Raw genomic sequence first — 112,635 nt, 5'->3', positions numbered from 1 at the left:
AGGTTCAGGGAATCGGTATCGGATCCTTCCCCTACCGTGCCGCTCTGGAACAAACCGGCGAGGTCGCCGACGCAGGCCACCACCACGTCGCTCTCCTGCGCGGCGTTCACGGCTTCGGGGATCAGCGCGGTACTTTGCGACACCGGCGACTGCTGCATCGGTTTGCCCCCGCTGTCACCCGGGAAGACCGGCGCGCCCGCCATTCGTTTTTCGATGATGTGACACCCTTTGGCATAACGCACGTTCGACGCGCCCAGATAGTGCTCCAGCGCCGCGCGCGGAGTCGTCACCTGTGACGTTTCGTCAACCATATCGCTGATAATCAAATGCACCGGGAAGCTGTAGCCGCTGAGCAACGCCAGCGGATCGTCCGCCGTGGGGCCCACCACCGCCACGCGGGGTTTGCCGCCGAGAGGCAAAATGCCGTTATTCTCCAGCAGCGTCAGCGAACGGGTCGCCACCTCACGTGCAACCTGCCGGGTAGTCTCATTTTGCAAATCAATGCCGCTTTCATCGGCATACGGGTTTTCAAACAGGCCGAGACGGAATTTTTCGGTCAGCACGCGTCCTACAATCTCGTCCACTTTCGCCATGGAGATCAGACCACGCTCGACGGCCTCGGCCAGATGGCGGGCGCAGTCATCTTTCGGCAGCTCAACATCAAGCCCGGCATTAAAGGCCAGCGCGGCGGATTCGGTCGCATCATGCGAGACCCCGTGATGCTGATGTAGCAGGCTGACGCCGCCATAGTCCGCCACAACGATCCCGTCAAAGCCCCACTGTTCGCGCAGGACGGTGGTCAGCAGGAAGTGGTCACTGTGCCCCGGCTGATTGTCGATATCGTGGTAGGCAGGCATCACCGACCCGGCATTGGCCAGCTTCACCGCCATTTCAAACGGCAGCAGGAAGGTATCATTCAGTTCGCTAAAGCCCAGATGAACCGGGGCATGGTTGCGCGCTCCCTCGCTGAACGAGTGGCCCACATAGTGCTTAAGCGTGGCCAGCAGATCGCGTTTATCGCCCTGCAGCCCTTTAACGTAGGCCGTGGCCATCACGCCCACCAGCCAGGGATCTTCGCCAAAGGTCTCTTCCGTGCGCCCCCAGCGCACATCGCGGGAGACATCCAGCACCGGGGCCAGCCCCTGCTGGCAGCCCACGGACCGCGCCTCTTTGCCTATCTGCTCGGCTGCCCGCTGCACCAGCGCCGGATCCCAGGTTGAACCGTAGTTGAGCGATGACGGGAACAGCGTGGCCGCTTTGCACAACAACCCCACCAGACACTCCTCATGGAACAGCGCCGGAATGCCGAGCCGCGTCTCTTCCATCATCATGCGCTGCAGACGGTTGGCGGCGCGCACGCCGGTTTGCGCATCAACGATATGGGTACCCAGCGGACGGGTGATCTGCCCGAAGCCCAGCTTAAGCCGTTCGCTGAGCGAGGCCTGTTCACTCACCCCCGCGAATTCGTCACTCAAGTCGCTGCGTTCACGGTGGTTGCCGTTTTCATCGAGGATCAGCCAGTACGCGTGCATCTGGGCGAACTTCTCTTCCGGGGTCATGCGTGCCAGCAAGTCGGCGACGCGCTCGTGGACGGGACGTCCCGCGTCCTTATAGATTGCAGTCATGTTTTACTCCTGTAGGGCGGAAGGGGCAGCCGGGCTGAGTTGCCCTGCTTCTGGCCGCACGTCGCGCTTGCTGGCCAGTTCGCGGGCGATGGTATCCACCAGCCGACTGTTGAGTTTGTAGATGGCAAGTAGCGCGACCATGCAGAGGAACAGCACGCACGGAATGAGGGTAAACAGTTCGTTAATGGTCGTGAGTACGTGCGGCGTCTGGGTTGCCTGGCCTGGCGCGTAATCCACCATCCCGAGCACCCAACCCACCACTGCCCCACCCAACGCCAGACCAAATTTGATGGCGAACAGCGCGGTGGAGAAGACCAGACCATCGAGCCGGCGACCGCTGCGGTGCTCTTCATAGTCGACCACATCGGAGAACATGGTCCACTGCAGCGGCGTGGTCAGGTTCTGGATGAAGCTAAAGACAATATTGAGGCCGAAAATCAGCCAGACCTGTGAAGGCGGCAGGAAGAAGATCAGCGCCCCAAAAATCACGAAGGAAATAATGGTCCACTGATAAGCGCGAACGCGGTCAAATTTCCCCAGCAGCCGTTCGGATAATAATGCGCCACTTAAGGAGGCCACCATCCCGGAGACGATAAAGGCAAACACCAGTTCCGGGCGCAACAGCACATAATTCACGTAATACATCGTGGCAGAGCCGCGCGTCACGACCGCCGTTAACAGCAAAATATTAAACAGGAACACAATTCGCCACTGGCTGTTCCCGGCCAGCAGTTTTAAATCGGTGAGCATGGAGCCAGAAGTATCATTCCGCGGAGAATAGCGCTCGCGGGTCATCAGGAAGCAGCAGAAGAATAAAATAATCCCCAGTAATCCCATCAGGCTCATGGCATAGAAATAGCCTTTCTGTACGTTGCCCTGTCCAAGATGCGAAACCAACGGCAAAGCGATAACCGTCACAATCAACCCGCCGATAAACGACAGGCCAAAGCGCCACGACTGCAGCGAATGGCGCTCACGCGGATCCAGCGTCAGCGCGCCCGGCATGGCGCAGTAAGGGACGTTAATGGCGGAATAGATGAGGCTTAAAATCCCGTAGGTCACACAGGCATAGACGATTTTCGCCGTGGGCCCGACGTCGGGAACGTAGAACGTAATGAGGCAGCTTACGCCAAACGGAATGGCAAACCACAGCAGCCAAGGACGGAAACGACCGTGACGCGTTTGGGTGCGATCCACCAGCGCGCCGATACAGGGATCAATAAAGGCATCGACCACGCGCACCACTAAAAACATGGTGCCCATAATGGCCGCAGGTAAACCGAAAACGTCTGTATAGAAATAAGCAAGAAATAACGTCGCTGTTTGCCAGACCAGCGCACTGGCCATATCACCTAAGCCATAACCTATTTTATCTTTGGTACGCAGTACAGAGGAGATTGTCATTTGTTATTTGCCTTTTTATCAGGTTAAAACGTATTTCAACCAGTTGCGCAAAATCGTGTTGATTTGCGCGGTAAGGCTCAAGTATTAGCAACCCTTTGTGTGCTAACAATTGTCTAAATTAACAGACAAATTATGATATTTGGTTTTTTACTTTATTTGTGATGGGGAGCAAATATAAGCGGAAATAAAAAAGGCGAGGATTATTTCCCTCGCCTTTTCAGATACGGAAGACGTTACTTGTTCAGTTCAGCCAGGCTCAGCCAGGTTTGCACCACGGTGTCCGGGTTGAGGGAAAGACTGTCGATCCCCTCTTCCATCAGCCAGGCCGCGAAGTCTTCATGGTCAGAAGGGCCCTGGCCACAAATCCCGACGTATTTACCCTGTTTCTTCGCCGCACGGATGGACATCGACAGCAGGGCTTTCACCGCCTCGTTGCGTTCGTCGAACAGCTCAGAGACCACGCCGGAGTCACGGTCCAGACCCAGCGTCAGCTGCGTCATGTCGTTCGAACCGATAGAGAAGCCATCGAAGTGCTCCAGGAACTGCTCTGCCAGCAGGGCGTTGGACGGGATCTCACACATCATGATGATCTTCAGCCCATTTTCGCCGCGCTTCAGCCCCTGACGCGCCAGCTCGTCCACCACCGCTTTCGCCTGGTCCACGGTACGTACGAACGGGATCATGATCTCAACGTTAGTCAGCCCCATGTCGTTGCGCACGCGTTTTACCGCTTCACATTCCAGCGCGAAGCAGTCGCGGAAGCTGTCGGAGACATAACGTCCGGCCCCACGGAAGCCCAGCATCGGGTTCTCTTCTTCCGGCTCGTAACGCTCGCCGCCCACCAGGTTGGCGTATTCGTTAGACTTAAAGTCCGACAGACGCACGATCACGCGCTTCGGATAAAACGCCGCCCCGAGCGTCGCGATCCCTTCGGTCAGACGGCCAACGTAGAACTCTTTCGGCGAGTCGTAGCCTTTCATCATCTCGCGAATTTCGTTCTGCAGCTTTGCGTCCTGGTCGTCAAACTCCAGCAGCGCGCGAGGGTGAACGCCAATCATACGGTTGATGATGAATTCCAGACGCGCCAGGCCCACGCCTTCGTTCGGCAGGCAGGCGAAGTCAAACGCGCGGTCCGGGTTACCGACGTTCATCATGATCTTCAGCGGCAGGTCCGGCATGGTATCGACGCTGGAGCTTTTCACGCTGAAGTCGAGGATGTCGGCATACACGTAGCCGGTATCCCCTTCGGCACAGGAGACGGTCACGTTCTGTCCGTCCTTCATGCGTTCGGTTGCGTCACCGCAGCCGACAACCGCCGGGATCCCCAGCTCGCGGGCGATGATCGCCGCGTGACAGGTACGGCCACCGCGGTTGGTGACGATAGCCGCGGCTTTCTTCATGATCGGTTCCCAGTCCGGGTCGGTCATGTCGGTTACCAGCACGTCGCCCGGTTCAATGCGGTTCATCTCGCTGATATCGTGGATCACTTTCACCGGACCGGCACCAATGCGGTGACCAATCGCGCGGCCTTCCGCCACGATTTTGCCCTGCGCGTGGAGGGTATAACGCTCCATCACCTGGCCGCGGGAGCGAACCGTTTCCGGGCGCGCCTGGACGATGAACAGCTTGCCGGTATGACCGTCTTTGGCCCATTCGATGTCCATCGGACGGCCGTAGTGTTTTTCAATCTGCACCGCCTGCTTCGCCAGCTCCTGCACTTCGGCGTCGGTCAGGGAGAAGCGGTCGCGCAGCTCCTGCGGTACATCTTCAATCTTCACCTGCTTGCCATGCTCCTGGGTCGGGGCATAGATCATGCGGATTTTTTTCGAGCCCATGGTGCGACGAACCACCGCCGGACGGTTAGCGGCAAGCGTCGGTTTGTGGACGTAGAATTCGTCAGGGTTCACGGCCCCCTGCACCACCATCTCACCCAGGCCCCACGCGGAGGTGATGAATACCACCTGGTCGAAGCCGGACTCGGTATCAATGGAGAACATCACACCGGAAGAGCCCACGTCGGAACGCACCATACGCTGTACGCCCGCAGAGAGCGCGACGCCGCGATGGTCATAGCCCTGATGCACGCGATAGGAGATAGCGCGATCGTTAAACAGGGAGGCGAACACGTGTTTCACCGCCACCAGTACCGCGTCATACCCCTGAACGTTCAGGAAAGTTTCCTGTTGTCCGGCGAACGAGGCATCCGGCATGTCTTCTGCGGTTGCCGAGGAGCGCACGGCGAAAGAGGCCTGCGCATCATCAGCGGAGAGCTGGTTGTACGCATCGTGAATGGCTTTTTCCAGTTCCGGCTGGAAAGGTGTGTCGATAATCCACTGGCGGATCTGCGCCCCGGCTTTAGCAAGCTCGGTAACGTCATCAATATCCGTTTTATCCAGCAGGTCGTAAATGCGCTGGTTTACACCGCTCTGGTCTAAAAACAGGTTAAACGCATCGGCGGTCGTGGCAAACCCGTTTGGTACGGAGACACCCATACCGGACAGATTTGTAATCATTTCACCCAGGGAGGCATTTTTGCCCCCAACTCTGTCTACATCATTCATGCCGAGTTGGTTATACCAAAGCACCAGCGGTGACGAGCCATTGTTGGACATCGAAACAATCCTTTTGTGATATTTGATCGGAGTAAGAAACACCTGACTACGTATTTATACTGGCATATTTATTTACGCTAAAAAAACGGTGAATCGTGTAAGCAATTTAAATTTTCAACTTTTCGGATACTTTCCCTCCACCGGATAAGCCGATGATTCCTATATATTCAGCCAAAAACCACAAAAATGACGTCGCTATTTGAAAAATGAAATCCACTTTTCAGGAAAATCAAAAACACCATTTCATTTTAAATTCAGATAACTTCTTTGCTGTGCAATTAACTTTTTTAATTTATGCTTTCAGACAATTAGGTCCGATATTCAGGGTGGATAAAATGGATAATGCTGTCGATCGCCACGTTTTTTATATTTCTGATGGTACGGCGATTACCGCCGAGGTGCTGGGGCATGCGGTGATGTCACAGTTCCCCGTTTCGATTAACAGCATCACGCTGCCGTTTGTGGAAAATGAGAGCCGCGCGCGGGCGGTCAAGGACCAGATTGATGCCATTTACCAGCAGACGGGCGTGCGCCCGCTGGTGTTCTACTCCATCGTGATCCCGGAAATTCGCAACATCATTCTGCAAAGCGAAGGCTTTTGTCAGGATATCGTGCAGGCGCTGGTGGCCCCGCTGCAGAGCGAGCTGAAGCTCGACCCGACCCCCATCGCCCACCGAACCCACGGGCTGAACCCTGGCAACCTGACCAAATACGATGCGCGTATCGCCGCCATTGACTACACCCTGGCGCATGACGACGGCATCTCGCTGCGAAACCTCGACCAGGCGCAGGTCATTTTGCTGGGCGTCTCGCGCTGCGGCAAAACCCCTACCAGCCTCTACCTGGCGATGCAGTTTGGTATTCGTGCCGCCAACTACCCGTTCATTGCCGATGATATGGACAATCTGGTGCTGCCTGCCGCCCTGAAGCCGCTGCAGCACAAGCTGTTCGGGCTGACCATTAATCCGGAGCGCCTTGCCGCCATCCGCGAAGAGCGCCGCGAGAACAGCCGCTACGCCTCCATGCGCCAGTGTCGAATGGAAGTCTCCGAAGTGGAAGCGCTGTACCGCAAAAACCAGATCCCTTGGCTGAACAGCACCAACTATTCGGTCGAAGAGATCGCCACCAAAATTCTCGACATCATGGGTCTTAATCGTCGTATGTACTAATATGCTAGTACATTAGCTCGGATTCAGGTATCATCCACCACATCCTCGGGGCGGAGCCGCCCCGAACTTGCAATCAGCAGGGATTGGTTTAAGGTGATGCCCATCACTTCCCGGTAGTCTGCCGATGAAGCAAAAAATTTCTGAGACATTCCATGAATAAAACCGACGAACTCCGCACAGCGCGCATTGACAGCCTGGTTACACCGGCTGAACTGGCACAGCGGCATCCACTTTCCGCAGGCGTTGCGGAGCATGTTACGGCCTCGCGCCGACGCATTGAAAAAATTCTTAATGGTGAAGACAAACGTCTTCTGGTGGTAATTGGCCCCTGCTCGATCCATGACCTGGACGCGGCGATGGATTATGCAAAACGGCTACAGGGGCTGCGGGAAAAACACCAGCATCGCCTTGAGATCGTGATGCGGACCTACTTTGAAAAACCCCGCACCGTGGTGGGCTGGAAAGGATTAATTTCAGACCCCGACCTCAACGGCAGCTATCGCGTTAACCATGGGATTGAGCTGGCACGTAAGCTGCTTCTGCAGGTGAATGAGCTGGGCGTTCCCACGGCCACCGAGTTTCTCGATATGGTGACCGGCCAGTTTATCGCCGATCTGATCAGCTGGGGCGCGATTGGCGCGCGGACCACCGAGAGCCAGATCCACCGTGAAATGGCCTCTGCCCTCTCCTGCCCGGTCGGGTTTAAAAACGGAACCGATGGCAACACCCGGATTGCGGTCGATGCGATCCGCGCTGCGCGTGCCAGCCACATGTTCCTCTCGCCGGATAAGAGCGGCCAGATGACCATCTACCAGACCAGCGGTAACCCGTACGGGCATATCATTATGCGCGGCGGCAAGAAACCGAACTATCACGCCGGGGATATCGCCGCAGCCTGTGAAACGCTGGCCGAGTTCGATCTGCCGGAACATCTGGTGGTGGACTTCAGCCACGGTAACTGTCAGAAACAGCACCGTCGCCAGCTGGATGTCTGCGATGAGATCTGCCAGCAGATCCGCAGCGGTTCAAGCGCCATTGCGGGCATTATGGCCGAAAGCTTTATCCGCGAAGGCACGCAGAAAATCGTGTCGGGTCAGCCGCTGATTTACGGCCAGTCGATCACCGACCCGTGCCTGAGCTGGGAAGACAGCGAACTGCTGCTGGATAAGCTGGCGTCTGCGATCGATACGCGCTTCTAACCCCCCGCCGGGTGGCGCTGCGCTTACCCGGCCTACGATCCGTGCCCTTCTCCCTCTCCCTGTGGGAGAGGGTTGGGGTGAGGGCATCTGACCGCACTTCACCCACAAATTTGATCCTCTCACCCTTTTTTCACAAAAACGCTTGCCGCGAATTTGCAGTTTATTGATAATGATTATCATTGTTACATTGATTGTTATTTATAAACATTATGTCACGTACGGATAACACTGCGGCAACGCCGCCAAAAACAGACACAGCATCCGCCCCCGCCGAGCGTCGCATTGACAGCAAAACCCTGCTGGGCGATGAGGGACGGGTCATTATCGAGCATGACGGTCAACGCTACCTGCTGCGCCAGACCCATGCCGGAAAATTGATCCTCACAAAATAAACAACACAAAAACTCCGCCAGCCACCCAGGTGAACCCCAGGCAGCCAGCGCTTTCAATTCTTAATGGAGAGTTGCTATGCCACACCTGCCTTCCGCGCCTTTACGTCCGTCACTTCTGGCGCTAGCGATTGTCAGCACCCTGCCGGGCGTCGCGTTTGCTACCACAGATGAAATGACCGTGACCGCCACGGGTAACGCCCGTAGCGCCTTCGAAGCCCCCATGATGGTGAGCGTGATTGACGCCAGCACACCGGATAAACAAACTGCCAGCTCGGCAGCCGACCTGCTGCGTAACCTCCCCGGCCTGACGCTCGATGGCACCGGACGTACCAACGGCCAGGACGTTAACCTGCGCGGTTATGACCGTCGCGGCGTGCTGGTACTGGTTGACGGCGTGCGCCAGGGAACCGACACCGGCCACCTGAACAGCACGTTCCTCGATCCGGCGCTGATTAAACGTATCGAAGTGGTGCGCGGTCCGTCGGCCCTGCTATACGGCAGTGGCGCGCTGGGCGGTGTGATTGCCTATGACACCGTCGATGCCAAAGATCTGCTTGAGCCGGGTAAAAACAGCGGCTATCGCGTGTTCGCTACCGGTGCGACGGGCGATCACAGCATCGGCATGGGGGCCAGCGCCTATGGCCGCACCGATACCCTGGACGGGCTGGTCTCCTGGTCGAGCCGGGATCGTGGCGATCTGCGCCAGAGTGACGGCACCACCGCCCCGAACGACGAATCCATTCAGAACATGCTGGCGAAGGGCAGCTGGAAAATCGACGCGGCCCAGAGCCTGAGCGGCTCCCTGCGCTATTACAACAATGCCGCACAGGAGCCGAAAAACCCGCAAACCAGTACAGCAGACAGCAGCAGTAACCCGCTGACCGACCGTTCCACCATCCAGCGTGACGCGCAGCTCGGCTATCACCTTGCTCCACAGGGTAACGACTGGCTGAACGCCGACGCGAAAATTTACTGGTCCGAAGCACGTATCAACGCCCAGAACATCGACGGCAGCGGTGAGTTTCGCAAACAGACCACCAAAGGCGGCAAAGTGGAGAACCGCACCCGCCTGTTCAGCGATTCCTTTGCGTCGCACCTGCTGACCTACGGCGGTGAGTATTATCGTCAGGAGCAACGCCCGGGCGGGGCAACAACGGGCTTCCCGCAGGCACAAATCGATTTCAGCTCCGGCTGGCTGCAGGATGAAATCACCCTGCGCGACCTCCCCGTGACCCTTCTTGGCGGCACGCGCTACGACAACTACCGCGGCAGCAGCGACGGCTACAAGGATGTGGATGCCGATAAGTGGTCCTCCCGCGCCGGGTTAACCGTCAGCCCGACCGACTGGTTGATGCTGTTCGGCTCTTACGCGCAGGCGTTCCGCGCGCCAACCATGGGCGAAATGTATAACGACGCCAAACACTTCTCCATTGGCCGCTTCTATACCAACTACTGGGTGCCTAACCCCAATCTGCGCCCGGAAACCAACGAAACGCAGGAGTATGGTTTTGGTCTGCGCTTTGATGATCTGATGCTGGCCAACGATGCGCTGGAGTTTAAAGCCAGCTATTTCGATACCAACGCCAAAGACTACATCTCCACCACCGTCGATTTTGCGGCGGCGACCACCATGTCATATAACGTCCCGAACGCCAAAATCTGGGGCTGGGACGTGATGGCGAAATACTCCGCCGACCTGTTCAACCTCGACCTCGCCTATAACCGCACGCGCGGAAAAGATACCGACACGGGCGAGTATATTTCCAGCATCAACCCGGATACCGTCACCAGCAAGCTGGATATTCCGCTGGCACAAAGCGGCTTCTCCGTCGGCTGGATCGGTACCTTTGTCGATCGCTCAACGCACATCAGCAGCAGCTACAGTGAGCAACCCGGCTACGCGGTTAATGATTTCTACGTGAGCTACACCGGCCAGGCGCAGCTTAAAGGCGTTACCACGACGCTGGTGCTGGGCAATGCCTTCGACAAACAATACTGGTCGCCACAGGGCATTCCGCAGGATGGTCGAAACGGGAAGATTTTCGTCAGTTATCAATGGTAATCCCCGCCCCGGCTGCCCGGGGCAATGCTTTGAGAGGAAAAGACAATGAATCACTACACACGCTGGCTTGAGCTAAAAGACGAAAATCCGGGTAAGTACGCGCGCGACATTGCAGGTTTAATGAACATCAGCGAAGCCGAGCTGACCTTCGCCCGTGTGGGCCATGACGCCTGGCGCCTGCGCGGTGACGTCCGCGAGATCCTGGCCGCGCTGGAAGCGGTGGGCGAAACCAAATGCATCTGCCGCAACGACTACGCCGTTCACGAGCAGGTCGGCGCCTTTACCCATCAACACCTGAGCGGCCACGCTGGGCTGATCCTCAACCCGCGCGCGCTGGATCTGCGCCTGTTCCTTAACCAGTGGGCGAGCGTATTTCATATCAGCGAGGCCACCGCCCACGGCGAGCGGCAGAGCATTCAGTTCTTCGACCACCAGGGCGACGCCCTGCTGAAGGTTTACGCCACGGATAACACCGACCTCACCGCCTGGGGCGATCTGCTCACCCGCTTTATCTTTGCCGGGAATCCGCCGCTGGCGTTGAAAACGGCCGATGTCCCGGCTCACGCTGAAAACCCGGACGCCTCGCTCGTGGACACAGAGTGGCGTGCCATGACCGACGTGCATCAGTTCTTCAGCCTGCTCAAGCGCCACAACCTCAGCCGTCAACAGGCGTTTCGCCTGGTGGGCGACGATCTGGCCTGCAGGGTCGACAACACCGCACTGGCCCAGCTGCTGGAAACGGCACGCCAGGACGGGAACGAAATTATGATTTTCGTCGGCAACCGCGGCTGCGTGCAGATCTTCACCGGCGTGGTGGAAAAACTGATGCCGATGAAGGGCTGGCTGAACATCTTCAACCCGGCTTTCACCCTGCATCTGCTGGAAGGCGCCATCGCCGAATCCTGGGTCACGCGCAAACCGACGGCTGACGGACATGTCACCAGCCTGGAGCTGTTTGCCGCCGACGGCACGCAGATTGCCCAGCTGTACGGCCAGCGGAGTGAAGGCGAACCCGAGCAGAGCCAGTGGCGCAGCCAGATCGACGCCTTAACAGCAAAAGGGCTGGCCGCATGAAAAAATGGCTTGCCCTGATCAGCGCCCTGCCGCTGCTGGCATTTGCTGCGCCGCAGGAGAAAATCGTCGCGCTCGGCGGCGACGTCACCGAGATTGTCTATGCGCTCGGCGCTGCGTCTTCGCTGGTGGCACGCGACAGCACCAGCCAGTGGCCACAGGCGGCGAACACGCTGCCGGACGTGGGCTATCTGCGCCAGCTGAATGCCGAAGGCATTTTGTCCATGCGCCCCACGCTGGTGCTGGCCAGTGCACAGGCACAGCCGTCTCTGGCGTTAAAACAGGTAGAGCAGAGTCACGTCAGGGTGATCACCGTTCCGGCAGGCAATGACCTCAGTGTTATCGATGAAAAGGTTCGGGTTATCGCTGAGGCGACGCACCGCGAGGCAGAAGGGAAAACCCTGCGCAACTCGCTGCGTCAGGCGCTGTCGGCGCTTCCCGTGTCACCGCTCAATAAACGGGTGCTGTTTATTCTCAACCACGGCGGGATGACCGCGATGGCCGCCGGGCAACAAACCGCAGCGGATGCTGTCATTCGTGCGGCAGGGCTGCAGAACGCGATGCAGGGCTTCACTCGCTATCAGCCGCTGTCTCAGGAAGGCGTTATCGCCAGTCAGCCCGACCTGGTGGTGATCTCGCAGGATGGCGTGAACGCTCTGGGTGGGGCGGATGCGGTGTGGCAACTGCCCGGTCTGGCGCAAACGCCAGCGGGACGTCACCGGCAGATGCTGGCCATCGACGATATGGCGCTGCTGGGCTTTAGCGTGCGAACGCCACAGGCGATCCAGCAGTTACGCCGTAAAGCGGAGCAACTGCCCTGATGTCCCGACGCGCCGTACTGGCATTGTGGTTGCTGGCCGCGCTGCTGGCCGTCATGACGCTGGCGGCCAGCGGTGTGGGCGCGTTGCGCCTGCCGGTCAGCCTGCTGTGGACCGGCAGCGACGACGCGCTGCGTCAGATCTGGCTGACGATCCGCCTGCCCCGCGTGCTGCTGGCGCTGGCAATCGGCGGCTCACTGGCGCTGGCGGGCTGTGTGATGCAGGGACTGTTTCGTAACCCGCTGGCCGATCCGGGCCTGCTGGGGATCAGCAGCGGCGCAGCACTCGCCGTTGCGCTGTGGGTGGTTATTCCGCTCTCGCTGCCCGCGCTGGTGATGCTGTACGCCCCGATGCTGGCGGCGTTTCTCGGCGCGCTGGCCGCCACATTCGTCATTTTCCTGCTCAGCCGGCAGCGTGACAGTTCCCTGTCGCGACTGCTGCTGGTGGGGATTGCCATCAATGCCCTGTGCGGGGCGGCCGTCGGCGTGCTGTCATGGCTCAGTAATGATGCCCAGCTTCGCCAGCTCTCACTCTGGGGCATGGGCAGCCTCGGTCAGGCCCAGTGGTCAACGCTGCTGGCCGTCTGCTCGCTGATGGTTCCCACCGTGCTGGTTATCTGGCGTCTGGCTGGCGCGCTTAATTTGCTGCAGCTTGGCGAAGAAGAGGCGCACTACCTCGGGGTGGAGGTAGCCGTTGTGCAGCGGCTCCTGCTGCTGTGCAGCGCCCTGCTGGTGGCCGCCGCGGTGGCCGTCAGCGGCGTCATCGGCTTTGTTGGCCTGGTGGTGCCACACCTGGTGCGCATGTGGCTGGGGGCCGACCACCGGGCGGTGATCCCCGGCTCGGTGCTAGCCGGTGCGTTACTGCTGCTGGCTGCCGATACGCTGGCGCGTACCCTGGTCGCCCCGGCGGAAATGCCGGTCGGTTTATTGACCAGCCTTCTCGGTGCGCCGTGGTTCCTGTGGCTTATCTTTCGTCGCGGAGGTGCGCATGGCTGAACGCTACTGTGCGGAAAATATTGTCTTTCACGCCGGACAACGGACGCTGATCGACGACGTGTCGCTGACCCTCTCTCAGGGCGAACTGGTGGCGTTGATTGGCCCCAACGGTGCCGGGAAATCGACCTTGTTACGCCTGCTTACCGGCTATCTCAAACCCGCGAGCGGACGGTGCAGTCTGGCGGGAACGGCGCTTGCGGCCTGGCCGCCGGACAGACTCTCCCGCTACCGGGCGGTCATGCGCCAGAATACCCAGCTCGGATTCGACTGGCCGGTAGAAGCGGTGATCGGGATGGGGCGTGCGCCGTGGACGCGCCGCCCTGAGGCGTCGTTGATTGAGGAGGTGATGGCCATCTCCGGCTGTTTACCGCTGGCGGGCAGGCAGTTTGCGGCGCTCTCCGGCGGGGAGCAGCAACGCGTTCAACTCGCCCGCGCGCTGGCACAGCTCTGGTGCGACGGTGCGCCGCGCGGCTGGCTGTTTCTGGATGAACCCACGTCCGCGCTGGATCTTTACCACCAGCAGCATCTGCTGCGCCTGCTCTCTTCCCTGACCCGTCGGGGGCATCTGCATGTCTGTGTGGTGCTGCACGATCTCAATCTGGCGGCGCTGTGGGCGGATCGGATCCTGCTGTTACATAACGGCAAAATGGCCGCTCAGGGGGCCCCGGAGGCGGTTCTGCAGGCCGATACGCTGACGCGCTGGTACGGCGCGCAAGTGCACGTTGGCCGACACCCGGCTCATGCCGCGCCGCAGGTGTTTCTCGCCCCCTGATCGGGCTGATAAAAATCTTTCAGGGTTTCCAGCAGGGCATGCGCCGCTTTTGAGAGCTGCGTATGCCCCGGATGGATCACCCCGATACACTTTTCTATCGGCGGGCTGTCCAGCGGAATGCAGACCGCACCCAGCGATGTCATCTGCGCCTCGCACAGCGCCGGTACGGCACTGCCGCCCAGCCCGCTGGCGACCATCCTTCCTACCGTCACCAGCTGATGGCTCTCCAGCGCCACCTCCAGCTTGCGGCCGCTACGGGCCAGCTCCTCTTCCATCATCAGGCGCACCGCCGAGGGGCGCTGCAGGGTAATGAAATCCAGCGTCAGCAGTTCATTCCAGGAGAGGCGTTTTTTCATCGTAAGGGGGGACGCTTTCGGCACAATGGCGACAAACCGGTCGAGGCCCAGCGGCGTAAACAGCAGGTTATGCGTCGGCGCCGGTTCAAAGGCGATCCCCATTTCGACCCGCCCTTCCCGCACCATCTCAATCACCTGTTCGTTGATGACATCATGCACGGTGACGTTGATCCCGGCATGGCGATCGCGAAACGCTTTCAGCACCTCCGGCAGGACGTTAGCCGCAAACGACGGCATGGCCGCGACCGAGATTTTGCCGCGCTGCAGCGTAAAGCACTGGTGCATTGCCTCTTCCACGTTATCCCAGTCAGCCAGCAGCTGCCGCGCCATCGGTAAAAAGGTTTCGCCCTCCTGCGTCAGGGTGACCTTACGCGTGCTTCGCTGCAGCAGCGGGCCCCCCAGCGCATCCTCCAGCCCTTTAATCGTCAGGCTGAGGGCTGGCTGAGAAAGATTTAACCGTTCGCTGGCGTGCGCAAAATTGAGAGTGTGAGCTACCGCTAAAAACGCGCGTAACTGTTTGACACTCATTCTCATTTTTCATCCTGTTAACTAATTGAAAAAATTTAGTTAACAGGAAATTAATAAAAAAACCAAATGAGTGAGTCACAAATTCAAAATTAACAAAAGAGTCGTCGCCCCCAATGATACCGCCACGGACAACAGGAGGGATGGCTATGGCAGGACTGGATAAACGCGTCGGCAGCTATGCGCAGGCGCTGGAGGGGCTGGCGGACGGGATGACATTGCTGGCGGGCGGCTTTGGCCTGTGCGGTATTCCTGAAAATCTGATTGCGGAAGTCAAACGCCGTCAGGTGCAGGGCCTGACGGTGGTATCGAACAACTGCGGCGTGGATGGTTTCGGGCTCGGGCTGCTGCTGGAGACGCGCCAGGTGCGGAAGGTGGTGGCGTCTTACGTCGGCGAGAACGCGCTGTTCGAACAGCAGGTGCTGAGCGGCGAGCTGGAGGTTGAGCTGACGCCCCAGGGCACGCTGGCCGAAAAGGTGCGCGCGGGCGGGGCCGGTATTCCGGCATTTTACACGGCCACCGGCTATGGCACGCCCGTGGCCGCCGGGAAAGAGGTACGTCAGTTTGCCGGTAAGCACTACATCCTTGAAGAGGCCATTACCGGCGATTTTGCGCTGATCAAAGGCTGGAAAGCGGACTGGTACGGCAACGTCATCTACCGCCACACCGCGCAAAATTTCAACCCGCTAATGGCCACCGCAGGACGGATAACCGTGGTGGAGGTGGAAGAGATTGTCCCGCCGGGTGAGCTGCCGCCGTCCGCCATTCACACCCCGGGAATTTACGTCGACAGGCTGATTGTCGGCCAGTTTGAGAAACGCATTGAACAGCGCACGCTGCGCGCAGAGGGAGTCTGACCATGTTAACCCGCGAACAGATGGCCATGCGCGTCGCCCGCGAGCTGCGCGACGGTTACTACGTCAACCTGGGGATCGGTATCCCGACGCTGGTGGCGAACTACATCCCGGCCGGCATGGACGTGATGCTCCAGTCAGAAAACGGACTGCTGGGGATGGGGGAATTTCCCGATGCGCAGAGCCTTGATGCCGACATGATTAACGCTGGTAAGCAGACCGTTACCGCACGAACCGGTGCCGCCATTTTCGACTCGGCCCAGTCCTTCGCCATGATCCGGGGGGGGCACGTCGACCTCACGGTGCTCGGGGCGTTTGAGGTGGACGTGGAAGGCAACATCGCCTCGTGGATGATCCCCGGAAAGATGGTGAAAGGCATGGGCGGCGCCATGGATCTTGTCGCCGGGGCGCAGAACATCATTGTCGTGATGACCCACGCGTCGAAGAGCGGTGAGTCCAAACTGCTGTCGCGCTGCACGCTACCGCTCACCGGCGTGGGCTGCATCCGCCGGGTGTTAACCGACCTGGCCCTGCTGGAAATTAAAGACGGTGCGTTCATTCTGCGTGAATACGCCCCCGGCGTCGGCATTGACGAGATCGTCAGCAAAACTGCCGGAAAAATCATCGTGGCGGACGACGTTCGCGAAATGCGCTTTAGCTGAGGACTCAACATGAAAAACGTCATGATAGTCGGGGCAACGCGAACGCCGATTGGCAGTTTTCGCGGTTCGCTCTCTCCCCTTTCCGCCGTTGAACTTGGTGCTGTCGCGGTGCGCCGCCTGCTTGAGGAGAGCTCGCTTTCGGCAGGTGACACAGACGAACTGATTTTTGGGCAGGTGCTGACGGCAGGCTGCGGACAAAACCCGGCACGTCAGACGGCTATCGCCGCCGGGCTGCCCGTCAGTACCCCTGCCACCACGGTCAATCTGGTCTGCGGCGCGGGGCTGAAGGCGGTACAGCTTGCGGCACAGGCTATCCGCTGTGGAGACGCAGAGGTGGTGATCGCGGGCGGTCAGGAGAGCATGAGCAATGCCCCTTACCTACTGGATGGCGCCCGTTCCGGGCTGCGTCTTGGCCACACGGGCCTGCAGGACAGCATGATCGTCGATGGCCTGTGGGATGCGTTTAACGATTACCACATGGGGATCACTGCGGAAAACGTCGCCCGGCAGCACGGCATTTCACGCGAGCAGCAGGATGCCTTCGCCGCCGGGTCACAGCAAAAGGCGGCGTCTGCCATCGAATCTGCTCGCTTTGAGGCCGAGATTACCCCGGTAACGGTGAAACAGGGCAAGAAGCCGCCATTGGTGATTCGTCATGACGAACAACCCCGGCCAGGAACCACCGCAGAACAGCTTGCGCAACTGCGCCCCGCGTTTCGCCAGGAGGACGGCACGGTCACGGCGGGGAATGCCTCCACCCTGAACGATGGCGCCGCCGCGGTGTTGCTGATGAGCGAAGAAAAAGCACAGGCGAGCGGACTACCGGTGCTGGGCCGGATCGTGAGCTACGCCGTTACCGGGGTTGACCCGTCCGTAATGGGCATCGGCCCCGTCAGCGCCTGCCAGACCGCGCTGGCGCGGGCAGGCTGGACGCTGGATGAGGTGGATCTCATCGAAGCCAACGAAGCTTTTGCCGCGCAGGCGCTGGCGGTTGGTAACCTGCTTGGCTGGGATGCGCGCAAGGTGAATGTTAACGGTGGCGCTATCGCGCTGGGCCATCCGATTGGTGCATCCGGCTGTCGGATCCTTGTGACGCTGCTGCATGAGATGCAGCGCCGTGACGCCAAAAAAGGGCTGGTCACTCTGTGCATAGGCGGCGGGCAAGGCATTGCGCTGACCGTCGAGCGTTAAACCTCTCGTGAGTACCCGAATATAACAACAGTAAGGAGTCGCAATGAGTGTGTTAATTGCCCTGGCGGCGCTGGCGCTGCTGATGCTGGCGGCCTATCGCGGATATAGCGTTATTCTTTTTGCGCCCATTGCGGCGCTGGGTGCCGTGCTGTTAACCGACCCGGGCGCTGTCGGCCCGACTTTTACTGGCCTGTTTATGGAAAAGATGGTGGGCTTCGTCAAGCTCTACTTCCCGGTGTTCCTGCTGGGCGCCGTGTTTGGCAAGCTGATTGAACTCTCCGGCTTCTCACGCTCCATTGTTGCCGCAGCGATTCAAATCCTTGGCCGCCGCCACGCCATTCCGGTGATTGTGCTGGTCTGCGCGCTGTTAACCTACGGCGGCGTGTCGCTCTTTGTGGTGGCGTTTGCCGTTTATCCTTTCGCCGCCGAACTGTTTCGCCAGAGCGGGATCCCCAAACGGCTGATCCCGGCGACCGTGGCGCTGGGGGCGTTCTCGTTCACCATGGACGCCCTGCCCGGCACGCCGCAGATCCAGAATATTATCCCCACCAGCTTCTTCGGCACTAATGCCTGGGCTGCCCCCTGGCTGGGGCTGATTGGCTCGCTGTTTATTATCTGCTTTGGCCTGCTCTGGCTGGAGCGCCAGCGGCGGAAAGCGCTCAATAACAATGAAGGTTACGGCACGGATCTGAAAAACGAACCGGAAACGCCGGACAACATTAACCTTCCCCATCCGCTGATTGCAATTTCCCCCCTGCTGGTGGTGGGGATCCTCAACCTGCTGTTTACCCGCTGGATCCCCGGCTGGTATGGCACCAGCCACGAGCTGACCCTGCCCGGGCTGGCAAAGCCGATTGTGACCGAGGTCAGCAAGATCACCGCCATCTGGGCCGTGGAAGCTGCGCTGATTTCCGGTATCGTGCTGGTGCTGATCTTTGGCTTTCGCAACATCCGGGGACGTCTGGCGGAAGGCAGCCGGACGGCAGTGAGCGGCGCGATCCTGGCGGCGATGAATACCGCTTCGGAATATGGTTTCGGTGCAGTTATCGCCGCCCTGCCCGGCTTTCTGGTCTTATCCCACGCGCTGGCGGCTATTCCGAACCCGTTACTGAATGAAGCGATCAGCGTGACCGTTCTCGCCGGGATCACCGGTTCGGCTTCAGGTGGGATGAGCATTGCGCTGGCGGCCATGGCAGACAGCTTTGTCGCCGCCGCCCATGCCGCGAATATTCCGCTGGAGGTCCTGCACCGGGTGGCTTCTATGGCCAGCGGTGGCATGGATACACTCCCCCATAACGGCGCGGTGATTACGCTGCTGGCCATCACCGGTCTTAGCCATCGTCAGGCCTATGGCGGTATTTTCGCCATCACGATCATCAAAAGTCTGGCGGTGCTTTTTGTCATTGCCGTGTTCTATCTCACCGGCATTGTGTAAGGAGAATAAAATGAATCTGAACGGTAAAACGGCGCTGGTGACCGGCTCGACCAGCGGTATTGGTCTGGGCATCGCCCGCGTACTGGCAAAGGCCGGAGCGCAGCTGATCCTCAACGGTTTTGGCGACAGTGACGCAGCAAGAGAAGAGATCGCCCGGCTGGGGAAAAAACCGGGCTATCACGATGCAGATCTGCGTGACACCCTGCAAATCGACGCGATGATGCGCTACGCCGACACGCAGTTCGGCGGAGTGGATATTCTTATCAATAATGCCGGGATACAGCATGTCGCCCCGGTTGAGGCGTTCCCGGTGGAGAAATGGAACGACATTATTGCCATTAACCTGTCGTCGGTGTTTCACACCAGCCGACTGGCGCTGCCTGCAATGCGCGAGAAAAACTGGGGACGCATCATTAATATCGCCTCCGTGCATGGGCTGGTGGCATCAAAAGAGAAGTCAGCCTATGTCGCCGCCAAGCATGGGGTGGTCGGTTTTACAAAATCCCTGGCGCTGGAGACTGCCCGCACCGGTATTACCGCTAACGCCATCTGCCCGGGATGGGTGCTTACGCCGCTGGTTCAGCAGCAGATCGACAAACGTATCGCAGAAGGTGTGCCTGCGGATCGGGCGCGCGAGCAGTTGCTTGCGGAGAAACAGCCATCAGGAGAGTTTGTTACGCCAGAACAGCTGGGTGAACTGGCGCTGTTTTTATGTAGCGACAGCGCCGTGCACGTGCGGGGCGCGGCGTGGAATATGGACGGCGGGTGGGTCGCCCAGTGACGTATCGGCCGGGCAAGCCTGTGCTTCCCGGCCATAACATTAGCTTGAGCAGCTGACCTCCAGCCGCTTGCCCCAGTCAGGCGGGCGGCTGACATAATCGTCGTCCCGGTCGGCAAACGGCGTGCGCAACGCTACGTGCAGCCGGTGTAATTCCGCATATTCACCTTGCTCCGCCTGCTCAATCGCCCGCTGCGCCAGCCAGTTGCGCAAGACCATCGCCGGGTTCGCCGCGTTCATCTGCGCCTGCCGGGTCGCGTCATCCACCTGCTCTTGTTGCAGGCGCGCGCGGTAAGTGGCAAACCAGTCGTCAAACGCCTGTCGGTCGATAAACTCATCGCGCAGCGGTGAGGCGGGGCTATGCTGCTCTGTCTGGCCGAGCATACGGAAGGTACGGGTATAGTCGCTGCCCTCACGCGCCATGAGCGCAAACAAGCCATTCAGAATAGTGTTATCGCCCTTCTCCTGCGTCATCAGCCCCAGCTTGTTGCGCATCAGCGTGCCGTATTCGCGCAGCAATGTCTCCTGATAGCCGTCGAGCGCATCATTCAGGGCATCAACGTCGATAAACGGCGACAGGGATTGCGCCAGACGCTGCAGATTCCACAGCCCCACCGCCGGCTGATTGTCAAAGCTGTAGCGCCCCTGATAGTCCGAGTGGTTGCAGATATACCCCGGCTGGTAGTCATCGAGAAAACCAAACGGACCGTAATCAAAGGTCAGCCCCAGAATTGACATGTTGTCGGTATTCATCACGCCATGAGCAAAGCCTACGGACTGCCAGCGGGCAATCATGATTGCCGTGCGGGCAACCACATCCCGGAACCAGAGGTGGTATTTGTCGGCCTCGTCCTGTAACTGCGGCCAGTGCCGTCGGATGGCGTAATCGGCAAGCTGGCGTACTTTTTCCGGCTCGCGGCGATAATAAAAGTGTTCAAAATGGCCGAAACGCAGATGGCTTTGCGCAATGCGCATCAGCATCGCGCCTTTTTCTACCGTTTCGCGGACCACCGGAGTGTCACTGGTCACTATCGTCAGCGCGCGCGTGGTGGGAATACCCAGCGCATGCATCGCTTCCGACGCCAGACTTTCACGAATGGTTGAGCGCAGTACCGCGCGCCCGTCGCCCATGCGTGAATAGGGTGTGAGACCCGCCCCTTTCAGGTGCCAGTCGACCGTCTCTCCGCCGGGAAGCTGTTGTTCGCCGAGCAGGATCCCACGGCCGTCCCCCAGCTGTCCCGCCCAGACGCCAAACTGGTGTCCGCTATAGACCTGAGCGAGGGGCTGCATGCCATCGAGCAGCGTTTCCCCTCCCCAGACGCCCGCGCCGTCTGAAGGCTGGAACATTTCCGGTGGGATAGCCAGGTCGTTCGCCAGCCAATCGTTATGCCAGACAAGACGGGAATGATGTAATGGTGTTGGTTTGAGTGCGGTATAAAAACCCGGCAACTCGTCATGCCAGTGCGCAGTAAAAGACAGGGTCATAAGTCCTCCTGCTTTTAGTGTAGAGGGTTTACCCGGACTTAAACACGGGCGAAAGAAAGGGTTATCACTGAACCAGCGTGGTGACGCGCTCTGCAGTTACGGCAGGCCACAGCGCCCCCTGCATGGCACCAAAGTTGAAGGATAAAACGCGCTGCAACAGGGCATGATCGTCAATACCGGCGACGAGCACAGACTGACAATGTGACGTTATTTGCCACAGAATAGCACGCATAAAGGGCTCAAAAGAAAGCGCTGCCGCGTGCTGCTGGATAAACCCTTTGTCCAGAATGACACGTTTAAACAAACCATCATAAACGGCTTTAAGCGAGGCTTCACCGGCACCAAAGTTTGCCAGTACCAGCGGAAAATGAATCGCCATTCTCGCCAGTTCAGGATCGTCTTTTCCGTTATTTAAACCTGGATAATTCTCATTAACAGTAAACTCAAGAAACGGATAACGCTCAAGTATTGAAACAGCGTTCCCATTACTTAATAAAAACTCAACTATTACAGGTGTAATATTGATCCATGCAATTAACTGATGCTGAATAAAAAACAGTTTGCAGGTATCAAGCAATTGCAGTTTTTCTTGAAACAGCGCTAACTCTTCTGCCGGTGTCAGACGTGGGATAACGAGTTCAGTGGGGATCCGTACATCGCTGCCGACGCCAGTAAAGTTAACCGTCACCTCTAATCCTTTAAGCTCACCGGCATTATTGCGGGCAGGCTGGAGCAACAGTTCAGACTGGTAGGCATTATCTAACGTAATAATCATTGCACTCGCCCCGCATTAAAGATGAGAGAGGACATCCTGGAGCAATTGCTGACACAATTCCACTGTCTTGATTTTAATAAGTTTAATTTCATTAGATCCGTATTAATTTTCAGATTTATCCCTGAATCTAAAATAATCTTATCCTGGTTGCTGCGTAATAGCCAGTTTTAGATAAAACAGACACATAAGGACATAAGTAATTTGTTGTAAATTTAACTTTAATCATCTTATTTGCAAAAAAACGGCATGGTTTAATTGTGCCATGCCGTCAGAAATGCGTGGTCGGTGGCGGACTAAATACGTCGTGCCTGCCAGAAATTTTTACGCCAGTAAACATTATCGAGCGAAGAACGCATCACCCCACGACTGGTCGAGGCATGAATAAACTGGTTATCCGTATCATAAATGCCAACATGCAGACCACTATCACCCGAGCCGGTTTTGAAAAAAACCAGGTCGCCGGGTAACAACTCATCTTTATCAATTTCGGTACCGATTTCAGCCTGTTTGCGCGTTTCGCGTGGAAGTTGCAAATCAAACTTATCCCGGAACGTCATCAGCACAAAGCCGGAGCAATCCACCCCACCGCGACTCATGCCACCGTAGCGATACGGTGTCCCGCGCCAGTTGCTCAGCTGATCGTTCAGGCTGGCAATCACAGTGATTGAATCTGAGAGTCGTGGGTTAGGCGGCGGTGCGCGATGGCTACTGCATCCCGCAAGAAATAACGCTGCCACCATGAGAAACCAGAATCGCATGTCCAGACGAATCCTCTGCTTTTTTTATTCTTTTCGTAATTTAGCGTGCAATGGCGCTAACAGGCAAGAAACGGTTACTCGTGTGCGGTAGAAATCAGCATCTTATGCCCTTCGATATCCAGCCTGCGGAACGGCATATGGTAAGCACGAGCGAGATTTGGCGGCGTAAGGACGCTATCGCGCGTGCCGCTGGCAATCATCTTCCCGCGCGCCAGAAGCCAGACGCTGTGCGCATGGCGCAGCGTATGGTTCAGGTCATGGCTGCTCATCACCACGGCAATGCCTTGTTGACACAGCGCGCTGAGGAGCGTGTCCAGCGCCGCCTGTTGCGCCACGTCCAGACCGCTCATCGGCTCGTCCAGCAACAACAGTCGCCCGTGAGGGTTGCCCGCCGGATGGATCTGAAGGATCACCGCCGCCAGACGGACGCGCTGCCACTCGCCACCGGAAAGCTGGCTGGCATGCCGGGAAAGTTTGTCCTCTAACCCCAACGCCGCCGCCACTTCGGTGAGCAGCGCGGTCTGCTGTTTATCGTGCAGATGCAGCATCAGATAGTGCCAGACCGGCATCGCAAACGGCGGGACCTGCTGCTGAACAAGGTAGCTCCGCCGGTGCGCCAGCGCGACCGCCGACCAGTCACTCAGGGGGCTATCGAGCAAGGTGATCGAGCCTGGCCCGACGGTCAGCCCCGCCATGCGCGCCAGCAGAGTACTCTTCCCTGCCCCGTTCGGCCCCACCAGATGCAGGATTTCACCTGCACGGATGGCCGCCGTCACCGGCTCCAGACGCCCCGTCTCGGCAACGTCCGTGAGCTGCATCAGCTGCGTCATTATTTCGCCAGCGCCAGCTTGATTGACTCCATGACGATAGGATCTTCAGGCGTCATATCCGGAGAAAAACGCTGAACGACCTGGCCGTCACGACCAATCAGGAATTTTTCGAAATTCCACAGGATGTCGTCCGGATAGAGCGGTGCTCGCCCTTTGCTGGCCATACGCTCATAAAAGCCGCTGCCTTCCGGTGCCACGGCGGTCGGCGCGGCGGCCACCAGTTTGGCATACAGCGGGTGACGATTTTCGCCATTCACATCAATTTTGCTGAACATCGGGAACGTCACGCCATAGGTGGTGCTGCAAAACGTTTTGATCTCCTCTTCGCTGCCCGGCTCCTGACCCAGGAACTGATTGCACGGGAAGCCCAGTACGGTAAAGCCGTCTTTCTCCCAGGCTTTCTGAATGTTCTCCAGCTGCTCGTACTGCGGCGTCAGACCACATTTAGACGCCACGTTCACAATGAGCAACACGTTGCCTTTGTAGCGTTCCAGGGTGGTTTTGTCCCCGTCGATGGTGGTCACTTCGGTATTCAGAATATCAGACTGCATAGCATTTCCTCAGGTTATCGATTTAACGTCCAGCTTTTAATAGTAGCCAGATAAACACCGGCGCGCCCAGCGTGGCGGTGACCACACCGATGGGCAACTCAGCGGCGTTCAGGGCGAGCCTGGCGATGATATCCGCCACCAGCAGCATTGCCGCACCAGCCACTGCCGAGGCGGGAAGTAAGATTCGATGGTCGGTGATGCCACACAGACGCAGCATGTGCGGGATAACCAGCCCGATAAAGCCAATCGCCCCCGCCAGCGCCACGCTCACTCCCACCAGCCAGCCGATTGCAATCACCAGCGCGTTGCGCCAGACGCCAATCGGCATCCCGAGCTGGCGGGCTGAGGTTTCACCAAGAGCGAGAATATTCAGCGGCTGCGACTGCACGCCCGCCCACAGTATGACCGGGACCAGCAGCACCATCAGCCAGCCCTGCCGCCAGTCTACGCCGCCAAACCCGCCCATCATCCAGTACATCAGCTGACGCAGATCGAACGAGGTGGAGAAGTAGACCGCCCAGGTCATCAACGCGCTGCAGATGATCCCCAACGCAACCCCGGCAAGCAGCAGCCGACTGGTTGATAAATGGCGTCGTGCGAAGCGCAGAAGAATGAGGGTGATCAGCAATGCCCCGAGAATGGCGCTGAGGCTAACACCCCAGGGGGAAAGCGCCCCACCGCCGAGCATCACCGCGGCAATCAGCCCTACACCGGCGCCATTTGAGACACCGAGCAGCCCCGGCTCTGCCAGAGGGTTTTCAAACAACGCCTGCATAATGGTGCCTGAGAGCGCCAGCGCGGCACCGACCAGGATCACCGCCAGCGTGCGCGGCAGACGAATTTGCCAGACGAAAAGCTGCCCTTCAGGACCAAACCAGCGTACCGGGCTTAGCCACTGGTCGCCAGCACACAGGCTGAAACCGGCGGCAACAAAAAGCAGCAGCACCAGCAAAAGCAGGCGACGTCGATCGGAACGCTGTTGGCGATGGGCAAAATCAAGCATGTGTACGGTTTTATTAGCGTGAGATGTAATTGATTTTACGGCGGGTTTGCCAGCGAGAGCAAAGAAAAAAGGCCGCGAGAGCGGCCTTTTTAGTTAGTTCATATTACTCTGTTTTGGGCGTTGCGTTTTCGACACGGCTTTTTAACTTCTGTCCGGGTCTGAAGGTCACCACGCGGCGGGCTGTAATGGGAATATCTTCCCCCGTCTTCGGGTTACGGCCCGGACGTTGGTTTTTGTCTCGCAAATCAAAATTGCCAAAGCCGGAGAGTTTTACCTGCTCACCATTTTCCAGAGCACGACGGATCTCTTCGAAAAACAGCTCTACCAGCTCTTTGGCATCCCGTTTGCTAAGCCCAAGCTTATCAAACAGATATTCTGACATTTCAGCTTTTGTAAGCGCCATAGGTTCAATCCCTCAATGATGCCTGGAATCGCTCTTTTAATGCCTCTACACATTTGGCGACGGTAGCGGCAATCTCCTCTTCTTCGAGTGTACGGCTGGTATCCTGAAGGATAAGGCTGATAGCGAGGCTCTTGAAACCTTCTGCTACGCCCTTGCCGCGGTACACGTCAAATAAGTTTACGCCAACTACCTGATTTACGCCAACTTTCTTACACTCGGCCAAAATATCTGCTGCAGGCACGTTTTCAGCGACCACAACCGCGATATCACGGCGGTTTGCCGGGAAGCGAGAGACGTCCTGCGCCTGTGGAATCACGCGGTCTGCAACCGGACTCCATTCCAGCTCAAACACGATGGTACGGCCGTTCAGGTCCAGTTTACGTTCCAGCTCAGGATGAACAACGCCAATAAAACCAATGCGTTTGCCCGCTAAATAGATAGCCGCACTTTGGCCCGGATGGAGTGCCGGAATGGCTTCTGCACGGAATTCAATTTCAGATAATTTACCGGTCAGATCGAGAATCGCTTCCAGATCGCCCTTCATATCGTAGAAATCAACCGTGCCTTTTGCCAGGTCCCAGTGCTCTTCATAGCGATTACCGCTGATGGCGCCAGCCAGCATGAGATCCTGACGGATGCCTAAATTTGCCTGATTATCCGGCACAAAGCGCAAACCGCTTTCGAAAATTCGCACACGGTTTTGCTGACGATTCTGGTTGTAGACAATCGTGCCCAGCAGGCCGGTCCACAGAGACAGGCGCATTGCCGACATCTCGCTGGAGATCGGGCTTGGCAGGATCAGCGCTTCCTGGCCTGGATGGATCAGCTGCTGCAGCTTAGGATCGACAAAGCTGTAGGTGATCACTTCCTGATAACCTTTGTCGTTCAGCATGGTTTTCACACGCTTCAGGGAGAGATCGGCTTCACGGTGGGAGCCCATCACCAGACCGGCCTGTACCGGCTCGTCAGGGATGTTATTGTAGCCGTAGACGCGGGCCACTTCTTCCACCAGATCTTCTTCAATCTCCATGTCGAAACGCCATGATGGCGCAACGGCTTTCCACTCGTCCTGCCCTTCCGTCACGTCGCAACCCAGACGCTTCAGAATACCGGTGACCTGTGCATCGGCAACGTGGTGGCCAATCAGGCGATCCAGCTTGCTGCGACGCAGGGTAATGGTCGCGCGCTTCGGCAGCGTGCCTTCGTTGGTTACATCAATAACCGGGCCCGCTTCGCCGCCGCAGATGTCGATCAGCAGACGGGTCGCACGTTCCATCGCTTTGTACTGCAGCGCCGGGTCAACGCCACGCTCGTAGCGGTGAGAGGCATCGGTGTGCAGACCATGACGACGCGCACGACCGGTAATAGAGAGCGGGCTGAAGAAGGCACATTCCAGCAGAACGTTTTGCGTTTCATCGTTCACGCCAGAGTGTTCGCCACCGAAGATCCCGCCCATCGCCAGCGCCTTGCCGTGATCGGCAATCACCAGCGTGTCGGCATTCAGTTTTGCTTCGCTGCCGTCCAGCAGAACCAGGGTTTCACCCTCTTTTGCCATACGCACGATAATCCCGCCGTCGATACGATCTTTATCGAACGCGTGCATTGGCTGACCCAGTTCCAGCAGAACATAGTTGGTCACGTCAACAACCGCATCAATAGAACGGATACCGCAGCGACGCAGTTTTTCTTTCATCCACAGCGGGGTTGGCGCTTTGACGTTGATACCTTTCACCACACGACCGAGGTAGCGTGGGCAGGCTTCAGGCGCGTCTACCTGAATAGGCAGGACGTCACTGATGGTAGCAGCAACCGGGACGATCTCCGGCACGTTCAGTTCGGTCTGGTTCAGCACCGCAACATCGCGAGCCACGCCGATAATCCCTAAGCAGTCCGCACGGTTTGGCGTCACGCTGATTTCGATGGTGTTGTCATCGAGCTTAAGGTACTCGCGGATATCGGTGCCGATTGGCGCATCCAGCGGCAGTTCAATAATGCCGCTGTGATCATCGGAAATACCCAGCTCGGAGAACGAGCACAGCATGCCTTCAGACGGCTCGCCGCGCAGTTTGGCCGCTTTAATTTTGAAATCGCCCGGCAGCACAGCGCCGACAGTCGCCACGGCCACTTTCAGGCCCTGACGGCAGTTTGGCGCGCCGCAGACGATATCCAGCAGACGATCGCCACCCACATTAACTTTGGTGACGCGCAGTTTATCAGCGTTAGGGTGCTGACCGCATTCAACCACTTCGCCCACAACCACGCCGGTGAAGGCGCCAGAAACCGGCTCTACACCGTCAACTTCCAGACCCGCCATGGTGATCTGGTTGGAAAGCGCTTCGCTGTCCAGCGTGGTGTTCACCCATTCGCGTAACCACAGTTCACTGAATTTCATTGTTCTGTCCTGCCCTTATTTAAACTGTTTGAGGAAACGCAGATCGTTTTCGAAGAATGCACGCAAATCGGTCACGCCATAACGCAGCATGGTCAGACGCTCCATGCCCATCCCGAACGCAAAGCCGGAGTAAACTTCCGGGTCGATACCCACGTTGCGCAGTACGTTAGGATGCACCATGCCGCAGCCCAGCACTTCCAGCCATTTGCCGTTTTTGCCCATCACGTCCACTTCCGCAGACGGTTCGGTGAACGGGAAATAGGACGGACGGAAACGAACCTGCAGATCTTCCTCAAAGAAGTTGTTCAGGAAGTCGTGCAGCGTGCCTTTCAGGTTGGTGAAGCTGATGTTTTTATCAACGATCAGCCCTTCCATCTGGTGGAACATTGGGGTGTGGGTCTGATCGTAATCGTTACGGTAGACGCGGCCCGGTGCAATGATACGGATCGGGGGTTCCTGCTCCTTCATGGTACGGATCTGTACGCCGGAGGTCTGAGTACGCAGCAGACGGGTGGCGTCGAACCAGAAAGTGTCGTGGTCAGCACGTGCCGGATGATGGCCTGGAATGTTCAGAGCGTCGAAGTTATGGTAATCATCTTCGATTTCCGGGCCAGTCGCCACGGTAAAGCCGAGCTCACCGAAGAAACTTTCAATACGATCGATGGTACGAGTCACCGGATGCAGGCCACCGTTTTCGATGCGGCGCCCAGGCAGAGAAACATCGATCGTCTCTGCCGCCAGACGCGCATTCAGCACGGCACTTTCCAGCGCCGCTTTACGCGCGTTCAGAGCCTGTTGCACCTGCTCTTTGGCTTCGTTTATCACCGCACCGGCTGCCGGGCGCTCTTCCGGCGGCAACTCACGCAGGGTAGTCATTTGAAGGGTCAGATGCCCTTTCTTACCCAGATATTCGACGCGGACATTGTCTAACGCGGCAACATCTGAGGCCTGATTAATGGCGGCTGTTGCACTGGCAACCAGCTCTGCGAGATGTGACATGATTTTCCTCATTATGTCGGTACAGACACCGATTTGGTGGACGTATTCTCTCAAATTCAGGCACAAAAAAAGCCTCCATCGGGAGGCTTATCTGGCGCTGTTTTTCGTTTCATCTTTCACGCGCTAGCCTCCTGAAGTCAGGTGCTAAAGTAAAAGAAGAAGCGGAAAATAGCAGCATTCATGCTTGCGTTACCTTGTGTGGTAAAAACCGTTAAGACCTTATTGAAAAGCCTGCACGGATAAAAGTCAATCTTCTGATAAGGTTATACCCTAAATAATTCGGAACGAACGCAGCCAACGCAGGTACAGCTTGAAGTATGACGGGTATATGAAAAGAGGGAGCCAGGCCCCCTCTCTCAACTGGCTTATGCCAGTGCTGCTTTCGCTTTTTCGACCAGCGCGGTGAACGCGACTTTGTCGAATACTGCGATGTCAGCCAGGATCTTACGGTCGATTTCAACAGAAGCTTTTTTCAGGCCGTTGATGAATTTGCTGTAAGAAATACCGTTCTGACGTGCTGCTGCGTTGATACGCGCAATCCACAGTTGACGGAACTGACGCTTACGCTGACGACGGTCACGGTAAGCGTACTGACCTGCTTTGATAACAGCCTGGAAGGCAACGCGGTATACGCGTGAACGCGCACCGTAGTAGCCTTTAGCTTGTTTCAAAATTTTCTTGTGACGTGCACGTGCAATTACACCACGTTTTACGCGAGCCATGTGTGCTCTCCTGTATCTATTCTAAGTTAAAAAAGTTAAACGTTAACGACTTATGCGTACGGCAGGCACGCGATAACCAGGCCCAGATCGCCTTTAGAAACCATGGCTTTTGGACGCAGGTGACGTTTACGCTTGGTAGCTTTCTTAGTCAGAATGTGACGCAGGTTAGCGTGCTTGTGCTTAAAACCACCTTTACCGGTTTTTTTGAAGCGCTTAGCAGCACCGCGTACGGTCTTAATTTTTGGCATTTTAATAACTTCCACTTCGCATTGTTAAATAAACGAAACATAGGCGAGCAAAACCTATGAGGCCCGAAGGCTCCACAGATTTTGCTGCTTGAAGGCCTTACTGTTTCTTCTTAGGAGCGAGCACCATGATCATCTGGCGGCCTTCGATCTTCGTAGGGAAGGATTCGACTACTGCCAGTTCACTCAGATCGTCACGGACGCGGTTAAGCACTTCCATACCAATCTGTTGGTGGGCCATTTCACGACCGCGGAAACGCAGTGTGATCTTGGCCTTATCGCCATCTTCCAGAAAGCGAATCAGGCTGCGGAGTTTTACCTGATAATCGCCATCGTCGGTACCAGGACGGAATTTAATTTCCTTAACCTGGATAACTTTTTGCTTCTTCTTCTGTTCCTTAGAAGACTTACTTTTTTCATAAAGGAACTTGCCGTAGTCCATGATACGACAAACTGGCGGTTCGGCGTTAGGGCTGATTTCAACTAAATCTACTCCAGCTTCTTCAGCTTTTTCGATTGCTTCTCTCAGACTCACAATCCCCAGCTGCTCGCCTTCCAGACCTGTTAAGCGAACTTCCTGGGCGCGAATCTCGCCATTGATACGATTCGGACGTGCCGTTTGAACTCGTTTTCCGCCTTTAATACCTTATTCCTCCAGTTGTTGAAGACTGCGGCTGCGAATCTCTTGTTGCAGCTTCTCAATCACTTCACTTACGTCCAGGCTGCCCAGGTCTTTACCACGGCGGGTGCGAACGGCAACTTTGCCTGCTTCCACCTCTTTATCACCACAGACCAACATATACGGGACACGACGTAAAGTGTGCTCGCGGATTTTAAAGCCAATCTTCTCATTTCTCAAGTCTGCTTTTACGCGAATGCCCGCATTTTGTAGTTTCTGCGTCAATTCTTTAACGTAATCCGCCTGAGAATCGGTAATGTTCATGACCACTACCTGCACCGGCGCAAGCCAGGTTGGGAAGAAGCCCGCGAACTCTTCGGTCAGGATGCCAATGAAGCGCTCCAGAGAACCGAGAATAGCACGGTGAATCATTACAGGGACCTGACGCTCGTTGTCTTCGCCAACATAAGAGGCGCTTAAACGCTGAGGCAGGGAGAAGTCCAGCTGTACTGTGCCGCACTGCCAAGCTCTGTCGAGACAGTCATACAGGGTAAATTCAATTTTCGGACCGTAGAAGGCGCCCTCACCCAGCTGGTATTCAAACGGAATTCCGTTCTCTTCCAGCGCCACGGCGAGATCCGCTTCTGCACGATCCCAGGTCTCATCGCTACCGATACGTTTTTCCGGACGCGTTGAGAGTTTGACCACGATCTTCTCGAAGCCAAAGGTACTGTACATATCGTAGACCATACGAATACAGGCGTTAACTTCATCACGTACCTGATCTTCAGTACAGAAGATATGCGCATCATCCTGCGTAAAGCCACGAACACGCATCAGACCGTGCAGCGCACCTGATGGCTCGTTACGGTGGCAGCTACCGAACTCTGCCATACGCAGCGGCAGATCGCGGTAAGATTTCAGACCCTGGTTAAAGATCTGAACGTGGCCCGGGCAGTTCATTGGCTTGATGCAGTATTCACGGTTCTCAGAAGAGGTGGTGAACATCGCATCTTTGTAGTTGTCCCAGTGGCCGGTTTTTTCCCACAGCACACGGTCCATCATGAACGGACCTTTCACTTCCTGATACTGGTACTCTTTCAGCTTGGAACGCACGAAGGTTTCCAGTTCACGGAAAATAGTCCAGCCGTCGTTATGCCAGAAGACCATACCCGGTGCTTCTTCCTGCATATGGTACAGGTCAAGCTGTTTACCGATTTTACGGTGGTCACGCTTCGCCGCCTCTTCCAGGCGCTGCAGGTAGGCGTTCAGGGCTTTTTTATCTGCCCACGCGGTACCATAAATACGCTGCAACATCTTGTTGTTGCTATCGCCACGCCAGTAGGCGCCAGCAATTTTCATCAGTTTGAAGTGATGGCAGAAGCGCATGTTCGGCACGTGCGGCCCGCGGCACATGTCGATGTATTCCTGGTGATGATACAAGCCAGGCTTGTCATCATGAGCAATGTTCTCATCAAGAATAGAGACTTTATAGCTCTCGCCACGCTTCACGAAGGTTTCACGCGCTTCGTGCCAGCTGACTTTCTTCTTAATGACGTCATAGTTGGTTTCGGCGAGCTCGTGCATACGTTTCTCGAGCGCGTCGATATCTTCCTGGGTCAGGGTGTGGTCAAGGTCAACGTCGTAGTAGAAGCCGTTGTCGATAACCGGGCCGATCGCCATTTTGGTGTTTGGCCACAGCTGTTTGATGGCATGACCTAACAGGTGCGCACAGGAGTGACGAATGATCTCCAGACCTTCTTCATCTTTTGCGGTGATGATAGAGAGTTGCGCGTCGTTTTCGATCAGATCGGATGCATCAACCAGCTCACCGTTCACACGGCCCGCGATGGTCGCTTTCGCGAGTCCAGGACCGATGTCCAGGGCAACATCCATTGGGCTAACGGCGTGGTCGAAATGGCGTTGGCTGCCATCAGGAAGAGTAATTACAGGCATTTTATATCCTTATTTGCAGTGATGCCCCACACATAAGAGCATATACAAAGAAAATAATCATAGTTTAACAAGAGATTACGACACCATCTGACCAACAATCGTCAAATTGGCTCGTCATCCTGCACCTGCCAAAATCAGAATAATGCCGGTTTACGGCAGGCTTTCTAATGGTAACACTAATGACAGGGCGTATGCACCCTCTGCGACCAGTTTGAACGTATGAGGGCACGATCGCCTACCAGAGCTCGCAATACCCGATTGTTGAGCTATTCTTGAACAGGTCCTGACACAGCCATGAGGCATCACATGAATGTATCCAGTAGAACCGTAGTGATATTGAATATACTTTCTGCTGCCGGTTTAGCGTTGATCCTTGCCGAGAGATTTCATTGGTTCTAGCCCAACCGATGATGTGGCATAACCTTCTGTCCCCGACAGCGCGTATTTTGATAGACTGAAGGCATCAACAGACAAGGATTAGGTTATGCCAACAAAACGATTTGCCGTCAAACACTGGAAAATGGTGCTGGTCTTAATTGCCATCTGCGGTGCAATGCTGCTATTGCGTTGGGCGGCGATGATTTGGGGCTAAGCGGGAATTTGACGCAACGGCGTACAGAATAAAACACGTTATCGATATTCCACCTGTTTTTCGTCAAGGCGAAATACAGGTGGAATAATGGCGTACACAATTACCTGTCAGGATCATTCACCTGCTACCAGTTTATGTACATCAAACGCGTCATTCATTGATTGACCGGTAGACGGCGCGCCCGGCGCGATGTTTGACCCGGCTTCAACGTCAGAAGCGTGAGTCATTCCAACCTGACTGGCATCATCTGCAGCGAATACACCAAACGAAAGTGCAGAAAGCACCATGGCTGCAGCAGTATTTTTGATTTTTTTCATACTATTATTCTCTTTCTGAAGACATGCAATACTTCTCAAGGCAAATAAATGCCTGTGTATTGAGTATAACGCTGGTTCATCCTTTTGCCTCGCCTGGTTATTATCAATTTGTGTCAAATAAACAGAATGCGGTCTGGCCAGGATGAATTATGAAGAAATTAAGAGGATTTTTGAGGACCAATTATTTTAAAACGGCGTTTAATATAAAACAGCACAGTTTCTGAAAATAAAAAACGGGCCGAAATAATCGGCCCGTCTGCATTACATCTTATAGCCCAGTGAAACGGTGGTTCTGCGGTCGGTATGATCCGGCGCAGTCTCTGGAGGCGAAGAGTTCCAGGTCACGTTATAGGCCACTTTCAGGCCAAAGTGTTCGTTGATGTCCACATTCAGCGCTGTCTCAGAGTTCAGCGTTGTGTCCTCGGCGCCAAACACAGAAACACCCTGGGTGAACTTCGTGTTGTCGGTCATCTGCCAGGCGTAGGTGCCAGACGCATAGCCGAGCGGTTGCGTTTTGGTATCGCCGTCGGTGAACTCGTCATAACGGACACCCGGACCGAATTCGAAGCGGAAGCTATGAACCGGACCGTTCAGGAACTGACGACCATAACCTGCGGTGAAGACATCGCGTTGACGATAGCCGTTGTAACGGTCAGTCAGCCAGCTTGCCTGGCCAAACAGGTAGTCATAGTCAGTCATGTTGTAACGGCTACGTCCACCTACCGCGTATTTCTCGGAGGAGCGTTCATCGTTAGCGGAGGTGTTGCTGGCGTTTCCCCACAGAGACCAGGCGGTGGTGTTACCGTACCAGGTCAACGTGCTATCCGCCGTCAGAGAGGAGCTTTTCGTGTTACCGGATTGCGCCAGGTACCCGGCGTTCAAATTACCTTCAAAAGGTTTTTTCGCCGCGGTGGGATCGTCCATGACAGTAAAAACGGAATCATCAGCGGTTGCGCTCATAGCCGCAAACACGCCCCCCGCCAGCATCAGTGCAGCGGGCACTGTCTTCAAAAGCTTCATTTTATTAAGGAGTCCGTACAACAAAAAAAGAGACCACACGGTCCCGGAAACTTTCTTGAGGATCAATGACAAGGCGTCCAGAGAAAGGTAACAAATTATAAAAAGCCGCAAATAACATAGCAATGTTTTCTTATTTCATTTTTTGAATAAGAACGATCCCAAAATGCGTTTTATTTTATATATCGCTTAGCCTTCGCTTTGTCATTATTCATATTGAAAATCATACTGTTATTTACATTGCCTTCCTGCCAAATGGTGCCAGACTAAAAGGAACCCACGCTAAAAGGAGGTAATGATGGTTTCTATCTACACTCTGACGCTCTCCCCTTCCCTCGATTCCGCCACCCTCACGCCGCAGATTTACCCGGAAGGTAAACTTCGCTGCAGTGCCCCGGTGTTTGAGCCCGGCGGCGGGGGGATCAACGTGGCACGCGCCATCACCCATCTCGGTGGGAAAGCCACGGCGATATTCCCCGCAGGCGGAGCCACCGGCGAACATCTTGTCTCTCTGCTGGCTGATGAACAGGTCGCCGTGGAGACGGTCGAGGCCAAAGACTGGACGCGTCAAAATCTGCACGTGCACGTGGAGTCCAGCGGAGAGCAATATCGCTTTGTGATGCCAGGCGCCAGACTGAGCGACGACGAGTTCCGTCAGCTTGAAGAGAAAGTGCTGACGATTGAAAGCGGTTCACTGCTGGTCATCAGCGGCAGTCTGCCACCCGGTGTCAGTACGGAAAAGCTGACGGCGCTCATTCGGGCCGCACAGCAGCGCGGCATCCGCTGTATTGTAGACAGCAGCGGCGAGGCGTTGCAGGCAGCGTTAGAGCCGGGCAATCTTGAGCTGGTCAAACCAAACCAGAAAGAGCTGAGCGCGCTGGTTAACCGCGAACTCACTCAGCCGGATGATGTGCGCAGCGCGGCCCAGGAGCTGGTGCGCACGGGTAAAGCGCGGCGCGTGGTGGTCTCTCTTGGCCCGCAGGGGGCGCTGGCCGTGGATGAAACGGGGTCAGTGCAGGTTGTCCCGCCGCCGATGAAAAGCCAGAGCACCGTAGGCGCAGGCGACAGCATGGTTGGGGCAATGACGCTAAAACTGGCGCAGGGCGCGACGCTGCTGGAGATGACACGCTACGGCGTGGCGGCAGGTAGCGCGGCAACCATCAACCAGGGAACGCGGCTGTGTTCGCTGGCCGATACGCAAAAAATTGTCGATTACCTGTCCCGAAATTAACCCGCTTTCCCCTTCGCGCTGAAGGGGAAATGCAGTGCAAAGTCGCCAAACACACACTATCGACTATGCTAAGAAAACTTTCATGATAACAACGAGGTGAATTATGAGCAGTGGTGACATCACCCGCTACGTCGTTACCGTCAACATTCATGAAGCATCGCTGACCGAGCTGAATGAGCTTAACAACGCCTTTACCCGGGCCAATTTCCTGCTCACGCTGACGGATGAAGAAGGCAATATTCATGATTTAGGCACGCTGGCATTCGGCCTGATAAGCGCCCTCAGCGAAGAGGAGGTTCGCGCGCTGGCGGAAAGCCTGGCTGAGAGCGTGACAGATAAACCTGCCGAAATTGATGTGGATACCTGGGAAACCTGGCAGAAAAAAGAACAATAAGTGCCCTGCATGAAGGTAAACCGCTCAGGTGTGCGTTAGTTCGTATTTTTTTACCGCAGTTATGCGCTAACTTTATGATCTGGCAGACAACATGGGAGAGAGATCATGTGGCAGGCTATCAGTCATCTTTTACGTGAACAACTGGGCGAAGGTGAAATTGAACTGCGTAACGAACTGCCAGGCGGAGAGATCCACGCAGCATGGCACATACGCTACTCAGGGCGCGATCTCTTCGTAAAATGCGACGAGAGAGAGTTGCTCCCGATTTTCACCGCCGAAGCCGATCAGCTGGAACTGTTGTCGCGCAGCAAAACGGTCACCGTCCCGGAGGTGCTGGCCGTGGGCAGCGACCGCGACTACAGCTTTCTGGTGATGGAATACCTCCCTGCCCGTCCGCTGGATGCCCACAATGCGTTTATTCTGGGACAGCAGATAGCGCGCCTGCATCAATGGAGCGACCAGCCGCAGTTTGGTCTCGACTTTGATAACGATCTCTCCACCACACCACAACCGAATGCCTGGCAACGCCGCTGGTCGACCTTTTTTGCCGAGCAGCGTATCGGCTGGCAGCTTGAGCTCGCCGCCGAGAAAGGCCTCGAATTTGGCAACATTGATGCTATCGTCGAGCATATACAGCAGCGCCTGGCCTCTCATCAGCCTCAGCCTTCTTTGCTGCACGGCGATTTGTGGTCCGATAACTGCGCGCTGGGCCCCAATGGGCCGTATATATACGATCCGGCCTGCTACTGGGGCGACAGAGAGTGCGACCTCGCCATGCTGCCCCTGCACCCCGAGCAGCCGCCACAAATTTATGACGGCTATCAGTCAATCTCCCCCTTACCGCAGGGCTTCCTTGACCGCCAGCCGGTGTATCAGCTTTATACCCTGATGAACCGCGCAATTCTGTTTGGGGGTGAGCATCTGGTGAACGCACAGCGGGCGCTTGAGCGTGTGCTGGCCGCATGAAGGCAGGACGGGTGGCCTCAGGCCACCCAGTGATTATAAAAAGCCGAGCAGTGAGAAAAAGAAGTAGCCCGCCACAATAATGATCACCGGCAGGACATAGAGCGGAAAGATTTGCAGGAAGATAGAGTGACGCGGCACCACGATGCGGGACTCGATCTGTTCACGCGTCATCCCTTCCGGGCCTTTGGCCTGTTCCAGAATCATCTGGTCTTCCACCCCTTCACGTAAAAAACGGGTCTGACGGCTCATGCGTGCCCCTGACGCCTGTAACGCCATGGCGATAAAGATCAGCGCATAAATCACCCAAAACCCGATATTGAGCTGCTGGTGAAAGTCCGGCGTGGGCGAGTTGAACCAGAAGATATTCAAAAATGGCGTGTTAAAACGCATCATCTCAATCATGACATGCGCAAAATCAAGCATGACCGCATTGATACCCGGCTGTTTTTCGCTGTGATCGTACATAAACTTGAGCACAGAAATCAGCGTAGAAATAACGGCAGGAATAAAAATCACCCAGCCAGCAACCCGTTTTAAGACAGCAATGCGTCCAGCTTGTTGATACGTCATCAGTTCCTCTTCATAAAGACGCGTTATTTGTGGCTAAGTCTACCTCCTGACCGTCTTTTTCGCCCGATCTTTAAAGGCAATATGCTAAATTGCAGATTGTACTTAGCACGTATCGTCTGTCGTACACCCTTAATAAGGAGACGTTGTGATGTCGACACCGCGCCAAATTCTTGCCGCTATTTTTGACATGGATGGATTACTGATCGATTCCGAACCGCTCTGGGATCGTGCTGAACTGGACGTCATGGCCAGCCTCGGCGTCGATATCAGCCGCCGCCATGAACTCCCGGATACGCTGGGCTTGCGTATCGATATGGTGGTTGACCTGTGGTATGCCCATCAGCCATGGGTGGGCCCGGATCGCGATGAGGTCACCGCCCGCATTATCAGCCGCGCCATTGCGCTGGTGGAAGAGTCCAGGCCGCTGCTGCCGGGCGTCCGTGAAGCTGTCGCCCTGTGCAAAGCGCAGGGGCTGAAAGTGGGACTGGCCTCCGCCTCCCCGCTGCACATGCTGGAAAAAGTGCTCACCATGTTCGAGCTGCGTGACAGTTTCGATGCGCTGGCCTCTGCGGAAAAGCTCCCCTACAGTAAGCCCCATCCCCAGGTGTATATGGATTGTGCCGCTAAGCTCGGTCTTGATCCATTAACCTGCGTGGCGCTGGAAGATTCCGTTAACGGCATGGTGGCCTCTAAAGCTGCGCGGATGCGTTCCATTGTCGTTCCTGCTGAAGAGGGCCGACACGATCCCCGTTTTGCGCTTGCCGACGTGAAGCTAAACACCCTGGCTGATCTGACGGTGCAACACCTGCGAGGCGAATAAACGCTCTGTTTCAGGCAGCCTCGTGCTGCCTGAAAATAAAATAAAACACCGTTCCATTTCGGTTGCATTTCTCACGCCCGACTCCTATTCTAAGTTTCAGAACGACAATCACCTGCTTCTGAGGCGCGAATGATACTGGATACCTTTACTCTTTCAGGAAAAGTGGCCATCGTCACCGGATGCGATACCGGTCTGGGGCAAGGCATGGCCATCGCGCTGGCACAGGCGGGCTGCGATATCGTGGGCGTCAACCGTAAAGCGCCTGAGCAAACAGCGGCCAGCGTGACGGCGCTCGGCAGACGGTTTACGGCCATTCGGGCCGACCTCGGCCAGCAGGCGAGTCTTCAGGGCGTTGTGGAGCGTGCCGTCGCTGAGATGGGGCGCGTCGATATTCTGGTGAATAACGCCGGGACGATTCGCCGGGAAGATGCGCTGGCGTTCACGGAAAAGGACTGGGATGAGGTGATCGACCTCAATCTGAAATCCGTCTTCTTCCTCTCACAGGCCGTGGCAAAGCAGTTTATCGCCCAGGGTCAGGGTGGGAAAATCATCAACATCGCCTCAATGCTCTCCTTCCAGGGCGGCATCCGCGTGCCCTCTTATACCGCCTCAAAAAGTGGCGTGCTGGGGATCACCCGTCTGCTGGCGAACGAGTGGGCGGCGCATGGCATTAACGTCAACGCTATCGCACCGGGTTACATGGCGACCAATAATACGCAGCAGCTGCGTGATGACGAGCAGCGTAGCCAGGAAATCCTTGACCGCATTCCTGCCGGGCGTTGGGGCGTACCGGAAGATCTGCAGGGCCCGGTGGTGTTTTTGGCCTCCGCCGCGTCAGACTACGTGAACGGCCATACCCTGGCCGTCGACGGGGGCTGGCTGGCGCGTTGACCCGCTTTGTGACAAAGAGTTACACCGTCACCTCTTTCGCCTACTGTATAAAAACCCTATACTGTATGAATTGACAGTTTCCTGGGTTTTATCATGACGGCGGAAGGCCACCTGCTTTTTTCCATTGCGTGCGCAGTATTTGCCAAAAACGCTGAGCTTACCCCCGTGCTTGCACAGGGGGACTGGTGGCATATTGTTCCTTCTGCCGTGCTGACCTGCCTGTTGCCCGACATCGACCATCCTAAATCTTTTCTTGGGCAACGCCTGAAGTGGATCTCAAAACCTATCGCCCGTGCGTTTGGCCATCGCGGGTTTACGCACAGCCTGCTGGCCGTGTTTGCCCTGCTGACGCTGTTCTATTTAAAAGTACCTGAAAGCTGGATAGTGCCCGCCGATGCCATTCAGGGCATGGTGCTGGGCTATTTGAGTCATATTCTCGCCGATATGCTGACGCCTGCTGGCGTGCCGCTGCTGTGGCCCTGCCGCTGGCGTTTCCGCCTGCCTGTTCTCGTTCCCCAGAAAGGGAATCAGCTTGAGCGCGTGTTGTGCATGGCTCTGTTCGCCTATGCCGTCTGGATGCCGCAGACATTGCCCGAAAACAGTGCAGTGCGCTGGTCATCTCAGATGATCAATTCGCTGCAATTTCAGTTCAATCGCTTTATTCATCACCAGATTGAACAGTAAAACAGCAAAATTATCGCATTTGTCATAACCCATTCCATTTGGATATAAGCGCGACATCACACTTCTGCTAACCTTGCGCCAACAGGACCGGTAAAAACCGGCCACATAATAAATCAGGAGAACGGGGATGAATTTTCCACTCATCGCGAACATTGTCGTGTTCGTTATATTGCTATTGCTTCTCGCCCAGGCGCGTCACAAACAGTGGAGCCTGGCGAAGAAAGTGCTGGTGGGTCTGGTCATGGGTGTCGTGTTTGGCCTGGCCTTACATGCCGTCTACGGCTCCGATAGCCCGATACTGAAAGACTCCATTCAGTGGTTCAATATTGTCGGTAACGGCTATGTCCAGTTGCTGCAGATGATCGTCATGCCGCTGGTATTTGCCTCTATTCTGAGCGCTGTTGCTCGTCTGCATAACGCTACGCAGTTGGGTAAAATCAGTTTCCTGACCATCGGTACGCTGCTGTTTACCACGCTGATTGCTGCGCTGGTGGGGGTGCTGGTGACCAACCTGTTCGGCCTGACCGCCGAGGGTCTGGTTCAGGGTACAGCTGAAACCGCGCGCCTGACCGCAATTCAGACCAACTACGTGGGTAAAGTCGCTGACCTGACGGTGCCGCAGATGGTGCTCTCCTTCATTCCGAAGAACCCGTTTGCTGACCTGACAGGCGCCAGCCCAACTTCCATCATCAGCGTGGTGATTTTCGCTGCCTTCCTGGGCGTGGCGGCACTGAAACTGCTGAAAGACGATGCGCCGAAAGGCGAGCGCGTGCTGACCGCTATCGATACCCTGCAAAGCTGGGTGATGAAGCTGGTTCGTCTGGTGATGCAACTGACCCCTTACGGTGTTCTGGCACTGATGACCAAAGTGGTTGCTGGCTCTAACCTGCAGGACATCATTAAGCTGGGCAGCTTCGTTGTCGCCTCTTATCTGGGTCTGGGCATTATGTTTGTCGTACACGGCATCCTGCTGGGTGTGAACGGCGTAAGCCCGCTGAAATACTTCCGTAAAGTCTGGCCGGTGCTGACCTTTGCCTTCACCAGCCGTTCCAGCGCCGCATCTATTCCGCTGAACGTCGAAGCGCAGACTCGTCGCCTGGGTGTACCTGAGTCTATTGCCAGCTTCTCGGCCTCCTTTGGTGCCACGATTGGTCAGAACGGGTGTGCGGGTCTCTACCCGGCGATGCTGGCCGTGATGGTTGCGCCAACGGTTGGGATCAATCCGCTGGATCCGGTCTGGATTGCTACGCTGGTCGGTATTGTCACCATTAGCTCCGCAGGCGTTGCGGGCGTGGGCGGCGGTGCTACCTTCGCCGCGCTGATTGTTCTGCCTGCGCTGGGCCTGCCGGTAACGCTGGTGGCCCTGCTGATCTCCGTTGAACCGCTGATCGACATGGGGCGTACCGCACTGAACGTGAGCGGCTCAATGACGGCCGGTACGCTGCCCAGCCAGTGGCTGAAGCAGACCGACAAAGCCATCCTGGATAGTGAAGACGACGCCGAGCTGGCGCACCGTTAATCATTGAAAATAAAAAAACCGCCATCAGGCGGTTTTTTTATACGTGTTATTTTTCAAACTTCTTCATCCTGTCGAATTTGTACCGCCCACCGCTGGGCCGCTTCCGGCACAGTAAACACCGGAGAACGACGGAAATGCTCGCCAATCAGCACAAAGGCCACATATTTGCCACGTAACTGCCAGACATCGCGATAGCCATCCACCTTCAGCGCATGTTCAGGGGGAGCGGGTTCGACACGGGGCACGTAGCTAATAACCTGGCGATTTTGTTGACGAAGAGGTTTCATAAGCGACTGGTTCATTAAAGCACATTCTGAAAGCAGGAAATTTCTATGATAGCCGATCCTGCCCCCACGCGTCGCGCCTTGCGTGTGGTGGACCGCCTCTTTTACTAAGGCGGTGTCTGAAAAAGCTGAGTTCGCCTGCCCTTTCCGTACATTGTTCTATAGTTAACAGGGTTTTTTAGGAATGAATAAAGGAGAAGCGTGCAATGTCGAACAAAGATAACACACATCAATCACCCATTCATGGCACTGAAGAATCACAGCCGGGTATGGACTCCCTTGCACCTGAAGATGGCTCTCATCGCCCTTCACCGGGCCCCTCAGCCCCTGGCGAGCAGCCCACCGCGCCCGGTAGCATGAAATCGCCGGACACCGGCAATGAGAAGCTAAAATCACTCGAGCCACACCGCAAAGGCGGAGAAGGCTATGCGTTGACCACCAATCAGGGGGTGCGCATCGCTGACGATCAGAATTCCCTGCGCGCGGGATCCCGCGGACCGACTCTGCTGGAAGACTTCATCCTGCGGGAAAAAATCACCCACTTTGACCATGAGCGTATCCCGGAGCGTATCGTGCACGCCCGCGGTTCCGCCGCTCACGGCTATTTCCAGCCCTACAAGAGCCTGAAGGAAATCACCAAAGCTGACTTCCTTTCAGACCCGGATAAGATCACACCCGTATTTGTGCGCTTTTCCACCGTGCAGGGTGGCGCAGGTTCGGCAGATACCGTGCGAGATATTCGCGGCTTTGCCACCAAGTTTTATACCGAAGAGGGTATTTTCGACCTGGTCGGCAATAACACCCCGGTCTTTTTCATTCAGGATGCGCATAAATTTCCTGACTTTGTCCATGCGGTAAAACCGGAGCCCCACTGGGCGATACCGCAGGGACAAAGTGCGCATGACACCTTCTGGGACTATGTCTCCCTGCAACCCGAGACGTTACACAACGTGATGTGGGCGATGTCTGACCGCGGGATCCCGCGCAGCTATCGCACCATGGAAGGGTTTGGCATTCATACCTTCCGGATGATCAACGCCGAGGGCAAAGCGACGTTTGTCCGTTTCCACTGGAAACCGGTCGCCGGGAAAGCCTCGCTGGTGTGGGATGAAGCCCAGAAGCTGACCGGGCGCGATCCGGACTTCCATCGCCGCGAGCTGTGGGAATCCATTGAAGCGGGCGACTTCCCGGAATATGAGCTGGGGTTACAGCTGATCCCGGAAGAGGACGAATTCAAATTCGATTTTGACCTGCTGGATCCGACCAAACTGATCCCCGAGGAGCTGGTACCGGTTCAGCTGGTGGGCAAAATGGTGCTTAACCGCAACCCGGATAACTTCTTTGCCGAGAACGAACAGGCGGCCTTCCACCCCGGTCATATCGTCCCGGGCCTGGATTTCACCAACGATCCGCTGCTGCAGGGGCGACTGTTCTCCTACACCGATACGCAGATCAGCCGACTCGGCGGGCCGAACTTCCATGAAATTCCGATTAACCGCCCCACCTGTCCGTACCACAATTTCCAGCGCGACGGGATGCATCGTCAGGATATCGATACCAACCCGGCCAACTATGAGCCCAACTCCATCAACGATAACTGGCCGCGTGAAACGCCTCCTGGCCCGAAACGGGGTGGATTTGAGTCGTATCAGGAACGTGTGGACGGCAACAAAATCCGCGAGCGCAGCCCGTCATTTGGAGAGTATTACGCCCACCCTCGCCTGTTCTGGAACAGCCAGACACCGATTGAGCAGCAGCATATTATCGGCGGCTTCAGCTTCGAACTGAGCAAGGTTGTGCGGACCTACATCCGCGAGCGCGTTGTCGATCAGCTGGCACACATTGATATTCAACTCGCCCAGAGTGTGGCCGATAACCTCGGCATTACGCTGACGGATGAGCAACGCAATCTTGCCCCGCCGAAAGAGGTCAACGGGGTGAAAAAAGATCCGTCGCTCAGCCTGTACGCGGTGCCGGGAGGCTCGATTAAAGGCCGGGTGGTAGCGATCCTGCTTAACGACAAAACCCGCGCCAGCGACGTGCTGGGGATCATGCAGGCGCTGAAAACCAAAGGCGTACACGCCAAACTGCTCTACTCCCGAATGGGTGAAGTAACTGCCGATGACGGGTCAGTGCTGCCGGTTGCCGCCACCTTTGCCGGTGCGCCATCCCTGACGGTGGACGCGGTGATTGTGCCATGCGGCGATATTGCCAGCCTGCTCAGCAACGGTGAAGCGGTCTATTATCTGCTTGAAGCCTATAAGCATCTGAAACCGATCGCCCTTTCCGGTGATGCGCGACAGTTTAAAGCGCGCCTGAACGTGGCCGATCAGGGTGAAGACGGGATTGTGGAAGGCGATAACGTCGACGACGCGTTTATGACGAAGCTGTTTGATCTGCTAGCCGCGCACCGCGTCTGGTCGCGTAGCAGCAAGATTGACCAGATACCGGCGTAAAAAAAGCCGGGTGGCGCTTGCGCTTACCCGGCCTACATTTCGACTGGTTTTGTAGGCCCGGTAAGGCGAAGCCGCCACCGGGCTTTGTCTTAAAGATCCCCGAAAGTCCCCAACCGATACCCGCGCTCGGCAATCGCGTATTTCAGCGACGGCGACGTCAGCAACTCCAGCTCCGCCAGGCGCGGCCAGCAGTAGGCGCTCTTACGGACGGTGTTATCGACAAACGCGGGATGCGCCATCACCTCCAGCGACCGTTCCCCCCGGGCTGCGGAATCATCCAGCACCTTCAGGAACAGCGCTTCGTCGATCTCCTCACCGTAAAACGCGCTGCTGAACCCCTCCGTTGTTGTCACGGCAAAGTACGGCAACCCGCGCACGTCGCGATCCACACGCATCGCCACGCCTTTACGCTGAGCAAAATCCGCAACGAGCGGGAATATCGCCGGGATCATATGCACATGATGATGGCTGTCGATATGGGTTGGTTCGCGACCAAAGAGGTCAACAAAACGGTTGTACTGACAGTCCAGCTCGCGGGCAATCTCTTCGAGCGGCAGCGCGTCCTGCTCCGCCAGTTCCCAAATCCATTTCCCGAGTTGCCCGTCACGCGTCAGGCCCGGCATCGCTGAAAGCGGCCTCCCCAGCGTCAACACAAAGTGCATGCCCACGCCCAGCTCAGGCGCTTCACGGCTCAGCTGCGCCGCGTGCTCTATCGCCTCTCCATTCACCAGCGCGGTGGTCGAGGTCACCACACCCCGTCGGCAGGCTTCAACAATGCCGTAATTTTGCCCCTTAGACAGGCCAAAATCATCAGCATTGACGATCAGCAGGTTTTCCATCGCACGTCCTCTTAACGGTGTTGATGCTTGAGCTTCTCAACCGTGGCGGCAAAGTTTGGCAGCCATTTTTCATGCGCCAGTATCATCTCGCTGGCCAGCCCTTCCGCATCGCGGTCGGAATGCACCAGCGGGCTGAGGTTCAACGCCAGCAGCACATCATTCAACTCACCGCTCAGCGCAGCGTTGCTGGCCGCCACTTCAAACCCTTTGATGGTATGGATGAGCCCCATCACTTTGTCATCAAAGTGGGTAATACGCGGATGCGGTTTTGCCCCCTCACGGCCCAGGATACAGGTCATCTCTACGGCCCAGTCGGCCGGGATATTGTCGATATGGCCGTGGTGCGGCACATTGACGTAGTGCTCAGCCTGCTTGTCATTGTAAATGGCGTTGATCACTTCGCACGCCGCGTCGGAATAGTACGCTCCACCGCGCTGTTCAAGCTCTTTCGGCTTCACGTTCAGGTTTGGATCTTTATACAAATCAAACAGCTGCTTTTCAACTTTCTGCACAACCTGAGCGCGGGCACCGCCTTTATAGTACTCGCCCATTTCGATGGCCAGCATCTCTTTCTGCTTGAAGTAGTAAAGCAGATACGAGCATGGCAGCAGATTCAGGGAACGGATGAGCCCTTCGCTGAACGGCAGGTCGAAGATATTTTTTACGGATGCTGCGGTCAGGCGGCCGGAAGCCACGCCGTCCAGCAGTTCAGCAAAGCGAGACTGGCCGTTTACTATCACATCTCTGATGAACACCATGTGGTTAAGGCCAAACAGATCGATAGAGAGATCGTCGTTGTCGGTCAGCTCCAGCACGTCGCGGATGAACATCTTCATGCCAATCGGAATATTGCAGACGCCGATAAAACGCTTGAAGTTGGTATGGCGATAGACCGCCTCGGTGACCATCCCGGCCGGGTTGGTAAAGTTAATCACCCATGCGTTCGGGCAGATCGCCTGCACATCTTTGATGATGTCGAAAATGACCGGGATGGTGCGCAAACCTTTAAACAGGCCGCCCGCGCCGTTGGTTTCCTGTCCCAGATAGCCGTGGCTCAGCGGAATGCGTTCGTCCAGTTCACGCGCTTTGAGCTGGCCCACGCGCAGCTGAGTGGTAACGAAGTCAGCGTCCTGCAACGCCAGGCGACGATCGAGGGTTTTATGCACGGTTAAGGGCACACCGGCTTTTTCTACCATCCGCTGGCACAGGTCAAAAATAATATTCAGCTTTTCCTGCCCTTCTTCAACATCCACCAGCCATAATTCACTGACCGGTAATTCATGATAACGTTTCAGGAAACCTTCCAGTAATTCCGGGGTATAGCTGCTGCCGCCGCCAATGGTCACGACTTTTAATTTCTTTTGCATAACATCTCCCTTAGCGTATCAGGTTAATCGCCTGCAAGGTATAGCGGACTCTTCCCGCTATTTGGGCAAGCAATCAAGTCAATATTCGTGGCGAATAAACTCGCCAGGCACTAATTAATTACCGTCAAATTCTTCCGGTAACTGTTTGGTGTGAATGAGGTAAATTTCTTAAAGGTTTTAATAAACAGGCTGGGGCTACTGTAACCGGACTCATAAGCAATATCGGTGACAGAGTAGTTGGTAATTTCCAGCTGTTTTTTGGCAAAATTAATGCGGATTTCATTAATAATTTGCACGGGCGTTTTACGATAATAACGCTGTGTCGCCCGGGTCAGGTATTCCTGGGATTTTCCGGACAGTGACACCATATTTTCCAGAGCATTCTCGCTGAACTGCCCTTTGTCGTGCATCAACTCGACGGTACTGCGCAGCCATTGCGGAATGTCGTCGCTCACCTGCTGCTCTTCACGGTGGTGGCGAAGACGGTTCATCACATAGAACGTCACGGTTTCAATAAATTCATCGAACTCATTGTCGCGGAAGTTGAGCGAGGCGATCACCGTTTCGATCCAGGTCATAAATTCGTTTTTTACGCGATAGACCTGTGACGCCACAAAGCAGAACGGCACCAGCGGCAGATAGTGTTTCTCAAAGAAACGTCTGCTGACGCCAACATTCAGAATACGGGTGGCACCAAATTCGTAAAAGCTCTGGTGATAAGATCCCATCGGCAGGAAAACAAAGTCACCGCGCTCCAGCAGGACACGCTTGCCGTTAATCTCCTGATAGTAGCGGCCGGTCAGAACAATCGTGAACTCGTAGTAGTCATGCTGGTGCAGACCACTGGCGCTCTCCGTCTTGTTGTAAATAACCACGTGAAAATTCTTGCCATTAAACAGCTGCTGTTCAAGTGCGGTTTTAATTTCCATCGTGCTGACCTCCTGCTACTCAATCTGACTTACTGCAGCTTCTCGTGAAGCTCAATTAACTCTGCCACCAGCTCGCGTGCCAGCATCGAGGTCATCAGGTGATCCTGTGCATGCACCAGCACCAGGCTGACTTTCATCTTCCCTTCCCCCTGGTCGCCTTCGATAAGCTTAGTCTGCACCAGGTGCGCTTCATTCAGCGCGATACGGGATTGATCCATCATGGTCTTAGCGGCGGCAAAATCGCCCTGCTTGGCCTGCTTCAGGGCGGCATACGCCAGGCTACGTGCTTGCCCGGAGTTAATGATAAGCCCCATCACCACTTCTTCCAGATCGTTCTCTACGGCGTCTTCGGCTACGATACTATCCAAATCTAACATTTTTAAGCTCCTTTTCGCTGGCGCGGGTTACCCCGCGCCGGGCAATATTTAGAATTTCAGTGCGAGGGCGATATCCTCTTCGCTCTCTTCTTCATCAATCACGGTCGCGGCTTTGTTAGCTATCGCCACGAATGGCATGTAGAGCAGTGTTGCAATCCCGAGGTTGAATATCGCCAGCAGGAAGGCCGCGACGCTACCGTTGGTGTTGAAGAACGCTCCCAGCCCCGCCGGCATGGTCCACGGCGCAATGTTGGTAACAGGCGGGATAATGCCCAGGTAATAGGCCGTCAGGGTGATCCCCGCCAGCAGCGGCTGAATCAGGACGAATGGAATGAACATCACCGGGTTCATGATGATAGGCAGACCAAACAGAATCGGCTCGTTAATCTGGAAGATGCCTGACGGCAGCGCCAGCTTCGCAACCTGACGATGGTCAGCGCGACGAGAGACAATAAAGACCGCGATGATCAGACCCAGCGTCGCCCCGGTACCCCCCAGGAAGATATAAGAGTCCAGCATCGGCTTCGCCCACACATGGAAGGTTTTACCGGCTGCCAGCGCCGCATCAACGGAGCCGTACTGCTGATAAAGTGCAACGTTTTCCAGTGCCCATGGGGTCATGATACCGCTGTCCAGCGCGGCCAGTGCCAGTGAACCATGTACGCCGAAGAACCACAGCAGGGAGGTGAAAATCACGTACGCCCAACCGACCACGCCACCCATCGACGCCAGCGGCGTTGAGATAGAGTCCATGATGATCTGGTGGAAGTTTGTGCCCCAGTGAGAGAGCGCCCAGGCAATAATCCCCATGATGGAGAGAATAATGAAGCCTGGAATCAACGCGGAAAATGAACGGGAAACGGAGCCCGGTACGCTATCTGGCAGGCGAATTACCCAGTTGCGACGGATAATAAAGGTGAACATCTCGGCAACCACCAGACCGATAACGATACCGGAAATAATGTTTGCCCCACCCAGCCAGTTGGCACCCACAGCATAAGCTTCACCCACGCTGTATGGGGTGACGGTCATAAAGGCGGCAACGGACAATAACCCCGCGGCCAGTGGATCTACCTTACGTTCTTCGGCTAATGCCATCCCAATAAAGAAAGGCGCCATCAGCGACATAATACCCAACGTACCGTTATATACGTTGCCGCCGATGGCTTTAAAACCGTTAAGGGTTTCAATGGTTGAAGCGTCTAACCGAATTCCTAATGAATAAAAAAAGGAACCTTCACCAAAGCTCAGAAAAACGTTGTTAATTAAAACGAACATTGCCCCGGCCAGCGTCAACGGCATTAATTTAATAAAGCCGTTTTTGATGGCGTTAACGTGAGGCTGCTTTCCTATTTTAACAGCAAAAGGAAGGAGTACCTTTTCAAGTGAAGCGATGACTTTACTCATAGGAAAATACCCTTAAATGCCGCAACGTATGTCGCGGCGTATTGTGTGTGAAATAACTCTTTGACGGGAAAAATAAAAATTAATTAGCAGCTTTTTTAATTGCTGCCACAGCAGCTTTCAGTACACCTAAACCATCAATCTTACCGTACAGCCCTGAGTCGATAACCTCGACCGGTTTATTCGGTAACAGACGTTGAATTTCTGGCAACATGTAAGCGATCTGCGGACCCAGTAAAATAACATCTGCGGTCTGGCCTTTTTCACCCGCCAGCGTTTCCGGGAACGCTTCGATCACCACCGGCACTTCATACTTTTCGGCCTGTGCACGCATCTTCGACACCAGCAGTGACGTTGACATGCCTGCAGAGCAGAACAGGTAGATATGTTTCTTTTCCATCATGATTTCCCTCTTTTATGACTACCTGCCGTCTCGCTATCACTCGACTCGCTCTCCTGGCTGACAGGTAATGTGCTGACTGTTGTTTATCGTTGGAGTGAGTATACGTAATGGTACAGAGGGGGGATAATTCTGCACAGGCCTAAATTGTCTCTCATTGACCTGGCTTGTTGACTACCTTCACATTTCAGGCAAATAATTCGCGCAAAGAAATAAGATTTACGTATGCATAAAAAAACCGGCCCAAAGGCCGGCTTGTTAACATCCTCAGGCAAGCAGGGTTACTGCGCCTTAGGTGCTTGCGGATCGGTATCGTATTCAGCACAGGTCTGGTAACCGGAATTGATGACGTGACCGGTGTCATCCAGAGCAACAAAGTATGTTTCTGCCTTACCATCACGTTGACCCAGGATATAGGTCTGGCAGGTACCACGCGCATGGATCATGGTCACTTCTGACGAAGGCTTACCGGCAATCGCAGCCACCTGCGAACGGGTCATGCCTTTTTTGACATCTTTTACTACCGGCTGTGTAAACTGATCTTTGGTGCGATCGTAAGCCGTACACCCTGCCAGCATAGTCAGTACCGCCGCTGCGCTAAGAATTCCTGCTACGTTCTTGTTCATATTCCGTCCTCTTGTTTATCAGCGTGTTATCTAAGCATGGGATAAAAAGTACTATTGTTCAACTTTGCGAGTTACGCCAGACGAATTTCGGAAAATTCTAATAAAACAACGATAAGCTGCTAAAACGCCGCAAAATAGCGCACTCGAAACTGTGATCCTTGTCGTTTTACGCCTGAAGGGTTAGTTTTAACAGTTAACACATTCTGTTTATGGTCTGCATATGGAGGGCGTGATGGCTCTGCAACACGAGATTATTCAGGCGCTGGGCGCGAAGCCTGCGGTAGATGCAAATGAAGAGATCCGCCGAAGCGTTGATTTTTTAAAATCCTATTTAAAAACGAACTCGTTTCTGAAAACGCTGGTACTGGGCATCAGCGGCGGACAGGACTCGACGCTGACCGGCAAACTCTGCCAGATGGCCATTTCAGAGCTGCGCGAAGAGACGGGAGATGAAGCGCTGCAGTTTATCGCCGTGCGTCTTCCGTATGGCGTGCAGGCAGACGAACAGGATTGTCAGGATGCCATCGCCTTTATCCAGCCAGACCGCGTACTGACGGTCAATATCAAAGGATCGGTGCTGGCGAGTGAGCAGGCGCTGCGTGAAGCGGGCATTGAGCTGAGCGATTTTGTGCGCGGCAATGAAAAAGCGCGCGAACGTATGAAAGCGCAGTACAGCATCGCAGGCATGACCAAAGGCGTGGTTGTCGGGACCGATCACGCGGCAGAAGCCATCACCGGTTTCTTCACCAAATATGGCGACGGGGGCACCGACATTAACCCTATCTTCCGTTTGAACAAGCGTCAGGGTAAACAGTTGCTGGCTGCGCTGGGCTGCCCGGAGCATTTATACAAGAAAGCGCCAACGGCGGATCTGGAAGACGATCGCCCTTCCCTGCCGGATGAAGCGGCGCTTGGTGTGACCTATGACAACATCGATGATTATCTGGAAGGCAAGAAACTGGACGAGAGTATCGCGAAGATTATCGAAGGCTGGTATCTGAAAACCGAGCACAAACGCCGCCCACCCATTACCGTGTTTGACGATTTCTGGAAGAAATAAAAGCAAAACGGTAACCCAGGTTACCGTTTTTAGTGTTTGCGCCCTCTCCCGAGGGAGAGGGTTGGGGTGAGAGTATCAGGCGACCCGGCTCTTTTTTAACCACCCCACACCTGCTACACTGTATACCTGAACAGTATATGGAGTCGTATGTGAGCAGGCGTCAATCTGCCCCGCGTCTGGAGTTTGAAGCGGCGGCTATCTATGAATATCCCGAACATCTCCGCCCCTGGCTTGAGGAATTACCTAAACAGCCGGGCGTGTACATCTTTCATGGCGAAAGCGACACCCTGCCGCTCTATATCGGCAAAAGCGTGAATATTCGCAGCCGGGTGCTGTCCCATCTGCGCACGCCGGACGAAGCCGCCATGCTCCGCCAGTCGCGACGCATCAGCTGGTATCCGACGGCAGGGGAAATGGGAGCGCTCTTACTGGAAGCCCGGCTGATCAAAGAGCAACAGCCGTTGTTTAATAAGCGTCTGCGCCGCAATCGTCAGCTCTGCTCGCTGCAGATAACCGCGGGCAAACCGCAGGTTGTCTATGCGCGCGACGTCGATTTTTCGCACGCACCGAATCTGTACGGCCTGTTCGCCAACAAACGTGCTGCGCTACAGGCGCTGCAAACGCTGGCGGACGAGCAGCAGCTTTGCTACAGCCTGCTGGGGCTCGAGGCCACCACTCGTGGACGCGCCTGTTTCCGCTCTGCGCTCAAACGCTGTGCGGGTGCCTGCTGCGGCAAAGAGAGCGTCGAGGATCATCACGCCCGGCTTCTTGGCGGGCTGGCGGCCATCAGCGTGAAGTGCTGGCCATGGGAAGGGGCCGTTGCGCTAAAAGAGGTGGGAGAGACAATGACACAGTACCACATCGTTCATAACTGGTTCTGGCTGGGGGCGGTCGATAATCTGCAGGAGGCCGCCACCCTGTTACGCACACCCGCCGGCTTCGACCATGATGGCTACAAAATTCTCTGTAAGCCCGTGCTGACCGGCGAGTTTGACGTGATTGTGCTTAATGACCAGGCAGCCAGTTGATTTCGCTGAATAATAACCTGCCGTGCGATTCCAGCAAACGCAGGGTGTGGGTTCCCTCCTCCCAGCTCGCGCCCTGATCGGCTGTCAGCAATTTATCCCCCAGCTGCCACGCACCGCTTAAGACGAAGACCACACCCCCACGTGAGCCAAAGGTAGTGAAAGTGCGGTCTGCCACCCGCACTTTCGCCTGGCAGCAATCCCGCCGGGTCATGATGTTGAAGTCCATCGACATCTGCCCGTCGCTTAACAGCGCTTTTACCGGCTGGTCGCCGGAAAAACAAAAGGGCTGATGGTGCTTCAGGGTATGGCAAAACGCCTGACCGGCATCCAGCGTCACTTCCCCCCCTTCCAGCAGGGTGATAACCCGGTCAACACCGGGAAAGGAGGAGAATTCGCCATTGCTGGCGATGGTCGCAATGCTGGCACGCCAGAAAAAATCGCGCGTCGCGTGAGGAAAACAACAAATTTCGCGCGTCTCACCAGCACCATTGCGCCAGAGACTGACCGGCATTTTACGGATATCAAAGAACTCCATCACCACTCCTGAATGGCGCAACGAGCGCCAGGGCAAGGATATCGCTATCGTTGCTGTCTTGTTTGTTATGATTGAATAGTTACAGACGTAGTATCGGCAGCAGAGCGGGCAAGCCTTAGCGGGACGCTGATAAAAAATCTAACGTCATGAATTCTCTGAAGCGATGACAGGAGAATACCGCGGCTGTTGCGGCAGACAAGAGGGTAAGAAAGAAAAAACCGCCGGTCCTGTCCACAGCATTTGCGCTTTTGTAGACAGGATCCCGGCGGTCTTAAGAGAGTGAACCGTTTATTCGGTTGGTGCTGGCATTTTACCTTCCATTGCCGGACGTTCTGTCAGACGCTTCTCAAAATTGGCATTAAATTGTTTTTTCTGTTCCGGCGTCAGAATGTTGTAGATCTTGTTCTGGGTTTCCATATGAGCCAGCATGCGGGCTTTATGCTGCTCAGCCATTTTGTCGATCTGCGCTTCGGCTTTTGCCTTATCGAAGCTGTCGCTGGCGATAATGTCATGCATCGCGCGGCGCTCTTCCAGCGGAGGACGTTTCATCTGGTCACGCTGGCTTTTCATGATGTCGCGGATCTGCTGTTTCTGCGCATCCGTCAGGTTCAGATCTTTGAACATCATCATCTCGTGCATACCCGGCTTGCCTTTGTGATGCATCATCATTTTGCCTTCAGCAGGCGCGGCAGTGGTGGTTGCGGTATCTGCGGCGAACGCCATGCTGGTAGCGCCCAGAGCCAGGGTAGAAGCAACAAACAGTGCAGTAAACTTACGCATAATTTATTTCCTTACTTTCAGTTATTCTTCGGCGCTATGCCGTGTTGACGAGATTAACTTTACGGGGTTTATCGTCAATTAGTCAGAGCAACGGTAAAACAATGAAAGTGTAAAAAACAAATTTTCGCCAAATATGGAGGAAATAAGGATAAAGCGTGGAGAGTTGCAACAAAAATATGCAATAAGCTGATTATTAAGAGATTGTGCAGAAGTATAACCAACTGCCGTTTAATAATAAAGCAATTATCCAGGAATATTCTGCAAAGAAAATGCGATCGCCTTAATCGCTAAGAATATAGTTTTAATATTCCCCTCCCGCAGACAGGAGGGGAAACGATCAGGACACTTTTTCCAGCATCAGCCCGGCCCGCAGACCAAAGGCTACCGACGGGTTGGGGAACAGCACATATTCGGTTGTTTTCTGCACCTCATAGCGCTCGTCGCCGTCCTCCGCCAGTAATGCCCCCTTGCGAAACGGCGTAAAATTGAGCGTGTGGGCCGCCATGTGTAGCTGGAAAGCCTCGCTACGGCGGGTGATCTGCTGCACAACCCGATAACGCTCGACGGGCTGGCTGGTGTGCTCCGGCTCCTTCCCCCCCAGCAGCGCCCGCAGCGCAAGATGCGTCGGGGCAAAGCGCGTAAGATCGTTTTGCCCAAACGGCAGCGCTTTTCCCAGCTCCAGCGTGCAGGCCAGCGCGCCGAAGCGTTCGCAGGTAAAGTGCGTGAAGGTCCCCCCCGGCGACTGATGGAAGACCAGCGCTTCCAGCCCCGCATCCCCCAGCCAACTCAGAAAATCTTCCTCCCAGGGCTGATTACGCTGCGGCAGCACGCCAAAACGCACGTGATACGAGGCGCGGATCGCCGTATGCAGATCGAGATGCCAGCGCGATGGCCCCGCGTCGGTGAAAAAGGAGGTGACGATCTGCTCAAGCCACTGCGCCCGTGCCGTTTCATCACTTTGTGGGAATTGCGACCAGCGGCCACCGAACATGCGGTTGATGTCGCTCACCAGATAGCGTTTATTTTGCGCCAGCGCAGGCGGGTTTCCCAGAACCACCAGCAGACGGCAGTGCAGCGCGATCTCCCCGCGATACAACGCGCGCAGCAGCAGGTCGACAATCTCGACGGGCGCCGTTTCATTGCCGTGAATGCCGGTTGAGAGCAGAAGCGACAGTTCACTCCTGGCGGTCGGTGTCAGTTCAAGCACGCCGCGCCCCAGCCACCGCCAGTGGAATGAGGGGCCCTCCCCCTCACGTTGTGAGGGCGTTTCGTCGGACAGCGTCAGCGCCAGTAAATTTTCCATAGCGCCTCCTTTAGCGCTGGAACGGGTAAACCGAACCCAGCTGCAGGATTGAGGTTAACGCGTCCAGCGCCTCGCGGCCTTCGCGCAGCAGCTGCGGGTCAACCAGATCGGCCTGCGTTAACCGGTCGCGATAGTAGCGGTCCACCCAGTCGTTCAGGGTGTTAAACAGCGTCTCATTCATCATCACTGCCGGGTTAACGGCCTGCATTTCGTCAGGCGTCAGCACCACGCGCAGGCGTAAACAGGCCGGACCGCCCCCGTTTGCCATGCTCTCGCGCAGATCAAAGACGCGCAGTTCCGCAATCGGGTTATCGGCTTTCACCAGTTCAGTCAGATAACGCCACACGCCCGGGTGATCGCTGGACTCCTGCGGCAGCACCAGCATCATGCTGCCATCGTCCCGGCTCAACAGCTGGCTGTTAAAGAGGTAGGTCTCAACCGCATCCTGCACGCTCACCGCCTGCGTCGGCACCTGAATCGGCGTAAACCCGGGCACGCGTTCATGCAGCGTGGCGAGGAGTTTCTCCTGATGGGCGAACGCCTGCTCGTGGCAGAACAGAACCTGGCGGTTAGAGACGGCAATCACGTCGTTATGGAACACGCCCTGGTCGATCACATGCGGGTTCTGCTGGGCAAAAATCACCTGCGACGGATTGACCTGATTCAGACGTGCCACGGCCTGGCTTGCCGCCAGCGTCTGTCGGGCCGGGTAGCGGGTTGGCGCAGAGTGACCACCCTCTTCCCGCCCGTAAATAAACAGCTGTAACCCCGGTTCGCCGTAATCGCCGCCCAGACGGTTATGGTTGGCAGCACCTTCATCACCAAACATCGCCACCTGCGGCAGAGCCGGATGGACAGCAAAATGGGCGTCATTATGGAAAATGGCGCGCAGCACGCGCTCCGTGGTCTCAGCTTCGGTGGCGCGGTGGAATTTGTTGTTCAGGTTCGCCACCGTCAAATGGACCTTGCCATCCAGCGTATCGGCAGAGGGTGCGACGGTCGCCGCGTTGGCCACCCACATTGAGGAGGCAGAACTCGCCGCCGAGAGCAGGTGTGGCGTCTGCATTCCCGCTTTCTCCACCACCTGTTCATCAGTGCCGCTAAAACCAAGCTGACGTAACACCGCCACGTTTGGACGCTCCTGCGGCGGGATCACCGCCTGCGGAAAACCCGCGTCCGATAGCGCCTTCATTTTCAGCAGCCCCTGCTTTGCCGCCAGTTTCGGGTTGGAGACCTGAAAACGGTGTTTCGTCGAGGCTTCATTACCAAAGGAGAGCCCGGCATAGTGGTGCGTCAGCCCCACCAGGCCGTCAAAATTGACTTCACGCGCTTTCATGGCGATCTCCCTGACTAAAATCCAGACCCGGACTCAGCGTTTCCGGCAGCGTCAGCGCGGGTGTTTCCAGGCTCGCCATCGGCCACGCGCAGTAATCTGCGGCATACCACGCGCTGGCGCGATGGTTCCCGGAAGCCCCTACGCCGCCAAACGGGGCGGTACTCGCGGCACCGGTCAGCGGTTTGTTCCAGTTAACAATCCCGGCGCGCGCTTCGAGCAGCAGCTGATCAAACTTCTCGCGCTGCGGTGAAATCAGACCGCTCGACAGGCCGTAGCGGGTGTTGTTGGCCATCGCAATGGCACTGTCAAAATCGTCATAGCGCCAGACGCACAGCAGTGGTCCAAAGACCTCTTCATCCGGCACGTTGCTCGCGCCGCTCATCTCAACAATGCCTGGCGTCAGCAGCGACGTGCCCGGCTGAACCTGCTTCGGCTCCAGCAAGGTTTTCGCGCCGCGTGAGACATGGTCCTGCCAGGCTTTCAGAACGTTCAGCGCCGCCTGTTCGGAGATGAGTCCGCCGATAAACGGCTGCGGGTCGGCATCCCACGTCGCAGGCACCAGACGCGCGCTCACCTCAACCAGACGCCTGAGGAACGCATCGCCCTGCGCCCCGCGCTTCACCAGCAGACGACGCGCACAGGTGCAGCGCTGGCCGGCAGTAATAAAGGCCGACTGGATGGTCAGGTGGACTGCCGCGTCAATATCATCAGGATCTTCCACAATGAGCGGGTTGTTCCCCCCCATCTCCAGCGCCAGAATTTTTTCCGGCTGCCCGGCCAGCTGGCGATGCAGCTGATAGCCCGTCCCGGCGCTGCCGGTAAACAGCAGGCCATCAATATCACTTAATGCGCTCAGCGCCTGGCCGGTTTCACGCCCGCCCTGCACCAGGTTCAGCACGCCCGGCGGCAAACCCGCCTGCTCCCAGAGCTTCACCACCACCTCACCGGTCAGCGGCGTTAATTCACTCGGTTTGAAAATGACGCTATTTCCCGCCAGCAGTGCGGGCACAATATGCCCGTTTGGCAGATGCCCCGGGAAGTTGTAGGGGCCAAACACCGCCAGTACGCCGTGGGGGCGATGGCGCAGCGTGGCCGCGCCGTCAGCCATTTCGGTATGCTGCTCGCCGGTGCGGGTATGGTACGCCTTTACCGAGATGGCGATTTTGTTGATCATCGCCGTCACTTCAGTCGCCGCTTCCCAGCGTGGCTTGCTGGTCTCCAGGGCGATCGTGCGGGTCAACTCGGTTTTGTTCGCTTCCAGCAGAGAGGCAAACTTTTCGACAATCCCCTGGCGCACGGTGAACGGCTGTTTCGCCCACGCCGGAAACGCGCGGCGCGCGGCGTGGCAGGCCTGTTCAACCTGCCCGGCGCTGGCATCATTACCTTTCCAGAGCACCTCGTTGCCGACCGGATTGGTCTTCACTCGCTGTTCGCCTTCGCCCGTTACCCAGTCTCCGTTGATCCATAAAGTCATGCTGTTTTCTCCTCAGGGCAGAGTCGCACCAGGCGAACCGTATCGCCGGCATTACATTTCAGGGCATCCAGTTCTGCAGCCGTTAGCACCAGACGTTCACATTTCGGGTTGGTACGCACCAGCATGGCGCGAAAGTTGGTGTAATTTTCGTTCGCCACCAGGCACGCCGGCCAGTCACCCGGCGCGGGCTGACCTTCTGAGACGTCAACCAGTCGGCTTTTACGGATCGCGCGCACGCGGTCGATGTCGCACTCCAGCGTCGGCCCGCCGTCAAAGATGTCGACATAGTTACGGTAGCGGAAGCCTTCTTTCTCCAGCACCGCGCGGGCAGGCGCCGTTTGCGGATGGACTTCGCCAATCACCGCCTGCGCTTCCGGGGTTAAGAAATGGGTATAGATAGGGTGTTTCGGCATCAGCTCAGCGATAAACGCTTTCTGTCCGGTGCCGCACAGATAGTCTGCCCGGCTGAACTCCATCGAGAAGAAACGCTCGCCCAGGCTCTCCCAGAACGGCGAATAGCCTTTATCGTCGATCACACCGCGCATTTCAGCCACCACCTTTTCGTTAAAACGATCGCGGAAAGCGGCCATAAACATAAAGCGCGATTTGGAGAGCAGATACCCGTTGCCCTCTTTACGCCACGCCGGATCAAGGAACAGCGTGCAAAGCTCGCTGGCACCGGTGTGGTCATTACAGAGAAACAGCGTCGGTAGCGCGTTATAGACGTTCAGCTCTTTTGAGGCATGAACCATGGTGCCCACGCGGTAGTTGTACCACGGGTCATTAAGACCAACGGCCACTTCGATGGCGCAGATCCCGGCTACGGTCCCCGTGTCGGTATCTTCCAGCACGAACACATAGCCCTGTTCGCTTTTTGGCAACGTCCCTTGCCAGGTTTGCAGGGCGCGCTCAATGCGCGCCGACAGCGTTTTTTCATCGGCAGGAAGCGAGGTCAGCCCGCCCCCCGTCTTACCGGCAAGCTGCATGAGCCCGGCGAGATCGCCGCGCTCAACGGGACGGATGACCATCATGATGACACCCCGGATTTCACACGTTCACAGGCCAGCGCAAAACGGTCTAAACCGGTGCTCACCTCTTCCTCGCTGACAATCAGCGCAGGGGCAAAACGCACCACGTTGGCACCGGCAATCAGCACCATCACGCCCTGTTTCGCCGCTTCCTGTGAAATAAGTTTAGCTTTTCCGGCAAACTCCGGCGTCAGTTCGCAGCCAATTAACAGCCCCAGGCCGCGAATCTCTTTAAACAGACCGGTCTTGCTGTTAATGGCGTTCAGACGCTCCACAAACCAGTCGTGACGCTGTTTAACCCCCTTCAACACTTCCGGGGTATTGATGATATCCAGAACCTGTCCGGCCACGGCCGTTGCCAGCGGGTTACCGCCATAGGTGGTGCCATGCGTGCCCACGACCATTACGCTGGCGAATTTATCGGTGGTCAGCATCGCGCCAATCGGGAAGCCGCCGCCCAGCGCTTTCGCCGTTGAGAGAACGTCCGGCGTTACGCCGTAGTGCATATACGCATACAGCTCACCGGTACGGCCAACGCCGGTCTGCACTTCGTCGAAAATCAGTACCGCGTTATGACGATCGCACAGTTCGCGCAGCCCCTGCAGGAACGCTTTCTGTGCGGGCAGCACACCGCCTTCTCCCTGCATTGGCTCAACGATCACCGCGCAGGTGGTGTCGTCGATCAGCTCGCGGGCTGACTGCAGATCGTTATACACCCCGTGGCGGATATCCGGCGGCAGCGGCGCAAAGTCCTGCGAGTAGGACGGCTGCCCCCCTGCGCTGACGGTAAAGAGCGTGCGGCCATGGAACGCGTTCTTAAAGGCCACAATCCCGCTCTTGTGCACACCGAATTTATCGTGCGCATATTTGCGTGCCAGCTTTAGCGCCGCTTCGTTTGCCTCCGCGCCCGAGTTGCAGAAAAAGACTTTCTCCGCAAACGTCGCGTCGATCAGTTTTTTCGCCAGACGCAGCGCCGGTTCGTTGGTATAGCCGTTCCCGGTGTGCCAGAACTTCGCCGCCTGGTCGTTTAACGCCTGGCGCAGCGCCGGGTGTGCATGGCCCAGCGCGTTAACCGCAATCCCGCCCGCAAAGTCGATATACTCTTTACCCTGCTGATCCCACAGGCGCGAGCCTTCCCCACGAACCGGAATAAAAGCCGCCGGAGCGTAAACCGGCATCATCCATTCATCGAAATTTTCACGCGTAATTGACAGAGACATAGCGACCTCATCCGGTAAATAAAAAGTTATTTGAATGTTAAATAATTGAGTGTTTGCACTGTGAATGTAGATTGCAGCCTTCGTGCCAGCCAGCGATAAAAATGCATAAACGGGTGGGGGTAAGAAAATATCAATAAGTTACAACATGGAGTTATTCACTGTTAGTGCATAAAGAGTGAATATTTTTACGACAAGCGGCGCTTTGCCGCATGAAAATCAGAAAGAGTATGCAGAGGCCAAATATAATTCTGGAATTGTGATCGCTCGCGAAATTTATCGGCCATTTACGCCCCTTTTAAGGGCGAAGCGCGTCAGAATGGTGCAAATATTGCACCGTTGGCATTATCTGTCGCAGTTATTGGTCAATCCCCGTAACAGACGACGCAAATTCTGCTACCATCCATGCACTATTCACCTTGCACTGGCAGCGACTATGAAATTTGTCTCTTTTAATATCAACGGCCTGCGTGCCCGCCCTCACCAGCTTGAAGCGATTGTTGAACAACATCAGCCTGATGTGATCGGCCTGCAGGAGACAAAAGTTCACGACGATATGTTCCCCCTCGAAGAGGTGGTGAAACTGGGTTACAACGTCTTTTATCACGGACAGAAAGGGCATTACGGCGTTGCCCTGCTGACCAAAGAGACGCCGGTTTCCGTCCGCCGCGGCTTCCCGGGTGATGGCGAAGAAGCGCAGCGCCGGATCATCATGGCGGAAATTCCTTCAGCGCTCGGCAATATCACCGTGATCAACGGCTATTTCCCGCAGGGGGAGAGCCGTGACCATGAGACCAAATTCCCGGCGAAAGCGAAGTTTTATCAGGATCTGCAGGATTACCTGACCACCGAACTGAAAAAAGAGAATCCGGTGCTGATCATGGGCGACATGAATATTAGCCCGACCGATCTGGATATCGGCATTGGTGAAGAGAACCGCAAACGCTGGTTGCGCACCGGCAAATGTTCATTCCTGCCGGAAGAGCGCGAGTGGATGGATCGCCTGCTGAGCTGGGGTCTGGTGGATACCTTCCGCACGGCTAACCCGGACACCCAGGATCGCTTCTCATGGTTCGATTACCGCTCAAAAGGCTTTGATGACAACCGCGGGCTGCGCATAGACCTGCTGCTGGCAAGCTCCCCGCTGGCGGAACGCTGCATTGAAACCGGGATCGACTACGATATCCGCAGCATGGAAAAACCGTCGGACCACGCGCCGGTGTGGGCGAAATTCAAGCTGTAACCCCGTGTGAACATTCGAAAAATTGTCGTACTGTGCGCCCTGCTGGGCGCCTTTATGCTGACGTGGCTCACTCTTCCTCCGGGCACGCTCTCTCTTGAAACCGTCAAAACGCATCAGCAGACCTTGCTCGCCTGCGTCGAACACGCCCCGCAGCAAAGTGCGCTGATCTTTTTTGCGCTCTATGTGGTGGTTTCCGCCCTGTCTATCCCCGGTGCCGCGATACTGACTCTGCTGGGCGGCGCGCTGTTTACGCTGTGGAAGGGGACGCTGCTGGTGTCGTTTGCCTCCACGCTCGGCGCCACGCTCGCGATGCTTGCCAGCCGTTATCTGCTGCGCGACTGGGTTCAGCGACGGTTTGCCCAACAGATGAAAACGGTGAACGCGGGGATGGCGCGTGACGGCGCAGGGTATCTATTCGCCCTGCGCATGATGCCGTTGTTCCCGTTTTTTCTGGTCAATCTGCTGATGGGGCTGACCCGCATTGGGGTGCGTCGGTACTGGTGGGTCAGCCAGCTCGCCATGCTGCCCGCAACGGTTATCTTCCTCAACGCCGGCCGCGAGCTGGGAAAAATCACCTCGCTGCGCGATATTCTGTCGCCGGGCATGCTGTTAGCCTTTACACTACTGGGGTTATTACCGCTGATGAGCCGATGGCTGTTTTCCCGACTCCCCTCTTCGTTTAAAAAGTGAGGCATTATGCGCCGTGTGCGTTTTTGCGCGTTTCTGACCGGTCTGCTGCTGACCACTCCTCTGTGTGCCGCCGACAGCTGGCACGTTATCCAAGAACAAGCCAAAGGCCAGACCGTCTGGTTTAACGCCTGGGGAGGCGATCAGGCGGTTAACCGCTACCTCGACTGGGTCAGCGGCGAGATGAAAACGCACTACGCGATCAACCTCAACATTGTCCACCTGGCCGATGCCGCGGATGCGGTAAAACGGATCCAGACAGAAGCTGCCGCCGGGCGTAAGACCCATGGCTCGGTGGATCTTTTGTGGGTTAACGGTGAGAATTTCCGCACGCTGAAAGAGGCTAACCTGCTGCAAACCGGATGGGCACAGACGCTGCCTAACTGGCGTTATGTCGACACGGGCAAACCGGTCACGGAAGATTTCGCCCTGCCAACCGAGGGCGCAGAATCTCCGTGGGGTGGCGCGCAGCTCACCTTTATCGCCCGCAAAGCGAGCATGCCGACTCCACCGTCAGACCCGCAGGGATTACTGGCCTGGGCCAAGCAGCATCCGGGTAAAATCAGCTATCCTCGTCCGCCTGATTTTACCGGCACCGCGTTTCTGGAACAGTTGCTTCTCACGCTCACCTCCCGGCCCGATGCGCTGAAACGCGCGCCCGATGACACCTTTGCACAGGTTACCGCGCCGCTCTGGGACTACCTCGACAAACTCCACCCGCTGCTGTGGCGAGAAGGAAAAGATTTCCCGACTTCACCTGCGCGGATGGATACCCTGCTCGCCCGCGGCAGTCTGAGCCTGTCGCTGACCTTTAACCCGGCACATGCGCTGCAAAAAGTGGCCAGCGGTGAACTGCCTGCCGACAGCTACAGCTTTGGTTTTCACAACGGGATGATCGGTAACGTTCATTTTGTTGCCATCCCGGCGAACGCCAGCGCCAGTGCGGGGGCCAGGGTGGTTGCCAATTTCCTGCTTTCACCTCAGGCGCAAATCCGCAAAGCCGACCCGACTATCTGGGGCGATCCGAGCGTACTGCAGGCAAACACGCTGCCCGCAGATGAAGCAAAACAGCTTCAGGCCCACACGCCACAAGGGCTTCCGCGGATGCTTGCGGAGCCACACGCAGCCTGGGTTAACGCGCTGGAGCAGGAATGGCTGCGTCGTTACGGCACCCGCTGAGCGCTCTCATTTGGCTGGCGATGGCGGCAGTGTATCTGCCGCTTGTTCCCGCCGCCGCCATGCTGTTGACGCCGGCGCTGTCGGCAGGATACTGGCAACGCCTGTTTGACGACCCGCAGATCCCGCAGGCGCTCGCCGCCACCCTGGTATCCACGCTGATTGCCACTCTCGGCGCCCTGTTTATCGCCCTGATTTTCGTCACCACGCTCTGGCCCGGTGAGCGCTGGCGTCGTCTGTGTACCCGTTTGCCGTGGCTGCTGGCCGTTCCCCACGTTGCTTTCGCCACCAGCGTGTTGCTGACTTTTGCCGAAGGCGGTCTGTTTTATCAGCTCTGTACACGCTGCTCCCCGATGTTGGATCGCTACGGGATTGGGCTGGGGCTGACTCTCGCCGTCAAGGAGAGCGCCTTCGTGCTGTGGGCGATATACGCGGTGTTACCTGAAACCCGGCTGGGTCGCCAGAATGTCGTGTTGCAAACCCTGGGATACGGGCGGTTCCAGCGACTGTGCTGGCTGGTGATCCCGGAGATCGCGCCGGCGCTGGGTGCCACAATGCTGGCGGTGCTCGCCTGGTCCCTCTCTGTTGTGGATGTCGCCATCATCCTGGGGCCGGGGAATCCGCCTACCCTGGCGGTACTGGCCTGGCAGTGGCTGACCCAGGGCGACGTGCAGCAGCAAACGAAAGGAATGCTGCTCTGCCTGCTGATGCTCGCGCTGCTGGCCGTGCTTTCGGCGCTAGGGTTCGGTATCTGGAAGGCGTGGCGTCGCACGCTGCCCGCGCTGACAGGGGGGCGACGCACGTTCCCCCTCTCGCCGCCCGCCCGTATGCTCAGCGGAATCCTCCCCGCATGCGGCATGCTTTGCGCCGGAGTGCTGCTGATGCTGGCCCAGTGGGATGATGTTAGCGTCGTGCGTGCCAGTTTATCGTTCGGCCTGCTTGCCAGCCTGATAGGCCTGATCATGATACTGCTCTGGCTGGAATGGGGGCCGCGGCGTGGTGCACTGTGGGTCTGGCTCCCTCTCGCCCTTCCCGCGCTGCCGTTGGTTTCCGGGCAATACAGGGTGGCGTTATGGCTGGGTATCGACGGACAGTACGCCGCCGTGCTCTGGAGTCATCTGCTGTGGGTGTTGCCGTGGATGCTGCTGATACTGCAACCCGCCTGGCGGCGCATCGATCCGCGGCTTCTCCTCACGGCCAGAACGCTTGGCTGGCGGCGGACAAAAGTCTTCTGCCTGATCAAATGTCCCCTGCTGTTGCGCCCCGCGCTGCTGGCGTTTGCAACCGGATTTTCGGTCAGCATGGCGCAATACATGCCAACACTCTGGCTCGGCGCGGGGCGTTTCAGCACCCTTACCACCGAAACCGTGGCGCTCAGCAGCGGCGGCAGTATCCCGATTCTGGCTAACCGGGCGCTGTGGCTTCTGTTGGTGACAGGGGCCGTCTTCGGCGTTGCCGCACTGTTATCCCGGCTCGCAGGCCATTATCGACGAGGATTACGTTAATGCTGAAGGTCAACAATCTCACCATTGCGCCGCTGTTCCGTGAGGTTAACTTTTCTGTTCCTCGCGGTGAAATTGTCACCCTGATGGGGCCGTCCGGCAGCGGGAAATCGACCCTGTTCTCATGGATGGTTGGGGCACTGTCTGACGACTTTCAGGCGCAGGGCGAGCTGTGGCTTGACGATCGCCGCTGTGACGGGCTGCCTGTCGAGCAACGCGGGATCGGTATTCTCTTTCAGGACGCACTGCTGTTTGACCAGTACAGCGTCGGGCAAAATCTGCTGCTGGCGTTACCGGCGCGAATAACCGGACGCGCACGCCGGGAAAGGGTGCAACAGGCCCTGGATTCAGCCGGGCTAAATCGCCACTATGCCAGCGATCCGGCCACGCTGTCCGGCGGGGAGCGTGCCAGGGTGAGCCTGCTAAGGGCTCTGCTTGCCGAGCCGCAGGCGTTGTTGCTGGACGAACCGTTTAGCCGCCTTGATAAATCACTGCGGTCGTCCTTTCGGACATGGGTGTTTGATGCCCTGCGCGCACGCAATATCCCGGTGGTGCTGGTCACGCATGACGATGAAGATATTCCGCCGGGTGGCGAGGTGATTGAGATTTCTCGCTGGCAATAATGTGCTAACGCAATGTTTTACCTTTCAGGAGAGACGACAATGCCCCCCTCTTTTACTGACGTCAGGTTATTCGATGAAACGTGTTTCTCAACTGACCGCGCTGGCCCTGCTTTGCGGCCTCGCCTCACTCTCTTGCATGGCCGCTGATATGCCCCATTCGCTCACACTGGCTCAGCTTAAGGAACAGCACGGCGCGGCGATCGATACCCGTGCCAGTGCGTTTTATAACGGCTGGCCGCAAACGCTGAGCGCCCCCTCCGGGCACGAGCCCGCTGCGCTTAACCTCTCTGCCACCTGGCTGAGCACGATGAGCGACGACCAGATTGGCCGCTGGGCAAAACAGCATCAGCTTACCCCCACAACGACTATCGCCCTCTACGGCAGTGACGCTGACAACCAGGCGGTGAGCGCCCGCCTGAAGAAAGCCGGTTATCCCCGGGTTTCCGTTCTCAGTGATGCCCTACAGTCCCCTGAGCGTCTGCAGCGCCTGCCGCACTTTGAACAGCTCGTTTACCCGCAGTGGATTTATCAGCTTTCTCAGGGCAAACCGGTGGCAGCCGCCCCGGCCGGTGACTGGAAAGTGATTGAAGCCGCCTGGGGTGCGCCGAAGTTCTATCTGCTGAACCACATTCCCGGCGCGGATTATATTGATACCAACGAAGTGGAAAGCGAGCCGCTGTGGAATAAGGTTTCTGACGACAAACTGAAAGCGATGCTGGCAAAACACGGGATCCGTCACGATACCACCGTCATTCTGTATGGTCGCGATGTCTATGCCGCCGCCCGCGTGGCACAAATTATGCTCTACGCGGGCGTGAAGGACGTGCGTATTCTTGATGGTGGCTGGAAAGCGTGGTCAGAGGCCAACCTGCCGGTGGAAAGAGGGATGCCTGCTGATGTCAAACCCGCTCCCGATTTCGGCGCGCCGATCCCCGGTCAGCCACAGCTGATGATCGATATGGCGCAGGCGCGCGGGATGCTGCATCGCCAGGATGCCTCGCTGGTCAGCATTCGCTCGTGGCCGGAGTTTACTGGCGAAACCAGCGGCTACAGCTACATCAAACCCAAAGGTGAAATTGCCGGTGCCCGCTGGGGTCATGCCGGAAGCGATGCCACCCATATGGAAGATTTCCATAACCCGGACGGCACCATGCGCAGCGCCGATGACATCGCCGCCATGTGGAAAAGCTGGAACATCCTGCCGGAACAGCACGTGGCCTTTTATTGCGGTACCGGCTGGCGAGCCTCTGAGGGCTTTATGTATGCCCGGGCGATGGGCTGGAAAAACATCTCCGTCTATGACGGTGGCTGGTACGAATGGAGCAGCCACCCGCAAAACCCGGTGTCGTCTGGCGAACGCGGACCCGACAGTTCGCGCTAGGGCGTGAGTGAACGCAGCGTCAGATACCCGCTCCAGATGCGCGTTGTGGTGGTCAGCCAGCACAACGCGCCAAATACCCACGCGAGAAGCGTGAAGTGCGCCGGAAACAGGCAGCACAACACAAACAGCACGATGGTTTCCGTCCCTTCCGTTAATCCGCCGATATAGTAAAACGACTTGTGCGCATAGCCGGGGTTATCGATATTGTGTTTCGCCGCCAGAGCGGCAAAGGCCAGAAAGCTGCTGCCGGTTCCGATAAAGGCGAACAGTAGCCAGGCCGCGGCCAGCGCATTCTCAGCGGGAGCCGCGAGAGCAAAACCAAACGGCACCAGTGCGTAGAACAGAAAATCGAGCGCGATATCCAGAAACCCGCCCGCATCCGTCAGCCCTCTGCGGCGTGCCAGTGCGCCGTCCAGGCCATCCAGCAGGCGATTAGCCACAATGGCGACCAGGGCCGCCGGATACCAGCCAAGCGCCAGAAACGGTAGCGTCAGCACGCCTGCGGCAAATCCGGTCAACGTTAAGCCATCGGGCGTGATGCCGGGTTTATCCAGCCAGGAGGCCAGCCGGTTAAGGGCGGGCTTTACCCGGGGATGAATATGTCGATCAAGCATGCGGCTTTCCTTTAAACGTGTCGCACAGTCCCTGTGACGGGATATCCAGGGCGGCATTAAAGCGGGCCGAAAGGTTTTGAAACGCAATCAGCGCCGTCATTTCGCTAATCGTCTCATCGGTAAAAAGGCGTTTGAGCTCGCTTTTGAGCGCCTCATCCACCTGCGGCGGCGTGGCGGTGACGGCCTCCGCGTAGGCCAGCGCCGCGCGCTCCTGCTCATTGAAAAGCGCGGCGTCACGCCACTGACTCACGGCCTGCACTTTATCCAGCGCGCCCGCGCGTTCGGCAAGACGCAGGCTATTGGCATCAATACAAAATGCACAGTGACAGAGCTGGGATACCCGCGTCATCAGCAGCGAGCGCAGCACCGGCGTCAGACGAGCGTTGCGTCGCTCCAGAAACCCGACAAACAGCGCCACCAGCCAGAACAGGCGCGGCATACGTCCCCACCAGCGCGTGGGGTTAAGCACTGCGCCAAAGTGTTTTTTCTGCATGGCGGCAATGGGTTTGAGGCTGGCGGGAAGGGATTCAACCGGGGCAACCCAGGGGGATGTCTCTTTCACGTAATTCTCCTGATGACTGGACTCCTGGAAAGGGCACGATAATATGGTGTTTTTCGCTATCAAGTATTGACGACCATGCTGAAAACACTCGATGTCGTTGCGGCAATCATCGAAAAAGACAATAAAATTTTACTGGCGCAGCGCCCCATGCATGCCGATCAGCCGGGCCTGTGGGAGTTTGCCGGTGGAAAGGTGGAAGCCGGAGAAACGCAGCCCGAAGCGCTGATCCGCGAGCTGCAGGAGGAGTTGGGGATCCACGCGCGACCGTCGTACTACGTGGCAAGCCACCAGCGGGAAGTGTCACAGCGGTTAATCCATTTACACGCCTGGCACGTACCCCACTTCAGCGGTGAACTAACGGCGCACTACCACAGCGCCCTGGTGTGGTGTACGCCTGAAGAGGCGTTTGACTACCCCTTAGCCCCGGCGGATATTCCGCTGCTGGAAGCCTTTATTCTTTTACGCGACGCCAGACCAGCGGGTTCGTGCTGATGGTGCGTTCATCGCGCTGGCACTGCAGCAGGATGCCGTCCGCTTTCACCACCGCCCCTTCTGAGTAGTTCTGGTCCTGATAGATGCAGCACTGGTTACAGGGCTGCGCTCTCTGGCCGCTGGAGCTAAAGACCTCCGGCGGTACGTTCACTTCCACATCCGGGCGAATGCGGTCAGCCTGCGCGCCAGCGCTCAGCATCAAACATAACGCGGTCATCACGTAACGGTTCATAGACTTCTCTTCCTGTTGTGTCCTGATAATGACTATAACGGTTAATCATCGCGGAACCTTTAATTTATCTCGTCATCGCTTTTGGTTATGACGCCGCACTGGTCATTAATTTCCCTTTCGACATAAATTTCTGCTTGCTTCGCAAAGCGGTACGGGTGGTATAGTCAAAAAAACAACACAAATCGTATAAGACACATACGGAAATTATCATAAGAGGTTCTTATATCTATGGATCAGACACGCACTCTGGAAAGTTTTCTCACCCATGTTCAGCAGCGCGACCCGCATCAGAGCGAGTTTGCGCAGGCCGTACGTGAAGTAATGACCACCCTGTGGCCCTTCCTGGAACAAAACCCACGTTATCGTCAGATGTCTTTGCTTGAGCGCCTCGTCGAACCTGAGCGCGTGATCCAGTTCCGCGTGGCGTGGGTGGACGACCGCAATCAGGTGCAGGTCAACCGCGCGTGGCGCGTGCAGTTTAACTCGGCCATCGGGCCGTTTAAGGGCGGGATGCGCTTCCACCCTTCAGTGAACCTGTCGATTTTGAAATTCCTTGGCTTTGAGCAGACCTTTAAAAACGCGCTCACTACCCTGCCGATGGGCGGCGGTAAAGGCGGCAGCGATTTTGACCCGAAAGGCAAAAGCGAAGGCGAAGTAATGCGCTTCTGCCAGGCGCTGATCACCGAGCTTTATCGCCACCTTGGCCCGGACACCGACGTCCCTGCTGGTGATATCGGCGTGGGCGGGCGTGAAGTGGGCTTTATGGCCGGAATGATGAAAAAGCTCTCAAACAACAGCGCCTGCGTCTTTACCGGCAAAGGACTCTCCTTCGGCGGCAGCCTGATCCGCCCGGAAGCGACCGGCTACGGTCTGGTCTATTTCACCGAAGCGATGCTGAAACGCCACGGCTTAGGCTTTGAAGGCATGCGCGTGGCGGTCTCCGGCTCCGGCAACGTGGCGCAATATGCCATCGAAAAAGCAATGCAGTTTGGTGCCCGCGTAGTCACCGCGTCTGATTCCAGCGGTACCGTCGTGGATGAAGCCGGCTTCACGGCTGAGAAACTGGCGCGTCTGTGTGAAATTAAAGCCAGCCGCGATGGCCGCGTGGCCGATTATGCCCGCGAGTTTGGTCTGACCTATCTTGAGGGTAAACAACCGTGGGGCGTGCCGGTGGATATCGCCCTGCCGTGTGCAACCCAGAACGAACTGGACGTTGAAGCCGCCCGCACCTTAATCAGCAATGGCGTAAAAGCGGTAGCCGAAGGGGCGAATATGCCAACCACCATCGAGGCGACCGATCTGTTCCTGGAAGCAGGCGTACTGTTTGCACCGGGCAAAGCCGCCAACGCCGGCGGCGTGGCAACGTCCGGTCTGGAGATGGCGCAAAACGCCGCGCGTCTGGGCTGGAAAGCGGAGAAAGTGGATGCCCGTCTGCACCACATCATGCTGGATATTCACCACGCCTGCGTAGAGTACGGCGGTGAGGCCTCGCAAACCAACTACGTGCGTGGTGCGAATATCGCCGGGTTCGTGAAGGTGGCGGACGCGATGATTGGGCAGGGTGTGATTTAAAGTTTATCGTGCGGCCGGGTGCCCTCTCCCACAGGGAGAGGGAGAAAAACGAGGGTATCAGGCCGCGCTCTTTTTCTTTTTAAACGGTTTCTTCGCACCACCACCCGGTGCCACCATTCCTCTGAACCGCTTCACCGGCGTGCTGCGCGCCTGATCGATCAGCTGGTACAGCGTCCCCACCAGCGGCTGCATAAAGTCCTGATAACGGCACTGTTTCTCGCTTATTTGCGTCAGCACCGATTCCCAGTGCGCCGTCATATCCGGCCGGGCGGCCAGCTCCGGCAGGGAGTGGATTAATGCCCTGCCCGGCTCAGTGGAGTGAATATAGCGCCCTTTTTTCTCCAGGAAGCCGCGCTTGAACAGCAGTTCGATGATCCCCGCGCGGGTCGCTTCGGTTCCCAGCCCGTCAGTGGCGCGCAGGATCTTTTTCAGCTCTTTGTCCTGCACAAAACGGGCAATCCCGGTCATGGCGGAGAGTAGCGTCGCATCGGTGAAATGGCGTGGTGGCTGCGTCTGGCGCTCTACCACTTCCCCTTTCTCACACAGCAGCTCGTCGTCTTTAGCCACTACCGGCAGCGGAGTGCCGTCGTTCTCTTCGTCACGCTCTTTGTTGCCAAGCAGCGTACGCCAGCCCGCTTCCGCCAGAAAACGCGCTTTGGCAATAAATTTGCCTTTGGCGATCTCCAGCTCAATGACGCACTTGCGGAACACCGCATCCGGGCAGAACTGCATCAGATACTGACGCGCGATCAGGTTATAGACCTTCGCTTCGTTCTCCGTCAGGTTGACGTTGCTGGCCCGCGCCGTCGGGATGATCGCATGGTGGGCATCGACTTTTTTATCGTCCCAGCAGCGGTTATGGGTATCCGGGTTGACGACCGGCTGCGGCAGCAGATCCGGCGCATGCACGCTGATGGCGTTCATCACCGCGTGGCGTCCGGCAAAGTGTTCTTCAGGCAGGTAGCGGCTGTCTGAACGCGGATAGGTGATGAGCTTGTGGGTTTCGTAGAGCTTCTGGCAGATATCCAGCACGTTCTGCGCGCTCAGGCCAAAGCGCTTCGCGGCCTCAATCTGCAGGGCAGAAAGTGAAAACGGCAGCGGTGCGGGTTCGGATTCACGTTTATCGTTATAGCTGGTGACGATGGCAGGTTGACCGGTGATCCGGTTGACCACGTGCTCCGCCAGCGGACGGTGCAGCAGACGGCCCTCTTCATCCTGATACGATTCGCAGGCATCGCTCGGCTGCCAGACGGCGGTAAAACGCTCCTCTTTCGGGGTGACGATGTGCGCTTTCACTTCGAAAAAATCTTTGGCGACGAAGTTTTCAATTTCTTCATCACGGCGCACCACCAGCCCCAGCACCGGCGTTTGCACGCGGCCAACGGAGAGTACCCCCTGATAGCCGGCATTCCGCCCAAGGATCGTGTAGGCGCGGGTCATGTTGATCCCGTACAGCCAGTCTGCGCGCGCACGGGCCAGCGCGGACACGCACAGCGGGATAAACTCGCTGTTGGCGCGAAGGCGCGAAATCGCCCGCTCCACCGCCTGCGGGTTGAGATCGTTAATCAGGCAGCGCTGCACCTGCTGGCGTTTTTCCGGCGCCAGCTCCAGATAGTCCAGCACTTCATCCACCAGCAGTTGTCCTTCCCTGTCCGGGTCACCGGCGTGGACAACTTCAGACGCTTCATGCAGAAAGCGCTTAATGACGTTGAGCTGTTTGGTGACGGAGGGGCGCGGTTGCAGGCGCCATTTTTCCGGCACGATAGGCAGATCGTTGAGGTTCCAGCGGGCATAGCGGCTGTCGTAGACGTCTGGCTGTGCCTGCTCAAGCAGGTGACCAATGCACCAGGTGACCACCTGCCCGTTACCGCATTCAATAAAGCCGTCGCCTTTGCGATGCGGCTTCGGCAGCACATCGGCGATGGCACGAGCCAGACTCGGCTTTTCGGCAATAAACAACCGCATCGAATTAACGGATCTCAATCATCGGTCGGCCACCGCGCGCGGTCACCAGTTCGCCGATCGCCGTCAGGGTAATACCAAACTCGGCGGCCGTTGCCTGCACCTCGGCTTCTGACTCCGGCGTGACTGCCAGCAGCAGACCACCCGAGGTTTGCGGATCGCACAGCAGGTTACGCCACTCTTCAGGCATTTCGCCCATCAGATGACCATAGCTGGCAAAGTTACGCTGAGTACCGCCCGGCACGGCGCCCTGGGCAATGTACGCTTCCACGCCTGGCAGCTTCGGCACGTCCTGATACCAGACCTGCGCCTGCACGCCCGCGCCCTGACACACTTCAGAGAGATGCCCCAACAGGCCAAAACCGGTGACGTCTGTCATCGCCTTCACGCCGTCGATATTGGCGAAAGCGGCACCGGCCAGGTTCATCTGGCACATCACTTCCGTTGCCAGACCTTTATGCTCGGGTTTCAGCAGGGATTTTTTCTCGGCGGTGGTCAGTACGCCAATGCCCAGCGGCTTGGTGAGGAACAGCTTGCAACCCGCCTGCGCGGTGCTGTTGCGTTTGACGCGCTCGGTAGGCACCACGCCCGTGACCGCCAGACCGAAGATCGGCTCCGGCGCATCAATAGAGTGACCACCGGCCAGGGCAATCCCCGCCTGCTGGCAGGCAAAGCGTCCGCCCTCAATCACCTGGCGGGCTATTTCTGGCGCAAGGGTGTTGATCGGCCAGCCCAGAATCGCAATCGCCATAATCGGTTTACCGCCCATCGCGAAGATATCGCTGATGGCGTTGGTCGCCGCGATGCGCCCGAAATCGAACGGGTTATCGACAATCGGCATAAAGAAGTCAGTGGTACTGATAATGCTGGTGCCGTTACCCAAGTCATAAACCGCTGCATCGTCACGCGTTTCGTTGCCAACAAGCAGGTTCGGGTCGACAAACTTCGCCTGTTCACTGTGCAGGATGGTTTCCAGCACTTTGGGGGAAATTTTACAACCGCAACCGGCTCCGTGGCTGTATTGCGTTAAACGAATGGTTTGCTCGCTCATGGACATCTCCTGTCAATGCAATCGCGCTATGGTAGCGCTCATTCCTTAAAGAGGTAAGTATGACTGTCTGAATTCTGCGGCAGATGCTCAGAATCCAGACAGTTTAGCGCGCGTTATCAGAAACGGCTGACGAAAGGCGTAGTGTCCGGCACGCTAATGGTGCTGGAGGCTTTAAGCTGAGGGGTGCCGAGATAGAGGAAACCGACGATTTTGTCATGCTCGCCGCAGTTGAGTCCGTCGCGCACCGCCGGGCTTTCAGTCAGTGGCCCGGTACGCCAGATACCGTTGAAGCCTTGTGCAACAGCGGCCATCTGCATCGCCATCACCGCGCATCCCGCCGACATCTCCTGCTCCCAGACCGGCACTTTATGCTCCGCCTGACACTTCGCCACAACGGCGATAATCATCGGTGCACGGAACGGCGCGTTACGGGCTTTATCGATCCCTTTCTCATCCTGACCGGCGGCAACCGCCCCCTGCTCCAGCAGCTGGCTGAAGCGCTCGCGGCCTTCACCTTCAATAATAAAGAAGTGCCACGGCTGAAGTGTGCCGTGATCCGGCGCACGCATACCGGCACGCAGAATGTTCTCCAGCTGCTCACCCGCTGGCGCAGGTTCCGCCAGACGTGACGCGCTACGGCGGTTAACAAGCAGTTCAAGTGCGTCCATTGGTTAACTCCTTTCTTGAAATTTACTCACAAAATTAACACGACGGCAGATTTTGTTACAGCCTGGCAGGCGATTCCTGCTGACAAGTGGCGGTTGGGTCATTACGATAACCCAACATTACCGTCCAGTGGCGACGGAAACAGTCATTTTCTGGTTAGGGAGAATACATGCGAACCCTTTGGCGAATCTTTGCCGGTTTCTTTAAATGGACGTGGCGACTGCTCAATTTCGTCCGCAACCTGGTGATGAACCTCGTGTTCATCCTCCTGGTGCTGGTTTGCGCGGGCATCTGGATGCACATCAGTAACGCAAACCAGTCACAGCATTCGACGCGCGGCGCGCTGCTGCTCGACATCACCGGCGTGATTGTCGATAAGCCTTCCACCAGCAATCGTCTGGGAGTGATTGGTCGTCAGCTGTTCGGCGCTACCTCGGACCGCCTGCAGGAAAACTCCCTGTTCGATATTGTCGATACCATTCGTCAGGCAAAAGATGATCGCAACATTACGGGTATCGTGCTGGATCTGAAAGATTTTGCCGGGGCCGACCAGCCTTCCATGCAGTACATCGGCAAAGCCCTGCGTGAATTCCGTGACAGCGGTAAACCGGTGATCGCAATAGGCGACAGCTACAGCCAGGGGCAATATTATCTGGCGAGCTTTGCCAATAAAATCTGGCTTTCACCTCAGGGTACGGTCGACCTGCACGGCTTTGCCACGAACGGGCTTTACTACAAATCTTTGCTCGACAAGCTGAAGGTCACCACCCACGTCTTCCGCGTCGGTACGTATAAATCTGCCGTTGAGCCATTTATCCGTGATGACATGTCGCCTGCCGCCCGTGAAGCGGACAGCCGCTGGATTGGTGAGCTGTGGCAGAACTACCTGACCACAGTTGCCAGTAACCGCCAGATTACCCCTGCACAGGTCTTCCCTGGTGCTCAGGGCGTGCTGGACGGCTTGCGCAAGGTTGACGGCGATACCGCGAAATATGCGCTTGATAACAAGCTGGTCGATGCCCTGGGAACCAGCGCGGAGATCGAAAAGTCCCTGAGCAAACAGTTCGGCTGGAGCAAAGAGGATAAAAATTACAGCGCGATCAGCATGTACGATTACGCGGCGAAAAAACCGGATGAGAGCGGTGACAGCGTTGCGGTCGTCTTTGCCAATGGTGCAATTATGGACGGTCAGGAGACACCGGGGAACGTCGGGGGTGATACCACCGCGTCGCAGATCCGTGACGCTCGTCTTGACCCGAAAGTGAAAGCGATTGTGCTGCGTGTGAACAGCCCGGGGGGCAGCGTCAGCGCCTCTGAAGTGATCCGCGCCGAGCTGGCCGCTGCGCGTGCAGCAGGTAAACCGGTGGTGGTTTCCATGGGCGGCATGGCGGCTTCCGGCGGTTACTGGATCTCAACCCCGGCTAACTACATCGTCGCTAACCCAAGCACCCTGACCGGATCAATTGGCATCTTCGGGGTGATCAACACGGTAGAGAACAGCCTGGATTACCTGGGTGTGCATACGGATGGTGTGGCCACTTCACCGCTGGCGGATGTGTCGGTAACCAAATCCCTGCCACCTGAAGTGTCCGAGATGATGCAGCTCAGCATTGAGAATGGCTACAAGCGCTTTATCACGCTGGTCGCTGACTCGCGTAAAAAGACGCCGCAGCAGATCGACGAAATTGCTCAGGGCCACGTCTGGACAGGACAGGATGCGAAGAGCAACGGCCTGGTCGACAGCCTGGGTGACTTTGATGACGCGGTGAAGAAAGCCGCCGAACTGGCGAAGCTCAAACAGTGGCATGTTGAATACTATCAGGATGAGCCGTCGTTCTTCGATATGGTGATGGACAGCATGTCCGTCTCCGTGCGCGCCATGTTGCCGGAAGCGCTGCAGGCTTATCTGCCAGCGCCTGTCGCCACGGCCGCTAAAGCGATGAAAGCGGAAAGCGATAAGCTCGCGGCGTTTAATGATCCACAAAGTCGTTACGCGTTTTGCCTGACCTGCGCAAACGTACGTTAAACCCCGTCCCCTCTTCCGGTGAAGAGGGGATTTTTTTCTTTTGAAGAACAAGAAATCACTACCATGCAGAAGAAATCGATTTATGTAGCCTACACTGGCGGTACCATCGGGATGCAGCGCTCTGAAAACGGCTATATTCCTGTGTCCGGTCATCTTCAACGTCAGCTTGCCCTGATGCCGGAATTCCACCGCCCGGAAATGCCTGACTTTACCATCCACGAGTACGAGCCGCTGATGGACTCCTCCGACATGACGCCGGAAGACTGGCAGCATATCGCGGATGACATCAAAGCCCATTACGACCAGTACGACGGCTTTGTGATCCTGCATGGTACCGACACCATGGCCTTTACCGCCTCGGCGCTCTCCTTCATGCTGGAAAACCTGAGCAAGCCGGTGATTGTCACCGGCTCGCAAATTCCGCTGGCGGAACTGCGCTCGGATGGACAGATTAACCTGCTTAACTCTCTCTATGTGGCGGCGAACTACCCGATTAACGAGGTCTCGCTGTTCTTCAACAACCGTCTGTATCGTGGCAACCGTACCACCAAAGCGCACGCCGATGGGTTTGACGCCTTCGCCTCTCCAAACCTGCAACCGCTGCTGGAAGCGGGTATTCATATTCGTCGTCTGGGCACGCCGCCTGCGCCGACCACCTCAGGCGAGCTGATCGTTCACCCGATCACTCCGCAGCCGATCGGTGTGGTAACCATTTATCCGGGCATCTCTGCTGATGTGGTGCGTAACTTCCTGCGCCAGCCGGTAAAAGCGCTGATTTTGCGCTCCTACGGTGTGGGTAACGCGCCGCAGAACAGTGAATTCCTGAAAGAGCTACAGGAAGCGAGCGAGCGCGGAATTGTGGTGGTTAACCTGACGCAATGTATGTCCGGCAAGGTCAATATGGGCGGCTATGCCACCGGTAACGCTCTGGCGCATGCGGGGGTGATCAGCGGATTCGATATGACCGTCGAGGCCACACTGACTAAACTTCATTATTTACTGAGTCAGGATCTGGACATCCAGTCCATTCGCAGCGCCATGATGCAAAACCTGCGCGGCGAACTGACCCCGGACGAATAAGGAGGCCTCATGAAGCAACGCGCCCTGTTACTGGTCGATTTGCAAAATGATTTCTGCGCGGGCGGCGCACTGGCCGTCGCAGAAGGTGACAGCACGGTCGACGTGGCCAATACCCTGATTGACTGGTGTAAATTGCGCGGTGAAGCCGTTGTCGCAAGCCAGGACTGGCATCCAGCCAACCATGGCAGTTTTGCCAGCCAGCACGGCGTTGAACCCTTCAGCCAGGGTGAGCTCGACGGTCTGGCGCAAACCTTCTGGCCCGATCACTGCGTGCAGCAAACGGAAGGCGCCGCGCTACATCCGCTGCTGAATCAGAAAGCCATCGACGCGGTGTTTCATAAAGGCGAAAACCCGGCTATTGACAGCTACAGCGCCTTTTTCGATAACGGACATCGTCAGAAAACGGCGCTGGACGCGTGGTTACGTCACCACGAAATCACCGAGCTGATTGTGCTGGGTCTGGCAACCGATTACTGCGTGAAGTTTACCGTGCTGGACGCGCTCCAGTTGGGTTATACGGTCAGCGTCATCACCGACGGCTGTCGCGGGGTGAACATTCAACCGCAGGACAGCGCGCAGGCGTTTATGGATATGGCCGCTGAAGGCGCGACGCTGTATACGCTGGCAGACTGGCTGGAGACGCAGGCGTAGTCTTTTATGCCGGGGGGGCGGCTTCGCCTTTCCCGGTATTTCCACTCCGATCCCCATAAAGTGAACTCCCTCGCATCACCAGCGAAGCGGCAATGCTATGCTTTTCAGGCTGTTTTTTCGCCACGCTTTTTCTGTGGCGTGGTTATTTTTATTCTGTCAAAGAGGAACACCTATGAAACGTTTGCCATTGCTGGCAGCTTTACCCTTGCTTAGCGCGTCAGTTGCTTACGCCGCTCCCCTGATGTCCGTGGGCTACTTCAACGGCGGTGGTGATGTCACTGCCGGACCCGGCGGCGATATCAATACGCTTGATGTCCGCCAGATCACCCACCTGAACTATTCGTTTGGCCTTATCTACAATAACGAAAAAGACGAAACCAACGCCGCACTGAAAGATCCGGCGAAGCTGCATCAGATCTGGTTATCTCCGAAAGTGGCGTCCGACCTGGCGCTTATCCCACAGCTTCGTAAACAAAACCCGAATTTAAACGTTCTGCTTTCCGTCGGCGGCTGGGGTGCCCGCGGTTTCTCGGGCGCAGCAGCCACCAAAGAGAGCCGCGCGGTGTTTATCCGCTCGGCGCAGGAGATTGTTGAGAAATACGGTCTGGACGGGATCGACCTTGACTGGGAGTACCCGGTAAACGGCGCATGGGGGCTGGTCGCAAGCACGCCTGCTGACCGGGATAACTTCACCGCCCTGCTGAAAGAGCTGCGTGCCGCCTTCGGGCAGAAAAAACTGGTCACGATTGCGGTTGGGGCCAATGCGGAAAGTCCGAAAAGCTGGGTCGATGTGAAAGCCATCGCTCCCCTTCTCGACTATATCAACCTGATGACCTACGACATGGCGTACGGCACTCAGTATTTTAACGCGAACCTGTATGACTCCAGCGCCTGGCCGACCGTGGCGGCAGCAGATAAATACAGCGTCGATTTTGTGGTGAACAATTATCTGGCCGCGGGGCTGAAGCCACAGCAGATGAACCTTGGGATTGGTTTCTATGGGCGTGTGCCAAAACGCGCTGTGGAACCGGGCATTGACTGGAGTAAGCCCGATGCGCAAAACAATCCGGTGACACAGCCTTATTTCGGCCCTCAGGAGATCGGGTTGTTCCGATCACTTGGTTATGACCTGACCAAAGATACCTACGTGAAGTACAACGATATCGTGAAGAAACTGCTAAACGACCCGCAAAAGCGCTTTACTGAACACTGGGACGACCAGGCGAAAGTGCCGTGGCTTTCCGTGAAGGGCGCCGACGGGAAGGATCTGTTTGCCCTCTCGTATGAGAATCCACGTTCCGTCGCTATCAAAGCGGACTATATCAAAGAGAAAGGTCTGGCAGGCGCAATGTTCTGGGAGTATGGGGCGGATGATAATAACCAGTTAGCGAAGCAGCTGGCGGAGTCGCTCGGGATCTCGCACAAGTAGTGAGGCAATCAAACCCTCTCCCACAAGGAGAGGGTTAAGTGAGGGCATCAACCCACACCGTTATTGTATTTTCATCGTCGCAATCGGCTTTGGCGTGATACCAAACTCTTCCTTCAGTTCACGCTTGCTCTTCATCACCATCTGGCCGTTGGTATCGATTGTCATGTGCTGCGCATCGGTATTGTTGCGCGCCTGCCACAGCATGACCAGCTGCAGACTGTTCTCTTTTTGCTCCGGGGTTAAGGCAACGCCATCAGGCCATTTCCCCAGCTCAACGGCGGTGACCAGACGCTGATAAACTTCCGGCGTCATACCGTTAATCATGTCATCAATATTCACGATCTCTCCCTTTCAAAGGAATAATTTGCTGAATCGTTTTTTCAACCTTTAATCTGATCGCCGTTTTCATCGTCGCTAAAGCTCAGAGAAGCTGAGTTAACGCAGAAACGCTCGCCCGTTGGCTGAGGGCCATCCGGGAAGACATGCCCCAGGTGCGCATCGCAGTTGCCGCAGCGAATTTCGGTACGCACCATCCCATGCGACGAGTCAGTTAAGTAGCGGATCGCGTCATCGCTCACCGGCTCGTAAAAACTCGGCCAGCCGCAGCCAGAATCGTATTTCGTTTGTGAATTGAACAGCGGGGCGTCACAGACCAGGCAATGGTATACGCCATCGCGTTTGTTATGCAGTAAACGCCCGGTAAATGGCGGCTCCGTGCCGTGATTCTGCGTCACGTAAAACTGCATTTCTGTGAGGTTTTTTTTCAAATCGTCAGGGTTACGTTGGTTCGACATATGCTTACATCTCGCTGTAGAAACAGACACCTTTTAACCCGGATTCTAACAAAACATTAACACCCTTGCGTGCACTTTTGATCTAAACTTATGTGTCGCGAAAAGGCGGTCAGGCAATTGTGATCATGCTCACATATTTATCCTGCGAGGCCTTTAAAATTCCGGGCGCAGCCCCCATGTGGTTGCTAGCTCAAAGGGAAAGTGAGGCGAGTCAGTCGCACAAACGTTAGTCACAGGATTGATTTGTCGCAATGATTGACACGATTCCGCTTGACGCTGCGTAAGGTTTTTGTAATTTTACAGGCAACCTTTTATTCACTAACAAATAGCTGGTGGAATATATGACTATCAAAGTAGGTATCAACGGTTTTGGCCGTATCGGCCGTATTGTTTTCCGTGCTGCTCAGAAACGTTCTGACATCGAAATCGTTGGTATCAACGATCTCCTGGACGCTGAATACATGGCGTACATGCTGAAGTACGACTCAACTCACGGTCGTTTCGACGGCACCGTTGAAGTGAAAGACGGCCACCTGGTTGTTAATGGCAAAACCATCCGCGTTACTGCTGAGAAAGACCCAGCTAACCTGAAATGGAACGAAATCGGTGTTGACGTTGTTGCTGAAGCAACCGGTATCTTCCTGACCGACGAAACTGCGCGTAAACACATCACCGCGGGTGCGAAAAAAGTTGTTCTGACTGGTCCTTCCAAAGACAACACCCCAATGTTCGTTCGTGGTGCTAACTTCGAAACTTACGCTGGCCAGGATATCGTTTCTAACGCATCCTGCACCACCAACTGCCTGGCACCGCTGGCAAAAGTTATCAACGACAACTTCGGCATCATCGAAGGTCTGATGACTACCGTTCACGCGACCACCGCTACTCAGAAAACCGTTGATGGCCCGTCTCACAAAGACTGGCGTGGCGGCCGTGGCGCGGCTCAGAACATCATCCCATCCTCTACCGGTGCTGCTAAAGCTGTAGGTAAAGTACTGCCAGAACTGAATGGCAAACTGACTGGTATGGCGTTCCGCGTTCCAACTCCTAACGTATCCGTTGTTGACCTGACCGTTCGTCTGGAAAAAGCTGCTTCTTACGAAGACATCAAGAAAGCAATCAAAGCTGCTTCCGAAGGCCCAATGAAAGGCGTTCTGGGTTACACCGAAGACGACGTTGTATCTACCGATTTCAACGGCGAAGTGTGTACTTCCGTGTTCGATGCTAAAGCAGGTATCGCACTGAACGACAACTTCGTTAAACTGGTATCCTGGTACGACAACGAAACCGGCTACTCTAACAAAGTACTGGACCTGATCGCTCACATCTCCAAATAAGTTGAGATGAGTTCTTGATCCTAAAAGGCGACTTCGGTCGCCTTTTTTATTGTTTTTAGACAGAGGATTGCGTAATGATTAATAAAATTTTTGCACTTCCGGTAGTCGAACAACTTACCCCTGTGCTCTCCCGTCGCCAGATTGATGGCGCTGATGTTATCGTCGTTGACCACCCGCGTGTGAAAGCCTCCGTTGCGCTGAACGGCGCCCACCTGCTCTCCTGGAAACCGGAAGGTGAAACGGAAGTGCTGTGGCTGAGCGATGCGACCTCTTTCAAAAAAGGAGCGGCGATCCGCGGCGGCGTGCCTGTCTGCTGGCCATGGTTTGGCCCGTCAGCGCAGCAGGGACTGCCTTCTCATGGTTTTGCCCGCAACCAGCAGTGGACCCTGAAAGCGCATAACGAAGATGATAACGGTGCCGTGCTGACCTTTGAGCTTCAGGCCAATGACGAGACCCGTGCGCTGTGGCCGCACGAGTTTACCCTGTACGCCCGCTTCAAGCTGGGTAAAACCTGCGAGATTGAGCTGGAAGCGCACGGCGAGTTTGAAACGACCTCTGCCCTGCACACCTACTTCAACGTGGGTGATATCAGCGCGGTAAAAGTGAGCGGCCTTGGCGATACCTATATCGACAAAGTGGACAATGCAAAAGAAGGGAAACTCAGCGACGGCGTGCAGACCTTCCCTGACCGTACCGACCGCGTTTACCTGCATCCGGAAGCGTGCAACGTGATCCACGACAGCGCCCTCAACCGTGGCATCGAAGTGATTCACCATCATCACAGCAACGTGGTGGGCTGGAACCCAGGTCCGGCGCTCTCAGTAAGCATGGCCGATGTGCCCGATGACGGTTACAAAACGTTTGTCTGCGTCGAAACGGCCTGCGTCACTACGGCGCAAAAAGCCAGCGAAGAAAAACCGTCTCGCTTAGGGCAAACTATTCGCATTGTGAAGCGCTAAGACGCGGTATTATTTTGACCGCACCAGCACAATGCAAACGGGGCGCAAGCGCCCCGTTATAATGCAAAGATTGCACTGTTTTAATGCGCAATCAGAACTTGTAGGTCACACCGACAGAGAAAATACCCGCCCAGGACTTGTCGACCATTGGGCTGTCTTTCACTTCGTCGCTCAGACGCTCGTAACGGCCAGTACCGTATACGTTCCAGTCACCCAGGAAGTTGTAGCTCGCGGTCAGCTCCAGGTACGGATCCCAACCATCATCTGCGCTGTAGCTCTTCAGACCACTACGACGGGACTCATTCTTAGAGACGCCATAGTAGTAGTCGTTGTAGTTCTCACTGTTGTACTGCACACCAATACCTGGCGTCAGGGTTAACGCACCGTTCGTGTAGCGATAGAGCCAGGCCAGATCCCAGATAAAGCCGTTGCTGTTATCCAGCGTGTCTCCCGCCAGCGCGGTACGCAGGAAGCCATATTCGGTGTTATGCACATAAGAGAGACCCGCCATCATGGTGCTCTTACGCTTGTCGAGTCGACGCAGGGCGTGGCTGTCGCTGTCACCCGGTTTGAAGTGCGTCGGATCGTAGTAGGCCATAATGGAGAGCTTATCGGCCGTATCGTTCCAGAGATAGTAGCCGCCGCCCAGTCCACGGAACCAGAAGTTATCGCCTTCATAGGTGACAACCGGAACGGGATAAACATCACGATCATACTGTTTATACGGGCTGTTAATGACGCCAACGCCCGCACCTACCGTCCACTGGCTTTCCGCCTGTGCGGTGCTAACTGCGGTCGCGGCGAGTACGCCCAATGCCAGAAGTTTGAGTTTGGTCACAATCCATTCTTTCCTGTAGTCAAATAATCAGCGGGAGAAGTGTAACCGCCAGACCCGTACTTCCCCAAATTTTTTGCCTGCTAATCAGTTTGATTAACCCGCTATTTTTCATTTTTCAGATGACAGGCCGTTTTCACTTCTGTGACCGCAGGGTGAAAAATGCCCGTATGACATATAACGGCAATGGATATTTTTGGATGAGTTATTGATATGTCATTGAAATTAGATTTTATCAGCATGCAAGTTTTGCAAATGCCATCTACGCTTTAATTTAAGAAGAGTTTTCCTGCACGCCCCGCGGTTCTTAGCGTCTGACCTGGCACACAGGTTGCTGCTCTGGCAGTGAGGTGCGAGAGATTCTCTTCCGGGAGCCTCCACTACTCATACGAACGGCTCTTATCCTGTGCTAAAAAACGAAAGGACGGCATGCCATGAATATATTCGATCACTATCGCCAGCGCTATGAAGCTGCCAAGGACGAAGAGTTCACACTGCAGGAGTTTCTTACCATCTGTCGGCAAGATCGCAGTGCCTATGCCAACGCGGCAGAACGGCTATTGATGGCTATTGGTGAGCCAAACATGGTTGATACTGCCCAGGAACCACGGCTTTCCCGTCTCTTTTCGAATCGGGTGGTCGCCCGATACCCGGCGTTTGAAGAGTTCTATGGCATGGAAGATGCCATCGAGCAAATCGTCTCCTACCTGAAGCATGCTGCTCAGGGTCTGGAAGAGAAGAAACAGATCCTCTATTTACTCGGCCCGGTGGGTGGCGGTAAATCGTCGCTGGCTGAACGGCTGAAATCGCTGATGCAGCGCGTACCTATCTATGTACTGAGCGCCAACGGTGAACGCAGCCCAGTGAACGACCATCCGCTGTGCCTGTTTAACCCGCAGGAAGATGCGCAAATTCTGGATAAAGAGTACGGCATTCCGCGTCGTTATCTCGGCACCATCATGTCGCCGTGGGCGGCGAAACGCCTGCATGAGTTTGGTGGCGATATCACCAAATTCCGCGTCGTGAAAGTGTGGCCATCCATTCTGGAGCAGATCGCCATCGCCAAAACGGAACCGGGTGATGAGAACAACCAGGACATCTCGGCACTGGTCGGGAAAGTCGATATCCGTAAGCTGGAAAATTACGCCCAGAATGACCCGGATGCCTACGGCTACTCCGGCGCACTGTGCCGGGCAAACCAGGGCATTATGGAATTCGTCGAGATGTTTAAAGCACCCATAAAAGTGCTGCATCCGCTGCTGACGGCCACCCAGGAGGGGAACTACAACGGGACGGAAGGTATCTCTGCCCTGCCGTTCAACGGCATCATCCTGGCGCACTCGAACGAATCAGAGTGGGTCTCCTTCCGTAATAACAAAAACAATGAGGCGTTCCTTGACCGTGTGTACATCGTCAAAGTGCCTTATTGCCTGCGGATCTCCGAAGAGATCAAAATTTACGAAAAACTGCTTAACCACAGTGAGCTGATGCATGCGCCATGCGCACCGGGCACGCTGGAAACGCTGTCGCGCTTCTCCATCCTGTCGCGTCTGAAAGAGCCGGAAAACTCCAGCATCTACTCCAAAATGCGCGTGTATGACGGGGAAAGCCTGAAAGATACCGACCCGAAAGCGAAGTCGTATCAGGAGTACCGCGATTACGCGGGTGTCGACGAGGGCATGAACGGTCTGTCCACGCGTTTCGCGTTTAAGATCCTCTCCCGCGTGTTTAACTTCGACCATGCGGAAGTGGCGGCCAACCCGGTCCACCTGTTCTATGTGCTGGAGCAGCAGATTGAACGCGAGCAGTTCCCACAGGAGCAGGCGGAACGTTACCTTGAGTTCCTGAAAGGTTATCTGATCCCGAAATATGCCGAGTTCATTGGCAAAGAGATCCAGACGGCCTACCTGGAATCCTATTCAGAATACGGCCAGAACATCTTTGACCGTTATGTCACCTATGCTGACTTCTGGATCCAGGATCAGGAGTACCGCGACCCGGATACCGGACAGCTGTTTGACCGTGAATCCCTGAACGCGGAGCTAGAAAAAATAGAGAAGCCTGCCGGGATCAGCAACCCGAAAGACTTCCGTAACGAGATTGTGAACTTCGTACTGCGTGCCAGAGCGCATAACAACGGTCGTAATCCGAACTGGACCAGCTACGAGAAACTGCGCACGGTCATCGAGAAGAAAATGTTCTCTAACACCGAGGAGCTGTTACCCGTCATTTCGTTTAACACCAAAACCTCAACTGACGAGCAGAAAAAACACGACGATTTTGTCGACCGTATGATGGAAAAAGGCTACACCCGCAAACAGGTTCGTTTGCTTTGCGAATGGTATCTGCGCGTACGGAAATCGTCTTAAAACAAGTGCCCGGTAGCGTTTAACGCTCACCGGGCCGACAAAATGCAAGTTGGCAAATGCAGTACGGGGGGTATATGACCTGGTTTATTGACCGGCGTCTGAACGGCAAAAACAAGAGCATGGTGAATCGCCAGCGCTTCTTGCGCCGTTACAAAGCGCAAATTAAACAGTCGATCTCCGAGGCCATCAACAAACGCTCGGTAACCGACGTCGACAGCGGCGAGTCTGTCTCCATCCCCACCGATGACATCAGCGAACCGATGTTTCATCAGGGGCGTGGCGGCCTGCGCCATCGCGTACACCCAGGTAATGACCACTTCGTTCAGAACGACAGAATCGAGCGCCCACAAGGAGGCGGCGGCGGTTCTGGAAGCGGTCAAGGACAGGCCAGTCAGGATGGTGAAGGTCAGGATGAATTCGTCTTTCAGATCTCAAAAGATGAGTATCTCGACCTGCTCTTTGAGGATCTGGCGCTGCCTAATCTGAAAAAGAACCAGCACCGTCAGCTTAACGAATACAAAACCCATCGCGCGGGTTATACCGCGAACGGCGTACCGGCCAATATCAGCGTCGTTCGTTCGCTTCAGAACTCGCTGGCGCGGCGCACGGCCATGACGGCCGGTAAACGGCGGGAGCTGCGCGAACTGGAAAGCAGCCTGAAGGTGGTAGAAAACACAGAACCGGCGCAACTGCTGGAAGAGGAGCGCCTGCGTAAAGAGATTGCCGAGCTGAGGGCGAAGATTGAGCGGGTACCGTTTATTGATACCTTCGACCTGCGCTATAAAAACTACGAAAAACGGCCGGAGCCTTCGAGCCAGGCTGTCATGTTCTGTCTGATGGACGTCTCCGGTTCAATGGACCAGGCCACCAAGGATATGGCGAAGCGTTTTTACATTCTGCTCTATCTGTTCCTGAGCAGAACCTATAAGAACGTGGAAGTGGTTTATATCCGCCACCACACCCAGGCCAAAGAGGTGGATGAACATGAGTTCTTCTACTCGCAGGAGACCGGCGGCACCATCGTATCGAGCGCCCTGAAGCTGATGGATGAGGTGGTGAAAGAGCGTTACGATCCGGCTCAGTGGAACATCTATGCTGCGCAGGCGTCGGATGGCGACAACTGGGCGGATGATTCGCCGCTGTGTCACGACATTCTGGCGAAGAAAATTTTGCCGGTGGTGCGTTACTACAGCTATATCGAAATCACGCGTCGTGCTCACCAGACGCTGTGGCGTGAATATGAACATCTGCAATCGATGTTCGAAAATTTCGCCATGCAACACATCCGTGACCAGGATGATATCTATCCGGTGTTCAGGGAGCTGTTCCACAAGCAATCGGCCACCAGCAATGCCTGACCACACAGCCAGCGACACGCTGGCTGTTTTCTTTCCCTTTCGTCCATCCCCTTCGCAAAAAGATCTGTGCTACTGTTGGAAACTGCGTATTGGCAGATAACAGGTAAACTGACTATGTCTGATGAGGTTAAGGGTACGGCTACCCACCAGCAACTCATTTCGCTGTTAACGCAGCAAGGTGCGCGCTTTCGCGTGATGGAGCACGAGGCCGTAGGAAAATGCGAAGCGGTAAGCGAAATCCGCGGAACCGATCTGGGGCAAGGCGCAAAAGCGCTGGTCTGCAAAGTGAAGGGAAATGGTGTAAAAAAACACGTTCTGGCAATCCTGGCCGCTGACCAGCAGGCCGACCTGAGCCAGCTTGCCAGCCATTTCGGCGGCTTAAAAGCCTCTCTCGCAAGCCCGGCTGAAGTCGATCATTTGACCGCCTGCGTGTTTGGCGCTATCCCACCGTTTAGCTTCCATCCGGATCTGACGCTGGTCGCCGACCCGCTCCTGTTCGAGCGTTTTGACGAAATCGCGTTCAATGCCGGTCTGCTGGAAAAATCCGTGATCATGGATACCCAGGATTATCTGCGCATTGCCCGCCCTGAACTGGTGACGTTTCGTAAAGCGTGACCGTGATGGCTGACGCCTCTGTCAGCCTCTCTTTTCCAGAAACAGAACTGATGCGATCAAAATCACCGCAATAGCGAAAAACGATGAGGAGATAATCAGCGTTTCAACAAACATGTGATCGTTCATCTTTAGCAACCCTTTGCGATGCCTGATGCCGTTTTATCCCCTGCAAATGACACGGATATGACAATACCCTATTTTTTTAAAACGCTGTCGTCAGCCGTTTTTCCGCGTAAAGTAAGCAGGCTTACTATTCTGGCAAGGACTCCTCATGTTTGACCCTACTCTGCTTATTCTACTGGCACTCGCTGCACTCGGCTTTATCAGCCATAACACCACCGTCGCCATCTCGATCCTGGTGTTGATCATTGTGCGCGTCACCCCGTTAAACACTTTTTTCCCGTGGATAGAAAAACAAGGCCTGACGATCGGGATAATCATTTTGACCATTGGGGTGATGGCCCCCATTGCCAGCGGCACGCTTCCGGCCTCAACGCTGCTGCACTCGTTTGTTAACTGGAAATCACTGGTGGCTATCGCGGTGGGGATTTTCGTGTCATGGCTGGGTGGTCGCGGCGTCACGTTGATGAGCAGCCAGCCCTCGCTGGTGGCTGGCCTGCTGGTGGGAACGGTGCTTGGCGTGGCGCTCTTTCGCGGCGTTCCGGTGGGCCCGCTCATTGCCGCCGGGCTGGTTTCGCTGTTTATTGGGAAGTCGTAGTCAGGCTGGCAATATAGCGCGCGGGCGTTTGCCCCAGCCCCTTTTTAAACATCGTAATAAAGGCGGTGGTGGAGTCATAACCAAGTGACTGCGCCACCTGCTGAACTGACTTCCCGCCAATCAGCAGCTGCAACGCCACAATCAACTGCAGCTGATGACGCCAGCGGCGAAAGCTTAAGCCCGTCTCTTTGACCACCAGCCGCGCCAGGTTGCGCTCACTCATGGCAAAGTGGTTCGCCCATTGCGCCAGCGTCTGCCACGCGGCGGGCTCTTCCGCCATCTTTTCGCTCATAAACCGAATTTTTGGATGAGGGGAAACGGGCAGCTGTAAATGCTCCTGCCGCTGGAGCGGCAGTTCATCAAACAGCACATCCACCAGACGCGAGGTGGTGGCAAGCGGCAGTTGCTCACGCGTTTTTCCCGCCAGCGACAGAATCAGCTCCCGCACCAGCGGCGATATTTTCAGGGTACAGCACCGGTCCGGCAGACTGACGGCACCCGGTTCAATAAACAAAAAGCAGAGCTGCGCGCCTGGCGTGGCCCTGTTGCTGTGGGGCATCTGCCCGGGGATCCACACGGCATACTGGGGCGGAACCATCAGCATGGCATTTTCTACCTCACAGGTGATTGCACCACCCAGCGCCAGAATCATCTGCCCTTTGCGGTGCTGATGGAGCGGAATATATTGCTCCTGCGCTACCACGCGGATGCGAAACGCGACCGCGGCATCGAATTGGCTATCGGGATCGTAGCCGTCGAGTCCCAGACCGTTCATCAGGTTGTCCGATATTAGCGATAAACTGTCATTTTAGCCTGATTTCAACCACGGCGAAAATCGGTATTGTGTGCGCTCGCCTGAACGTATGAGAAAACAATGACTACTGCTACTCGCAAAGGCGCGCTGCTGATCGCCGGCATTCTGATGATTGCCACGACGCTTCGCGTCACCTTTACCGGCGCAGCGCCGCTGCTCGATACCATTCGCCTTGAATATGGATTAACCACCGCGCAAACCGGCCTGCTAACCACCCTGCCGCTATTAGCGTTTGCCCTTGTCTCGCCGCTTGCCGCGGGCGTAGCACGGCGTATCGGCATGGAGCGCAGCCTGTTCCTCGCCCTGCTGCTGATCTGCGCCGGGATTGCCGTGCGCTCTCTGCCCTCCGCGGCCCTGCTGTTTACCGGCACGGCGGTGATAGGTTGCGGTATCGCGCTCGGGAATGTGCTGTTACCGGGCTTAATCAAACGCGACTTTCCCGGCCAGGTTGCCCGCCTTACCGGGGCCTATTCCCTGACGATGGGCGTTTCGGCGGCGCTCGGTTCGGCGCTGATTGTTCCTCTCGCCCAGGGAGCCGCAGGCTGGCATGGCGCGCTGCTGATGCTGATGATCTTTCCCCTGCTGGCGCTGCTGCTCTGGCTGCCGCAGTGGCGCCAGAAGCAGGTCGCTACGGTGACCGGTGCAGGGGCGCTGCACAACCGCGCCATATGGCGTGCTGCCCTCGCCTGGCAGGTGACGCTCTTTCTCGGCATTAACTCGCTGATTTACTACGTCATCATCGGCTGGTTACCCGCGATATTACTCAGCCACGGCTACAGCGAAGCGCAGGCAGGCTCCATGCACGGGCTCTTACAGCTGGCCACGGCCATTCCGGGCCTTGCCGTGCCGCTGATCCTGCATCGCCTGAACGATCAACGCGGGATCGCCGGTGCCGTAGCCCTGATGTGCGCAGTGAGTGCGGCCGGTTTCTGGTTTGCACCGGCTTTGGCGGTCGTGTGGACGCTGGTGTTTGGCTTTGGCACCGGAGCAACGATGATCCTCGGTCTGACGTTCATCGGCCTGCGCGCCAGCTCTGCTCATCAGGCGGCGGCACTGTCCGGTATGGCGCAGTCGATTGGTTATCTGCTGGCCGCCTGCGGGCCTCCGCTGATGGGGAAAATTCACGATACCGCCGGTGACTGGCAGATCCCCCTTCTGGCCTGCGCGCTGGCCTCGGTGTTGATGGCCATCTGCGGCATGCTTGCCGGGCGCGACCGGGAGATCACGCCCCGCTAAAAACAGTGGCAGACCTGACGGTCTGCCTGTTATTTATCCCCGTGCCGCACGCAGCATCGCCTGTACCAACACCACCGGACGCCCCGCCAGCGCAGCACGCTCGTGCTGGAATAAGGTAATCACGAAGAACGGATGGGTGACCAGCTCTGCGGCACGGATTTCCCCCTGCTCGTCCCAGCCCGTCACGCGCATATCACCGCTCTCCAGCTCCTGCGCAAATTCCGGGGATACGCCGTAGTTGCAGTGATATCCCTCTTCAATTTCCGGCTTGCCGTAGGCTTTCGCAATAAGCGTGTTGTTACGCAGTTCAATCGCATCGGTTTTTTCCACCAGCGAGCAGGTCAGCGGCGCAATTACCATTGAGCCTTCGGTGTCCGTTTCGGCGTGCGCCGCATCGCTCCAGCCGAGCACATTACGCGCATACTCAATCAATGCATGCTGGAAACCGCCGCAGGTGCCGAGAAACGGAATGCTGTTTTCGCGCGCGTAGCGTGCAGCGATAAAGGCGGCTTCGGTATTTTTGTAGGGGCTTGCAGGAACCAGCCAGATGGCATCGTAACCCACCAGATCTTCAGGGCTGGTCAGCTCCGTCGTCGCAAGCCAGTCGTAATCAGCGGTGAGATCCAGTACTGCAGCAGCATCATCTATGGCCAGCGGGATCGCCTGGTGCGCAATCACATCGGGATTGTAATCGCCAACCAGCGCAATGCGCAGCGTCGTTTTAACCGGGAGGTGTTCCATGAAAGGTTCCTTATGCCAGAGTATTATCAGATAACATAAGGAACCTCAGACTACCGATCTTCTGCAATAATCACAATACCTTAAATTGGGAGGGGGAAATGATGATTCAGTGCAAGCGCGTCTATGAACAGGCAGCCCCGGAGGATGGTTATCGGGTGCTGGTGGACAGACTGTGGCCGCGAGGGGTGAAAAAAGCAGACCTTGTGCATGATGAATGGTGCAAAGCGCTTACGCCTTCTGACGGGTTACGTAAGGCCTTTCACAGTGAAACCATTGATTTCGCTGCCTTCAGCCAGGCGTATCGGGAAGAGCTGGCGCAGCATAAAGACGAAGGATTGCGTCTTGCAACCCTCGCCAGACAGCAAACCTTAACCCTTCTCTACGCCGCGAAAAATACCGAACAGAATCACGCAATAGTCTTAGCCGACTGGCTGCGCCATTTGTGATTAACTGGCCGTCAGCGCATCGAAGGTTTGCGGTGCCTCATCCGGCGTGAGCGGCAGCAGATGTTCGGCGCGCACAAACGCAAAACCGTGCTGATTATCAAAGGCGTAGACATCGCCCGTCACCAGCCAGAGCGCGCGATCCGCTGTGGCAGGCAGCTGCGTCATCACGCCATTGACCGGGTTAACGAAGCGCTGGCCGGGCTGGCAAAGGCCAAACAACTCAACGGATTTACCCACATTGCGACGGCCTGAGGCCGTGCGGGCACCAATGATCAACGCCATGCTGCCCGGTTTAAGCTGAAACATACTTCTCTCACGATAACGGTGGCCAGAAACTGGCTAAGAATAATCCTAAAGAGAAGTGTATCGCAATCTTTGTCCTGCTGTCACCTGGCGGGTTGCGGATGATCGCGGCGGTAGAGCTCCCATTCGTCGATCACTACGCCACCGGGCAATTTACACTCCGTACGCACGCCCTGCGGGCTCTGGATTGGGATCTGCTCTCCCCCTTTTTCCAGACAATAGACAGAGGCAGGGTTAGCCATCCCCACCCTATGCGGCGGCGGTGGGGCAACAGGTGGAGACGTTTTTGTGGTACAGGCCGCCAGGGGTAGCGCGAGAGCCAAAAGCAGAAATCTCATCGTGTTGATCCTTTTTACATCATCAGAAGATAAGGGTAACGGGTCGCCGTCGCTTTCTCCATCATTTCTCCATTTTAACTGCACTTTTCAACACTATAGTGAGGCGTGTTCTCCTTATGACCAGAGAACATCATTCCGTAATCAAGATGTCTTTGCCCCGGTCTCAACAACGGGGCCTTTTTCTCCCCTGCCTGCTTCTGGTGGATATATAAAATTCTCACCATTCATGTTTTACTATGGCTGAAGTCGAAATTTTCAGCATAACATGCAGATGCAGACGTCTTGTGCATGGGAGTCAACCTACGTCATGTCAGATATCATCCTGGCCCGAGTGTCAGAAACGCTCACCACGGAACAATCCCTTGAAAGTCTCGTTCGCCAGTTGCTGGAGATGCTGGAACTTGTGACCGAAATGGAGTCGACCTACCTGACGAAGGTCGATATCAATGCCCGTCTTCAGCATATTTTGTATGCCCGAAACAGTAAGCAGATGCAGATCCCGGAGGGACTAAGCGTGCCCTGGGGCGATACATTGTGCAAACGTGCGCTGGACAGTGACACCATTTTCAGTAACGAGGTTCCTGAACGCTGGGCGGATTGCGATGCCGCAAAAGCGCTCGGTATTACCACGTACATGAGCGTGCCGGTTCACCTGGCGGATGGTTCCCTGTACGGCACGCTCTGTGCGACCAGCACGGAAAAGAAGCTGCTCAGTGAACGCGGCGAACACGTGCTAAAACTCTTTGCCGGGCTGATTGCCCAGTATATTCAGAAAGAGTCGTTGCTTTCTCAACTTCGAGAAGCGAATGCAGCGCTCATCGCCTACTCCTTTACCGACGTTCTCACCGGTTTACCCAACCGCCGCGCCATCTTTGAAGATCTCAACACTCTGTTTTCTTTAGGCCGCCACCTTAAACGCAACGTAATTATCGCTTTTATCGATCTGGATGATTTTAAACGGATTAACGACCAGTACGGGCATGAAGCAGGCGATCAATTCCTCATTGAAGTCGGCAAACGTCTGTCAGATGAAAAGACCGAAGACGAGATTATCGGCCGCCTGGGGGGCGATGAGTTCCTGGTAGCCTGCCTGAGTAAAGCGGAAAATCAGGCTGATGAGGGCCAGATTAACCTGCTCAGGGCGCGGCTTCGCGACCGGATTGCCGGCCAATACGGGTTGGGCAGTGTGAGTATTGTGTACCCGGGTGCAAGCCTGGGAGTTGTCGAAGTTGATCCTGCCGGGATGGATCCGGACAGCGCATTACGCGTCGCGGATGTTGCGATGTATCAGGATAAAAAGGGTAAAGGCAAAACGCGCTTTCACGTTTTGGATTAACCCCGTACACTCTACGGCATTCTGAAAACCAAAACAGGTGATGGCATGAGAATAGGGATCCTCTTCCCGGTCGTTATTTTTATAACGGCGGTGGTTTTTTTAGCATGGTTTTTTGTCGGTGGTTACGCGGCTCCGGGAGCATAAATGAGAAAAACCACCCTCATTATGCTGCTCGTCGCCATCGTCGCCGTTGCTGGCACGCAATTTGGCTGGTGGTAACACCGCAACGTAAAAAGGCCGCCATCTGGCAGCCTTTTTTAACGCTTATCAAACTTAGCTTTTGATTTTTCTGTAGATAAACAGAACAACCAACGCGCCGATCACGGCGACAGCAAAACTGCCGAAGTTGAAACCGTCAACTTTGCCAAACCCGAACAGCGTACTGATCCAGCCGCCGACGACCGCGCCGACAATACCCAGTATCACGGTAACGATAAAACCACCGCCATCTTTGCCCGGCATGATCCACTTCGCCAGAATACCCGCAATAAGCCCAAAGATAATCCAGGATAAAATTCCCATAACTTTCCTCTCTGTATGGTTTTTGTCATTAAATCAACGACACAAAAAGGATAGCACAGGATCCGGGAAAGGAAATTTGTGATTAGTATCACAGCGAGAGAGTGCGCATTTAGTATCCAAAACCGCACCACACGAAATGTGGGGTTGCAACTTAAGATGAGAAAGATTATCTTTCTCAACACTGAATAGTTGAGTTAAACACTCAGGTATTCAGTACGACATTGCTCACATTGCTTCCAGTATTTTTGCCCACGCTTTAGTGGGCATTTTTTTGCCCGCTTATACGGCGATAAAGGCATAGCGGTTGCGTCCTACGCGTTTTGCCTGATAGAGCGCCTGGTCAGCCGCAATAATAATGTTCTGCTGGCTGCCTGCAATGTCAACGGCACGTGCGGTTGACACCCCGACGCTGACCGTTACCCGTCCAAAGGGGCTAAAGGCATGCTCAATATGCAGTGAAAATACATTGCGGATGATCGTCTGGGCCAGGCGGATGGCTTCCTGAATATCGGCGTCTGGCAGGATCAGCGCAAACTCTTCGCCGCCATAACGCGCCACAAGCTGGTTGTTGCGGGTGAGGCTCTCTCTGAGGCTATTCCCCAGTAGGGTAAGGCATCGGTCTCCTTCTGGGTGACCGTAGTTATCATTGTATTTTTTGAAATAATCGACATCGACAATGAGGATAGAAATTGGCGTGTCGTTATCCGCACACGTGGCGATTTCAGACAGAATTTTTTCATCAAACGTGCGGCGGTTGAAAAGCCCCGTCAGCGCATCTTCAGAGGCTATTATCTTGAGCTCTTTGTTATCTCTGGTTTTTCTGGACAGATCTGAATAGAGGAAATAAGACGCGACGATAAGCGCCACGGTAAAAATAAGAATGAGTACGGCGAGCTGAATGGCCTGCTTACGCCAGGCTGCAAGTGCTTCTTCTTTACTCACTGCAACGGTGGTGACCAATCCGTAACGTTTGTTTTTCTCAAAAGCGAAAATGCGTTCGACTTTATCAAACCGCGAAACCGAGCTGGCAATCCCGGAATTTTGTACCTTCAGGTATTCTCTGAACAGGGGTGAGTCTGAAACAATCGCGCCAATGTAGTTATTTTTAAACGGATAGCGAACCAGCAACACGCCGGATTGTGTCGTGAGGCCAATGACACCAGCATGGCCAATATTAATCTGCCCGTAGAGTGCCAGAAAATTTTCGATTCCAAGCGTCACCACGACAACGCCGTTAAAGTCTCCGGTCTGCGTTTCAAGCCGTCGACTGATCGTAATCACCCATTTCCCGTTCGTTCTGCTCACGACCGGCTGGCCAATAAAAATCTGCTGACTTTTATTTTCCTTGTGATAGATAAAAAACGATCTGTCAGCCCCTTTTCGCGGCCCGGAAAAACGTCCGTACAATGCCGTGAAGATGTCACCATTGACATCGTAAATAACCACATTGTTAATCTGGCTAAGAAGATTATCCTGGTTTTCTATTATCCGCTGAATATTGGTCGCCTGTTCCGGGGTCATACCATAAATGTCGATCATGTCTGAAATGGTGGTGATCAGCATTTCGCTTTGACGCATGATCCCCTCAGTATAAACATCCAGGGTATGGCTCAGGTTAGCAACGCCGGTATTAATTTGCTGAATTGACTGCTGTCTGGACGTGGTAATTTGGACCGCAAGCGACAACGAGATGATCAACGAGACAATGATGACAGTAATGGTTGTTGTGTAAAAAGTATTTTTCACATGCACGAGCTTTTCCACCTTATCACGCCTGACATCCCTGGCTGACAACTCGTGTCACTGTAACAAAGGTCAGGATAAGAGGAAAATAAATTGCACTTAAGCGCACAATAAGAAGCGGTTATTATTTTGCTTCACTAAAATTTGCGTCAGGGTTATTACGGAGATCCCTGGCACCTGCCGTTCTCCCCCGTGAGTACCAGGCTTGTACCCTGCCCCGGCTGTGTTAAGATTCACCCCATCAGGGAGCTGACAGGATAACCGGAAAATGAAAAAAATCATTGCCGTTGCTATCGTATCAACGATTCTGGTCATTCTGTCTCTGTATACGGTGAACGCGGTTATCATCAGCCAGCAGAAGGATAAACAGCGTGAGATCGCCCAGACGCTTTTGCACTATTCCGAAGGATTATCCGAAAGCATCGCGCTGGCCCTTAAAGAGGTAACAACCCGAGGCTGCGATCAAACCAGCCTTGATCGCTACAGAAAGCTAAAACTCGACAGCCCCTATTTTTCCGATATCGGTTTTGTTGAAAATGGGCAAGTCGTCTGTACTGCCTTTTGGGGTAAGCTCGCCACTCCAGTCCCTCTACCGACAGAACTCCATAAAACACCAAGAGGCTTTCTGTTAGCGCAGTTTTCGAGAAAAGATTTTTTCACTGGCAACGCGGCAATCTATAATAATGTGATTATTTTCACCTCGCGTTATGCCTACGATAAATTCATGCCGGTTACGGCAAACTATGCGCTGAGTACCACGACGAAAGATTTCGACCGCACTTTTTTCTCGGTTAAGCCAGATGTCATAAAACACCACTGGCCAGATTCAGCGCTATTTACCCTGATCCTGACGCAGTGCAGCACGCGATGGGACATATGCGTTACGGTGAAGCATTACGACGCGGGCCTGGCTTCGCTCCCCGTTGTGGTGTTTATTCTTCTGACGACTATTTTGTATTTTATCTGGACCGCAATCTCGTTGTTTTTCATGCGCATTTACGAAGATCGCTTCTCACTGGAGCGAACGCTGGTTAAGGCGGTAAAAAACAATTCTATCAGCGTTAACTACCAGCCGATTATACGTATCCAGGATAAAAGCATTGTCGGGGTAGAAGTGCTGTCGAGATGGCGCGATTATCATCGCACCGATGTCTCTCCGGAACTGTTTATTCCTTTAATAAAGAAAATTGGGCTGTACCGACAGTATTATATTAATATTATTGAAAAATCGCTGTCTGAGATCGCACCGCTTGTCATTAAACATCAGCTGATGATTTCGCTGAACGTTGGGCGAACAGAGATTGAAGATGGACAGTTTATCCAGACGTTACGTCGTGAATGTGCATTTAATCACATCCCCCTGTCTTTGATAAAAGTGGAACTTTCAGAAAAAGCGGTATCCAGTGCAGATATTCTGGAAGGGTTTTGTCTGGAGCTGAAAAAACTTGGGGTGAGAATATCGATAGACGATTTCGGCGTGAAAAACTCAAACCTGGACCGACTCTCTCTGCTGGAATATGACGAAATCAAAATCGATAAGTCGCTGGTGGACGGTATCAATGAACATTATAAGCAGAATATTTTTGCTATTTTTTGCGATGCGCTTGCCAGGCTCAACAAAACGCTCGTTTTCGAAGGGGTGGAAAGTGAAACCCAGTATCGTTTTATTGCGGACAGGTATCCTGACGCTCTAATCCAGGGGTGGTACTTCTCAAAATCACTGACACGCAGTGAACTGGCGAAGAAACTTACGATGAGAATGCCCTTGCGGGCTACTCGTTCCCCCACTGATTAAGGAAATTCGCAATATCATCGATGCGTGCCGTGCGGATCCCCGCCTCACTGGCCATTTCCTGCTGGGCTTCCTCGCTGATTTCCTCGTTGCTCGTTAACCGCGTCAGCAGCAGCTGGAAATAGTACGCCAGCGCGTCATGCTCTGACTCACTGACTGGTTCAGCGGTTTCCGTCGAATACTCATCGACGATGTCATAATATTTAAGCGGAATATCGTTGTTCATAAACAGTCTCTCGTCTGTCATTTAGCGGGTGATGCACCGAGTATAGCGGACGCATTACGTTGACCAAAGTATTAGATAAGCAGCGCAAGTAAGGCAGCGAGAGCCGGCATAGCCTGAACATAGAGGATTTTTCGACTGGCAGTCGCTGCGCCAAAAATTCCGGCAAGTAGCACGCAGCTCAGGAAAAAGACGGTCACAGGGACACCGCGCTCTCCGAGCCAGAGTCCCCAGAGCAGACCCGCCGCCAGAAAACCGTTATACAGCCCCTGATTCGCAGCCAGTACGCGGGTTTCACGCGCAAAATCGGGCGTGAGATTGAAAGCCTTGTGCCCGGTTTTGGTGTTCCACAGGAACATCTCCAGCACCAGAATATAGAGATGGATTAACGCAACAATAACGATAAGTACAGTGGCTAACATAAGGCTGTCTCACACAGTCAGTGGCAAAATAAATACCGTCCCATCGGACGGCATTTTAGTATTAACGAACCAGATGCAGGAAGTGCAGATGTTTTTCGTACTGGTCCAGTATGTCATTGATAAGCTGTTCCTGATTCCAGCCCATCACATCATAGTTCTGACCGCCCTCTTTCAGATACACTTCAGCGCGATAATAGCGGTGTTGCTCTGCCTGTTGCTCGTCATTATCCATAGCGGCAAGAGCAAAAGTTGGCGAATTATAGCCACGTAGCCTCACTTCATAAATAAAGTTCAGCTCATTGCCTAAATCAACTTCAAGCCGGAGACGATCGTCAGCCGCATCATTGATATGACTCAACGTCCCCTGCTTGTTCAGTTCTTCCTGAACCAACGTCATGGCAGGCTGGATAACGTCGTCCATAAACCGTTTCACCAGAGAACGTTTCGGCAGATAGGCAATATTGCGCAACCTTCTCTGCCACGGAATAGGGTTACGTGCGGCAGTCGGCGCAATCGTCGCCATGCTCAGGCTTTCACGTTTGGTCAAATCCCGACGCAGGGCTTTTAACAGTCCGTATATTGAGATCAATAAGATCACGGAGAACGGTAATGCGCTCGCTATTGTCACGGTTTGCAGCGCGCTTAGCCCACCCGCAATCAGCAGTGCAATGGCCACAATCCCCATGAGCGAGGCCCAGAAAATTCGCTGCCATACAGGCGTGTTAGCGACGCCACCCGATGCCAGCGTATCAACAACCATCGCCCCGGAGTCAGCCGAGGTGACAAAGAAGACAATGACCATCGCCATTGCAATAAATGACAACACTGAGGAAAACGGGAAATGTTCAAGGAAATTAAACAGGGCCAGCGCGACATCCTGCTGGACGGTATTTGCCAGGTCTGTTGCTCCCTGATTCATGATGAGATAAATGGCGCTGTTACCAAACACCGTCATCCACATGAGGGTAAAACCTGCGGGAACAAACAGCACGCCCGTAACAAACTCACGAATTGTCCTGCCACGGGATACGCGCGCGATGAACATACCGACAAACGGCGACCAGGAAAGCCACCATCCCCAGTACAATAGCGTCCAGCCACCAAGCCAGTTGCTTGATTTCGGTTCGTAGGCGTAAAGGTTAAAGGTTTTACTCACTAATTCCGAAAGATAACCGCCGGTATTTTCGACAAAAGATTTCAGTAAAAGTACGGTTGGTCCAAGACACAGCACAAGCGCCAGAAGTAAAACAGCCAGACCCAGATTGAGTTCAGAGAGGATACGTATTCCCTTGTCCAGACCGGACACCACTGAAATCGTCGCTAACCCCGTAATCACCACAATCAGAATGACCTGCACCGTTTCATTGATGGGCACCCCAAAAAGGTGGTTCAGACCGGCATTAACCTGCAAAACACCGTAACCCAGCGATGTGGCAACGCCAAAGACCGTCCCTATCACCGCAAAAATATCGACTGCATGGCCGACAGGACCGTAGATGCGATCGCCGATGATGGGATAGAGTGCGGAACGCAGCGTTAATGGCAAACCGTGACGGTAGCTGAAGAATGCCAGAATCAGCGCCACTATGGCATAGATGGCCCATGCATGCAGTCCCCAGTGGAAGAACGTCAGGCGCATGGCTTCTTTCGCTGCGGCTACGGTTTCAGGGGTGCCGACGGGTGGCGAAAGGTAATGCATTACCGGTTCGGCAACGCCAAAGAACATCAGGCCGATCCCCATCCCTGCCGAAAACAGCATCGCAAACCAGGAATGGTAGCTGAAATCAGGCTGGGCATGATCCGGCCCCAGTTTGATATCACCGTAACGCGAAAGACCGAGGAAAGTAACACTCAGTAAAATCAGGGCGACAGCAAGAATGTAGAACCAGCTGGCATTGGTGAAGATCTGTTGCTGCAGGAGTTTGAATTTTTTGTCGGCCAGATCCGGGAATACTGCGGCAAAGGCGACAAGAAGGAAAATTAACAAAGCAGATGTGAAGAATACCGCTTTGTTAATCTGGCTTGTAGGCTTCTTTGGGATAGTATCATTTTCACTCATAATCAATTCATTCCATTATCGTAGACCGCCCCGGTTGAGAGGCGTTACCTCTCATAGGGTAGCAAAATTCAACACCCCAGGGGGACAATAATCTGAATGAATGTCAGAGTAATATAAACTGTCCGGTGACGATCGCCGCGTTATCAATAAAGCCTGCGGGGTGGACATCGGGATTTACCGATTTGCAACGTGCCGGCAGCATGCACCAGATCCGCTAACGTACGAACCTGCATTTTATCCATCACCCTGCGTCGATGCACCTTCACCGTAATTTCTGTTATGCCCAGTTCCGATGCGATTTGTTTATTTTGCAAGCCATTAATTGCCAGCTCAAAAATCTGTTTCTCACGTCGCGTCAACGCCTGGTAATTTTTGCACAGTTCAAATAACCGTTGCTGTTCCAGAAAATGGTTTGTCGCGTCGATCAATACCTCATTCACCACACGCAAAAGTTGTTCAGGTTCGACCGGTTTGGTCAAAAAATCCCGGGCGCCTGCTTTCATTGCCCGTACGCAGGAAGGGATGGAGCCGCTCTTCGTCAGAATGAGTACCGGTATAGCGCATCCACGCGCTTTGAGTGCATCCATCACGTCAAAGCCATTCATACGCGGAAGGTTTAATTCAAGGATTAAGCATGAAGGATGATCAACGATGGGAGAGGATAAAAATTCTTCGGCATTACTGAAGTCAAACGTCTGATAGCCCGCGGCTGTTAAGAACTGAACAACAAACGACCGATATGCATCATCATCATCGATAACATAAATAACCTCTTCCATATCAATTTCTCCTGATTAAATCTTTCAGGGACATAATACGAACAGTTGCGTCCATTCCCAAAGTATTTATGACTGCTAACGTCATGCCGGATATCTTTTCCACACCAACAGTAGGTAAAATCAAACAAGCCAACCATTCGTCAACCGTCAGGCTTATTGACTGCGAGTAGCATCAGGACAATCCGAAAAAAACTGAACTTTCACAACATTCGCTTTCGAGTGTGAATCTGTCCGCGCCACACTTTTATATTCAGAGGACGACATGATATTGACGGATGGTCAGCCAATCATCAGCTCAGTCACGCCCTTGATAAGCCAACAATAGCCGCTCATTCGCAGCCAGAATTTGAAGGGTTCGTTGTCAAAAGCCGCTTTCTGAAACTTCCGGGGGACATCCCCATCATGGCGCTAAAAGCACGCCGGAAAGCAGTTTCATCGCTATATCCGCAAATATTTGCGATCTGTGAAATAGTCTTTCCTGGGCTTTCAAGAAGCACAGATGCAGTTTCAATACGAACCCGCGTAATGAAGTCTTTCGGACTTTCCTGGATGAGCGTTTTCATTTTACGGTTCAGCGTGCGGGTCGTCATATTCAGAGCTGCAGCAAGTTGCTTTACCGTCATTGCAGGGTTCTGATAACGAAGCAGACTCTCTGCTTTAGTCAGTAGAGGATGTCTTGAGTTGAGAAAACCTGCGGGCGCATAAATTTGCTGTGACAAAGGCTGGCTGTCAGCAACGGCCATGTCAGCTGTCAATTTTGCCAGCTCATTACCAGCATGATTGCGTACGAGGTATATAACCAGATCGACCCATGAAAGCGGGCCGCCCGCGGTTATCACATTGTCTTGTTCTGCCAGGGTTTTTCCCCATATGGGTTTTGCAAGTGGATAGCGTTCAGCGAAAGTTGGATATAACCACCACGTAGTGGTGCAGACCCGTCCGTTGAGCAAACCCGCCTCTCCCAGCACAAAACCGCCCGCACATGCTGAGGCAATACAGCTTCCCTCTGAATATTTAACTTTCAACCACTCGGCCGCATTCGATACAGCTGCTTTGTCAGCCGGAAATCTTTGCTCATCCAACTGCATACCGCTGGCAATGATCAGCTCGAAGTTGTCAGGTTCATTAAATGAGCCATCACTTTCGATGATTCGTCCCTGAACGTCCCTGACGGGCTGCCCATCCGCGGTAATCGTCCTGACGTCAAAAAATGGATCAGCCCTGGATAGTTCAGGGCTCACTGTAGGGTTTAGCCTGATCACCTGATTCGCCAGCCAAAACATATCAGCCAGCCCTGCCAGCGCCGAACGCATGTTGCCCGGAAGCGCAAGTAACGCAACTCGCATTTTAACCCCAGTGCCGAAGAATGTCTTATTTCGCATGTTACCTGTCATTAATGACACTTCATACCCCCTGTCAGCATGATTACACTGCCTGAAACTGAGAAATACGGGAAATACAGTTATGCGTAAGCAAAATTTAATGTCGGTCGCGCTGCGAAAAGGAGTATTTGCTTTGTGTCTTTTATTTATGAGCAACCCGCCGCTTATGGCACAGGATTCGGGTGTAAAAAATATCGTGCTGGTTCACGGTGCCTTTGCTGACGGATCGAACTGGTCAGCCGTCATCGCTCTCCTGCAGGACCGGGGCTACCACGTTACTGCTGTTCAGAATCCCCTGACATCCTTACGAGAGGATGTGGCTGCAACAGAGCGTGTACTTGAGCGTCAAAATGGTAACGTACTGCTCGTTGGCCATTCATGGGCAGGGGCGGTGATCACCCAGGCTGGTAATGCGAATAACGTAAAGGGGCTCGTCTATTTGTCCGCCCTTGTTCCGGACAGCAATCAGTCTGTTTCTGACGCACTTGCGCACTTCAATGCCCCCATGAAAGGTATGGAAGCCGATAAAAACGGCCTCATCTGGCTTGATAAGCCACAGTTGTTTCATCAGGTTATGGCTAATGAGCTAAGCATGAAACAGAGCCTTCTGATTTCTGCGGTGCAACAGCCTATCGCCGCTGCCGCTTTTAACGAAAAAGTGAACGCGGCAGCCTGGAGAGAGAAACCCTCCTGGTATCTCATCACAGAAAACGATAACGCGCTGAACCCGTTAGTACAGGCAAATTTTGCCCGTGAAGCAGGCGCACATATCACACGAATTCACTCAGATCATCTATCCATGATTTCTCATCCCAAAGAGGTTGCAGCACTGATTGTAAATGCTGCGCAGAGTATTCACTGACCCTTACACAACAGGACGATATGCAATGAAAATTCTCCATCTTGATTCAAGTATCAATTATGAATTTTCAGTAACCCGACAGTTGTCGGCTGAAACAGTGAAACAACTGATGGCAACCAGTCAGGGGAATCAACTGACTTACCGGGATCTTGTAAAAGACGAAATCAGCCATCTCACCGGGGAAATCGCTGCAGAATTCAGGCCTGTTACCGGACGACCCGCAACTATAACGCGTCTGGACTCTGAGCGAGAATTATCAAATGCTCTGGTCTCTGAGTTTCTTGAAAGCGACGTGATTGTTATCGGAGCGCCAATGTACAACTTTTCTGTTCCCAGCCAATTAAAAGCCTGGATGGACAGAATCGCGCAGCCAGGGAAAACCTTCAGCTACACCCCAACAGGCCCTGTTGGTCTTGCGGGGGAAAAAAGAGTCATCATAGCCTCAGCCAGGGGTGGTTTTTATGCCGGTACGGCATTTGAAGAAATGGACTTTCAGGAGCAATTTCTGCGTAAGTTTCTGGGCTTCCTGGGCATTTCAAATGTTGTGTTTGTCCGGGCTGAAGGCGCATCTAAAGGGGAGGAAGTAAAGCTCAGAGAACTATCCCGTGCTTTCTCTTTAATACCACAAGCCATTAATACCGTTTCTGCCGCTAAGGAATAAACCATGTTGCACGCCGTCACGCTGACTTACCTGACACAACCTGATGCGATTTCTGATCATCTTGACGCACATAAACAATGGCTGCTGAGGGGGTTTGATGAAGGAGTGATTCTTTTTGCCGGCCCGCTCAGCAATGGTGCTGGCGGCTTCATTCTTTTTCAGGGGGATAACATCAGCAATATTCATAACTTTCTTCAGGATGACCCCTTTATAATTCATAACATTGCAGATGCCGAAGTAATGAGTATTGAGCCGGCGTTATGCGCGCTGGGATTCCCAAAAAAATGGGCGGAGAACGCTCGTTTCATCTGACCATTACTCACTGTAAAGCGTCCTGAAACCTATGAAATGAGTCTGTTTCATGTATTTCGAGGACGCTTTTATTTGTCATTAAACAGCGCGCCATTAAGAATAAATCTTAGAAGCATTTTTTAGCTCAGCTTTGAGGCTGCCTTTATTTAGCTTCCATCTGATTTTTTCATTCCAAATAACCCCCAAAAATACCCATAAATAATTTTAAACATCTCGATGTGGACTGATAATATAAACCCCTGCATAAACAAATAGTTAAAAACTGTCAGAGAAAAAACTTCAGTAATGATAACCGCTGATGCAGCACCAATCAATCCGAACCTGATAGAAAAGGAATAAGAAAGCACCAGACTTAAAACCAATATAAATATAGTCTTCCATAATAAAAACCTATACCCAGAAAACTTAATTATTATTTTTGATGAAGCCATACCAAGTGTAGACAATAATGTTGAGAAACATAACAAAATGCAGGGTGTTATTGACTCCTTATAGGATTCCCCGTATAGATAGAGAATTGCGAAGTTTACTAAAAATGTAATCACCAACATTGCCGGAATCGACAACAAAATGATATTTAAATGTAACCTGGCACCTAATTTAATTATTTTTTGATTATTTTTCTCTCGAAATACAGATGGAAGACAAGACGTCAACAACGATAATAAAATGAAACTCCAACTCGTTGCAATGCTTTGAGAAACTGAATAAATACCGACATCATGATTACCATATAAAAAAGAGATTATAAGCACATTCAACCTTGGATAGATTGATGAAATGATTGAAGGAATAACAAGAATGCTTCCCGCATAACTCAGATGGAATAATCTTTTTTTTAGTACACTATACTTAATTGTTACCATCCTTTTATATTGTTTTCTAAATACATATGATTTTAGAAAATAAGGAATGGCACTTATTATTATTAGAGGCAATCCAAAATAGATAATCGGCACTTTATATCTAACCATTAATGCCCTGGCTACTAAGCCGAAAATAAGGCCAACTACGTTTGCAATAGCATTAATTCTTGAGTTCAGTAGTGACTCGTTAAAAATTGTGTAAGTATCAATAGTATAAAAATAATACGCCAAACAGATTGACAGCACTAATGTCATACCTGTTAAATCCATTCTCATATTTAAAAAAATTATGCAAATACTTGCCAAAAAGATAAATATTATACTTCTCAACACAAATACAGGCATCATTAATTGTATGCCGCCAATCAAGTTTGTGCTTATCCTTTTATAGAATATACTATCGCTGCCAAACACCCCTACAACCTGAACAATTTGAAAAATGGCAGTTGCAATTGCTATTTGCCCAATTACCACAGGCCCCAGGTATTTAGCCACCAAAGCATTTATAAAGAAAAGGCCCACTACGCCGATTGTTTTTTCTGCAATCATCCACAAGAAATTTTTTTGAGTTTTGCTTAACACTTACTCAACCTCATTTAAATATTCATTTCTCTTCATCATCTTTATAAAGCAAATCTATAAATTGAGTTACATCCATACTTTTTTTATTCAACCGAATAAAATAAAAAACAGCTACCATTAGTATCAATAAAGCTATGCATAACAATAGAAACAACATATCGAGCCCCCGTGTTAATACTCAGCCCAACTTAAAAAAGAGATGATTTTTTAAGTGCCAAGCATCAATCCATATAGAATTAATGAGTTGTTTTGCGCAATACCGATAAAAAGTAAAGAGTCGTATATCATTCCTATATAGAAATAAATTTCCATATAAATGATTAACTCTAAAAATCACGCTCAAATAACATAAAGCCATCTTCGAATCGACTATTAACAATGATAGGTTGATAAAATCTTAAGAACTCAGCACTTACTTTTGATGATCTGGCCTATAAAAAATTAAATTATGTATAATTACACAAACACATATTTAAATTTAAACTTGCCATCTTCTAAAAAGGTTATATGATTACCTAACATCAAACTTTAAGAATGAAAATAGTAGCTGAGGCTTCACACCATGTTTAACCATATCTTAGAGATTGTTGAAGGATCTAACAAGTTTATGCGCATTTATGCGTCAAATGGACAACGAATAAACTTCATGCTTAATAATAAACCACATGTATACTTTCTCACTGAAGGTAGAGTAGACATTTATAGAAAAGCAGACGATATTTTAATTTTCACTGTATATGCGCCTTATATTCTTGGGATAATCTTTATGTTCGAAAAGGATGATTACCATTACTTTCGAGCTTCAACGGATGCAACTTTCACAGCAATTTCAACTGTGGAATTGGATTGTTTGGCTGATAGTAATAACTTGTGGAAACATTTTTTCTTAATGACTTGTGAAATCACTTTAAACTTTTTCAAAAGAGACCAGAGATTTTCATCAAAAAATGCCTACGATATTATAAAAAACAATTTAGAAGCCATATGGGAATTACCAGAAAATGAAAGATCTCAAATTTCAGTGTTCAAGTTCATTTTGTCCAGAAGCTCAATTTCTCGTAGTTCCTTAAATAAAGTTTTAAAAGATTTGAATGATGGTGGATATATTAACATTCACAGAGGAAAGCTTCTAAACATCAAAAACTTACCATTAAAATATTAATCATTTAGGAGGCAGAAATATCTTTCGCCATAATGGTGTTGTTTCTGATGCAATTCTTTTGTTTTCATTGATGCGATAATTAGCATAAAAACAATAAATTGAAAATGGAATCAATACCATTATCGTTAAAATAGATATTATGTTATACGTGTTCATACAACCCTTCTTTTGTTGCCAAAGCATACATATACAATTCATGCCTATTCTTCAGGTTTAATTTTTGCAAAATATTACGCCTATGAGAGCTGATTGTCTTTTTTGTTATGTTAAGCATAATAGCAATTTTGTCATCTGTTGCTCCCTCAGAAAATAAAGTTAACAGCAGGGTCTCTTTCGATGATAACTTTTTAAAATAAAGTGCATTGTGAAAATAATCTTGATTTGTTAAATCATTAAAACACTCTATATATTTATCCAAATCATAATTACATGGCAAAATTAACGTTTTTTCCGGTCTATATTTTGAAACTGCGTAACAATGTAAGAAATTATCTGTAATGATTATATCTTGAGTATGATACTTATGATAAAAAATAAGAGCTGGAAGCTTAGCGGTTTGCTCAACGTTATATGTGTAAGATTCAAATACTTTAGAATCGTAAATGAGTTCCCTGATGCCGTAATATAAAAAATAGTTATCAGTAATAACATATATTCTTATTATTTTTTTTGATATCATTTCATTCACCTTGAAAGTCAGAACAAATATCCTATCCCAATGATGAAAGTATCTATTTCTTTGTTATCAACAAGACCCAATTCATATCCTGTATTTAATTGAATATTGTCTGTTAAGTTGTAAACCAAACCAGTACCAAAAGCTGCCCCATAAATCTCATGACTTTGATCAGGTTTCATTTTTGAACCACAAGAAATACCAGCAAGTCCATAAAAATTTATATCTTGTGTGATATTAATAGCGAGCCCCGGCATAATTGATGCGTATTTGTTTTTCAAATAAGAGTTCCCGGAACCGCTGGTATTCTGTATATAAGTACCTGATGCGACCAGTGCAAAATTACCCATATCGTGTTTAAATATCACATTCATGCCATGCATCTTTTCGGCCCCACTCTCTTTGCCTGCAGCATAATTTATAGACATTGAATTACTGGCAAATACTGGCATGGTAAAAGCGCCAAAAAAAAGAAAAGCAGCTGCTAGATTAAATTTATGCATAGTTCCTCCAATAATTTCTCTTAAATATACAGAGATAAAATTGTGTTACCAGCATATAAATACACATGCAAAAGTTTTAATTGCACAACAAAATGTTTATTTTTATATATTGACTAAGGCTACTGACACGAACCAGTCATTCCTGGATAAAGTATTTTAAGGAAATGAAATTCGGGATTGTTTATTTTTGATACATGAGGAAGTAAAATGCGCATACAGTTGATATATTTACAGTAGAGAATATACCCTACCGTAAATTGTTGTGGCAGATACAGAGAGAACTGGAAATAACATCTGCTTAAGAAAGGGTTTTGATAAGCTATTGATAACCATCCGAAAAATAATAATAAAAACGGGAACCAATCGGCTCCCGTTGTTGTATAACCCAGCTAATAGATTACATATTCGCGATAATCGCGTCACCAAACTCTGAACATTTCAGCAGTTTAGCGCCTTCCATCAGACGTTCGAAGTCATAGGTTACGGTTTTCGCGTTAATCGCGCCTTCCATACCTTTGACGATCAGGTCTGCGGCTTCGAACCATTCCATATGACGCAGCATCATCTCTGCGGACAGGATGATAGAGCCTGGGTTCACTTTGTCCTGGCCTGCGTATTTTGGTGCAGTACCGTGGGTTGCTTCGAACAGGGCGCATTCGTCACCGATGTTCGCGCCTGGGGCGATACCGATACCGCCAACCTGTGCAGCCAGGGCGTCGGAGATGTAGTCACCGTTCAGGTTCATACAGGCGATCACGTCGTATTCCGCTGGACGCAGCAGGATCTGCTGCAGGAACGCATCGGCGATAACATCTTTAATGATGATCTCTTTGCCGGTGTTCGGGTTCTTGATCTTCTGCCATGGGCCGCCGTCGATCAGCTCACCGCCGAACTCTTCTTGCGCCAACTGGTAACCCCAGTCTTTGAACGCGCCTTCGGTGAACTTCATGATGTTGCCTTTGTGAACCAGGGTCACAGAGTCACGGTCGTTGGTGATCGCGTATTCAATTGCCGCGCGCACCAGACGTTTGGTCCCTTCTTCGGAGCACGGCTTGATGCCGATACCGCAATGCTCAGGGAAGCGAATTTTCTTCACGCCCATCTCTTCGCGCAGGAATTTAATCACTTTTTCTGCGTCAGCAGAGTCAGCTTTCCATTCGATACCCGCGTAGATGTCTTCTGAGTTTTCGCGGAAGATAACCATATCGGTCAGCTCAGGGTGCTTAACCGGGCTTGGGGTGCCCTGATAGTAACGAACCGGACGCAGACACACGTACAGGTCCAGCTCCTGACGCAGTGCCACGTTCAGGGAACGGATACCGCCACCAACTGGCGTTGTCAGTGGGCCTTTGATAGCAACGCGGTAGTCGCGGATCAGGTCCAGCGTTTCTGCTGGCAGCCAAACGTCCTGGCCATAAACTTGAGTAGATTTTTCACCGGTGTAAATTTCCATCCAGGAAATTTTACGCTCGCCTTTGTAGGCTTTCTCAACAGCGGCATCAACCACTTTCAGCATTGCCGGGGTAACGTCTACACCGATACCATCACCTTCGATGAATGGAATGATCGGATTGTGAGGAACGTTAATCTTGCCGTTTTGCAGGGTGATCTTTTTACCTTCCGCCGGAACAACTACTTTGCTTTCCATTAACCTCTCCTTCGAGCGCTTCTGGTTGTTACTGATCTTATGTTAATAAATTGTAATGAGCCCTTCGATAGTACCTGATTGTCCTGCGCCATGAAAGGTCTTCGTTATTAGGCTATAATGCGGCAATTGATAACGCCTGAAAATACCATGAAGAAAACTTCTTTTACAAAACACCGGGTTGAGCGATTCAGCTCACGACAAGCCGCCAGAAGACCGCAAGAAAGCCAGCCAAAGCGGGTTATTTTGTTCAATAAACCCTACGATGTGTTGCCGCAGTTTACCGACGAAGCCGGGCGCAGCACGTTAAAGGATTACATTCCTGTTCAGGGCGTTTATGCCGCGGGTCGTCTGGACCGCGATAGCGAAGGTCTGCTGGTCTTAACCAACGACGGAGCCCTACAGGCAAAACTCACGCAGCCCGGAAAACGCACCGGCAAAATTTACTTTGTGCAGGTGGAAGGTGAGCCGGATGAAGAGGCGCTCGCCGCACTCCGCAACGGCGTGACGTTAAACGATGGCCCCACCCTGCCCGCAGGTATTGAACGTGTGAATGAACCGGAGTGGCTGTGGCCGCGCAACCCGCCCATTCGCGAGCGCAAATCTATTCCCACCAGCTGGCTCAAAATCACCCTTTATGAAGGCCGCAACCGTCAGGTTCGGCGCATGACCGCCCACGTGGGCTTCCCTACCCTGCGCCTGATTCGCTATGCCATGGGCAGTTACACCCTGGATTCCCTGGCTAACGGTGAATGGCGGGACGTTGCCCCTTAAGGAGTCAATATGTTTAAACCTCATGTCACGGTCGCCTGTGTGGTTCACGCGCAGGGGAAATTCCTGGTTGTAGAAGAGAGCATTAACGGCAAAGCGCTGTGGAATCAGCCAGCCGGGCATCTGGAAGCCAATGAAACCTTATTACAGGCCGCAAAACGTGAACTCTGGGAAGAGACGGGCATCCGCGCGGAGCCTCAGCACTTCATTCGTATGCATCAGTGGATTGCGCCTGATAAAACGCCCTTCCTGCGTTTTTTATTTGCCGTCGAGCTTAGCGAAACGTGCGCCACTGAGCCGCACGACGACGATATCGATCGCTGCCTGTGGGTCACCGCCGACGAGATCCTGAACGCGCCAAACCTGCGCTCGCCGCTGGTTGCCGAAAGCATTCGCTGCTGGCAGTCAGGCGCACGCTTGCCGCTGGAGGTCATCGCAGAATTTAACTGGCCGTTTACAGAGGGTGTCAATGGTGGGGGGGCGTGATAGAATACGCCGCCTTGAAGTTCAATGTCGTGAGTATTCCATGTCAGATAACAGCCAGAAAAAAGTGATCGTCGGCATGTCCGGCGGTGTCGATTCCTCCGTTTCCGCCTACCTGTTGCAACAACAGGGCTATAAGGTGGAGGGCCTGTTCATGAAGAACTGGGAGGAAGATGATGGCGAGGAATATTGCACTGCCGCTGCGGATCTCGCCGATGCGCAGGCCGTGTGCGACAAGCTCGGCATTGAACTGCACACCGTTAACTTTGCCGCAGAATACTGGGATAACGTGTTTGAGCTTTTCCTGGAAGAGTATAAAGCGGGCCGTACCCCGAACCCGGATATTCTGTGCAACAAAGAGATCAAATTTAAAGCCTTCCTCGAATTCGCGGCGGAAGATCTGGGCGCAGACTATATTGCGACCGGTCACTACGTGCGTCGCTCCGATGTGAACGGCAAAAGCCAGCTGCTGCGCGGTCTGGACGGTAATAAAGATCAGAGCTATTTCCTTTATACGCTAAGCCATGAACAGATTGCACAAAGCCTGTTCCCGGTTGGCGAGCTGGAAAAGCCAGAAGTCCGTAAAATCGCTGAAGAGCTGGATCTGATCACCGCGAAGAAAAAAGACTCCACCGGTATCTGCTTTATTGGCGAGCGCAAATTCCGCGATTTCCTTGGTCGCTACCTGCCTGCGCAGCCGGGTAAAATTGTCACCGTCGATGGCGACGAAATTGGCCAGCATCAGGGGCTGATGTACCACACCCTCGGCCAGCGTAAAGGCCTGGGTATCGGCGGTACCAAAGACGGTAGCGAAGATCCGTGGTACGTGGTCGACAAAGATGTCGAAAACAATATTCTGATCGTCGCTCAGGGGCACGACCATCCGCGTCTGATGTCCGTTGGCCTGATCGCGCAACAGTTGCACTGGGTCGACCGTGAACCGCTCAAAGGTACCCTGCGCTGCACGGTAAAAACACGCTACCGTCAGACGGATATCCCCTGCACCATTACCGCGCTGGATGACGATCGCATTGACGTGCGTTTTGACGAGCCAGTTGCAGCCGTCACGCCGGGCCAGTCCGCCGTCTTCTACAGCGGTGATATCTGCCTGGGTGGTGGGATCATAGAACAGCGCCTGCCGCTGCCGGCCGTTTAACCCGATAGCACACATAAAGGAGAACGTGTGGCGAAGAACTATTATGACATCACCCTGGCACTGGCAGGAATTTGCCAGTCAGCCCGTCTGGTGCAACAGCTGGCGCATCAGGGTCATTGTGACGCTGACGCGCTGCACGTTTCGCTCAACAGCGTTATCGATCTCAACCCCGGTTCAACCCTGGGTGTCTTCGGTGGCAGCGAAACCAATCTTCGTCTCGGTCTTGAAACCTTGCTTGGCGTGCTTAATGCCAGCAGCCGTCAGGGATTAAACGCGGAGCTTACCCGTTATACATTAAGCCTGATGGTGCTGGAACGTAAACTCAGCGCAGCGAAAGGCGCGCTGAATACGTTGGGTGACCGCATTGCCGGATTGCAGCGTCAGCTCGACCATTTTGATCTGCAGTCTGAAACGCTGTTGAGCGCCATGGCCGGTATTTATGTTGATGTCATCAGTCCGCTGGGCCCGCGTATCCAGGTCACCGGTTCACCTGCCGTACTGCAAAGCCCGCAGGTCCAGGCAAAAGTACGCGCCTCGCTGCTGGCCGGTATCCGTGCCGCCGTGCTGTGGCATCAGGTTGGCGGTGGCCGCCTGCAGTTAATGTTTTCTCGTAATCGCCTGACGACTCAGGCAAAACAAATTCTTGCTCATTGTTAACCTCCCGGAGTTGCGAATTATGGAATTATCCTCACTGACCGCCGTATCCCCTGTCGATGGACGCTACGGCGATAAAGTCAGCGCGCTGCGCGGGATCTTCAGCGAATATGGCCTGCTGAAGTTCCGT

Annotated in this window: 119 protein-coding genes and 1 other annotated feature (2 of these 120 running past the window's edge); of the genes, 58 read left to right on the top strand and 61 right to left on the bottom strand. The window is 54.4% G+C overall.

All coding sequences use genetic code 11. The annotated features are described in order from the left end of the window. The 3 genes from AK59_RS0103430 to ppsA form a co-directional block, all read right to left on the bottom strand. Positions 1-1,625 carry the 5' portion of a glycoside hydrolase family 3 N-terminal domain-containing protein gene (locus AK59_RS0103430; protein ID WP_029882028.1) on the bottom strand. 751 nt of this gene lie to the left of the window's left edge, so only the first 1,625 of its 2,376 coding nucleotides appear in the window; the start codon lies at positions 1,623-1,625; its stop codon lies off the left edge, out of view. A 3-nt stretch (positions 1,626-1,628) separates the two neighbouring features. After that, positions 1,629-3,029 (bottom strand): MFS transporter, encoded by a 1,401-nt coding sequence (locus AK59_RS0103425; RefSeq protein ID WP_029882027.1) that lies wholly within the window; start codon positions 3,027-3,029, stop codon positions 1,629-1,631. A gap of 233 nt (positions 3,030-3,262) precedes the next feature. Continuing rightward, positions 3,263-5,641, bottom strand: coding sequence for a phosphoenolpyruvate synthase (gene ppsA / locus AK59_RS0103420; protein ID WP_013096979.1), 2,379 nt, complete (start codon positions 5,639-5,641; stop codon positions 3,263-3,265). Positions 5,642-5,976: 335 nt separating this feature from the next. On the opposite strand from ppsA, the gene ppsR reads away from it, so the two are divergent. The 8 genes from ppsR to AK59_RS0103380 all read left to right on the top strand — a co-directional run bounded on the left by ppsR (position 5,977) and on the right by AK59_RS0103380 (position 14,119). Further along, positions 5,977-6,810: a posphoenolpyruvate synthetase regulatory kinase/phosphorylase PpsR gene (ppsR, locus tag AK59_RS0103415; RefSeq protein WP_023620693.1), complete on the top strand. Its 834-nt coding sequence runs from the start codon at positions 5,977-5,979 to the stop codon at positions 6,808-6,810. Between the two features lie 152 nt (positions 6,811-6,962). Then, positions 6,963-8,009 carry a 3-deoxy-7-phosphoheptulonate synthase AroH gene (gene aroH, locus AK59_RS0103410; protein WP_029882026.1) on the top strand — a complete coding sequence of 349 codons (1,047 nt, stop codon included), beginning with the start codon at positions 6,963-6,965 and terminating at the stop codon, positions 8,007-8,009. Positions 8,010-8,218: 209 nt separating this feature from the next. After that, entirely contained in the window at positions 8,219-8,401 is a 183-nt protein-coding gene (gene hemP, locus AK59_RS0103405; protein ID WP_020688348.1) for a hemin uptake protein HemP, read from the top strand. A 76-nt stretch (positions 8,402-8,477) separates the two neighbouring features. Then, positions 8,478-10,463: a TonB-dependent hemoglobin/transferrin/lactoferrin family receptor gene (locus tag AK59_RS0103400; protein WP_029882025.1), complete on the top strand. Its 1,986-nt coding sequence runs from the start codon at positions 8,478-8,480 to the stop codon at positions 10,461-10,463. A gap of 45 nt (positions 10,464-10,508) precedes the next feature. After that, complete coding sequence (locus AK59_RS0103395) at positions 10,509-11,537, top strand: hemin-degrading factor (RefSeq protein WP_029882024.1); 1,029 nt, start codon at positions 10,509-10,511, stop codon at positions 11,535-11,537. Next, positions 11,534-12,355, top strand: coding sequence for a heme/hemin ABC transporter substrate-binding protein (locus tag AK59_RS0103390; protein ID WP_029882023.1), 822 nt, complete (start codon positions 11,534-11,536; stop codon positions 12,353-12,355). Before AK59_RS0103395 ends, AK59_RS0103390 begins: the two co-directional genes overlap by 4 nt. Continuing rightward, positions 12,355-13,347: a FecCD family ABC transporter permease gene (locus AK59_RS0103385; protein ID WP_014831563.1), complete on the top strand. Its 993-nt coding sequence runs from the start codon at positions 12,355-12,357 to the stop codon at positions 13,345-13,347. The genes AK59_RS0103390 and AK59_RS0103385 overlap by 1 nt, the downstream gene beginning before the upstream one ends. Continuing rightward, positions 13,340-14,119 carry a heme ABC transporter ATP-binding protein gene (locus AK59_RS0103380; protein WP_029882022.1) on the top strand — a complete coding sequence of 260 codons (780 nt, stop codon included), beginning with the start codon at positions 13,340-13,342 and terminating at the stop codon, positions 14,117-14,119. The genes AK59_RS0103385 and AK59_RS0103380 overlap by 8 nt, the downstream gene beginning before the upstream one ends. On the opposite strand, the gene AK59_RS0103375 is transcribed toward AK59_RS0103380, so the two are convergent. Next, a complete protein-coding gene (locus AK59_RS0103375; RefSeq protein WP_032618377.1) occupies positions 14,086-15,009 on the bottom strand; it encodes a LysR family transcriptional regulator in 924 nt (307 codons plus the stop codon). The genes AK59_RS0103380 and AK59_RS0103375 overlap by 34 nt on opposite strands. Before the next feature lie 140 nt (positions 15,010-15,149). On the opposite strand from AK59_RS0103375, the gene AK59_RS0103370 reads away from it, so the two are divergent. Genes AK59_RS0103370 through AK59_RS0103350 form a run of 5 tightly spaced genes read left to right on the top strand, consistent with a single transcriptional unit; the run spans position 15,150 to position 19,923 of the window. Next, positions 15,150-15,857, top strand: a complete 708-nt coding sequence (locus AK59_RS0103370; RefSeq protein ID WP_013096989.1) for a CoA transferase subunit A — start codon at positions 15,150-15,152, stop codon at positions 15,855-15,857. Between the two features lie 2 nt (positions 15,858-15,859). Further along, positions 15,860-16,516: a CoA transferase subunit B gene (locus tag AK59_RS0103365; RefSeq protein WP_020688356.1), complete on the top strand. Its 657-nt coding sequence runs from the start codon at positions 15,860-15,862 to the stop codon at positions 16,514-16,516. A 9-nt stretch (positions 16,517-16,525) separates the two neighbouring features. After that, the gene (locus AK59_RS0103360; RefSeq protein ID WP_029882020.1) at positions 16,526-17,707 is read left to right on the top strand and encodes an acetyl-CoA C-acetyltransferase; all 1,182 of its coding nucleotides are present in this window, start codon (positions 16,526-16,528) and stop codon (positions 17,705-17,707) included. A 43-nt stretch (positions 17,708-17,750) separates the two neighbouring features. Next, a complete protein-coding gene (locus AK59_RS0103355; RefSeq protein WP_013096992.1) occupies positions 17,751-19,142 on the top strand; it encodes a GntP family permease in 1,392 nt (463 codons plus the stop codon). Positions 19,143-19,152: 10 nt separating this feature from the next. After that, entirely contained in the window at positions 19,153-19,923 is a 771-nt protein-coding gene (locus AK59_RS0103350; RefSeq protein ID WP_029882019.1) for a 3-hydroxybutyrate dehydrogenase, read from the top strand. A gap of 39 nt (positions 19,924-19,962) precedes the next feature. On the opposite strand, the gene selO is transcribed toward AK59_RS0103350, so the two are convergent. The 14 genes from selO to thrS form a co-directional block, all read right to left on the bottom strand. After that, on the bottom strand, positions 19,963-21,405 hold the full coding sequence (selO, locus tag AK59_RS0103345) for a protein adenylyltransferase SelO (protein ID WP_029882018.1): 1,443 nt from the start codon (positions 21,403-21,405) through the stop codon (positions 19,963-19,965). A 64-nt stretch (positions 21,406-21,469) separates the two neighbouring features. Next, positions 21,470-22,180 carry an EAL domain-containing protein gene (locus AK59_RS0103340; protein WP_020688361.1) on the bottom strand — a complete coding sequence of 237 codons (711 nt, stop codon included), beginning with the start codon at positions 22,178-22,180 and terminating at the stop codon, positions 21,470-21,472. Between the two features lie 293 nt (positions 22,181-22,473). Further along, positions 22,474-22,938 (bottom strand): C40 family peptidase, encoded by a 465-nt coding sequence (locus AK59_RS0103335; protein ID WP_029882017.1) that lies wholly within the window; start codon positions 22,936-22,938, stop codon positions 22,474-22,476. 74 nt (positions 22,939-23,012) lie between these two features. Next, positions 23,013-23,768, bottom strand: a complete 756-nt coding sequence (btuD, locus tag AK59_RS0103330; RefSeq protein ID WP_032618375.1) for a vitamin B12 ABC transporter ATP-binding protein BtuD — start codon at positions 23,766-23,768, stop codon at positions 23,013-23,015. Continuing rightward, entirely contained in the window at positions 23,768-24,319 is a 552-nt protein-coding gene (locus AK59_RS0103325; protein WP_020688363.1) for a glutathione peroxidase, read from the bottom strand. The genes btuD and AK59_RS0103325 overlap by 1 nt, the downstream gene beginning before the upstream one ends. A gap of 22 nt (positions 24,320-24,341) precedes the next feature. Beyond that, positions 24,342-25,322, bottom strand: coding sequence for a vitamin B12 ABC transporter permease BtuC (btuC, locus tag AK59_RS0103320; RefSeq protein WP_029882015.1), 981 nt, complete (start codon positions 25,320-25,322; stop codon positions 24,342-24,344). Positions 25,323-25,425: 103 nt separating this feature from the next. Next, positions 25,426-25,725: an integration host factor subunit alpha gene (gene ihfA / locus AK59_RS0103315; protein ID WP_013097001.1), complete on the bottom strand. Its 300-nt coding sequence runs from the start codon at positions 25,723-25,725 to the stop codon at positions 25,426-25,428. Positions 25,726-25,729: 4 nt separating this feature from the next. After that, positions 25,730-28,117: a phenylalanine--tRNA ligase subunit beta gene (pheT, locus tag AK59_RS0103310; RefSeq protein ID WP_029882014.1), complete on the bottom strand. Its 2,388-nt coding sequence runs from the start codon at positions 28,115-28,117 to the stop codon at positions 25,730-25,732. A gap of 15 nt (positions 28,118-28,132) precedes the next feature. Beyond that, positions 28,133-29,116 carry a phenylalanine--tRNA ligase subunit alpha gene (pheS, locus tag AK59_RS0103305; RefSeq protein ID WP_013097003.1) on the bottom strand — a complete coding sequence of 328 codons (984 nt, stop codon included), beginning with the start codon at positions 29,114-29,116 and terminating at the stop codon, positions 28,133-28,135. Between the two features lie 62 nt (positions 29,117-29,178). Next, positions 29,179-29,303: a sequence feature (Phe leader region), on the bottom strand. Continuing rightward, complete coding sequence (gene pheM / locus AK59_RS1000000124895) at positions 29,254-29,298, bottom strand: pheST operon leader peptide PheM (RefSeq protein ID WP_001386830.1); 45 nt, start codon at positions 29,296-29,298, stop codon at positions 29,254-29,256. (Overlaps the previous feature by 45 nt.) Before the next feature lie 178 nt (positions 29,304-29,481). After that, positions 29,482-29,838, bottom strand: a complete 357-nt coding sequence (rplT, locus tag AK59_RS0103300) for a 50S ribosomal protein L20 (RefSeq protein ID WP_000124850.1) — start codon at positions 29,836-29,838, stop codon at positions 29,482-29,484. A 50-nt stretch (positions 29,839-29,888) separates the two neighbouring features. Next, positions 29,889-30,086: a 50S ribosomal protein L35 gene (gene rpmI, locus AK59_RS0103295; RefSeq protein ID WP_001124225.1), complete on the bottom strand. Its 198-nt coding sequence runs from the start codon at positions 30,084-30,086 to the stop codon at positions 29,889-29,891. A gap of 97 nt (positions 30,087-30,183) precedes the next feature. Beyond that, a complete protein-coding gene (gene infC / locus AK59_RS0103290) occupies positions 30,184-30,726 on the bottom strand; it encodes a translation initiation factor IF-3 (protein WP_023616141.1) in 543 nt (180 codons plus the stop codon). Between the two features lie 3 nt (positions 30,727-30,729). Continuing rightward, a complete protein-coding gene (thrS, locus tag AK59_RS0103285; RefSeq protein ID WP_013097005.1) occupies positions 30,730-32,658 on the bottom strand; it encodes a threonine--tRNA ligase in 1,929 nt (642 codons plus the stop codon). A gap of 294 nt (positions 32,659-32,952) precedes the next feature. On the opposite strand from thrS, the gene yncL reads away from it, so the two are divergent. Both yncL and yniD read left to right on the top strand, forming a co-directional pair. Further along, positions 32,953-33,057: a stress response membrane protein YncL gene (yncL, locus tag AK59_RS1000000124160; protein WP_071829997.1), complete on the top strand. Its 105-nt coding sequence runs from the start codon at positions 32,953-32,955 to the stop codon at positions 33,055-33,057. An 85-nt stretch (positions 33,058-33,142) separates the two neighbouring features. Then, positions 33,143-33,250 carry a small membrane protein YniD gene (gene yniD / locus AK59_RS1000000124890; RefSeq protein WP_008500658.1) on the top strand — a complete coding sequence of 36 codons (108 nt, stop codon included), beginning with the start codon at positions 33,143-33,145 and terminating at the stop codon, positions 33,248-33,250. Positions 33,251-33,363: 113 nt separating this feature from the next. Here yniD and AK59_RS0103275 read toward each other — a convergent pair whose 3' ends face one another. Continuing rightward, the gene (locus tag AK59_RS0103275; RefSeq protein ID WP_029882013.1) at positions 33,364-33,567 is read right to left on the bottom strand and encodes a hypothetical protein; all 204 of its coding nucleotides are present in this window, start codon (positions 33,565-33,567) and stop codon (positions 33,364-33,366) included. A gap of 261 nt (positions 33,568-33,828) precedes the next feature. After that, positions 33,829-34,587: a DUF481 domain-containing protein gene (locus tag AK59_RS0103270; RefSeq protein WP_013097007.1), complete on the bottom strand. Its 759-nt coding sequence runs from the start codon at positions 34,585-34,587 to the stop codon at positions 33,829-33,831. Between the two features lie 295 nt (positions 34,588-34,882). On the opposite strand from AK59_RS0103270, the gene pfkB reads away from it, so the two are divergent. From pfkB to AK59_RS0103255, 3 genes are all read left to right on the top strand, one after another. Beyond that, entirely contained in the window at positions 34,883-35,815 is a 933-nt protein-coding gene (gene pfkB, locus AK59_RS0103265; protein WP_020688369.1) for a 6-phosphofructokinase II, read from the top strand. A 103-nt stretch (positions 35,816-35,918) separates the two neighbouring features. Further along, positions 35,919-36,209: a type V toxin-antitoxin system endoribonuclease antitoxin GhoS gene (gene ghoS, locus AK59_RS0103260; protein ID WP_013097009.1), complete on the top strand. Its 291-nt coding sequence runs from the start codon at positions 35,919-35,921 to the stop codon at positions 36,207-36,209. A 105-nt stretch (positions 36,210-36,314) separates the two neighbouring features. Further along, a complete protein-coding gene (locus AK59_RS0103255) occupies positions 36,315-37,175 on the top strand; it encodes a fructosamine kinase family protein (protein WP_013097010.1) in 861 nt (286 codons plus the stop codon). A 33-nt stretch (positions 37,176-37,208) separates the two neighbouring features. Here the strand turns inward: AK59_RS0103255 and AK59_RS0103250 are convergent, their stop codons facing one another. Continuing rightward, positions 37,209-37,745: a YniB family protein gene (locus tag AK59_RS0103250; RefSeq protein ID WP_013097011.1), complete on the bottom strand. Its 537-nt coding sequence runs from the start codon at positions 37,743-37,745 to the stop codon at positions 37,209-37,211. A 148-nt stretch (positions 37,746-37,893) separates the two neighbouring features. On the opposite strand from AK59_RS0103250, the gene hxpB reads away from it, so the two are divergent. From hxpB to tcyP, 4 genes are all read left to right on the top strand, one after another. Further along, complete coding sequence (gene hxpB, locus AK59_RS0103245; RefSeq protein WP_029882012.1) at positions 37,894-38,565, top strand: hexitol phosphatase HxpB; 672 nt, start codon at positions 37,894-37,896, stop codon at positions 38,563-38,565. A gap of 129 nt (positions 38,566-38,694) precedes the next feature. Further along, positions 38,695-39,456, top strand: a complete 762-nt coding sequence (kduD, locus tag AK59_RS0103240) for a 2-dehydro-3-deoxy-D-gluconate 5-dehydrogenase KduD (protein WP_029882011.1) — start codon at positions 38,695-38,697, stop codon at positions 39,454-39,456. A 93-nt stretch (positions 39,457-39,549) separates the two neighbouring features. After that, positions 39,550-40,140 carry a metal-dependent hydrolase gene (locus AK59_RS0103235; protein WP_013097014.1) on the top strand — a complete coding sequence of 197 codons (591 nt, stop codon included), beginning with the start codon at positions 39,550-39,552 and terminating at the stop codon, positions 40,138-40,140. A gap of 127 nt (positions 40,141-40,267) precedes the next feature. Continuing rightward, the gene (gene tcyP, locus AK59_RS0103230; protein WP_029882010.1) at positions 40,268-41,659 is read left to right on the top strand and encodes a cystine/sulfocysteine:cation symporter; all 1,392 of its coding nucleotides are present in this window, start codon (positions 40,268-40,270) and stop codon (positions 41,657-41,659) included. A 53-nt stretch (positions 41,660-41,712) separates the two neighbouring features. Here tcyP and cedA read toward each other — a convergent pair whose 3' ends face one another. Further along, entirely contained in the window at positions 41,713-41,961 is a 249-nt protein-coding gene (gene cedA / locus AK59_RS0103225; protein ID WP_071829998.1) for a cell division activator CedA, read from the bottom strand. A gap of 188 nt (positions 41,962-42,149) precedes the next feature. Between cedA and katE the strand changes: the two genes are divergently transcribed. Further along, the gene (gene katE, locus AK59_RS0103220; protein WP_029882009.1) at positions 42,150-44,399 is read left to right on the top strand and encodes a catalase HPII; all 2,250 of its coding nucleotides are present in this window, start codon (positions 42,150-42,152) and stop codon (positions 44,397-44,399) included. A gap of 89 nt (positions 44,400-44,488) precedes the next feature. Here the strand turns inward: katE and chbG are convergent, their stop codons facing one another. The 7 genes from chbG to osmE all read right to left on the bottom strand — a co-directional run bounded on the left by chbG (position 44,489) and on the right by osmE (position 50,341). Then, positions 44,489-45,238 (bottom strand): chitin disaccharide deacetylase, encoded by a 750-nt coding sequence (gene chbG, locus AK59_RS0103215; RefSeq protein WP_029882008.1) that lies wholly within the window; start codon positions 45,236-45,238, stop codon positions 44,489-44,491. 11 nt (positions 45,239-45,249) lie between these two features. After that, positions 45,250-46,605, bottom strand: a complete 1,356-nt coding sequence (locus AK59_RS0103210) for a 6-phospho-beta-glucosidase (RefSeq protein ID WP_029882007.1) — start codon at positions 46,603-46,605, stop codon at positions 45,250-45,252. Positions 46,606-46,715: 110 nt separating this feature from the next. Continuing rightward, entirely contained in the window at positions 46,716-47,534 is an 819-nt protein-coding gene (gene chbR, locus AK59_RS0103205) for a transcriptional regulator ChbR (protein WP_013097020.1), read from the bottom strand. Between the two features lie 29 nt (positions 47,535-47,563). Continuing rightward, entirely contained in the window at positions 47,564-47,911 is a 348-nt protein-coding gene (gene chbA / locus AK59_RS0103200) for a PTS N,N'-diacetylchitobiose transporter subunit IIA (protein ID WP_013097021.1), read from the bottom strand. A gap of 48 nt (positions 47,912-47,959) precedes the next feature. After that, positions 47,960-49,318, bottom strand: coding sequence for a PTS N,N'-diacetylchitobiose transporter subunit IIC (gene chbC / locus AK59_RS0103195; protein ID WP_013097022.1), 1,359 nt, complete (start codon positions 49,316-49,318; stop codon positions 47,960-47,962). A 79-nt stretch (positions 49,319-49,397) separates the two neighbouring features. Then, a complete protein-coding gene (gene chbB, locus AK59_RS0103190) occupies positions 49,398-49,715 on the bottom strand; it encodes a PTS N,N'-diacetylchitobiose transporter subunit IIB (RefSeq protein ID WP_013097023.1) in 318 nt (105 codons plus the stop codon). Between the two features lie 281 nt (positions 49,716-49,996). After that, the gene (gene osmE / locus AK59_RS0103185; RefSeq protein WP_003857836.1) at positions 49,997-50,341 is read right to left on the bottom strand and encodes an osmotically-inducible lipoprotein OsmE; all 345 of its coding nucleotides are present in this window, start codon (positions 50,339-50,341) and stop codon (positions 49,997-49,999) included. Positions 50,342-50,573: 232 nt separating this feature from the next. Here osmE and nadE point away from each other — a divergent pair, with 232 nt between their 5' ends. Beyond that, on the top strand, positions 50,574-51,401 hold the full coding sequence (nadE, locus tag AK59_RS0103180) for an ammonia-dependent NAD(+) synthetase (RefSeq protein WP_013097024.1): 828 nt from the start codon (positions 50,574-50,576) through the stop codon (positions 51,399-51,401). A 149-nt stretch (positions 51,402-51,550) separates the two neighbouring features. Then, positions 51,551-52,429, top strand: coding sequence for an excinuclease Cho (gene cho / locus AK59_RS0103175; RefSeq protein WP_013097025.1), 879 nt, complete (start codon positions 51,551-51,553; stop codon positions 52,427-52,429). On the opposite strand, the gene ves is transcribed toward cho, so the two are convergent. The 7 genes from ves to astC all read right to left on the bottom strand — a co-directional run bounded on the left by ves (position 52,407) and on the right by astC (position 60,105). Then, positions 52,407-52,964 carry an environmental stress-induced protein Ves gene (gene ves / locus AK59_RS0103170; protein WP_029882006.1) on the bottom strand — a complete coding sequence of 186 codons (558 nt, stop codon included), beginning with the start codon at positions 52,962-52,964 and terminating at the stop codon, positions 52,407-52,409. The two genes, cho and ves, sit on opposite strands and share 23 nt — an antisense overlap. Before the next feature lie 288 nt (positions 52,965-53,252). Beyond that, positions 53,253-53,744 (bottom strand): ATP-independent periplasmic protein-refolding chaperone Spy, encoded by a 492-nt coding sequence (spy, locus tag AK59_RS0103165; RefSeq protein WP_014831529.1) that lies wholly within the window; start codon positions 53,742-53,744, stop codon positions 53,253-53,255. 337 nt (positions 53,745-54,081) lie between these two features. Beyond that, positions 54,082-55,047: a succinylglutamate desuccinylase gene (gene astE, locus AK59_RS0103160; protein WP_029882005.1), complete on the bottom strand. Its 966-nt coding sequence runs from the start codon at positions 55,045-55,047 to the stop codon at positions 54,082-54,084. 10 nt (positions 55,048-55,057) lie between these two features. Continuing rightward, the gene (gene astB, locus AK59_RS0103155; RefSeq protein WP_029882004.1) at positions 55,058-56,383 is read right to left on the bottom strand and encodes an N-succinylarginine dihydrolase; all 1,326 of its coding nucleotides are present in this window, start codon (positions 56,381-56,383) and stop codon (positions 55,058-55,060) included. Then, the gene (gene astD, locus AK59_RS0103150) at positions 56,370-57,857 is read right to left on the bottom strand and encodes a succinylglutamate-semialdehyde dehydrogenase (protein WP_013097030.1); all 1,488 of its coding nucleotides are present in this window, start codon (positions 57,855-57,857) and stop codon (positions 56,370-56,372) included. Before astD ends, astB begins: the two co-directional genes overlap by 14 nt. Next, positions 57,854-58,888, bottom strand: coding sequence for an arginine N-succinyltransferase (astA, locus tag AK59_RS0103145; RefSeq protein WP_014831525.1), 1,035 nt, complete (start codon positions 58,886-58,888; stop codon positions 57,854-57,856). The genes astD and astA overlap by 4 nt, the downstream gene beginning before the upstream one ends. Beyond that, positions 58,885-60,105: a succinylornithine/acetylornithine transaminase gene (astC, locus tag AK59_RS0103140; protein WP_029882003.1), complete on the bottom strand. Its 1,221-nt coding sequence runs from the start codon at positions 60,103-60,105 to the stop codon at positions 58,885-58,887. Before astC ends, astA begins: the two co-directional genes overlap by 4 nt. Before the next feature lie 433 nt (positions 60,106-60,538). Between astC and xthA the strand changes: the two genes are divergently transcribed. The 6 genes from xthA (at position 60,539) to AK59_RS0103110 (ending at position 66,714) form a co-directional block, all read left to right on the top strand. Beyond that, positions 60,539-61,345 carry an exodeoxyribonuclease III gene (gene xthA, locus AK59_RS0103135; RefSeq protein WP_013097033.1) on the top strand — a complete coding sequence of 269 codons (807 nt, stop codon included), beginning with the start codon at positions 60,539-60,541 and terminating at the stop codon, positions 61,343-61,345. A 6-nt stretch (positions 61,346-61,351) separates the two neighbouring features. Then, positions 61,352-62,035: a TVP38/TMEM64 family protein gene (locus tag AK59_RS0103130; protein WP_013097034.1), complete on the top strand. Its 684-nt coding sequence runs from the start codon at positions 61,352-61,354 to the stop codon at positions 62,033-62,035. 15 nt (positions 62,036-62,050) lie between these two features. After that, positions 62,051-63,211, top strand: a complete 1,161-nt coding sequence (locus AK59_RS0103125; protein ID WP_029882002.1) for an ABC transporter substrate-binding protein — start codon at positions 62,051-62,053, stop codon at positions 63,209-63,211. Then, positions 63,184-64,713 carry a thiamine ABC transporter permease gene (locus tag AK59_RS0103120; RefSeq protein ID WP_029882001.1) on the top strand — a complete coding sequence of 510 codons (1,530 nt, stop codon included), beginning with the start codon at positions 63,184-63,186 and terminating at the stop codon, positions 64,711-64,713. The genes AK59_RS0103125 and AK59_RS0103120 overlap by 28 nt, the downstream gene beginning before the upstream one ends. Next, entirely contained in the window at positions 64,713-65,333 is a 621-nt protein-coding gene (locus AK59_RS0103115; protein ID WP_029882000.1) for an ATP-binding cassette domain-containing protein, read from the top strand. The genes AK59_RS0103120 and AK59_RS0103115 overlap by 1 nt, the downstream gene beginning before the upstream one ends. Positions 65,334-65,406: 73 nt before the next feature. Further along, positions 65,407-66,714: a sulfurtransferase gene (locus tag AK59_RS0103110; protein ID WP_029881999.1), complete on the top strand. Its 1,308-nt coding sequence runs from the start codon at positions 65,407-65,409 to the stop codon at positions 66,712-66,714. Here AK59_RS0103110 and AK59_RS0103105 read toward each other — a convergent pair. Both AK59_RS0103105 and AK59_RS0103100 read right to left on the bottom strand, forming a co-directional pair. Continuing rightward, complete coding sequence (locus tag AK59_RS0103105; RefSeq protein WP_029881998.1) at positions 66,711-67,328, bottom strand: CDP-alcohol phosphatidyltransferase family protein; 618 nt, start codon at positions 67,326-67,328, stop codon at positions 66,711-66,713. The genes AK59_RS0103110 and AK59_RS0103105 overlap by 4 nt on opposite strands. After that, complete coding sequence (locus tag AK59_RS0103100; protein WP_029881997.1) at positions 67,321-67,890, bottom strand: carboxymuconolactone decarboxylase family protein; 570 nt, start codon at positions 67,888-67,890, stop codon at positions 67,321-67,323. The genes AK59_RS0103105 and AK59_RS0103100 overlap by 8 nt, the downstream gene beginning before the upstream one ends. A gap of 75 nt (positions 67,891-67,965) precedes the next feature. Here AK59_RS0103100 and AK59_RS0103095 point away from each other — a divergent pair, with 75 nt between their 5' ends. Further along, positions 67,966-68,382: a pyrimidine (deoxy)nucleoside triphosphate diphosphatase gene (locus AK59_RS0103095; protein WP_013097041.1), complete on the top strand. Its 417-nt coding sequence runs from the start codon at positions 67,966-67,968 to the stop codon at positions 68,380-68,382. On the opposite strand, the gene AK59_RS0103090 is transcribed toward AK59_RS0103095, so the two are convergent. Continuing rightward, positions 68,342-68,614, bottom strand: coding sequence for a YnjH family protein (locus AK59_RS0103090; protein WP_013097042.1), 273 nt, complete (start codon positions 68,612-68,614; stop codon positions 68,342-68,344). The genes AK59_RS0103095 and AK59_RS0103090 overlap by 41 nt on opposite strands. A gap of 228 nt (positions 68,615-68,842) precedes the next feature. On the opposite strand from AK59_RS0103090, the gene gdhA reads away from it, so the two are divergent. Further along, entirely contained in the window at positions 68,843-70,186 is a 1,344-nt protein-coding gene (gene gdhA, locus AK59_RS0103085) for an NADP-specific glutamate dehydrogenase (RefSeq protein ID WP_020688396.1), read from the top strand. Between the two features lie 57 nt (positions 70,187-70,243). On the opposite strand, the gene AK59_RS0103080 is transcribed toward gdhA, so the two are convergent. From AK59_RS0103080 to AK59_RS0103070, 3 genes are all read right to left on the bottom strand, one after another. Then, the gene (locus AK59_RS0103080; RefSeq protein WP_023620725.1) at positions 70,244-72,151 is read right to left on the bottom strand and encodes a DNA topoisomerase III; all 1,908 of its coding nucleotides are present in this window, start codon (positions 72,149-72,151) and stop codon (positions 70,244-70,246) included. Between the two features lie 4 nt (positions 72,152-72,155). Then, the gene (selD, locus tag AK59_RS0103075) at positions 72,156-73,199 is read right to left on the bottom strand and encodes a selenide, water dikinase SelD (RefSeq protein WP_014831513.1); all 1,044 of its coding nucleotides are present in this window, start codon (positions 73,197-73,199) and stop codon (positions 72,156-72,158) included. Between the two features lie 116 nt (positions 73,200-73,315). Continuing rightward, entirely contained in the window at positions 73,316-73,867 is a 552-nt protein-coding gene (locus tag AK59_RS0103070; protein ID WP_013097046.1) for an NAD(P)H nitroreductase, read from the bottom strand. A gap of 167 nt (positions 73,868-74,034) precedes the next feature. Between AK59_RS0103070 and sppA the strand changes: the two genes are divergently transcribed. The 4 genes from sppA to AK59_RS0103050 all read left to right on the top strand — a co-directional run bounded on the left by sppA (position 74,035) and on the right by AK59_RS0103050 (position 79,051). Beyond that, positions 74,035-75,891 carry a signal peptide peptidase SppA gene (gene sppA / locus AK59_RS0103065; protein WP_020690337.1) on the top strand — a complete coding sequence of 619 codons (1,857 nt, stop codon included), beginning with the start codon at positions 74,035-74,037 and terminating at the stop codon, positions 75,889-75,891. A gap of 63 nt (positions 75,892-75,954) precedes the next feature. Then, positions 75,955-76,971: an asparaginase gene (gene ansA, locus AK59_RS0103060; protein WP_013097048.1), complete on the top strand. Its 1,017-nt coding sequence runs from the start codon at positions 75,955-75,957 to the stop codon at positions 76,969-76,971. A 9-nt stretch (positions 76,972-76,980) separates the two neighbouring features. After that, a complete protein-coding gene (pncA, locus tag AK59_RS0103055; RefSeq protein WP_029881996.1) occupies positions 76,981-77,622 on the top strand; it encodes a bifunctional nicotinamidase/pyrazinamidase in 642 nt (213 codons plus the stop codon). A gap of 172 nt (positions 77,623-77,794) precedes the next feature. Next, positions 77,795-79,051, top strand: coding sequence for a glycoside hydrolase family 18 protein (locus AK59_RS0103050; protein ID WP_029881995.1), 1,257 nt, complete (start codon positions 77,795-77,797; stop codon positions 79,049-79,051). A gap of 60 nt (positions 79,052-79,111) precedes the next feature. Here the strand turns inward: AK59_RS0103050 and AK59_RS0103045 are convergent, their stop codons facing one another. Together AK59_RS0103045 and msrB are read right to left on the bottom strand one after the other, a co-directional pair. Continuing rightward, complete coding sequence (locus AK59_RS0103045; protein WP_013097051.1) at positions 79,112-79,390, bottom strand: YeaC family protein; 279 nt, start codon at positions 79,388-79,390, stop codon at positions 79,112-79,114. Positions 79,391-79,431: 41 nt separating this feature from the next. Continuing rightward, positions 79,432-79,845: a peptide-methionine (R)-S-oxide reductase MsrB gene (gene msrB / locus AK59_RS0103040; protein ID WP_013097052.1), complete on the bottom strand. Its 414-nt coding sequence runs from the start codon at positions 79,843-79,845 to the stop codon at positions 79,432-79,434. A 341-nt stretch (positions 79,846-80,186) separates the two neighbouring features. Here msrB and gapA point away from each other — a divergent pair, with 341 nt between their 5' ends. After that, positions 80,187-81,182, top strand: a complete 996-nt coding sequence (gene gapA / locus AK59_RS0103035; protein WP_013097053.1) for a glyceraldehyde-3-phosphate dehydrogenase — start codon at positions 80,187-80,189, stop codon at positions 81,180-81,182. Positions 81,183-81,256: 74 nt separating this feature from the next. Next, complete coding sequence (locus tag AK59_RS0103030) at positions 81,257-82,141, top strand: D-hexose-6-phosphate mutarotase (RefSeq protein WP_013097054.1); 885 nt, start codon at positions 81,257-81,259, stop codon at positions 82,139-82,141. 91 nt (positions 82,142-82,232) lie between these two features. On the opposite strand, the gene AK59_RS0103025 is transcribed toward AK59_RS0103030, so the two are convergent. Beyond that, the gene (locus AK59_RS0103025; protein ID WP_013097055.1) at positions 82,233-82,979 is read right to left on the bottom strand and encodes a MipA/OmpV family protein; all 747 of its coding nucleotides are present in this window, start codon (positions 82,977-82,979) and stop codon (positions 82,233-82,235) included. A 431-nt stretch (positions 82,980-83,410) separates the two neighbouring features. Between AK59_RS0103025 and yeaG the strand changes: the two genes are divergently transcribed. The 3 genes from yeaG to AK59_RS0103010 all read left to right on the top strand — a co-directional run bounded on the left by yeaG (position 83,411) and on the right by AK59_RS0103010 (position 87,318). Beyond that, a complete protein-coding gene (gene yeaG / locus AK59_RS0103020) occupies positions 83,411-85,345 on the top strand; it encodes a protein kinase YeaG (protein WP_013097060.1) in 1,935 nt (644 codons plus the stop codon). 74 nt (positions 85,346-85,419) lie between these two features. Beyond that, positions 85,420-86,703: a YeaH/YhbH family protein gene (locus tag AK59_RS0103015; protein WP_013097061.1), complete on the top strand. Its 1,284-nt coding sequence runs from the start codon at positions 85,420-85,422 to the stop codon at positions 86,701-86,703. A gap of 114 nt (positions 86,704-86,817) precedes the next feature. Further along, positions 86,818-87,318, top strand: a complete 501-nt coding sequence (locus AK59_RS0103010; protein ID WP_013097062.1) for a YbaK/prolyl-tRNA synthetase associated domain-containing protein — start codon at positions 86,818-86,820, stop codon at positions 87,316-87,318. A 21-nt stretch (positions 87,319-87,339) separates the two neighbouring features. Here the strand turns inward: AK59_RS0103010 and yoaI are convergent, their stop codons facing one another. Then, entirely contained in the window at positions 87,340-87,444 is a 105-nt protein-coding gene (gene yoaI / locus AK59_RS1000000125205) for a small membrane protein YoaI (RefSeq protein WP_020690334.1), read from the bottom strand. A gap of 145 nt (positions 87,445-87,589) precedes the next feature. Between yoaI and AK59_RS0103000 the strand changes: the two genes are divergently transcribed. After that, on the top strand, positions 87,590-88,036 hold the full coding sequence (locus AK59_RS0103000) for a DUF441 domain-containing protein (protein ID WP_008500737.1): 447 nt from the start codon (positions 87,590-87,592) through the stop codon (positions 88,034-88,036). On the opposite strand, the gene AK59_RS0102995 is transcribed toward AK59_RS0103000, so the two are convergent. Then, the gene (locus AK59_RS0102995; protein WP_013097064.1) at positions 88,020-88,811 is read right to left on the bottom strand and encodes an AraC family transcriptional regulator; all 792 of its coding nucleotides are present in this window, start codon (positions 88,809-88,811) and stop codon (positions 88,020-88,022) included. The two genes, AK59_RS0103000 and AK59_RS0102995, sit on opposite strands and share 17 nt — an antisense overlap. Before the next feature lie 99 nt (positions 88,812-88,910). On the opposite strand from AK59_RS0102995, the gene AK59_RS0102990 reads away from it, so the two are divergent. Further along, positions 88,911-90,086, top strand: coding sequence for a CynX/NimT family MFS transporter (locus AK59_RS0102990; RefSeq protein ID WP_029881994.1), 1,176 nt, complete (start codon positions 88,911-88,913; stop codon positions 90,084-90,086). Between the two features lie 33 nt (positions 90,087-90,119). Here AK59_RS0102990 and AK59_RS0102985 read toward each other — a convergent pair whose 3' ends face one another. Next, positions 90,120-90,827 (bottom strand): CTP synthase C-terminal region-related (seleno)protein, encoded by a 708-nt coding sequence (locus tag AK59_RS0102985; protein WP_014831497.1) that lies wholly within the window; start codon positions 90,825-90,827, stop codon positions 90,120-90,122. A gap of 101 nt (positions 90,828-90,928) precedes the next feature. Between AK59_RS0102985 and AK59_RS0102980 the strand changes: the two genes are divergently transcribed. Continuing rightward, positions 90,929-91,273, top strand: a complete 345-nt coding sequence (locus tag AK59_RS0102980; RefSeq protein WP_013097067.1) for a DUF488 domain-containing protein — start codon at positions 90,929-90,931, stop codon at positions 91,271-91,273. On the opposite strand, the gene AK59_RS0102975 is transcribed toward AK59_RS0102980, so the two are convergent. Both AK59_RS0102975 and AK59_RS0102970 read right to left on the bottom strand, forming a co-directional pair. Next, positions 91,274-91,579: a hypothetical protein gene (locus AK59_RS0102975; protein WP_013097068.1), complete on the bottom strand. Its 306-nt coding sequence runs from the start codon at positions 91,577-91,579 to the stop codon at positions 91,274-91,276. Positions 91,580-91,659: 80 nt separating this feature from the next. After that, complete coding sequence (locus tag AK59_RS0102970) at positions 91,660-91,914, bottom strand: putative hemolysin (RefSeq protein ID WP_029881993.1); 255 nt, start codon at positions 91,912-91,914, stop codon at positions 91,660-91,662. A gap of 307 nt (positions 91,915-92,221) precedes the next feature. On the opposite strand from AK59_RS0102970, the gene AK59_RS0102965 reads away from it, so the two are divergent. The 3 genes from AK59_RS0102965 to yoaJ are packed head-to-tail and all read left to right on the top strand — an operon-like array spanning position 92,222 to position 93,469. Further along, complete coding sequence (locus tag AK59_RS0102965; RefSeq protein ID WP_029881992.1) at positions 92,222-93,250, top strand: sensor domain-containing diguanylate cyclase; 1,029 nt, start codon at positions 92,222-92,224, stop codon at positions 93,248-93,250. A 45-nt stretch (positions 93,251-93,295) separates the two neighbouring features. Next, a complete protein-coding gene (locus tag AK59_RS1000000124885; protein ID WP_014883431.1) occupies positions 93,296-93,394 on the top strand; it encodes a YoaK family small membrane protein in 99 nt (32 codons plus the stop codon). Then, positions 93,395-93,469, top strand: a complete 75-nt coding sequence (gene yoaJ / locus AK59_RS1000000125420) for a protein YoaJ (RefSeq protein ID WP_071830143.1) — start codon at positions 93,395-93,397, stop codon at positions 93,467-93,469. It abuts the gene before it with no gap. Between the two features lie 54 nt (positions 93,470-93,523). Here yoaJ and AK59_RS0102960 read toward each other — a convergent pair whose 3' ends face one another. Continuing rightward, the gene (locus tag AK59_RS0102960) at positions 93,524-93,772 is read right to left on the bottom strand and encodes a GlsB/YeaQ/YmgE family stress response membrane protein (RefSeq protein WP_008500746.1); all 249 of its coding nucleotides are present in this window, start codon (positions 93,770-93,772) and stop codon (positions 93,524-93,526) included. Positions 93,773-94,051: 279 nt separating this feature from the next. Beyond that, positions 94,052-95,536 carry a sensor domain-containing diguanylate cyclase gene (locus AK59_RS0102955; RefSeq protein WP_442854865.1) on the bottom strand — a complete coding sequence of 495 codons (1,485 nt, stop codon included), beginning with the start codon at positions 95,534-95,536 and terminating at the stop codon, positions 94,052-94,054. 247 nt (positions 95,537-95,783) lie between these two features. On the opposite strand from AK59_RS0102955, the gene AK59_RS0102950 reads away from it, so the two are divergent. After that, a complete protein-coding gene (locus tag AK59_RS0102950) occupies positions 95,784-97,310 on the top strand; it encodes an EAL domain-containing protein (RefSeq protein ID WP_029881990.1) in 1,527 nt (508 codons plus the stop codon). Here the strand turns inward: AK59_RS0102950 and AK59_RS0102945 are convergent. The 5 genes from AK59_RS0102945 to AK59_RS0102925 form a co-directional block, all read right to left on the bottom strand. Continuing rightward, entirely contained in the window at positions 97,288-97,533 is a 246-nt protein-coding gene (locus AK59_RS0102945) for a YmjA family protein (RefSeq protein ID WP_029881989.1), read from the bottom strand. The genes AK59_RS0102950 and AK59_RS0102945 overlap by 23 nt on opposite strands. Before the next feature lie 71 nt (positions 97,534-97,604). Continuing rightward, the gene (locus tag AK59_RS0102940; protein ID WP_029881988.1) at positions 97,605-97,952 is read right to left on the bottom strand and encodes a DUF1304 domain-containing protein; all 348 of its coding nucleotides are present in this window, start codon (positions 97,950-97,952) and stop codon (positions 97,605-97,607) included. A 61-nt stretch (positions 97,953-98,013) separates the two neighbouring features. Continuing rightward, positions 98,014-100,011 (bottom strand): BCCT family transporter, encoded by a 1,998-nt coding sequence (locus AK59_RS0102935; RefSeq protein WP_029881987.1) that lies wholly within the window; start codon positions 100,009-100,011, stop codon positions 98,014-98,016. Between the two features lie 143 nt (positions 100,012-100,154). Further along, positions 100,155-100,790 carry a response regulator transcription factor gene (locus AK59_RS0102930; RefSeq protein ID WP_029881986.1) on the bottom strand — a complete coding sequence of 212 codons (636 nt, stop codon included), beginning with the start codon at positions 100,788-100,790 and terminating at the stop codon, positions 100,155-100,157. A 329-nt stretch (positions 100,791-101,119) separates the two neighbouring features. Continuing rightward, the gene (locus AK59_RS0102925) at positions 101,120-102,184 is read right to left on the bottom strand and encodes a GlxA family transcriptional regulator (RefSeq protein WP_032618368.1); all 1,065 of its coding nucleotides are present in this window, start codon (positions 102,182-102,184) and stop codon (positions 101,120-101,122) included. 70 nt (positions 102,185-102,254) lie between these two features. Here AK59_RS0102925 and AK59_RS0102920 point away from each other — a divergent pair, with 70 nt between their 5' ends. From AK59_RS0102920 to AK59_RS0102910, 3 genes are read left to right on the top strand one after another with little or no spacing between them, the layout of a single operon-like run. After that, positions 102,255-103,034 carry an alpha/beta hydrolase gene (locus tag AK59_RS0102920; protein WP_029881984.1) on the top strand — a complete coding sequence of 260 codons (780 nt, stop codon included), beginning with the start codon at positions 102,255-102,257 and terminating at the stop codon, positions 103,032-103,034. Positions 103,035-103,059: 25 nt separating this feature from the next. Then, a complete protein-coding gene (locus AK59_RS0102915; protein WP_029881983.1) occupies positions 103,060-103,695 on the top strand; it encodes an FMN-dependent NADH-azoreductase in 636 nt (211 codons plus the stop codon). Between the two features lie 3 nt (positions 103,696-103,698). Further along, positions 103,699-104,007 (top strand): YciI family protein, encoded by a 309-nt coding sequence (locus AK59_RS0102910; RefSeq protein WP_029881982.1) that lies wholly within the window; start codon positions 103,699-103,701, stop codon positions 104,005-104,007. Between the two features lie 146 nt (positions 104,008-104,153). Here AK59_RS0102910 and AK59_RS0102905 read toward each other — a convergent pair whose 3' ends face one another. After that, on the bottom strand, positions 104,154-105,455 hold the full coding sequence (locus AK59_RS0102905; RefSeq protein ID WP_231501484.1) for an oligosaccharide flippase family protein: 1,302 nt from the start codon (positions 105,453-105,455) through the stop codon (positions 104,154-104,156). Between the two features lie 562 nt (positions 105,456-106,017). Between AK59_RS0102905 and AK59_RS0102895 the strand changes: the two genes are divergently transcribed. Then, positions 106,018-106,617, top strand: a complete 600-nt coding sequence (locus AK59_RS0102895) for a helix-turn-helix domain-containing protein (protein WP_029881980.1) — start codon at positions 106,018-106,020, stop codon at positions 106,615-106,617. Between the two features lie 142 nt (positions 106,618-106,759). Here AK59_RS0102895 and AK59_RS1000000124035 read toward each other — a convergent pair whose 3' ends face one another. From AK59_RS1000000124035 to icd, 3 genes are all read right to left on the bottom strand, one after another. Further along, a complete protein-coding gene (locus tag AK59_RS1000000124035) occupies positions 106,760-107,296 on the bottom strand; it encodes a helix-turn-helix transcriptional regulator (RefSeq protein ID WP_029881979.1) in 537 nt (178 codons plus the stop codon). A 17-nt stretch (positions 107,297-107,313) separates the two neighbouring features. Continuing rightward, positions 107,314-107,796 carry an outer membrane beta-barrel protein gene (locus AK59_RS0102885; RefSeq protein ID WP_029881978.1) on the bottom strand — a complete coding sequence of 161 codons (483 nt, stop codon included), beginning with the start codon at positions 107,794-107,796 and terminating at the stop codon, positions 107,314-107,316. Positions 107,797-108,193: 397 nt separating this feature from the next. Further along, entirely contained in the window at positions 108,194-109,444 is a 1,251-nt protein-coding gene (gene icd / locus AK59_RS0102880; RefSeq protein ID WP_013097077.1) for an NADP-dependent isocitrate dehydrogenase, read from the bottom strand. Positions 109,445-109,561: 117 nt separating this feature from the next. Between icd and rluE the strand changes: the two genes are divergently transcribed. The 5 genes in view from rluE to purB are tightly spaced (at most 40 nt apart) and all read left to right on the top strand, a layout consistent with a single transcriptional unit that may run on beyond the window. Continuing rightward, positions 109,562-110,215: a 23S rRNA pseudouridine(2457) synthase RluE gene (gene rluE / locus AK59_RS0102875; RefSeq protein WP_029881977.1), complete on the top strand. Its 654-nt coding sequence runs from the start codon at positions 109,562-109,564 to the stop codon at positions 110,213-110,215. Positions 110,216-110,224: 9 nt separating this feature from the next. Beyond that, positions 110,225-110,698: an NUDIX hydrolase gene (locus AK59_RS0102870; RefSeq protein WP_029881976.1), complete on the top strand. Its 474-nt coding sequence runs from the start codon at positions 110,225-110,227 to the stop codon at positions 110,696-110,698. Positions 110,699-110,738: 40 nt separating this feature from the next. Further along, on the top strand, positions 110,739-111,851 hold the full coding sequence (gene mnmA, locus AK59_RS0102865; RefSeq protein ID WP_029881975.1) for a tRNA 2-thiouridine(34) synthase MnmA: 1,113 nt from the start codon (positions 110,739-110,741) through the stop codon (positions 111,849-111,851). A 27-nt stretch (positions 111,852-111,878) separates the two neighbouring features. Continuing rightward, positions 111,879-112,508, top strand: a complete 630-nt coding sequence (gene hflD, locus AK59_RS0102860) for a high frequency lysogenization protein HflD (RefSeq protein WP_013097081.1) — start codon at positions 111,879-111,881, stop codon at positions 112,506-112,508. A 19-nt stretch (positions 112,509-112,527) separates the two neighbouring features. Continuing rightward, positions 112,528-112,635, top strand: partial view of an adenylosuccinate lyase gene (gene purB / locus AK59_RS0102855; protein ID WP_029881974.1) — the 5' end (the start) only. 1,263 nt of this gene lie beyond the right edge of the window; the window shows 108 of its 1,371 coding nt (coding positions 1-108); its start codon is at positions 112,528-112,530; its stop codon lies off the right edge, out of view.

Source organism: Enterobacter sp. T1-1 (assembly GCF_000710795.1).
In the GTDB taxonomy this organism is placed as follows: domain Bacteria; phylum Pseudomonadota; class Gammaproteobacteria; order Enterobacterales; family Enterobacteriaceae; genus Enterobacter; species Enterobacter cloacae.
The sequence above is the reverse complement of the archived record's forward strand: the minus strand, read 5'-3'. Positions and strand labels throughout refer to the sequence as shown.

Bases quoted from the DNA above. Each gene is read 5' to 3' on its own strand.
- AK59_RS0103425 (WP_029882027.1), bottom strand. From the start codon at position 3,029: ATGACAATCTCCTCTGTACTGCGTACCAAAGATAAAATAGGTTATGGC.
- ppsA (WP_013096979.1), bottom strand. From the start codon at position 5,641: ATGTCCAACAATGGCTCGTCACCGCTGGTGCTTTGGTATAACCAACTC.
- ppsR (WP_023620693.1), top strand. From the start codon at position 5,977: ATGGATAATGCTGTCGATCGCCACGTTTTTTATATTTCTGATGGTACG.
- aroH (WP_029882026.1), top strand. From the start codon at position 6,963: ATGAATAAAACCGACGAACTCCGCACAGCGCGCATTGACAGCCTGGTT.
- hemP (WP_020688348.1), top strand. From the start codon at position 8,219: ATGTCACGTACGGATAACACTGCGGCAACGCCGCCAAAAACAGACACA.
- AK59_RS0103400 (WP_029882025.1), top strand. From the start codon at position 8,478: ATGCCACACCTGCCTTCCGCGCCTTTACGTCCGTCACTTCTGGCGCTA.
- AK59_RS0103395 (WP_029882024.1), top strand. From the start codon at position 10,509: ATGAATCACTACACACGCTGGCTTGAGCTAAAAGACGAAAATCCGGGT.
- AK59_RS0103390 (WP_029882023.1), top strand. From the start codon at position 11,534: ATGAAAAAATGGCTTGCCCTGATCAGCGCCCTGCCGCTGCTGGCATTT.
- AK59_RS0103385 (WP_014831563.1), top strand. From the start codon at position 12,355: ATGTCCCGACGCGCCGTACTGGCATTGTGGTTGCTGGCCGCGCTGCTG.
- AK59_RS0103380 (WP_029882022.1), top strand. From the start codon at position 13,340: ATGGCTGAACGCTACTGTGCGGAAAATATTGTCTTTCACGCCGGACAA.
- AK59_RS0103375 (WP_032618377.1), bottom strand. From the start codon at position 15,009: ATGAGAATGAGTGTCAAACAGTTACGCGCGTTTTTAGCGGTAGCTCAC.
- AK59_RS0103370 (WP_013096989.1), top strand. From the start codon at position 15,150: ATGGCAGGACTGGATAAACGCGTCGGCAGCTATGCGCAGGCGCTGGAG.
- AK59_RS0103365 (WP_020688356.1), top strand. From the start codon at position 15,860: ATGTTAACCCGCGAACAGATGGCCATGCGCGTCGCCCGCGAGCTGCGC.
- AK59_RS0103360 (WP_029882020.1), top strand. From the start codon at position 16,526: ATGAAAAACGTCATGATAGTCGGGGCAACGCGAACGCCGATTGGCAGT.
- AK59_RS0103355 (WP_013096992.1), top strand. From the start codon at position 17,751: ATGAGTGTGTTAATTGCCCTGGCGGCGCTGGCGCTGCTGATGCTGGCG.
- AK59_RS0103350 (WP_029882019.1), top strand. From the start codon at position 19,153: ATGAATCTGAACGGTAAAACGGCGCTGGTGACCGGCTCGACCAGCGGT.
- selO (WP_029882018.1), bottom strand. From the start codon at position 21,405: ATGACCCTGTCTTTTACTGCGCACTGGCATGACGAGTTGCCGGGTTTT.
- AK59_RS0103340 (WP_020688361.1), bottom strand. From the start codon at position 22,180: ATGATTATTACGTTAGATAATGCCTACCAGTCTGAACTGTTGCTCCAG.
- AK59_RS0103335 (WP_029882017.1), bottom strand. From the start codon at position 22,938: ATGCGATTCTGGTTTCTCATGGTGGCAGCGTTATTTCTTGCGGGATGC.
- btuD (WP_032618375.1), bottom strand. From the start codon at position 23,768: ATGACGCAGCTGATGCAGCTCACGGACGTTGCCGAGACGGGGCGTCTG.
- AK59_RS0103325 (WP_020688363.1), bottom strand. From the start codon at position 24,319: ATGCAGTCTGATATTCTGAATACCGAAGTGACCACCATCGACGGGGAC.
- btuC (WP_029882015.1), bottom strand. From the start codon at position 25,322: ATGCTTGATTTTGCCCATCGCCAACAGCGTTCCGATCGACGTCGCCTG.
- ihfA (WP_013097001.1), bottom strand. From the start codon at position 25,725: ATGGCGCTTACAAAAGCTGAAATGTCAGAATATCTGTTTGATAAGCTT.
- pheT (WP_029882014.1), bottom strand. From the start codon at position 28,117: ATGAAATTCAGTGAACTGTGGTTACGCGAATGGGTGAACACCACGCTG.
- pheS (WP_013097003.1), bottom strand. From the start codon at position 29,116: ATGTCACATCTCGCAGAGCTGGTTGCCAGTGCAACAGCCGCCATTAAT.
- rplT (WP_000124850.1), bottom strand. From the start codon at position 29,838: ATGGCTCGCGTAAAACGTGGTGTAATTGCACGTGCACGTCACAAGAAA.
- rpmI (WP_001124225.1), bottom strand. From the start codon at position 30,086: ATGCCAAAAATTAAGACCGTACGCGGTGCTGCTAAGCGCTTCAAAAAA.
- thrS (WP_013097005.1), bottom strand. From the start codon at position 32,658: ATGCCTGTAATTACTCTTCCTGATGGCAGCCAACGCCATTTCGACCAC.
- yncL (WP_071829997.1), top strand. From the start codon at position 32,953: ATGAGGCATCACATGAATGTATCCAGTAGAACCGTAGTGATATTGAAT.
- yniD (WP_008500658.1), top strand. From the start codon at position 33,143: ATGCCAACAAAACGATTTGCCGTCAAACACTGGAAAATGGTGCTGGTC.
- AK59_RS0103275 (WP_029882013.1), bottom strand. From the start codon at position 33,567: ATGAAAAAAATCAAAAATACTGCTGCAGCCATGGTGCTTTCTGCACTT.
- AK59_RS0103270 (WP_013097007.1), bottom strand. From the start codon at position 34,587: ATGAAGCTTTTGAAGACAGTGCCCGCTGCACTGATGCTGGCGGGGGGC.
- pfkB (WP_020688369.1), top strand. From the start codon at position 34,883: ATGGTTTCTATCTACACTCTGACGCTCTCCCCTTCCCTCGATTCCGCC.
- ghoS (WP_013097009.1), top strand. From the start codon at position 35,919: ATGAGCAGTGGTGACATCACCCGCTACGTCGTTACCGTCAACATTCAT.
- AK59_RS0103255 (WP_013097010.1), top strand. From the start codon at position 36,315: ATGTGGCAGGCTATCAGTCATCTTTTACGTGAACAACTGGGCGAAGGT.
- AK59_RS0103250 (WP_013097011.1), bottom strand. From the start codon at position 37,745: ATGACGTATCAACAAGCTGGACGCATTGCTGTCTTAAAACGGGTTGCT.
- hxpB (WP_029882012.1), top strand. From the start codon at position 37,894: ATGTCGACACCGCGCCAAATTCTTGCCGCTATTTTTGACATGGATGGA.
- kduD (WP_029882011.1), top strand. From the start codon at position 38,695: ATGATACTGGATACCTTTACTCTTTCAGGAAAAGTGGCCATCGTCACC.
- AK59_RS0103235 (WP_013097014.1), top strand. From the start codon at position 39,550: ATGACGGCGGAAGGCCACCTGCTTTTTTCCATTGCGTGCGCAGTATTT.
- tcyP (WP_029882010.1), top strand. From the start codon at position 40,268: ATGAATTTTCCACTCATCGCGAACATTGTCGTGTTCGTTATATTGCTA.
- cedA (WP_071829998.1), bottom strand. From the start codon at position 41,961: ATGAACCAGTCGCTTATGAAACCTCTTCGTCAACAAAATCGCCAGGTT.
- katE (WP_029882009.1), top strand. From the start codon at position 42,150: ATGTCGAACAAAGATAACACACATCAATCACCCATTCATGGCACTGAA.
- chbG (WP_029882008.1), bottom strand. From the start codon at position 45,238: ATGGAAAACCTGCTGATCGTCAATGCTGATGATTTTGGCCTGTCTAAG.
- AK59_RS0103210 (WP_029882007.1), bottom strand. From the start codon at position 46,605: ATGCAAAAGAAATTAAAAGTCGTGACCATTGGCGGCGGCAGCAGCTAT.
- chbR (WP_013097020.1), bottom strand. From the start codon at position 47,534: ATGGAAATTAAAACCGCACTTGAACAGCAGCTGTTTAATGGCAAGAAT.
- chbA (WP_013097021.1), bottom strand. From the start codon at position 47,911: ATGTTAGATTTGGATAGTATCGTAGCCGAAGACGCCGTAGAGAACGAT.
- chbC (WP_013097022.1), bottom strand. From the start codon at position 49,318: ATGAGTAAAGTCATCGCTTCACTTGAAAAGGTACTCCTTCCTTTTGCT.
- chbB (WP_013097023.1), bottom strand. From the start codon at position 49,715: ATGGAAAAGAAACATATCTACCTGTTCTGCTCTGCAGGCATGTCAACG.
- osmE (WP_003857836.1), bottom strand. From the start codon at position 50,341: ATGAACAAGAACGTAGCAGGAATTCTTAGCGCAGCGGCGGTACTGACT.
- nadE (WP_013097024.1), top strand. From the start codon at position 50,574: ATGGCTCTGCAACACGAGATTATTCAGGCGCTGGGCGCGAAGCCTGCG.
- ves (WP_029882006.1), bottom strand. From the start codon at position 52,964: ATGGAGTTCTTTGATATCCGTAAAATGCCGGTCAGTCTCTGGCGCAAT.
- spy (WP_014831529.1), bottom strand. From the start codon at position 53,744: ATGCGTAAGTTTACTGCACTGTTTGTTGCTTCTACCCTGGCTCTGGGC.
- astE (WP_029882005.1), bottom strand. From the start codon at position 55,047: ATGGAAAATTTACTGGCGCTGACGCTGTCCGACGAAACGCCCTCACAA.
- astB (WP_029882004.1), bottom strand. From the start codon at position 56,383: ATGAAAGCGCGTGAAGTCAATTTTGACGGCCTGGTGGGGCTGACGCAC.
- astD (WP_013097030.1), bottom strand. From the start codon at position 57,857: ATGACTTTATGGATCAACGGAGACTGGGTAACGGGCGAAGGCGAACAG.
- astA (WP_014831525.1), bottom strand. From the start codon at position 58,888: ATGATGGTCATCCGTCCCGTTGAGCGCGGCGATCTCGCCGGGCTCATG.
- astC (WP_029882003.1), bottom strand. From the start codon at position 60,105: ATGTCTCTGTCAATTACGCGTGAAAATTTCGATGAATGGATGATGCCG.
- xthA (WP_013097033.1), top strand. From the start codon at position 60,539: ATGAAATTTGTCTCTTTTAATATCAACGGCCTGCGTGCCCGCCCTCAC.
- AK59_RS0103120 (WP_029882001.1), top strand. From the start codon at position 63,184: ATGGCTGCGTCGTTACGGCACCCGCTGAGCGCTCTCATTTGGCTGGCG.
- AK59_RS0103115 (WP_029882000.1), top strand. From the start codon at position 64,713: ATGCTGAAGGTCAACAATCTCACCATTGCGCCGCTGTTCCGTGAGGTT.
- AK59_RS0103110 (WP_029881999.1), top strand. From the start codon at position 65,407: ATGAAACGTGTTTCTCAACTGACCGCGCTGGCCCTGCTTTGCGGCCTC.
- AK59_RS0103105 (WP_029881998.1), bottom strand. From the start codon at position 67,328: ATGCTTGATCGACATATTCATCCCCGGGTAAAGCCCGCCCTTAACCGG.
- AK59_RS0103095 (WP_013097041.1), top strand. From the start codon at position 67,966: ATGCTGAAAACACTCGATGTCGTTGCGGCAATCATCGAAAAAGACAAT.
- AK59_RS0103090 (WP_013097042.1), bottom strand. From the start codon at position 68,614: ATGAACCGTTACGTGATGACCGCGTTATGTTTGATGCTGAGCGCTGGC.
- gdhA (WP_020688396.1), top strand. From the start codon at position 68,843: ATGGATCAGACACGCACTCTGGAAAGTTTTCTCACCCATGTTCAGCAG.
- AK59_RS0103080 (WP_023620725.1), bottom strand. From the start codon at position 72,151: ATGCGGTTGTTTATTGCCGAAAAGCCGAGTCTGGCTCGTGCCATCGCC.
- selD (WP_014831513.1), bottom strand. From the start codon at position 73,199: ATGAGCGAGCAAACCATTCGTTTAACGCAATACAGCCACGGAGCCGGT.
- AK59_RS0103070 (WP_013097046.1), bottom strand. From the start codon at position 73,867: ATGGACGCACTTGAACTGCTTGTTAACCGCCGTAGCGCGTCACGTCTG.
- sppA (WP_020690337.1), top strand. From the start codon at position 74,035: ATGCGAACCCTTTGGCGAATCTTTGCCGGTTTCTTTAAATGGACGTGG.
- ansA (WP_013097048.1), top strand. From the start codon at position 75,955: ATGCAGAAGAAATCGATTTATGTAGCCTACACTGGCGGTACCATCGGG.
- pncA (WP_029881996.1), top strand. From the start codon at position 76,981: ATGAAGCAACGCGCCCTGTTACTGGTCGATTTGCAAAATGATTTCTGC.
- AK59_RS0103050 (WP_029881995.1), top strand. From the start codon at position 77,795: ATGAAACGTTTGCCATTGCTGGCAGCTTTACCCTTGCTTAGCGCGTCA.
- msrB (WP_013097052.1), bottom strand. From the start codon at position 79,845: ATGTCGAACCAACGTAACCCTGACGATTTGAAAAAAAACCTCACAGAA.
- gapA (WP_013097053.1), top strand. From the start codon at position 80,187: ATGACTATCAAAGTAGGTATCAACGGTTTTGGCCGTATCGGCCGTATT.
- AK59_RS0103030 (WP_013097054.1), top strand. From the start codon at position 81,257: ATGATTAATAAAATTTTTGCACTTCCGGTAGTCGAACAACTTACCCCT.
- yeaG (WP_013097060.1), top strand. From the start codon at position 83,411: ATGAATATATTCGATCACTATCGCCAGCGCTATGAAGCTGCCAAGGAC.
- AK59_RS0103015 (WP_013097061.1), top strand. From the start codon at position 85,420: ATGACCTGGTTTATTGACCGGCGTCTGAACGGCAAAAACAAGAGCATG.
- AK59_RS0103010 (WP_013097062.1), top strand. From the start codon at position 86,818: ATGTCTGATGAGGTTAAGGGTACGGCTACCCACCAGCAACTCATTTCG.
- yoaI (WP_020690334.1), bottom strand. From the start codon at position 87,444: ATGAACGATCACATGTTTGTTGAAACGCTGATTATCTCCTCATCGTTT.
- AK59_RS0103000 (WP_008500737.1), top strand. From the start codon at position 87,590: ATGTTTGACCCTACTCTGCTTATTCTACTGGCACTCGCTGCACTCGGC.
- AK59_RS0102995 (WP_013097064.1), bottom strand. From the start codon at position 88,811: ATGAACGGTCTGGGACTCGACGGCTACGATCCCGATAGCCAATTCGAT.
- AK59_RS0102990 (WP_029881994.1), top strand. From the start codon at position 88,911: ATGACTACTGCTACTCGCAAAGGCGCGCTGCTGATCGCCGGCATTCTG.
- AK59_RS0102985 (WP_014831497.1), bottom strand. From the start codon at position 90,827: ATGGAACACCTCCCGGTTAAAACGACGCTGCGCATTGCGCTGGTTGGC.
- AK59_RS0102980 (WP_013097067.1), top strand. From the start codon at position 90,929: ATGATTCAGTGCAAGCGCGTCTATGAACAGGCAGCCCCGGAGGATGGT.
- AK59_RS0102975 (WP_013097068.1), bottom strand. From the start codon at position 91,579: ATGTTTCAGCTTAAACCGGGCAGCATGGCGTTGATCATTGGTGCCCGC.
- AK59_RS0102970 (WP_029881993.1), bottom strand. From the start codon at position 91,914: ATGAGATTTCTGCTTTTGGCTCTCGCGCTACCCCTGGCGGCCTGTACC.
- AK59_RS0102965 (WP_029881992.1), top strand. From the start codon at position 92,222: ATGTCAGATATCATCCTGGCCCGAGTGTCAGAAACGCTCACCACGGAA.
- AK59_RS1000000124885 (WP_014883431.1), top strand. From the start codon at position 93,296: ATGAGAATAGGGATCCTCTTCCCGGTCGTTATTTTTATAACGGCGGTG.
- AK59_RS0102960 (WP_008500746.1), bottom strand. From the start codon at position 93,772: ATGGGAATTTTATCCTGGATTATCTTTGGGCTTATTGCGGGTATTCTG.
- AK59_RS0102950 (WP_029881990.1), top strand. From the start codon at position 95,784: ATGAAAAAAATCATTGCCGTTGCTATCGTATCAACGATTCTGGTCATT.
- AK59_RS0102945 (WP_029881989.1), bottom strand. From the start codon at position 97,533: ATGAACAACGATATTCCGCTTAAATATTATGACATCGTCGATGAGTAT.
- AK59_RS0102940 (WP_029881988.1), bottom strand. From the start codon at position 97,952: ATGTTAGCCACTGTACTTATCGTTATTGTTGCGTTAATCCATCTCTAT.
- AK59_RS0102935 (WP_029881987.1), bottom strand. From the start codon at position 100,011: ATGAGTGAAAATGATACTATCCCAAAGAAGCCTACAAGCCAGATTAAC.
- AK59_RS0102930 (WP_029881986.1), bottom strand. From the start codon at position 100,790: ATGGAAGAGGTTATTTATGTTATCGATGATGATGATGCATATCGGTCG.
- AK59_RS0102925 (WP_032618368.1), bottom strand. From the start codon at position 102,184: ATGACAGGTAACATGCGAAATAAGACATTCTTCGGCACTGGGGTTAAA.
- AK59_RS0102920 (WP_029881984.1), top strand. From the start codon at position 102,255: ATGCGTAAGCAAAATTTAATGTCGGTCGCGCTGCGAAAAGGAGTATTT.
- AK59_RS0102915 (WP_029881983.1), top strand. From the start codon at position 103,060: ATGAAAATTCTCCATCTTGATTCAAGTATCAATTATGAATTTTCAGTA.
- AK59_RS0102910 (WP_029881982.1), top strand. From the start codon at position 103,699: ATGTTGCACGCCGTCACGCTGACTTACCTGACACAACCTGATGCGATT.
- AK59_RS0102895 (WP_029881980.1), top strand. From the start codon at position 106,018: ATGTTTAACCATATCTTAGAGATTGTTGAAGGATCTAACAAGTTTATG.
- AK59_RS1000000124035 (WP_029881979.1), bottom strand. From the start codon at position 107,296: ATGATATCAAAAAAAATAATAAGAATATATGTTATTACTGATAACTAT.
- AK59_RS0102885 (WP_029881978.1), bottom strand. From the start codon at position 107,796: ATGCATAAATTTAATCTAGCAGCTGCTTTTCTTTTTTTTGGCGCTTTT.
- icd (WP_013097077.1), bottom strand. From the start codon at position 109,444: ATGGAAAGCAAAGTAGTTGTTCCGGCGGAAGGTAAAAAGATCACCCTG.
- rluE (WP_029881977.1), top strand. From the start codon at position 109,562: ATGCGGCAATTGATAACGCCTGAAAATACCATGAAGAAAACTTCTTTT.
- AK59_RS0102870 (WP_029881976.1), top strand. From the start codon at position 110,225: ATGTTTAAACCTCATGTCACGGTCGCCTGTGTGGTTCACGCGCAGGGG.
- mnmA (WP_029881975.1), top strand. From the start codon at position 110,739: ATGTCAGATAACAGCCAGAAAAAAGTGATCGTCGGCATGTCCGGCGGT.